The organism is Variovorax sp. LjRoot175, from assembly GCF_964253805.1.
In the GTDB taxonomy this organism is placed as follows: Bacteria; Pseudomonadota; Gammaproteobacteria; order Burkholderiales; family Burkholderiaceae_C; genus Variovorax.
This window is the reverse complement of the sequence record NZ_CAXURY020000001.1, coordinates 718724-832011: the sequence shown is the minus strand read 5'-3', so window position 1 is coordinate 832011 and position 113288 is coordinate 718724. Positions and strand designations below refer to the sequence as shown.

98 protein-coding genes, 5 tRNA genes and 1 pseudogene (2 of these 104 running past the window's edge) are annotated in these 113288 nt (G+C 66.5%); 17 read left to right on the top strand and 87 right to left on the bottom strand.

The genetic code is table 11. The annotated features are described in order from the left end of the window. Positions 1-514: pseudogene (locus tag ACSQ89_RS04180) on the bottom strand (phospholipase D-like domain-containing protein) (it extends 771 nt beyond the left edge of the window). A 109-nt stretch (positions 515-623) separates the two neighbouring features. Between ACSQ89_RS04180 and ACSQ89_RS04175 the strand changes: the two are divergent. The 4 genes from ACSQ89_RS04175 (at position 624) to ACSQ89_RS04160 (ending at position 5729) form a co-directional block, all read left to right on the top strand. Then, the gene (locus ACSQ89_RS04175; RefSeq protein WP_093111321.1) at positions 624-2723 is read left to right on the top strand and encodes an ATP-dependent helicase; all 2100 of its coding nucleotides are present in this window, start codon (positions 624-626) and stop codon (positions 2721-2723) included. Next, complete coding sequence (locus ACSQ89_RS04170) at positions 2720-3151, top strand: hypothetical protein (RefSeq protein WP_093111319.1); 432 nt, start codon at positions 2720-2722, stop codon at positions 3149-3151. The genes ACSQ89_RS04175 and ACSQ89_RS04170 overlap by 4 nt, the downstream gene beginning before the upstream one ends. Further along, positions 3151-4308, top strand: coding sequence for a phospholipase A (locus tag ACSQ89_RS04165; RefSeq protein WP_436295424.1), 1158 nt, complete (start codon positions 3151-3153; stop codon positions 4306-4308). The genes ACSQ89_RS04170 and ACSQ89_RS04165 overlap by 1 nt, the downstream gene beginning before the upstream one ends. Positions 4309-4397: 89 nt before the next feature. Next, the gene (locus tag ACSQ89_RS04160; RefSeq protein WP_436296096.1) at positions 4398-5729 is read left to right on the top strand and encodes an MFS family transporter; all 1332 of its coding nucleotides are present in this window, start codon (positions 4398-4400) and stop codon (positions 5727-5729) included. 16 nt (positions 5730-5745) lie between these two features. Here ACSQ89_RS04160 and ACSQ89_RS04155 read toward each other — a convergent pair whose 3' ends face one another. The 3 genes from ACSQ89_RS04155 to araD are packed head-to-tail and all read right to left on the bottom strand — an operon-like array spanning position 5746 to position 9244. Next, positions 5746-6726: a Bug family tripartite tricarboxylate transporter substrate binding protein gene (locus tag ACSQ89_RS04155; protein WP_436295422.1), complete on the bottom strand. Its 981-nt coding sequence runs from the start codon at positions 6724-6726 to the stop codon at positions 5746-5748. Between the two features lie 36 nt (positions 6727-6762). Further along, positions 6763-7473, bottom strand: coding sequence for a ribonuclease activity regulator RraA (locus ACSQ89_RS04150; RefSeq protein WP_436295421.1), 711 nt, complete (start codon positions 7471-7473; stop codon positions 6763-6765). Between the two features lie 43 nt (positions 7474-7516). Further along, positions 7517-9244, bottom strand: coding sequence for an L-arabinonate dehydratase (gene araD, locus ACSQ89_RS04145; protein WP_093111309.1), 1728 nt, complete (start codon positions 9242-9244; stop codon positions 7517-7519). An 85-nt stretch (positions 9245-9329) separates the two neighbouring features. On the opposite strand from araD, the gene ACSQ89_RS04140 reads away from it, so the two are divergent. Next, complete coding sequence (locus ACSQ89_RS04140) at positions 9330-10022, top strand: GntR family transcriptional regulator (protein ID WP_093111307.1); 693 nt, start codon at positions 9330-9332, stop codon at positions 10020-10022. 182 nt (positions 10023-10204) lie between these two features. Beyond that, a complete protein-coding gene (locus tag ACSQ89_RS04135; RefSeq protein WP_093111305.1) occupies positions 10205-10843 on the top strand; it encodes a LysE family translocator in 639 nt (212 codons plus the stop codon). Between the two features lie 669 nt (positions 10844-11512). On the opposite strand, the gene ACSQ89_RS04130 is transcribed toward ACSQ89_RS04135, so the two are convergent. The 3 genes from ACSQ89_RS04130 to ACSQ89_RS04120 all read right to left on the bottom strand — a co-directional run bounded on the left by ACSQ89_RS04130 (position 11513) and on the right by ACSQ89_RS04120 (position 16904). Further along, positions 11513-14347, bottom strand: a complete 2835-nt coding sequence (locus ACSQ89_RS04130; protein WP_436296095.1) for an ATP-binding protein — start codon at positions 14345-14347, stop codon at positions 11513-11515. Beyond that, a complete protein-coding gene (locus ACSQ89_RS04125; protein WP_436296094.1) occupies positions 14344-15969 on the bottom strand; it encodes an SIR2 family protein in 1626 nt (541 codons plus the stop codon). The genes ACSQ89_RS04130 and ACSQ89_RS04125 overlap by 4 nt, the downstream gene beginning before the upstream one ends. 356 nt (positions 15970-16325) lie before the next feature. Further along, positions 16326-16904 (bottom strand): recombinase family protein, encoded by a 579-nt coding sequence (locus tag ACSQ89_RS04120; protein WP_436296092.1) that lies wholly within the window; start codon positions 16902-16904, stop codon positions 16326-16328. 302 nt (positions 16905-17206) lie between these two features. Between ACSQ89_RS04120 and ACSQ89_RS04115 the strand changes: the two genes are divergently transcribed. Then, positions 17207-17935, top strand: a complete 729-nt coding sequence (locus tag ACSQ89_RS04115) for a hypothetical protein (RefSeq protein WP_436296091.1) — start codon at positions 17207-17209, stop codon at positions 17933-17935. A gap of 287 nt (positions 17936-18222) precedes the next feature. Here the strand turns inward: ACSQ89_RS04115 and ACSQ89_RS04110 are convergent, their stop codons facing one another. Both ACSQ89_RS04110 and ACSQ89_RS04105 read right to left on the bottom strand, forming a co-directional pair. Next, complete coding sequence (locus ACSQ89_RS04110; protein WP_436296090.1) at positions 18223-18621, bottom strand: hypothetical protein; 399 nt, start codon at positions 18619-18621, stop codon at positions 18223-18225. A gap of 115 nt (positions 18622-18736) precedes the next feature. Continuing rightward, on the bottom strand, positions 18737-19009 hold the full coding sequence (locus ACSQ89_RS04105; protein ID WP_436296089.1) for a hypothetical protein: 273 nt from the start codon (positions 19007-19009) through the stop codon (positions 18737-18739). A gap of 195 nt (positions 19010-19204) precedes the next feature. On the opposite strand from ACSQ89_RS04105, the gene ACSQ89_RS04100 reads away from it, so the two are divergent. Continuing rightward, on the top strand, positions 19205-19459 hold the full coding sequence (locus tag ACSQ89_RS04100) for a helix-turn-helix domain-containing protein (RefSeq protein WP_436296088.1): 255 nt from the start codon (positions 19205-19207) through the stop codon (positions 19457-19459). A 43-nt stretch (positions 19460-19502) separates the two neighbouring features. Here ACSQ89_RS04100 and ACSQ89_RS04095 read toward each other — a convergent pair whose 3' ends face one another. The 29 genes from ACSQ89_RS04095 to trpE form a co-directional block, all read right to left on the bottom strand. After that, a complete protein-coding gene (locus ACSQ89_RS04095; RefSeq protein WP_436296087.1) occupies positions 19503-21218 on the bottom strand; it encodes a DUF6538 domain-containing protein in 1716 nt (571 codons plus the stop codon). Positions 21219-21369: 151 nt separating this feature from the next. Beyond that, a tRNA-Phe gene (locus ACSQ89_RS04090) sits at positions 21370-21445 on the bottom strand. Positions 21446-21525: 80 nt separating this feature from the next. Continuing rightward, entirely contained in the window at positions 21526-22224 is a 699-nt protein-coding gene (locus ACSQ89_RS04085) for a response regulator (protein WP_093111303.1), read from the bottom strand. A gap of 71 nt (positions 22225-22295) precedes the next feature. Next, a complete protein-coding gene (locus tag ACSQ89_RS04080) occupies positions 22296-24563 on the bottom strand; it encodes an ATP-binding protein (protein WP_436295446.1) in 2268 nt (755 codons plus the stop codon). A 59-nt stretch (positions 24564-24622) separates the two neighbouring features. After that, positions 24623-25168 (bottom strand): DUF4390 domain-containing protein, encoded by a 546-nt coding sequence (locus ACSQ89_RS04075; RefSeq protein ID WP_436295420.1) that lies wholly within the window; start codon positions 25166-25168, stop codon positions 24623-24625. 58 nt (positions 25169-25226) lie between these two features. Next, positions 25227-26585 carry a 16S rRNA (cytosine(967)-C(5))-methyltransferase RsmB gene (gene rsmB, locus ACSQ89_RS04070; RefSeq protein ID WP_244504094.1) on the bottom strand — a complete coding sequence of 453 codons (1359 nt, stop codon included), beginning with the start codon at positions 26583-26585 and terminating at the stop codon, positions 25227-25229. Between the two features lie 29 nt (positions 26586-26614). Continuing rightward, a complete protein-coding gene (locus tag ACSQ89_RS04065; RefSeq protein WP_436295419.1) occupies positions 26615-27217 on the bottom strand; it encodes a lema family protein in 603 nt (200 codons plus the stop codon). Positions 27218-27289: 72 nt separating this feature from the next. Continuing rightward, positions 27290-31525, bottom strand: a complete 4236-nt coding sequence (gene rpoC, locus ACSQ89_RS04060; protein WP_436295418.1) for a DNA-directed RNA polymerase subunit beta' — start codon at positions 31523-31525, stop codon at positions 27290-27292. A 19-nt stretch (positions 31526-31544) separates the two neighbouring features. Further along, positions 31545-35669 carry a DNA-directed RNA polymerase subunit beta gene (gene rpoB, locus ACSQ89_RS04055; RefSeq protein WP_093111391.1) on the bottom strand — a complete coding sequence of 1375 codons (4125 nt, stop codon included), beginning with the start codon at positions 35667-35669 and terminating at the stop codon, positions 31545-31547. Positions 35670-35962: 293 nt separating this feature from the next. After that, positions 35963-36340: a 50S ribosomal protein L7/L12 gene (gene rplL / locus ACSQ89_RS04050; RefSeq protein WP_093111297.1), complete on the bottom strand. Its 378-nt coding sequence runs from the start codon at positions 36338-36340 to the stop codon at positions 35963-35965. 38 nt (positions 36341-36378) lie between these two features. Next, positions 36379-36912, bottom strand: a complete 534-nt coding sequence (gene rplJ, locus ACSQ89_RS04045) for a 50S ribosomal protein L10 (RefSeq protein WP_093111295.1) — start codon at positions 36910-36912, stop codon at positions 36379-36381. A 3-nt stretch (positions 36913-36915) separates the two neighbouring features. Further along, positions 36916-37149, bottom strand: coding sequence for a hypothetical protein (locus ACSQ89_RS04040; RefSeq protein ID WP_139191792.1), 234 nt, complete (start codon positions 37147-37149; stop codon positions 36916-36918). A gap of 7 nt (positions 37150-37156) precedes the next feature. Beyond that, on the bottom strand, positions 37157-37858 hold the full coding sequence (gene rplA / locus ACSQ89_RS04035) for a 50S ribosomal protein L1 (RefSeq protein WP_093111293.1): 702 nt from the start codon (positions 37856-37858) through the stop codon (positions 37157-37159). Further along, a complete protein-coding gene (gene rplK, locus ACSQ89_RS04030; RefSeq protein ID WP_028252759.1) occupies positions 37858-38289 on the bottom strand; it encodes a 50S ribosomal protein L11 in 432 nt (143 codons plus the stop codon). The genes rplA and rplK overlap by 1 nt, the downstream gene beginning before the upstream one ends. 116 nt (positions 38290-38405) lie before the next feature. Then, positions 38406-39002: a transcription termination/antitermination protein NusG gene (gene nusG / locus ACSQ89_RS04025; protein ID WP_093111291.1), complete on the bottom strand. Its 597-nt coding sequence runs from the start codon at positions 39000-39002 to the stop codon at positions 38406-38408. Next, entirely contained in the window at positions 39002-39385 is a 384-nt protein-coding gene (gene secE / locus ACSQ89_RS04020) for a preprotein translocase subunit SecE (protein ID WP_436295417.1), read from the bottom strand. Before secE ends, nusG begins: the two co-directional genes overlap by 1 nt. 144 nt (positions 39386-39529) lie before the next feature. Further along, positions 39530-39605: transfer RNA gene (locus ACSQ89_RS04015), tRNA-Trp, on the bottom strand. Positions 39606-39615: 10 nt separating this feature from the next. Continuing rightward, positions 39616-40809: an elongation factor Tu gene (tuf, locus tag ACSQ89_RS04010; RefSeq protein WP_436296086.1), complete on the bottom strand. Its 1194-nt coding sequence runs from the start codon at positions 40807-40809 to the stop codon at positions 39616-39618. Positions 40810-40885: 76 nt separating this feature from the next. Further along, positions 40886-40960 (bottom strand) — tRNA-Thr (locus ACSQ89_RS04005). Positions 40961-41000: 40 nt separating this feature from the next. Next, positions 41001-41074 (bottom strand) — tRNA-Gly (locus ACSQ89_RS04000). A 54-nt stretch (positions 41075-41128) separates the two neighbouring features. Further along, positions 41129-41214, bottom strand: a tRNA-Tyr gene (locus ACSQ89_RS03995). Positions 41215-41316: 102 nt separating this feature from the next. Beyond that, complete coding sequence (locus ACSQ89_RS03990) at positions 41317-42021, bottom strand: uracil-DNA glycosylase (protein WP_436295935.1); 705 nt, start codon at positions 42019-42021, stop codon at positions 41317-41319. Beyond that, a complete protein-coding gene (trpC, locus tag ACSQ89_RS03985) occupies positions 42018-42818 on the bottom strand; it encodes an indole-3-glycerol phosphate synthase TrpC (RefSeq protein WP_436295934.1) in 801 nt (266 codons plus the stop codon). The genes ACSQ89_RS03990 and trpC overlap by 4 nt, the downstream gene beginning before the upstream one ends. A gap of 14 nt (positions 42819-42832) precedes the next feature. Next, the gene (gene trpD, locus ACSQ89_RS03980) at positions 42833-43858 is read right to left on the bottom strand and encodes an anthranilate phosphoribosyltransferase (RefSeq protein ID WP_436295933.1); all 1026 of its coding nucleotides are present in this window, start codon (positions 43856-43858) and stop codon (positions 42833-42835) included. A 22-nt stretch (positions 43859-43880) separates the two neighbouring features. After that, complete coding sequence (locus ACSQ89_RS03975) at positions 43881-44552, bottom strand: LysE family translocator (protein ID WP_093110868.1); 672 nt, start codon at positions 44550-44552, stop codon at positions 43881-43883. Continuing rightward, positions 44545-45597, bottom strand: coding sequence for a low-specificity L-threonine aldolase (ltaE, locus tag ACSQ89_RS03970; protein ID WP_436295932.1), 1053 nt, complete (start codon positions 45595-45597; stop codon positions 44545-44547). The genes ACSQ89_RS03975 and ltaE overlap by 8 nt, the downstream gene beginning before the upstream one ends. A 5-nt stretch (positions 45598-45602) precedes the next feature. After that, positions 45603-46187, bottom strand: a complete 585-nt coding sequence (locus tag ACSQ89_RS03965) for an aminodeoxychorismate/anthranilate synthase component II (RefSeq protein ID WP_093110864.1) — start codon at positions 46185-46187, stop codon at positions 45603-45605. After that, a complete protein-coding gene (locus ACSQ89_RS03960) occupies positions 46184-46573 on the bottom strand; it encodes a GxxExxY protein (protein WP_093110862.1) in 390 nt (129 codons plus the stop codon). The genes ACSQ89_RS03965 and ACSQ89_RS03960 overlap by 4 nt, the downstream gene beginning before the upstream one ends. Beyond that, a complete protein-coding gene (gene trpE, locus ACSQ89_RS03955; protein ID WP_093110860.1) occupies positions 46573-48075 on the bottom strand; it encodes an anthranilate synthase component I in 1503 nt (500 codons plus the stop codon). Before trpE ends, ACSQ89_RS03960 begins: the two co-directional genes overlap by 1 nt. A gap of 283 nt (positions 48076-48358) precedes the next feature. Here trpE and ACSQ89_RS03950 point away from each other — a divergent pair, with 283 nt between their 5' ends. Further along, the gene (locus ACSQ89_RS03950) at positions 48359-48949 is read left to right on the top strand and encodes a chalcone isomerase family protein (RefSeq protein ID WP_093110858.1); all 591 of its coding nucleotides are present in this window, start codon (positions 48359-48361) and stop codon (positions 48947-48949) included. 98 nt (positions 48950-49047) lie between these two features. Here ACSQ89_RS03950 and ACSQ89_RS03945 read toward each other — a convergent pair whose 3' ends face one another. The 6 genes from ACSQ89_RS03945 to ACSQ89_RS03920 are packed head-to-tail and all read right to left on the bottom strand — an operon-like array spanning position 49048 to position 55260. Then, the gene (locus ACSQ89_RS03945) at positions 49048-49554 is read right to left on the bottom strand and encodes a MarR family winged helix-turn-helix transcriptional regulator (RefSeq protein WP_093110856.1); all 507 of its coding nucleotides are present in this window, start codon (positions 49552-49554) and stop codon (positions 49048-49050) included. Further along, the gene (locus tag ACSQ89_RS03940; protein WP_436295931.1) at positions 49551-50327 is read right to left on the bottom strand and encodes an SDR family NAD(P)-dependent oxidoreductase; all 777 of its coding nucleotides are present in this window, start codon (positions 50325-50327) and stop codon (positions 49551-49553) included. The genes ACSQ89_RS03945 and ACSQ89_RS03940 overlap by 4 nt, the downstream gene beginning before the upstream one ends. A gap of 50 nt (positions 50328-50377) precedes the next feature. Next, positions 50378-51148: an SDR family NAD(P)-dependent oxidoreductase gene (locus ACSQ89_RS03935; RefSeq protein WP_436295930.1), complete on the bottom strand. Its 771-nt coding sequence runs from the start codon at positions 51146-51148 to the stop codon at positions 50378-50380. 5 nt (positions 51149-51153) lie between these two features. Next, positions 51154-52761 carry an ATP-dependent acyl-CoA ligase gene (locus tag ACSQ89_RS03930; protein ID WP_436295929.1) on the bottom strand — a complete coding sequence of 536 codons (1608 nt, stop codon included), beginning with the start codon at positions 52759-52761 and terminating at the stop codon, positions 51154-51156. Then, on the bottom strand, positions 52748-53479 hold the full coding sequence (locus tag ACSQ89_RS03925) for an ABC transporter ATP-binding protein (protein WP_093110848.1): 732 nt from the start codon (positions 53477-53479) through the stop codon (positions 52748-52750). The genes ACSQ89_RS03930 and ACSQ89_RS03925 overlap by 14 nt, the downstream gene beginning before the upstream one ends. Next, a complete protein-coding gene (locus ACSQ89_RS03920; RefSeq protein WP_093110890.1) occupies positions 53476-55260 on the bottom strand; it encodes a branched-chain amino acid ABC transporter ATP-binding protein/permease in 1785 nt (594 codons plus the stop codon). The genes ACSQ89_RS03925 and ACSQ89_RS03920 overlap by 4 nt, the downstream gene beginning before the upstream one ends. Before the next feature lie 503 nt (positions 55261-55763). On the opposite strand from ACSQ89_RS03920, the gene ACSQ89_RS03915 reads away from it, so the two are divergent. Next, positions 55764-56993, top strand: a complete 1230-nt coding sequence (locus ACSQ89_RS03915; protein WP_436296012.1) for an IS110 family transposase — start codon at positions 55764-55766, stop codon at positions 56991-56993. Positions 56994-57004: 11 nt separating this feature from the next. On the opposite strand, the gene ACSQ89_RS03910 is transcribed toward ACSQ89_RS03915, so the two are convergent. From ACSQ89_RS03910 to ACSQ89_RS03835, 16 genes are all read right to left on the bottom strand, one after another. After that, the gene (locus ACSQ89_RS03910; RefSeq protein ID WP_093110846.1) at positions 57005-58060 is read right to left on the bottom strand and encodes a branched-chain amino acid ABC transporter permease; all 1056 of its coding nucleotides are present in this window, start codon (positions 58058-58060) and stop codon (positions 57005-57007) included. Positions 58061-58101: 41 nt separating this feature from the next. Beyond that, a complete protein-coding gene (locus ACSQ89_RS03905) occupies positions 58102-59259 on the bottom strand; it encodes an ABC transporter substrate-binding protein (protein ID WP_436295337.1) in 1158 nt (385 codons plus the stop codon). 38 nt (positions 59260-59297) lie between these two features. Further along, on the bottom strand, positions 59298-59768 hold the full coding sequence (locus tag ACSQ89_RS03900; RefSeq protein ID WP_170855765.1) for an aromatic-ring-hydroxylating dioxygenase subunit beta: 471 nt from the start codon (positions 59766-59768) through the stop codon (positions 59298-59300). After that, positions 59765-61081: an aromatic ring-hydroxylating dioxygenase subunit alpha gene (locus tag ACSQ89_RS03895; protein ID WP_436295336.1), complete on the bottom strand. Its 1317-nt coding sequence runs from the start codon at positions 61079-61081 to the stop codon at positions 59765-59767. The genes ACSQ89_RS03900 and ACSQ89_RS03895 overlap by 4 nt, the downstream gene beginning before the upstream one ends. Before the next feature lie 7 nt (positions 61082-61088). Next, positions 61089-62231 (bottom strand): ABC transporter substrate-binding protein, encoded by a 1143-nt coding sequence (locus ACSQ89_RS03890; protein WP_436295335.1) that lies wholly within the window; start codon positions 62229-62231, stop codon positions 61089-61091. A 1-nt stretch (position 62232) separates the two neighbouring features. Beyond that, positions 62233-63390: an ABC transporter substrate-binding protein gene (locus tag ACSQ89_RS03885; protein ID WP_093110839.1), complete on the bottom strand. Its 1158-nt coding sequence runs from the start codon at positions 63388-63390 to the stop codon at positions 62233-62235. 133 nt (positions 63391-63523) lie between these two features. After that, positions 63524-64255: an SDR family NAD(P)-dependent oxidoreductase gene (locus ACSQ89_RS03880; protein ID WP_436295334.1), complete on the bottom strand. Its 732-nt coding sequence runs from the start codon at positions 64253-64255 to the stop codon at positions 63524-63526. Continuing rightward, positions 64252-65064 (bottom strand): cyclase family protein, encoded by an 813-nt coding sequence (locus tag ACSQ89_RS03875; RefSeq protein ID WP_093110835.1) that lies wholly within the window; start codon positions 65062-65064, stop codon positions 64252-64254. The genes ACSQ89_RS03880 and ACSQ89_RS03875 overlap by 4 nt, the downstream gene beginning before the upstream one ends. Position 65065: 1 nt before the next feature. Further along, positions 65066-66316, bottom strand: coding sequence for an SDR family NAD(P)-dependent oxidoreductase (locus tag ACSQ89_RS03870; protein ID WP_436295333.1), 1251 nt, complete (start codon positions 66314-66316; stop codon positions 65066-65068). Further along, positions 66313-67482 (bottom strand): thiolase family protein, encoded by a 1170-nt coding sequence (locus ACSQ89_RS03865; RefSeq protein ID WP_093110831.1) that lies wholly within the window; start codon positions 67480-67482, stop codon positions 66313-66315. Before ACSQ89_RS03865 ends, ACSQ89_RS03870 begins: the two co-directional genes overlap by 4 nt. Continuing rightward, the gene (locus ACSQ89_RS03860) at positions 67479-69101 is read right to left on the bottom strand and encodes an AMP-binding protein (protein ID WP_436295332.1); all 1623 of its coding nucleotides are present in this window, start codon (positions 69099-69101) and stop codon (positions 67479-67481) included. The genes ACSQ89_RS03865 and ACSQ89_RS03860 overlap by 4 nt, the downstream gene beginning before the upstream one ends. Positions 69102-69108: 7 nt before the next feature. After that, positions 69109-69588 carry an aromatic-ring-hydroxylating dioxygenase subunit beta gene (locus ACSQ89_RS03855; protein WP_436295331.1) on the bottom strand — a complete coding sequence of 160 codons (480 nt, stop codon included), beginning with the start codon at positions 69586-69588 and terminating at the stop codon, positions 69109-69111. Continuing rightward, on the bottom strand, positions 69588-70901 hold the full coding sequence (locus ACSQ89_RS03850) for an aromatic ring-hydroxylating dioxygenase subunit alpha (RefSeq protein WP_436295330.1): 1314 nt from the start codon (positions 70899-70901) through the stop codon (positions 69588-69590). Before ACSQ89_RS03850 ends, ACSQ89_RS03855 begins: the two co-directional genes overlap by 1 nt. Before the next feature lie 15 nt (positions 70902-70916). After that, positions 70917-71900 (bottom strand): PDR/VanB family oxidoreductase, encoded by a 984-nt coding sequence (locus ACSQ89_RS03845; protein WP_436295329.1) that lies wholly within the window; start codon positions 71898-71900, stop codon positions 70917-70919. An 18-nt stretch (positions 71901-71918) separates the two neighbouring features. Continuing rightward, complete coding sequence (locus tag ACSQ89_RS03840; protein ID WP_436295328.1) at positions 71919-73418, bottom strand: indolepyruvate oxidoreductase subunit beta family protein; 1500 nt, start codon at positions 73416-73418, stop codon at positions 71919-71921. A gap of 10 nt (positions 73419-73428) precedes the next feature. Then, on the bottom strand, positions 73429-75612 hold the full coding sequence (locus ACSQ89_RS03835; RefSeq protein ID WP_436295327.1) for a thiamine pyrophosphate-dependent enzyme: 2184 nt from the start codon (positions 75610-75612) through the stop codon (positions 73429-73431). Between the two features lie 137 nt (positions 75613-75749). Between ACSQ89_RS03835 and ACSQ89_RS03830 the strand changes: the two genes are divergently transcribed. Continuing rightward, the gene (locus tag ACSQ89_RS03830) at positions 75750-76229 is read left to right on the top strand and encodes a MarR family winged helix-turn-helix transcriptional regulator (RefSeq protein ID WP_436295326.1); all 480 of its coding nucleotides are present in this window, start codon (positions 75750-75752) and stop codon (positions 76227-76229) included. A 91-nt stretch (positions 76230-76320) separates the two neighbouring features. Here ACSQ89_RS03830 and ACSQ89_RS03825 read toward each other — a convergent pair whose 3' ends face one another. The 8 genes from ACSQ89_RS03825 to ACSQ89_RS03790 all read right to left on the bottom strand — a co-directional run bounded on the left by ACSQ89_RS03825 (position 76321) and on the right by ACSQ89_RS03790 (position 83193). Further along, positions 76321-77178, bottom strand: coding sequence for a quinone oxidoreductase family protein (locus ACSQ89_RS03825; RefSeq protein ID WP_436295325.1), 858 nt, complete (start codon positions 77176-77178; stop codon positions 76321-76323). After that, positions 77175-77975, bottom strand: a complete 801-nt coding sequence (locus ACSQ89_RS03820; protein WP_436295340.1) for an alpha/beta fold hydrolase — start codon at positions 77973-77975, stop codon at positions 77175-77177. The genes ACSQ89_RS03825 and ACSQ89_RS03820 overlap by 4 nt, the downstream gene beginning before the upstream one ends. After that, positions 77975-78979 (bottom strand): 3-hydroxybutyryl-CoA dehydrogenase, encoded by a 1005-nt coding sequence (locus ACSQ89_RS03815; protein WP_436295339.1) that lies wholly within the window; start codon positions 78977-78979, stop codon positions 77975-77977. Before ACSQ89_RS03815 ends, ACSQ89_RS03820 begins: the two co-directional genes overlap by 1 nt. After that, positions 78969-80042: an NAD/NADP-dependent octopine/nopaline dehydrogenase family protein gene (locus ACSQ89_RS03810; protein WP_093110886.1), complete on the bottom strand. Its 1074-nt coding sequence runs from the start codon at positions 80040-80042 to the stop codon at positions 78969-78971. The genes ACSQ89_RS03815 and ACSQ89_RS03810 overlap by 11 nt, the downstream gene beginning before the upstream one ends. 84 nt (positions 80043-80126) lie before the next feature. Then, complete coding sequence (locus tag ACSQ89_RS03805) at positions 80127-80804, bottom strand: phosphoglycolate phosphatase (protein WP_436295324.1); 678 nt, start codon at positions 80802-80804, stop codon at positions 80127-80129. A 91-nt stretch (positions 80805-80895) separates the two neighbouring features. Further along, positions 80896-81288, bottom strand: coding sequence for a DUF1266 domain-containing protein (locus ACSQ89_RS03800; protein ID WP_436295323.1), 393 nt, complete (start codon positions 81286-81288; stop codon positions 80896-80898). A 381-nt stretch (positions 81289-81669) separates the two neighbouring features. After that, positions 81670-82368 (bottom strand): hypothetical protein, encoded by a 699-nt coding sequence (locus ACSQ89_RS03795; protein ID WP_436295322.1) that lies wholly within the window; start codon positions 82366-82368, stop codon positions 81670-81672. A gap of 150 nt (positions 82369-82518) precedes the next feature. Then, positions 82519-83193 (bottom strand): response regulator transcription factor, encoded by a 675-nt coding sequence (locus ACSQ89_RS03790; RefSeq protein WP_093110804.1) that lies wholly within the window; start codon positions 83191-83193, stop codon positions 82519-82521. A gap of 237 nt (positions 83194-83430) precedes the next feature. Between ACSQ89_RS03790 and ACSQ89_RS03785 the strand changes: the two genes are divergently transcribed. Together ACSQ89_RS03785 and ACSQ89_RS03780 are read left to right on the top strand one after the other, a co-directional pair. Continuing rightward, positions 83431-84756 carry a DotU family type IV/VI secretion system protein gene (locus ACSQ89_RS03785; protein ID WP_436295321.1) on the top strand — a complete coding sequence of 442 codons (1326 nt, stop codon included), beginning with the start codon at positions 83431-83433 and terminating at the stop codon, positions 84754-84756. Between the two features lie 24 nt (positions 84757-84780). Beyond that, positions 84781-85872 carry a type VI secretion protein IcmF/TssM N-terminal domain-containing protein gene (locus ACSQ89_RS03780; RefSeq protein WP_436295320.1) on the top strand — a complete coding sequence of 364 codons (1092 nt, stop codon included), beginning with the start codon at positions 84781-84783 and terminating at the stop codon, positions 85870-85872. A 6-nt stretch (positions 85873-85878) separates the two neighbouring features. Here ACSQ89_RS03780 and tssJ read toward each other — a convergent pair whose 3' ends face one another. Beyond that, positions 85879-86436: a type VI secretion system lipoprotein TssJ gene (gene tssJ, locus ACSQ89_RS03775; RefSeq protein WP_093110798.1), complete on the bottom strand. Its 558-nt coding sequence runs from the start codon at positions 86434-86436 to the stop codon at positions 85879-85881. Between the two features lie 71 nt (positions 86437-86507). Between tssJ and tssA the strand changes: the two genes are divergently transcribed. From tssA to ACSQ89_RS03755, 4 genes are all read left to right on the top strand, one after another. Continuing rightward, on the top strand, positions 86508-87539 hold the full coding sequence (gene tssA / locus ACSQ89_RS03770; protein ID WP_093110796.1) for a type VI secretion system protein TssA: 1032 nt from the start codon (positions 86508-86510) through the stop codon (positions 87537-87539). 33 nt (positions 87540-87572) lie between these two features. Beyond that, complete coding sequence (gene tssB, locus ACSQ89_RS03765) at positions 87573-88094, top strand: type VI secretion system contractile sheath small subunit (protein WP_212733719.1); 522 nt, start codon at positions 87573-87575, stop codon at positions 88092-88094. Positions 88095-88127: 33 nt separating this feature from the next. After that, entirely contained in the window at positions 88128-89624 is a 1497-nt protein-coding gene (gene tssC / locus ACSQ89_RS03760; protein WP_093110792.1) for a type VI secretion system contractile sheath large subunit, read from the top strand. Positions 89625-89751: 127 nt separating this feature from the next. Further along, positions 89752-90234 (top strand): Hcp family type VI secretion system effector, encoded by a 483-nt coding sequence (locus ACSQ89_RS03755; RefSeq protein ID WP_093110882.1) that lies wholly within the window; start codon positions 89752-89754, stop codon positions 90232-90234. 45 nt (positions 90235-90279) lie between these two features. On the opposite strand, the gene ACSQ89_RS03750 is transcribed toward ACSQ89_RS03755, so the two are convergent. The 18 genes in view from ACSQ89_RS03750 to ACSQ89_RS03665 are tightly spaced (at most 43 nt apart) and all read right to left on the bottom strand, a layout consistent with a single transcriptional unit that may run on beyond the window. Next, on the bottom strand, positions 90280-91056 hold the full coding sequence (locus ACSQ89_RS03750) for a PP2C family protein-serine/threonine phosphatase (protein ID WP_436295319.1): 777 nt from the start codon (positions 91054-91056) through the stop codon (positions 90280-90282). 22 nt (positions 91057-91078) lie between these two features. Continuing rightward, positions 91079-92689 (bottom strand): type VI secretion system-associated FHA domain protein TagH, encoded by a 1611-nt coding sequence (tagH, locus tag ACSQ89_RS03745; protein WP_436295318.1) that lies wholly within the window; start codon positions 92687-92689, stop codon positions 91079-91081. A 23-nt stretch (positions 92690-92712) separates the two neighbouring features. Further along, positions 92713-93108 carry a DUF4150 domain-containing protein gene (locus tag ACSQ89_RS03740; RefSeq protein ID WP_093110786.1) on the bottom strand — a complete coding sequence of 132 codons (396 nt, stop codon included), beginning with the start codon at positions 93106-93108 and terminating at the stop codon, positions 92713-92715. 10 nt (positions 93109-93118) lie between these two features. Then, a complete protein-coding gene (locus ACSQ89_RS03735; protein WP_170855763.1) occupies positions 93119-93757 on the bottom strand; it encodes a DUF3540 domain-containing protein in 639 nt (212 codons plus the stop codon). A 5-nt stretch (positions 93758-93762) separates the two neighbouring features. Then, positions 93763-94839 (bottom strand): pentapeptide repeat-containing protein, encoded by a 1077-nt coding sequence (locus ACSQ89_RS03730; RefSeq protein WP_093110782.1) that lies wholly within the window; start codon positions 94837-94839, stop codon positions 93763-93765. Beyond that, complete coding sequence (locus tag ACSQ89_RS03725) at positions 94836-97487, bottom strand: DUF2169 family type VI secretion system accessory protein (protein WP_436295317.1); 2652 nt, start codon at positions 97485-97487, stop codon at positions 94836-94838. The genes ACSQ89_RS03730 and ACSQ89_RS03725 overlap by 4 nt, the downstream gene beginning before the upstream one ends. An 18-nt stretch (positions 97488-97505) precedes the next feature. Continuing rightward, a complete protein-coding gene (locus ACSQ89_RS03720; RefSeq protein ID WP_436295316.1) occupies positions 97506-99878 on the bottom strand; it encodes a type VI secretion system Vgr family protein in 2373 nt (790 codons plus the stop codon). A gap of 20 nt (positions 99879-99898) precedes the next feature. Beyond that, a complete protein-coding gene (locus tag ACSQ89_RS03715; protein ID WP_436295315.1) occupies positions 99899-101266 on the bottom strand; it encodes a tetratricopeptide repeat protein in 1368 nt (455 codons plus the stop codon). A gap of 28 nt (positions 101267-101294) precedes the next feature. Then, positions 101295-102116, bottom strand: a complete 822-nt coding sequence (locus tag ACSQ89_RS03710; RefSeq protein ID WP_093110774.1) for a hypothetical protein — start codon at positions 102114-102116, stop codon at positions 101295-101297. A 26-nt stretch (positions 102117-102142) separates the two neighbouring features. Next, positions 102143-104815 carry a type VI secretion system ATPase TssH gene (tssH, locus tag ACSQ89_RS03705; RefSeq protein ID WP_436295314.1) on the bottom strand — a complete coding sequence of 891 codons (2673 nt, stop codon included), beginning with the start codon at positions 104813-104815 and terminating at the stop codon, positions 102143-102145. 43 nt (positions 104816-104858) lie between these two features. Continuing rightward, a complete protein-coding gene (tssG, locus tag ACSQ89_RS03700) occupies positions 104859-105950 on the bottom strand; it encodes a type VI secretion system baseplate subunit TssG (protein WP_436295313.1) in 1092 nt (363 codons plus the stop codon). Continuing rightward, a complete protein-coding gene (gene tssF / locus ACSQ89_RS03695; protein ID WP_436295312.1) occupies positions 105914-107818 on the bottom strand; it encodes a type VI secretion system baseplate subunit TssF in 1905 nt (634 codons plus the stop codon). Before tssF ends, tssG begins: the two co-directional genes overlap by 37 nt. 7 nt (positions 107819-107825) lie before the next feature. Beyond that, positions 107826-108341, bottom strand: a complete 516-nt coding sequence (gene tssE, locus ACSQ89_RS03690; protein ID WP_093110766.1) for a type VI secretion system baseplate subunit TssE — start codon at positions 108339-108341, stop codon at positions 107826-107828. Next, positions 108334-109137: a type VI secretion system accessory protein TagJ gene (locus ACSQ89_RS03685; RefSeq protein ID WP_093110764.1), complete on the bottom strand. Its 804-nt coding sequence runs from the start codon at positions 109135-109137 to the stop codon at positions 108334-108336. The genes tssE and ACSQ89_RS03685 overlap by 8 nt, the downstream gene beginning before the upstream one ends. An 8-nt stretch (positions 109138-109145) precedes the next feature. Next, positions 109146-109700 carry a hypothetical protein gene (locus ACSQ89_RS03680; RefSeq protein ID WP_436295311.1) on the bottom strand — a complete coding sequence of 185 codons (555 nt, stop codon included), beginning with the start codon at positions 109698-109700 and terminating at the stop codon, positions 109146-109148. 9 nt (positions 109701-109709) lie between these two features. Then, positions 109710-111683 carry a caspase family protein gene (locus ACSQ89_RS03675; RefSeq protein WP_436295310.1) on the bottom strand — a complete coding sequence of 658 codons (1974 nt, stop codon included), beginning with the start codon at positions 111681-111683 and terminating at the stop codon, positions 109710-109712. Beyond that, positions 111680-112771, bottom strand: coding sequence for a hypothetical protein (locus tag ACSQ89_RS03670; protein ID WP_436295309.1), 1092 nt, complete (start codon positions 112769-112771; stop codon positions 111680-111682). The genes ACSQ89_RS03675 and ACSQ89_RS03670 overlap by 4 nt, the downstream gene beginning before the upstream one ends. A 28-nt stretch (positions 112772-112799) precedes the next feature. Then, a protein-coding gene (locus tag ACSQ89_RS03665; protein WP_436295308.1) for a hypothetical protein crosses the window boundary here: on the bottom strand, positions 112800-113288 show its 3' portion. The gene runs 276 nt beyond the window's last position; the window shows 489 of its 765 coding nt (coding positions 277-765); its start codon lies off the right edge, out of view — the gene reads right to left on this strand; the stop codon is at positions 112800-112802.

Below are 113288 nucleotides of genomic sequence, written 5' to 3'. Positions count from 1 at the left end.
CAGCTTGCGGTGCGTGCGGTTGTTGAAACGCGCGATGTCGTACCAGCTCGGCTTGTGGAACCTGCGGATCTCCACGCCTGCTTCTTCCATCGATTGCAGAATCTTCTCCTCGATCTTCTGGCTGCCTACCCAGTCGAGCAGCAACATGCACCTTGATGCCGGCGCGGGCGCGTTCCGACAGCGCATCGGCAAAGGCGCGGCCGATGTCGCCGGACCAGTAGATGTAGGTCTCGAAGGTGATGCTCTTCTTCGCGCCGCGGATGGCCGCGAGCATCGGCGGAAAGATCCGGTCGCCGTTGATCAGCGCCTCGAACCGGTTGCCCTCCGTGACCGGCGGCCCGAGCAGGACGCCCATCGCACGGCGGAACTGCGCATCGTGCAGGCTGTACTCGCGCTCGATGTGCTGCTCGATCTTCTTTTCGCCGGGCAGGAAGTTCAGCACGACCAGCGCTGCCGCCACCGTGGCGAGCGCGGACCAGAAGGCGATGGTGAGCGGATGTCTTGTTTTCTTCATGCGGCGGCGCCGATCACAAATGCGAACGGGTTTAACACCGCCATACATCTGAGGTCGTCCGACGGCGCCCCGTATCATTGCCCGCTTTGCGCCCCCTTCCCCTCGCCTCATGTCCTCCGGTCTCAACCTCGCGCAACAAGAAGCCGTCAACTACATGCACGGTCCCTGCCTCGTGCTCGCGGGTGCGGGTTCGGGCAAGACGCGCGTCATCACGCACAAGATCGCGCGCCTGATCCAGGCGGGGCTGGAGCCCAAGCGCATCGCGGCCATCACCTTCACCAACAAGGCAGCAGCCGAGATGCGCGAGCGCGCCAAGGGGCTGATCGGACGCGACGCGAAGCATGTGGTGGTGTGCACCTTCCACGCGCTGGGCGTGCGCATGATGCGCGAAGACGGCGCCGTGCTGGGCCTGAAGCCGGCCTTCAGCATCCTCGACAGCGACGACGTGACGAAGATCCTGAAGGACGCCGGCGGCACCACCGACGCCGCGACCGCGCGCATCTGGCAGTGGACCATCAGCAAGTGGAAGAACATGGGGCTCAATGCCGCCCAGGCCGAGGCCCAGGCTGCCGACGACAACGAGCGCATCACGGCGCGCATCATGGGGCGCTACGAAGAGCGGCTCGCTGCCTACCAGAGCGTGGATTTCGATGACCTCATCGGCATGCCGCTCAAGCTTCTGCAGCAGCATGACGAGGTGCGCGCCAAGTGGCAGGCCGCGCTCGGCCACGTGCTGGTCGACGAATACCAGGACACCAACGCCACGCAGTACGAGGTGCTGAAGGCGCTGGTAGGAGAGCGCGGGCGCTTCACCGCGGTGGGCGACGACGACCAGTCGATCTACGGCTGGCGCGGCGCGACGCTCGACAACCTGAAGAAGCTGCCGATCGACTACCCGAATCTCAAGGTCATCAAGCTCGAGCAGAACTACCGCAGCACCAGCGCGATCCTGCGCGCGGCCAACAACGTGATCGGACCGAACCCCAAGCTCTTTCCGAAGACGCTGTTCAGCGAACTCGGCGAGGGCGAGCCGGTGCGCGTGGTCGATGCCGACAGCGAGGCGCACGAGGCCGAACGCACGGTGGCGCGCATCCAGAGCCTGCGCGGCGGCGACGCCACCACGCAAGGCCAGCAGTACAAGGAGTTCCGCGATTTCGCGATCCTCTACCGCGCCAACCACCAGGCCCGGGTGTTCGAGCAGGCCTTGCGCAAAGCGCAGATCCCCTACAAGGTTTCGGGCGGCCAGAGCTTCTTCGACCGCGCCGAGATCAAGGACCTGTGCGGCTGGTTCCGGCTCTGGGTCAACAACGACGACGACCCGGCCTTCCTGCGCGCCGTGACCACGCCCAAGCGCGGCATCGGCCACACCACGCTGGCCAGCCTGGGCACCTTCGCGAGCCAGTACAAGCTGAGCCTGTTCGAGGCCCTGTTCTCGCCCTCGCTGCCGAGCGTGATGCCGAAGCGCGCGCAGGAAGGCCTGCACGAGTTCGGCCGCTACATCAACGACCTCGAATACCGCGCGCGCCGCACCATGGGCGCCGAGGACGCGCGCAGCTTCCTGGCCGACTGGCTGAAAGAGATCGACTACGAGAAGCACCTCTACGACGGCGAGGACAGCGAACAGGCCGCGGCCAGCCGCTGGACCAATGTGCTCGAGTTCTGCGACTGGATGTCGCAGCGCTGCGGCGGGCAGATCGACGATGCCTCCGGAGCGACGGTCGAGAGCGAACGCAAGAGCCTGCTCGAAGTCGCGCAGACCATCTCGCTGCTCTCCACCATCAGCGAACGGGAGAAGGACCAGAACGTGGTCACGCTCTCCACGCTGCATGCGGCCAAGGGCCTCGAATGGCCGCACGTGATGCTGATCGGCGTGACCGAAGGGCTCTTGCCCTTCAAGCTCGACGACGACGGCGGCCGGCAGGAGAAGGTCAGCGAGGACACGCTGCAGCGCCTGCAGGAAGAGCGCCGCCTGATGTACGTGGGCATCACGCGCGCGCAGCGCAGCCTGGCGGTGAGCTGGACCAAGCGACGTAAGCAGGGCCGCGAGATGGTGCCGGCGCAGCCGAGCCGCTTCATCGCCGAGATGGCGCTCGACAAGAAGACCATCAAGGAAGACCCGCGCGAGAAACTCAAGGCACTGCGCGCCGAATTCGCGCGCAAGGTCCAGGACAACGCTGCCGCAGCGGCGGCCGCCGCGGCAGCCCCATGAAGTGCCACGCGCTGCTCACTGCTTTGTGCATTGCCGCCGGCAGCGCCGGAGCCCAGCCGGCATGCCCCGCCAGCGGCCGCGACCTGCCGGTCGAGGCGCTCTATGGCCAATGGGAGGCACGCTTCGAAGGCGTGCCGGGCATCGCGCGGCTGCAACTCGCCAAGCATCCTGAATACGCCGGCGTGCGCGGCACCATCACGCGTGACGGCGGCGCGGCAAGCCCCTCGGTCGCGCAGCTCGCGGGCGACATCGACGACGAGGGCCAACTCAACATCGACGAATCGATGGACGGCCGCGCGATCAGCGGCGTCTGGCTCGGCGAGCTGCAGGCCGGATCCTGCGGCAAGGAGTTCAAAGGAACCTGGCGAAACGCCGCCGACGACAGCACACGTCCTTTTGTACTAACCAAGACGGGCAGTTGGCAATGATGAACACACGCACCACCACTTTCGCGGCGCTCTTTGCCGGCCTCGGCATCGCAGGCGCGCACGCGCAACCTGCAGAGAGACCGCAGAGCCCGCTGGCCGAAGCGCAGCTGACCTGGCAGCAGTGCCAGCGCCTCGCCGACAGTAAGGAGGCGCGGCTGGCCTGCTTCGACCGCTGGGCCCAGCAGCAGACCTTGCCCGCGGCCTCGGTACCGGCGGCGCCGCCCGTGCTCGCCAACACGCAGCCGCCCGCGCCGGTGGACGCCGCCGTGCCCGCCACGCGCGTGGTCTCCGTCGCCACCGAAGAAGGCTGCCGCGACCGCCAGTACTCCGCGCTCTCGCGTTTCTGGGAACTCGAGAATGGCACCGACTGCGGCACCTTCAGCTTCCGCGCCTACCGGCCGCTCAACGTGTCCGCCTCGGCGGCCAAGGACAAGCCGCAGACGCCGACCTCGCCCTCTGCCGGCCACAACGGCAGCGACATCGCCTACCAGGCCAACGAGATGCGCATCGGGCTTTCGGTGCGCACCAAGCTGATCCAGGGCATGCTGACGCTGAACGATCCGGTCAAGAAGGATTCGCTGTGGTTCGGCTACAGCCAGCAGTCCACCTGGCAGCTCTTCAACGGCGCGATCTCGCGGCCCTTCCGCACCACCGACCACGAGCCGGAACTGATGTATGTCTATCCCACCGACGTGCAGCTGGCGGGCGGCTGGCGCTGGCGCTATGCGGGCCTCGGCCTGGTGCACCAGTCGAACGGACAGAGCCTGCCTTATTCGCGCAGCTGGAACCGCGTCTACCTGATGGGCGGCATGGAGCTGGACGACCGCTTCACCCTCACCGGCCGCGTGTGGCAGCGCCTGCATGAGGATGCTGCGAAGGACGACAACCCCGACATCTCCAACTACATCGGCCGCGCCGAGCTCACGGGCCGCTGGAATCTGAACCCCTACAACACGCTCGGGCTGACGGTGCGCAACAACCTGCGCGAGAGCGGGCGCGGTTCGATGCGGCTCGAATGGCTCAAGGACCTCGGCAACTCGAGCAGGAGCAACCTGCGCTTCCACACGCAGCTGTTTCACGGCTATGGCGACACGCTGGTCGACTACAACCGCAAGCGCACCGTGCTGAGCATCGGCCTGAGCCTGGTCGATTTCTAGGGACATCGCGGCGTCTGGCCGATGCCGGGTGGCCGGCGGCCTTAGCATGAGGGTTCTCCCGTACAACACACCAAGACACGGAGGCTCGCATGAGCGCAGTCACGCCCGCTTCGGGCATTGCCGCGGACGCCACGGTGCCGCAGCACTACACCGCCGAAGAAAAGCGCCACCGCATCTTCGCCATCGTCGGGGCCTCTTCAGGCAATCTGGTCGAGTGGTTCGACTTCTACGTCTACGCGTTCTCGTCGATCTACTTCGCGGCATCGTTCTTCCCGAAATCCGACCCCACCGCGCAACTGCTCAACACCGCGGGCGTTTTCGCGGCCGGCTTCCTGATGCGACCGATCGGCGGCTGGCTGTTCGGCCGCATCGCGGACCGCAAGGGTCGCAAGACCTCGATGGTGATCTCCGTCACGATGATGTGCGGGGGCTCGCTGGCGATCGCCTGTCTGCCGACCTACGACAGCATCGGCGCCTGGGCGCCAGCGCTGCTGCTGGTCGCGCGTATGTTTCAGGGACTTTCGGTCGGCGGCGAGTACGGCACCACCGCCACCTACATGAGCGAGGTGGCGCTGCGCGGCCAGCGCGGCTTCTTCTCGTCCTTCCAGTACGTCACGCTGATCGGCGGCCAGCTGCTCGCGGTGCTGGTGATCGTGGTTCTCGAACAGCTGCTGAGCGAGGCCGAACTCAAGGCCTGGGGCTGGCGTATTCCCTTCGTGATCGGCGCCATCACCGCCGTGGTCGCGATGCAGCTGCGCCGGCAGTTGCACGAGACTTCGAGCACCGAGAGCCGCAGCAACAAGGAGGCCGGCACGCTCGCGGGCCTGTTCCGCCACCACAAGGCGGCCTTCTTCACGGTGCTGGGCTTCACCGCGGGCGGCTCGCTGATCTTCTACACCTTCACCACCTACATGCAGAAGTACCTGGTCAACACGGTCGGCCTGCCGATCAAGACCACCAGCTACGTGATGACCTGCGCCCTCTTCGTCTACATGTGCATGCAGCCGGTCTTCGGCGCGCTGTCGGACCGCATCGGCCGGCGCAACAACATGCTGCTGTTCGGTGGACTCGGCGCGCTGGCCACGGTGCCGATCCTCACTGCGCTGCAAAGCGTGACGAGCCCGGGGCTCGCCTTCGTGCTGATCATCGTGGCGCTGGCGATCGTGAGCTTCTACACATCGATCAGCGGCATCGTGAAGGCCGAGATGTTCCCGCCCGAAGTGCGCGCCCTCGGAGTCGGCTTGGCCTACGCGGTGGCCAACGCGATCTTCGGCGGCTCGGCCGAATACGTGGCCCTGGGCCTCAAGTCGCTGGGCCACGAATCGAGCTTCTTCTGGTACGTGACAGCGATGATGGCGATCGCCTTCTTCGTGAGCTGGCGGCTGCCGCGGCAGGCGGCCTACCTGCACCACGATCACTGATCGCGGTTGATTCGGATCAGTCCGCCGTCGCGCCGGACTTCTTCACCAGTTCGGCCCAGCGCGGGATCTCGCGGGCCATGTGCTCGCGCAGTTCTTCCGGCGTGCTGCCCACGATTTCCATCGCCAGCTGGTCCGAGAGCTTGGCCTGCACGTCGGGCTGCTTGAGCGCCTTGACGATCTCGGCGTTGAGGCGCTGCACGATCGGTTTGGGTGTGCCCTTGGGCGCGTACACCGCCTGCCACGACGACATCTCGAAGCCGGGAATGCCCGATTCGATCATGGTCGGCAGCTCGGGCGCGAGCGCGATGCGCTTGCCGGTGGTCACGGCCAGCAGCTTGAGCTTGCCGCTCTTGACCAGCGGCAGCGCCGCCGTCACCTGATCGAACATGAAGGGCACCAGCCCCGCGGCCACGTCGGTCATGGCCGGCGGCGTGCCCTTATACGGCACATGGGTGAGCTTCACGCCGATCAGGTCGGCGAACATCTCGCCGGCCAGGTGGGTGGAGGTGCCGGCGCCGGATGACGCGAAGCTGCGCTTGCTCTCGTCCTTTTTCAAGAGCGCCACCAGTTCGGCCACCGAGTTCACGCCGAGCTGGCTGTTGACGATCAGCACGTTGGGCAGGCGCGCGACCAGCGAGACCGGCTCGAAGTCCTTCATCGGGTCGTAGGGCAGCTTCTTGTAGAGGCTGGCGTTGATGGCATGCGTGCTGATGGTGCCGCCGAAGAGGGTGTAGCCGTCGGGCGCGGCCTTGGCCACGTAGGCAGCACCGATGCCGCCGGCCTGGCCGGGCTTGTTCTCGACCACCACCGATTGCTTGAGGCTTTCGCTCAGCTTCTGGGCCAGCGTGCGGCCGACGATGTCGGTGGAGCCGCCGGCCGTGAAGGGCACGACGTAGACGATGGGCTTGGCGCCCGGCCATTCGGGTGCCTGGGCCCAGGCGGCCACAGGGGCGAGCGCGGCCAGAAGCAGCGCGGCAGCGCGGCGGGTGAAGCGCATGGTTTGTCTCCTCGGGGGTAAAAAAAGGAAAAGACCTCAGCGGCCTTTGGCCTGGCGCCAGGCTGCGAAGTCGGCGCGGCTCTGTTCGTCGGTGGGCGGGTACAGGCCGAGGATGGAGCGGCCTTCGAGCACCTTTTCCTGCACGAAGTCTTCGAAGGCCGTCATCTCGATCGCTTCGGCGGCGATCTCGTCGGCCAGGTGGGCCGGGATGACGATCACGCCTTCGGCATCGCCCACGATCACGTCACCGGGAAACACCGGCGCGTCGCCGCAGCCGATGGGCACGTTGATGTCGATGGCCTGATGCACCGTGAGGTTGGTCGGCGCACTGGGGCGGCAGTGGTAGGCCGGGAAGTCGAGCTTCGCAATGTCGGGGCTGTCGCGGAAGCCGCCGTCGGTCACCACGCCGGCGGTGCCGCGCTTCATCAGCCGCGTGACCAGGATGCCGCCGGCCGAGGCGGCGCGCGCGTCCTTGCGGCTGTCGATCACCAGCACGGCGCCTTCGGGACATTGCTCCACCGCCTGGCGCTGCGGATGGTTGCGGTCGAGGAAGACGCTGATCGGGTTCAGGTCTTCGCGCGCCGGCATGTAGCGCAGCGTGAAGGCCTCGCCCACCATGTTGGGCAAGGCCGGGTTGAGCGGTCGCACGTCCTGGATGAATTGGTTGCGCAGGCCACGTTTGAACAGGGCCGTGCACAGGGTGGCGGTGCTCACGTTCATGAGCTGCTCGCGGGTGGCGGGATTCACGGGGGGTCTCCGTTCTCGAAAGAAGGTGGGGTTTAAAGGCGGATCAGAAGATGTCGGGCTCAGGCACCGGCTTGCCGAAGCCGGTTTCCAGGAAGTCGAAGTCGCAGCCTTCATTGGCCTGCTTGATGTGGCGGCCGAACATCCAGCCGTAGCCGCGCTCGTAGCGCGGCGGCGGCGGCGTCCACCCGGCCTTGCGGAGCGCGAGTTCCTCGTCGCTGACCTCAAGGTGGATGCGCCGCGCCGGCACGTCCACGCTGATGCGGTCGCCGGTCTTCACCAGCGCCAGCGGGCCGCCGATGGCCGCCTCGGGCGAGCAGTGCAGCAGGCAGCCGCCGTAGCTGGTGCCGCTCATGCGCGCATCGGACAAGCGCAGCATGTCCTTGACGCCCTGCTTCAGCAGCTTGGTCGGGATCGGCAGCATGCCCCACTCCGGCATGCCGGCACCGCGCGGGCCGGCGTTGCGCAGCACCAGGATGTCATCGCCCGTCACGTCGAGTTCGGGGTCCTCCACCGCCTTCTTGAGCGCCGGGTAGTCGTCGAACACCAGCGCGCGGCCGCTGTGCTGCAGGAGGTGGGGCGCGCAGGCGCTGGGCTTGATCACCACACCGTCGGGCGCCAGGTTGCCGCGCAGCACGGCGAGTGCGCCTTCCGCATAGATGGGGTTGGCGAGCGGACGGATGACATCGTCGTCATAGACCTCGGCGCCTTCGATGTTCTCGCCGAGGGTGCGGCCGTTGACGGTGAGCGCCTCGGTGTGCAGGTGGCCGCGGATGCGCTCCAGCATCGCGGGCAGGCCGCCGGCGTAGAAGAAGTCCTCCATCAGGTAGGCGTCGCCGCTGGGCCGGATGTTGGCGATGACGGGCACGCGGCGGCTGAAGGTATCGAAGTCATCCAGGCTCACCGCATGGCCGGCGCGGCGCGACATCGCGATCAGGTGCACGATGGCGTTGGTGCTGCAGCCCATGGCCATCGCGCAGGCGATGCCGTTCTCGAAGCTGGCGCGCGTGAGCATCTTCGCGGGCGTGAGGTCTTCCCACACCATCTCGACGATGCGGCGGCCGCAGTCGGCGCTCATGCGGATGTGGTTGGCGTCGGCCGCGGGAATGCTGGAGGCGCCCGGCAGGCTCAGGCCCACCGCCTCGGCGATGCCCATCATGGTGGCGGCCGTGCCCATGGTCATGCAGGTGCCATGGCTGCGGGCGATGCCGGCTTCCATCTCGGCCCAGGCCTGCTCGCCGAGCCGGCCGGCGCGGCGCTCGTCCCAGTACTTGAAGGCGTCGGAGCCCGAGCCCAGCACCTTGCCCTTCCAGTTGCCGCGCAGCATGGGCCCGGCCGGCAGGTAGATGAAGGGGATGCCCATGCTGAGGGCGCCCATCGTGAGGCCGGGCGTGGTCTTGTCGCAGCCGCCCATCAGCACCGCGCCGTCGACCGGGTGGCTGCGCAGCAGCTCTTCGGTTTCCATCGCCAGGAAGTTGCGGTAGAGCATGGTGGTGGGCTTGACCATGCTTTCCGACAGCGAGATGGCCGGCAGTTCCAGCGGGAAGCCGCCCGCCTGCAGAATGCCGCGCTTGACGTCCTCCACCCGCTGCTTGAAATGCGCGTGGCACTGGTTGGCATCGCTCCAGGTGTTGACGATGGCGATCACCGGCTTGCCCATCCAGTCGGCATAGCTGTAGCCCATCTGCAGCACGCGCGAGCGGTGGCCGAAGGAGCGGAAGTCGTCGGGCGCGAACCAGCGGGCGCTGCGCAGCGATTCGTAGGGGCGTTTCATTGGGGGTTGTCTCTTGGACCGCAGGTCGCGTCGACGGGATTAAAACACTAATATATTAGTACGTCAATGCCACAATCCGACCCCGATGAGTGCCCTCCCCAAGATCCGACTCGACCGCACCCGCCTGGCCGCGCCCCAGGTGCTGGAGCAACTGCGCGACGCCATCCTCTCGCTGGAACTGGCACCCGGCACCGTGCTGGCGCGGCAGGAACTGGCCGACCACTTCGGCGTGAGCCAGACGCCGGTGCGCGAGGCGCTGCTGCGCCTCAGTGAAGAAGGACTGGTGGACGTGTTCCCGCAGCACGCCACGCTGGTCAGCCGCATCGACATCGCGGCGGCGCGCCAGGCGCATTTCCTGCGCCGCTCCATCGAGCTGGAGTTGGTACACCAGCTCGCGCTGGACGCGCCCGCGGGGCTGATCGAGCAGATGAAGGCCACCATCGCCCGGCAGGCAGCGCTGTCGGCGGCACAGCGCTACGGCGACTTCGTCGGCGCCGACCGCGCCTTCCATCGCCTGATGTACGAAGCCGGCGGCGTGCCCGACCTGTGGGAGCTGGTGGGCCGCGTCTCGGGCCACGTGGACCGGCTGCGCCTCCTGCACTTGCCCACTGCCGGCAAGACCGAGGCGATCCTGCGCGACCACCGCGCCATCGTGCGCGGCATCGAAGCAAAGGACCCGACCGCCGCCCAGGCCGCGTTACGCAGGCACCTGTCGGGCACGCTCAGCGCGGTGGACGAGATCTGCCGTCAGTACCCGGACTATGTCGCGGCCGAGTAGACCTCGCAGCCTTGGCCAGCTCCTGCGCCGCGCGGTAGATCTGCAACAGCAGCCCGCTGAAATTTCCCGGTTCGGTCTTAGGAGGCGAGAATTCGCACGTCGCATCGCGGCACTTCGATGCCGGTTGCCGCATCGCGGCCAGTTCGGGACGGAGAAGTCCTCTTCATTCGCTAGGAATCTGCATGTCCCTCCAAACATGGTTGCTGTATGTCGCAGCTGTCTTTGTTCTGACCGTAACGCCCGGCCCCAGCGTCCTGATGTGCGTCACCAACGCAGTCAACCATGGTGCGCGACGCACATTCTTTTCGGCCATCGGCAGCGTCACAGCGGTGGTCGGCATCATGACGTGCTCTGCCGTCGGCGTAGGCGCGGCGCTTGCCACGTCCGAGACGCTGTTCCACGCGATCAAGTGGTTTGGCGTCGGCTACCTCCTCTACATCGGCATCGGCACGTTGCGGTCCACGACATCGAGTTTTGACCTTCCGTCCCAGGTCGCTAGCCGAGCAAGCCGCCTGGCGCTCTACGTCAAGGGTTTGCTGGTCGGCGCGAGCAATCCGAAGGCATTGCTGTTCTTCACGGCGTTCTTCCCTCAGTTCATCGATCCGGCCGCGCCTCAGCTTCCGCAGTTCCTGCTTCTCGGGGGCACATTCGTGTGCTTCGAGCTGTTCTGGCTCATGTTCTACGCCACGTTTGCCTCGCGTGTTGCGCCATGGTTGCAGGTCAAAGGGCGAGCCAAGCTCTTCAACCGACTATCAGGTCTCACCTTCATAGGTGCCGGGGCTCTTCTGGCTACTGTCAAACGCGCGGCCAAAGACGCCTGACTGAAAACGCTGGCCGCAGCGCCGAGTCGTCCAACGATTGGGGATCGTCAAACGGGTTGCGGGCCACCGACACCGCGACGCTTTCGTACTTCTTCGGCTGCGCGGGGCCTTGCGCTACACCTGTGGGGCGAGGAGACGCATCCGCGGCTTAACGCCGCCAATGATGCAATCGGTGTCGCATCCTTCCCAGGTAGCCGGCCCGTTGCAATGACGCTTTGAGCCAGCCAATTTCGATGGCTGACCGACGGCAGTGGGCCCAGGAATCGCGACGGCCCTCTACTGTCCGAACCCTAGCTGCTGCGCTCAGCCAGCCGCAGCGACGTCATCTGCTCTCCAATGCGCGTTCACGTCGGCGCTTCGCAAGACAACATTGATGCTTTAGCTCTCGCTGCGCAAGAAACGGGACGCTATGGGATTTGACGATATCGCCTGAGCCGCCTTTTCAGGCTAAGTCCTCGATTTACAAGGACTCTTAAGCTGTCTTGGGATCGTACGAGAAGAGGGGGTGGTGGCCTGGGGCGGAATCGAACCACCGACACACCTTCATGCTTCCTAGCCCGTTGATTTGATTGGGTTTTTGGATAATGAACCGACAGTTAGTGTACCGCCTAGGAGTACCGTCTCCTCACGGGCTGCCTAGTGGGCGCCCAAAACCCTGCGCGACAATTTCTAGCTTGATGTAGACAACTGGTCCACAGCTGACGCCTGCAACGGCTTCGGCAACGGCGCCTTGAACTCAGGACCTATGAGAATGAGCTGTTCCACAGAGGCAGCTGAGGCAATTTCCTTTGCCCATCTTAGAGAGGTGACCTGGTGGTTGGTAGCCCTCGCAGCGTCTAACGCTCGATCTTCTTGATGGAGAAACAACACAAGCGTCAATGATTGATCGTACCGTTCGTGAAGCCTACAAAATGTTTGCAGGAGACGCGTAAAGCTTCGAAACGTAGTCTGGTCCATTTCTTGCGCTGGATCGTCTAGCGCAACTAGCGAGTGACGAAATCTACCCGATGAAAGATAGCGAGTAAAGAACCAAGCTAAGCCTAGAACATGATTTTCCGCTTGATTGAAAATATGTCTAACCCCAATTTGGCGCTTATCATTACCCACTGCGATTTTAAGATTCTCACTTCCACGCTTGCTCTCTGCAACGAGCCTTGGCTGATCAGATAGATTCCATCGTGCAGGGGTCATGGTCATTGCTATTTCAGTCCAAACCGCCTGAAGCGTTCTTGGCAGATGGTGCTGAATTATTCCCAAGCACTCCTTATCAACCAAGTCCTTTATTCGAGACCACTGATCAGGAAGAGTCCAAAGGGCTGCGCCTTTCGCATTCTCCACTTCGATCGCATTCCAGACACGCTTTGCGGCTACAGTCGTATCTTCAATTAAAGGAAGTTCGGGCGGAGATATTAATAGATCCAAAGAACGAAGGAGTAAGCCGACAGAATTTTGTTCTTTGAGTAAAGACTCAAGGGATTCGTGAGCCGTGAATCCAAGTAGCCGCCCGACCGCTATTCGACGTTCCTCGCTCACCGGGCACTGCCCAAGTTGCTCGTTTGCTTTCTGCAACTCTCGAAGTTGCGAGAGAATCTCAGAATAATCTTTTCGCGTTGCGACCAATTGGCGATCAATCAAATCTGTCAGTTGCGCGACCGCAATTACAATTCCCCCTGCATCAGCGTGATTGGCATTGCAGGTGGGGCAAGTGTCAGGATGCGTACTGGCCCACGAAGACAGGAAGGTACCCTGCACTTGCTTCAGGTGTTGTTGATGTTCCGCAAGTGAGAGGCCAAGAGCCTTGACGACGAGCAGCCTTTTGTTTAGCTCGCCATCTGGAGCTGACAAACCTTTAGTCGTTACTTCCGCCTCTGGGTTGCGCTCCCTTTGTAGCCATCGCTGCCATTTAACAAGATCCTCTTCAATCTCCGACCTCTGTTGTGCAATTTCAGAAGAGGCTCGGGCAGTGCTTTGTCTCAAAAGCGCCATTCGAGCCAAGACCTTATTACGTCGCTCTAGCCATCCATAGATTGCGCGCTCACATTCAGCGTCTGCTCCGAGCTTGTTCAGTTGGACAATAATCTTTCCCAAATCATCCCGTTTTGCCTTAGAGTCAGCCTCTTTCCAGTCAAACGCGAGTGATCTAGCTTCAACGGAATTCTCCATAATACGCTGAGCCAATGCATCAAGCCAGAACTCTATTTGCTGAGTTCCCTGCGGATAATATCGACCGATGAAGTTATCAACAAGTTTGGTCAGCCGACTCTCTTCTTTCGTTACCGAAGCTGCAATTCCAAATTCTCTAAGCCAAGCCTGCCTTCTCGAATTTGCTTGGTTGTATTCTCGCTCGCAAAACGACTGTAGGCTCTGAGCCAGCACAGAGTAGCCGCTTAGAACGCGTGTCCCTAATTTTCTACCTGCGGTTTCTACAAAATTTCGCGCATCCTCTTGCGCCAGGAGATTGCCGTCAAATTTTACAAGTCGTTGCTCCGCATCTTGCTCATCTGCCGGCATGTCGAGCAATGAGTTATTGCCATTTGCTTCGATCTGCGGGGCTTGAGAACCATCGAGCGGCGTTAGTACGTTCTTGATATAGTTCGCGGCGACAGGTCGATAGATATCTGTGTCAGCGAGATATTCAACCATTCTTCGAGAGGAGCCGGAGACAGCAAAACTCAACCCTTCAAAAATACTCGACTTGCCCGTCCCATTTGGCCCATGAATAATGTGGGCAACTACTGGTTTGCCGCTGCTTTGCAAGGCAAGCGAGAAGTCAGAGATATTTCGCATCCGTTTAATATTGATCTGCTTAAGGTCAACAGGTCTCGCGGGAAATTCTTTCGACGTAGCCGTTGGAGTATCCTCAGTGACACGTTTAACCATGGCCTCGACTAGCTTTTTCTCTTGCGGACTAGCGAACCGATCTGGAAGCGCACCGAGCAGTCGTTTAACCTCTGCATCTGCAGATAGCCAGCTTTCAATCTCTTGCGGCGGAAGTCGAAGCAGGCGGCGGCTTGCAAGCAATAGACGCGGCATCGCTAAGCCTTGCGATAACTGCATTCCTAATGTGCTCAAATTGTCAAAAACAACAAGGTCAATCGAGAATTCTTCCGTGAAACCGCTTTCGGCGCGAAGATTTTGAACCGCTTGCTCCCAATCCGCTCTGCAGGACATCTGAATTACGAAGACGAGTGTAATAGTCCAGGTTCCACGACTATCCTGCGATTGCTCTGGAATCCCCGTTTTCCAAAGCAATTGAGCTGAATCAGAGAGTGCCTTTTGCACACTCTCATTTACCATTCCCGCAACTTTCGTCGACTCCGATATCTCAACAAACTTAAACCAAACCCCCAAATCCAAATCAAAAAGGCTTGCGGTCTCAGGAGACGAATCCGCATACTGCCAAACAGCAACAGCACCTGGAGTCAGTTGACTACTTAGCGAGACATTTAATTGGCTGGCGTATTCAGATCGAAGCCAATTTTCGAGAGTTTCAAGAGCGCTCATAAATGATCTTTCCAGCTATTCAACTCAAGCCATGCAATATTTTTCACTGCCGCAAAGCTACGAAAATGCATTAATCTCGATAACTCATAGGTCCAGTTCAGTTGCACATCCTTAGTTGCACGCTCTGCGCCTTCAGGAGCAACCCCTAGGATCGATACTTTTCTAATCTGTCCTTGATTTGCCCAATGTCGACTTTCAACCAAGGGTTTTAACGCAGCCAGGCTCTGCGCTGGGCCTTCTTTCCATGCTGGCACAGGAACGATAAGGTGACGACCAACGTCGTCCCATAAGGCACCCGGAAAAAACCCTAGATCGAAGTTAGGCAGCTCTGCTTTGTCAGTATGCAGGGCATGTAGAAAATTTAGCGCGGCAGCCAGATCTTTGCGCTCCACGTTTTGATCGTCCCACGGTATGTGTTCGTCGCGGCGATGCGTTGGAACTGCGTCTACTTGAATCGCCAGACCCGTATAAAACTTCTGGTGACCGTTGTTGAAACAAATTCTCAACCAAACAGCCAGAAAATTGTCAAACCAATCCACCATGTACCCGAGTTCGGATTCCCTCGTCTGAGGACTGGCAAATTTGTCGAGCCAATCGGTTATAGCGATTCGCTGTGCGCCAGTTGAAATCGCTTGTAGGCAACCGAGCCCGTGCCGGGTTTGCAGCCACAAGAATACATCGTCGGTGTTTGGAAATGAAACTGCCTCTGGCTGGCATATGGCTTGCGTTTTTACGCAGTCATAAGCATCGCACAGTTTGACGTGCCCTTGGTCGTTTGGCTTTGGATCAATTACCGTTAGTGTTGTGCCAGCGGAACGAAGCGGCTTAAGCTCAGTGAAAAACTCTTGCAAGTACGGCTCACTCGCACTCCAACCACTCGCAATTAAAGAATGGTGCGTGAAGCACAGCTTCATCTCGTCTTCGACGAGTTTTGGCTGACCGCTAAGACATCGCCCCAATTCTTCTTGAGTGAGCACAAAAGTTCCATCGCCCTCAAGTAATGAGTCAACGCAACCGTGAGGCTTGTAAATTACTATTGTCTGCTGATCAGTATTTTGAATGATTTTGGATGGCACCCATGGCTCGTACCAACGAATCCATCCATGAGGCAGCGCCGGAGCGGAATTTTTCCTAGTCCTGCAGTTTTCGATGCCCACACTCGTCAATGCACGCTCTAGCCATACATCCCAATTAAGCGACCATATCGAATGCCATCGCTTTTCTCGCACCAGTCTTGCAATAACCCGATGCCTTGAGCTCGTGCCTCTGAGGGGCACCTTCGTTTTGGCGCTCCAGCACGGGTCGCTCGTTACTCGCAAGACATCGGCAATTTTTCGTTTTGCGTCAGACTCTGGAAGTCCAAAGGCCTTTAATTGCTCAAATAGCTCGCCTGACCAAGCGTAGAGCGCTTGCGGATCACTGGCGTCGATCAGGCCGCATGGTTTGACCCCAAGGGAATCTTCAATTTCTTTCTGTCGCGGCTTTATTGCGGCCATCAATTGATTTGGCAATGGCACTAGCGAGTAAGACATGCCTGCACCGATCAACAACGTTGGGCGGGCGGGTGGCGGAGTAGAGATTCCGACCACCGCTTCGAAGAGATGCGGCGAGCTAAAGGCCATTGGCTTGGGCTTCGGGAGCTCCAGCAGGATGGCCGGCTAGCCTCGCCGCTGTTGATAAAGCTTGCATTTGGACATTTGTAAGGTTTTGTTTGTTGACTATACGTCCAGTTGCTTCCGGAGAGTCAGATCCTGGCAGGGCGTTGGAAAGTTGCCGTTAGCCGTTCCCTTAAGCGTTAGTCACAGCTAGCCGGCGGGCAAAAAATGGGTTGCATCAGCGCGCTGCCTCCTGACAAATCCGATCACACAAGTCCCCCGTGCCCCCTTCACCTAAATAGTCGCACCCATAGGAATCCGCAATCCCCCGTTAGGAGGATCTGCATCCCGCATGGCAGCGGTCGGAGATCCTTGTCGATGACTTACTTAGCTGCGTCACGCAATCTCATAACGGTTTGTCGGCTTGTATTGAAGGCCCGCGCTACCACTGCGACCGCCTCCCCCGCGGCTAGCCTCTCCCGCGCCTTGGACGCTTCCGCGCCGCTCAAGCTTTGAGGCCGGCCCAGTACCTTGCCGGCCGCCTTCGCCCGCGCGAGACCTGCTTGGGTTCTTTCAACGAGCAAGTCCTTCTCAAACTCCGCTACGGCAGCGATAACCTGCATAGTCATTCGACCAGCCGCGCTAGTAAGGTCTACGCCTCCCAGTGCGAGGCAATGCACTCGCACGCCCATTCCGGCAAGAGCCTCTACAGTGCCGCGCACATCCATTGCATTGCGCCCCAAGCGATCAAGCTTGGTCACTACCAAAACATCTCCCGTCTCCAGCCTGTCAACCAGCCTGCAGAAGCCTTGCCTCTGGGAGGTTGCCACAGATCCGGACACGGTTTCTGCGATGGTTCGCTGAGGACTAACGGAGAAGCCGGCCGACGCAATCTCATGAATCTGGTTGTCGGTTGTCTGTTCGGCTGTAGACACACGGCAGTAAGCAAACACGCGAGACATAGGCACAACTCCATCTGTACGAAAAGGACGTCCGTATTCTGGAGGATGTCCGAAATCTTGTAAAGCTAAGTTATGGACAGCAACACCCACCATGTCCGTATTCGTTCGGTTTCGTACACCCCTCCCCGGCCCCTCACGCAGCCACGGAAGGGCGGGACCACCTACATGGAGAAAGCATCAGGCCGTCACGCAGGCACCGAACCAGCCGGCGCCTCGCAAGACACCCAAGTTGTACAAAATCCCTTATCTCTACTTCGTAGAGATGAGCCGTCAACACTAAACTTTTCAGTGGAGATACGTCGTTGAGACTCCAACAAATAGAGGCGCTGGCGCAAGAAGCCGCCAAGTACGGCCCAGACCTGAACGTGACAACCGATGATCCAGACGATGGTTGGGACGACGATCACTGGGAACAAGAAGACGACGGGCGAGTGGAAGTGTCGGCACGAAGAAGGCAGGCTTGGGCGAACGCGCGAGCCGTTCAGACAGATCTCGGGCAGCAGCTAGCGGCAGTCTTAGAGGAGATCAAAGCGGTGGACCCGGCTCGCTACAAAGATCTCAATCTACAAGTGCAATTGAAGGCCCGGCCCAAGCCAGTCAAGCCTGCGGCCTACCAGCAGGTTATAGACGCCATTCTTTCGCCCTACGGCATGCGCTCCACACAGGCGGCCATTCAACGGCAGGTCAAGGAAGCCCATCCCAACTTGTCAGTCCCGAAGGACTGGACCAAGCCCCTTCCAGTTTGGGCTCGCAAAAAGCTCATGCGCAAGCTTGGTTCGTCTGGGCAGCCTTTCAACACGATCACCGTGGACCAAACCGTGACGCTAGCCAGCCTCCACAAGAAGGCCAAGCGAGCGCAGCTGACACATTCGGACGGGACTCTCGTCGTTTCCGCCAAGATCACGATCACGGCCGACAAGATCCTTATCGGCAACGAGGAGTTTCGCTTTTCGACCAATCGGGTGAAGGGCTACACGTATCAACGTGCCCAAGTAGACCGGGGTCGCCTGCTTCGCGCGGTTGGCCAGTGAACGAAGGCCACAAACGCCCCGCCAAGCGGCTTAGATCGGCCCATGAGGCGCGATCGACATGCAGGCGGGGAGAAAGGGGCGGGCTCCCCGAAAATCGCTCCAGCCCGCTCTAGCGCCTTCCTTCATGGTGCGGCCATTGGTGCTCCGCCGACGCCGCGCAAGCGATGCGGCGGATGCGCCCGTCTGCGGAGCCTTACTCCCTTTGCCGCGAGCAAACGGCGGCGGTCTGATGCATGGCGCCAAGCGCACCTCGGCGCGCGCCGTCAGGATAGACGAGGGCAAGGCGGCTAAAAGATGAGCTTGTAGAAGTTGCCGTAGCTGTCCTTGGCGACGCCCGTGCCGTTCGCCGTGCCGCTGCCGGTGAGGAACTCTGCTTGCACGTTGCCGCCCTTGCTGCAAATCGCCATCGCTTCACCTCTGTTCACACCGGGCTTGTTTCGCACCGTGTAACCAGAGCCGTAGACGGTCGACCAGACCGTTGACCATCCGTCAGAAGCAGTGCCCGATGCGGTGCCAGACGAGTAAGTGACGCTCATTGGAGCGATGGACGACCAACGCCCGCGACACTCGTCGCCGTTGGGCAGCGTGAGATAGAAGCCCCCGGTATTGCCCAAGATCCCGTCAACCGTTGCCAGGACCACAGGGACCGGACGCTGCTCGACCAGCGGCCCTTTCACCGGGTACATGTTGACCGTCGTTGAACACCCTGCAAGCAGGACGGCCAAACCAATGCATGCTGCTCTCATGAACGCCTTTCGTTTGATGAAGAACTGAGACTCGACCCCATTTGCTGACGATGAGCTACCGCCAATAGCGGGAGCTGGTGCGACGGATTGCCAGCCGTCGCTTCAACTCCTCCTCACCCTCGTCGGCCTTCGTGGAATTGAGCGATTCAAGTACGGCCGCCGCATCCTCGGCAAGGCTGGTCGGGTCAAAGCTGAACCCTTGTCGCAGCATGCACGTACGGATGACCTCGTACTTCTTCTCCAGGTACTCCGACGGCGCCCGGTCGTCCAGTTGCACGCCAAGAAGCTTGTACGCCTCCGACTCGCAGCCTGCGAACGACGCATTCACCCGCCCTCGCCCAGCCGTGGGAGCCATCTCGGCCGCGGAGCTCCCGTATGAAAACAAAGCGATCCAGGCGACCCAAACCGCCGACGCAACGCGCATAGGAACCCCCTCCGTGTGAAATCGTTGAGGCGCCGAGCATGCCACAAACAAGACGCATAGTCTGTGTACTCATAGTCTAAGTAACGCAAGACTTTGGGCGTGTCTCGTGCGTTCGCCAAACCACCCTCCAAAGAGAAAGCGCAGGTAGCGTTCGGCGCTGCCATCAGGGCATTCAGAGAGGAACGCGAGCTGACGCAAGAAGCTCTCGCCGAGCGAGCGGACCTTCACACGACCTACGTCAGTTCAGTGGAGCGCGGCGAGCGCAACGTTTCTCTGTACAACATCGCCCGATTTGCGTACGGGCTACGCGTTCCGCCGTCCGAACTAATGCGATGTGTTGACCCGGGGCACTGAAGGCACGCAGCCGGCGACTGGCCCGCCGCGAAAGGTGCGCGCCTCAAGCTTCCGCAATGACGGAAGCTATCGAGGGATACCTACGGATCTCCTCCGCCATGCGCCGCAGAGGCATGCTCCCATAGTCCCTCGCGACCGCACCTGAGCCTGCATGCCCGGTAATCGCGTCGTGAACATCTTCAGGTATGCCGACCTCGCGGCACAGCGTCTTGAACGTATGTCGAAACCCGTGCGAAGGACTCGCCGAACTGTGCAGCTTGATCTCGTCGCGAAGGTAGCTCGCCCATCGCTTGCCAAAGTTTGCGCCGAAGAAGCCCGCCGGATTCGGCTTCAGCATCGGGAACACTTGCCCCTCCGCGGGAAGGCTTGCCACATACAGCGTGAAACCGCGCTCGATCAGATCGGGATGCAACGGAATTTGCCGCCGACTCCCCTCGGTCTTGACGCCTCGCCCCTCGTCCTCGTCCGCAGCCTCAAGGATGCTCAGATAGGGGATCAACTCGCCCTCTCCACCGGTCTTCACGTCCCGGACGGCCAGCTGCGCAAGCTCCTCTCGCCGGGCGCCCGTGTAGTACATCAGCAATGGCATCCAAAACCAAGCTTTGCCAAAGTCAGCACGCGGCGGCGACCAACCTCTGTCGCTGAAGATCGGGCTGCTGAAGATGAGCTTCAGCTCTTTCTTGGAGTAGTCCTTGCGCTTTCTCTTCGCTGCCGCGCCCTTGCCAGCCGCCTTCGCCGCTGCCTTGGCGATGCCGCTTGCAGTGACTGGATTTTCGGAGAGATGCCCCATACGCACGCCGTGACTCAAAACGGCAGACAGCGCGCGCAGCTTGTTCCTCACCGTCTGCGGGCTCACTCTCGGGAGCCCTTCCGACTCGGCCTTGGCGATCAACTGTTTCGCGGATAGCCCCCGAATACCGTCACCGCTCGCGGGTAGCTGGGACAAGGCGCTGCGGTAATCGCGAACCATATCGCGCCCGATCTCCCTTGCAGCGACTTCACCGAACAATCCGTTGAACTGCTCAACTGTCGCCCTGTAGGCACCGATGGTCTTGCGAACCGCGCGCGTGTCGCCGTCGTTGAGGACCTTCTCCGCTGCGTAGGACTCGAACAGCTCAAGCAGCTTGGGCGGACGCGACGAAGGGGCTTTCGTCTCGACGCTCAGCGGCTCATCTTCGAGTACGGTGGGCTGTGCGGTCCAGTTGCCGCTATGGCGCTCTTGGGCAAGGTCGGAGAGCTTGAGCCAATGTTCCTTGAACACTGCCTCCAGGCGACTTGCTTTCGCCCGGTCGGTGGGCACAGGAATGCCGCCGGCAGCAAGCGCGCGCTTGACGGACTCGCGGATCTTCCCCGAGAGATCCCACTCGGGATCTTCATCAAGCGCTTGGCGCAGCGTCGTCAGTTCGACATGCTCTTGACCGTTGCTGCCCTGCTCGACGGTCCACGCAGTCCCTTCGGCGAGCCAAGAAGCGAAATCTCCGGTTGCCTCAAGTTGCTTGAGTTCAGACCGGAACCAGCGAGCGGCCAACTGCTGCATGTCTCGCTCGGTCAGTACATCCGCGCCTCTGGCTTGAGCGCGAGCGAGTGCAAATGCAGCTTCTGAGCGAGCCCATTCCTCGGCAAACCGAGCCTTGGCTTCGGCCGGATCGCGGGTGCCGAGCGACCTCTTGTACTCGTACCCAAGAGCCTGTCGCAGCTCAGCCGGCACCTTGCGCCTAAGCTGATAGATCCCGGTCTTGGACCGAAACGGTTGGGCCATGAAAGATCGCCGGCGTGAAGTGGATGCGCCGGCGATTCTATGAAGTGGAAGTGCCACGGGGTACCTGCTTGGTGTACCAAACCAAGCGGACAGCGAAGCGCCAGACGTTAAAAAGCCCCTGATTCAGTTAAGAATCAAGGGCTTAGATAGCTGGTGGCCTGGGGCGGAATCGAACCACCGACACGCGGATTTTCAATCCGCTGCTCTACCAACTGAGCTACCGGGCCATGTACGCCTCGACTTGCGGCTGATCAGTTGGTCTTGTGTGACTCAACTGAGCTACCGAGCCTTGGTGTGCAGCCCGCAATTATACAGTGCCTCGGCGGCCTCTCGACAGGTCGACGCCAAGTTGCTTGAGCTTGCGGTAGAGGTGGGTGCGTTCGAGGCCCGTCTTCTCGGCCACGCGCGTCATCGAGCCGTTCTCCATCGCGAGATGGAATTCGAAGTACGCTTTCTCGAATCCGTCGCGCGCGTCGCGCAGCGGACGGTCGAGGTCGAAGCTCTGCGTGGATTGCGGGCCGGTGTCGACCGCAGATATTTGCGGCGCCGAAGGAACCAGCGCGTTCTCGCCGATCGTGGTGACCACCGCGGAGAGATTGTTGGCGGCGGCCGGCACCACGCTCGCCGCGGCGCGGCGTGCGCTTTCGCGCGCAAGTCCCTGCTCGACCGCTTTCAGCAGCTTCTGCAAGGTGATGGGTTTTTCGAGGAAGGCAAAGGCGCCGATGCGCGTGGCGTCGACCGCGGTGTCGATGGTGGCGTGCCCGCTCATCATGACGACCGGCATGCTCAGCAGACCGGCGGTTGACCATTCCTTGAGCAGCGTGACGCCGTCGGTGTCGGGCATCCAGATGTCGAGCAGGACCAGGTCCGGGCGCGCGCGCTGCCGTGCTGCGCGCGCTTCGGCCGCGTTCTCGGCGAGTTCCACGTTGTGGCCTTCGTCATTGAGAATTTCGAAGAGCAGGTCCCGAATGCCCAGCTCGTCGTCGACCACGAGGATGTTTGCCATGAATGCTTGTGTTGTGCGCCTGTGTAGATAGAGAGGGCTCGCTTGCCGGCCCGCGCGCACTGCAGGAGCGCTCAGGCGGACGGCGACCTCGAATCTTCGGTGTGTGCGAGCGCTCCCTGCGCCTCGCCTGCCAGCGCGAATGATAACGAGACTTGTGCGCCAGCCACAGCCCCATCAACGATGCGATTCGAAAGTTCGATGCGGGCGCCGTGCTCATCGGCGATTTTCTTGACCACCGCGAGGCCGAGCCCGGTGCCCTTGGTCTTGGTCGTGACGTAGGGCTCGAAGGCCCGCTTGAGGATGTTCTCGGCGAAACCCGGCCCGTTGTCCTGCACCGTGAGGCGCACGCGCTGGCCCGAGTCGCCGAGCCGCGTGCGGATGACGACCTCGCCGGCCCGCTCGCTGCCGCTGGCGGCAGCCTCGGCCGCGTCCTGCGCGTTTTGCAACAGGTTGTGAACGACCTGCCGGATCTGCTGCGCATCGCCGCGGATCGGCGGGCAGCGCTCGTCCAGTTCGGAGCGCAGCGCGATGGGCGCGTTCTCCCCGCCATAGAGCTGCAACACGTCGGCCACCAGCGCATTGAGGTCCACCGGCTTCAGGTCGGCCGCGGGCAGGCGCGCATAGTCGCGGAATTCGTTGACCAGGCGCTTCATCGCGTCCACCTGGTCGACGATGGTCTTGACCGACTTGGCGAGCACCGCTTCCTCGGCCGGCGGGACCTTGCCGGTGAGCTTCATTTCGAGGCGCTCGGCCGAGAGCTGGATCGGCGTCAGCGGGTTCTTGATCTCGTGCGCCAGGCGCCGCGCCACCTCGCCCCAGGCCTGGGCACGCTGGGCCGACACGATCTCGGAGATGTCGTCGAACACCAAGAGCCTGGCATCGCCCGGCAGCTCCGCGCCGCGCGCGACGATGTTGATGGCGTCCTGCGACATGCCCTCCCCGCTCGCATGCAGCTCGAAGGCATGCTGCCAGTGGTCGAGACCGTGCTGCAGGCGCTCGACCTGGAACTCGTCGAACTGCTGCTGCACGCTGTGCCCGAACTCGGCGAGGGCGGGCACGTCGGCCAGCAACTGGCCTTCGTAGGCCGCGAGCGGCGCGCGCAGCACGCGCGTGGCGCCCGGGTTGGTCGACAGGATGGTGCCCTGGGGATCGAGCACGATCACGCCCGAGGTCAGGTTGTCGAGGATGGTCTGCAGGTTGGCGCGCGCCGCATCGAGCTCGCCCATGGTCTTTTCGACCGCGCCGCGCGCATCGGCCAGCTGCTGCGTCATGACGGCGAAGGAGCGCGTGAGGCCACCCAGCTCGTCCTTGCCCTGCAGTACCGCGGTGGGGCGCAGATCGCCACCGGCCACCTGCCGCACGCCCTCGGCCAGCACCAGGAGCGGGCGGGCGAGCTGGTTGCCGAACAGCACCGCGAGCAGCACCGCGCCGAACACGGCGAGGAACAGCGTCAGCGTGAGCGTGCCGATGTACATGCGGCGCAGCCCTTCGCGCGCCAGCGCTCTTTCCTGGTACTCGCGGTTGGCTTCCTGCACGGCCAGCGCGTTGGCCACCACCGCCGGCGGCAGCGGCTGCGTGACCTGCAGGAAGCGCGGCTCGGTGTTGAATTCGAAGCCCGGCCTTTGCACCAGCGCGAGCGCCCGCACGCTGGCGGGCGGCGGCGGCGCGGCGCCGGGCGCGGGCGTCTCGTCGAGGCCTTCGATGTGCGCGATCGCGCGGTCGGCGCGCACCTGACGGAACTGCTGCGGCGTGGGCCGTTCGGGATTGAGCTGGAAGCGGGAAGCGCCTGCGCCGGCCACCAGTTGGCCGTTGCCGGTCCAGAGCACCACGTCGGTCGCGCCGAGCTGGTCGCGGATGCGTTCGAGCACCAGGCCCGCTCTCGCGTCGGGCACTTCGGCCAGCTGGTTGCTCGCGCTGCGCACCTTGCTCACCAGGTCGTCGGACAGCGAGTCCAGTGTGGCGCGGCCCAGGTTCAGGCCGGCGTCGAGCGCGCCTTCGACCTTGACGTCGAACCAGCTCTCGATCGAGCGCGCAACGAACTGGTAGGAGACGAGGTACACCAGCGCGCCGGGCACCACGCCCACGAGCGCGAAGATGGCGGCCAGCTTGATCAAGAGGCGGCTGCCGAACTTGCCCTGGCGCAGGCGCCGCAGCAGCCGGAACGCGACCCATCCGAGCACCAGCAGCAGCACCACCGCGACCACCACGTTGATGCCGAACAGACGCGCGTAGTTCTCCTCGTAGAAGGCACGGTTGTTGGTGGACTGCGCGAGCAGGAACATCAGCACCAGGCCGATGGCCGTGACCAGGAAGGCGCCGACCCCGATCGCCCAGCGCATGGCGCGGGAACGGCGGCGCGGTGGCGGCGCCCCTGCTGCGCCGCCGCGTGGATCAGTACTCACTTGGCCTTCTCCAGCGGCAGGCGTGCGCTGCGCTCGGCCGAGATGTTCCAGTCGGCCTGGCCGACCACGCCGATCTGGAAGGGCCGCGGCAGCTGCGAGGTGTCGAGCCGGAAGCGGAAGCTCACGGGATGCACGTGATCGTCACCGATCTCGGCGATGTCGCCCAGCCGCAGCCGGCCCACGCGCCGCACGCCTTCGAGCGCATCCTCGAGGGTGTCGAAATTCTGGTTCAGCGAAACGCCGAAGCCCGCGTTCGTGATCGGCACCGGAGAGACATTGAGCCGCCAGCGGCGCGTGAGCGGCTGGTAGGCGAGCCGCATGTGGCGCGTGGCCTGCGCCACCTTGAGGTCGGTCCAGTACCAGCGCTCCCGGTAGAGCTCGGCGTCGGCCACGAAATAGATCGCGATCCCCTTGTCGAGCACCTCCTCGACCAGTCCGGGCAGTTCGAACTGCACCTGGGCGCTGAGGTAGACACCGTCGTCGGCCTGCTCGAGCCGGAGCTGGCTGACCGTGGCGCTGCGCGACTGCGCCAGGGCCGGCATCCACGCCAGAAGGAGGGCGAGGACCGCCAGCGCGGCGAGCCAGACCGAACCCCGCCGTTCAGCGCGGCTGCTTTTCGAGCAAGGCGTAGAAAAATCCGTCGTGGTCACCCAAGGCATTGTCCGGGACGCCACGGGCAATCCCCCCGCTTTGCGGCAGCAAATGCCCCGGCGAGGGCAGCAAACGGGCGTCGGTGTTGTGTGCAAGGAACGCATCGATCTGGTGCGTCCCCTCTTCGCGGAAGACCGAACAGGTGCAGTACAACAAACGTCCGCCCGACCGGACCAGGGGCCACAGGGCGGCCAGCAGCATCGCCTGCTGGAGCGCCAGCTGCTCGGTATCGCTCTCGCGCCGCAGCCAGCGCACGTCGGGATGGCGCCGCACGATGCCCGAGGCGGTACAAGGCGCGTCGAGCAGGATGGCGTCGAAGGCTTGGCCGTCCCACCACTGCTTCGGCCGCGCGGCATCGGCGACGAGGACCTTGGCAGCCAGGCCGAGCCTGGCCAGCGTCTCGTCGATGCGCCGGCTGCGCCCGGCATCGATTTCGAGCGCCGTGAGCTCGATCGCATCCGGTCCCGCCACTTCGAGCAGGTGGGCGGTCTTGCCGCCCGGCGCCGCACAGGCGTCGAGCACCCGCAGCGGCGCGGCGCCTTGCAGTCCTTCGAGCAGAAGGGGCGCGGCCAGCTGGGCCGCCGCATCCTGCACCGAGCATTCGCCCTCGGCAAAGCCCGGCAGCGCCTGGACCGGCCGCGCGCCCAGCAACTGCAGGCCGCTGGCCGCCACGGGAACGGCCTGCAGGTTCACGGCTTCCAGGGCGCGCCGGTAGGCGGCCACATCGGTCTTGCGCGTGTTGACGCGCAGCGTCATCGGCCCCTGGGTGTTGTCGGCCGCCAGCACGCGTTGCCAGTCGCGCGGATGGTCGCGCCGCAGGCGCTCGATCCACCAGCGCGGATGGTTCCATTGCGCGACCGGCTCGCGCTCGGTGGCCGCAACCAGCTCATCGCGTTCGCGCAGAAAGCGGCGCAGGCAGGCATTGATGAAGCTGGCCTGGGCCCGCGTGCCGGGGTTGCGCTTGGCGGCCTCGACCGCCTGATCGACCAGCGTGAACGGCTCGTAGGGCGACAGCGCGGCATCCCAGGCCAGCGCGAGCGCGGTGCAGAGCAAGGCATCGGCCGCCGGCGGCGGCGTGCGCTTGGCCAGCTGGCGTCGCAGGGCCTCGGCCCGGCCGAGCCAGCGCAGCACCTGGAAGCCCAGCGCCTGGACGCCCGGCCGCAAGGCCGGATCGACGGCCTCGAAGGCCACCGAGCCCGAGACGCCGCTGCGGATCGAGGCGAGCGCGACGGCGGTGAGCTGCAACTGGCGCCACAACGGCGGCGAAACGGGCGACGGAGCGCGGATGGGGTCTGGAAGGTCTGCCAACTTGGTGTCGATGAGAAAAGAACGCAGGATCAGCGCAAGGGCGCTGCCGGTCGCAGCTGCATGATCCACGCCACCAGCAGCGCCGGGAACTGGGCGATGGCCGCGTTGTACTGCGTCACGGCCAGGTTGAACTGGTTGCGGGCGATTTCGGCCGCAGCCGAGGGCTCGGGCCAGGCGATCGGCGCCGAGCCGGTGGCCGCGTCTTCCCTGGCCGCGAGCGGCGCGGGTCGCGACAGGGTACCGTCGGCCTCGAAACTGACCACCGCATCGGGATGCAGCCGCTGCCAGGCGCCGAGCATGACATGCAAGGCGGTGGCCAGCGCGCCGATGCCGGCCGGATCGAGCGGCTTGAGGCGCGTGGCGGCAAGCAGGGTCACCAGCTGGCTGGCGGCCGCCTGCAGCGAGGCGTCGGCCGTCGCGCCCTTGGGCACTGCCGGCGCAGGCGCAGGCGCCGCTTCGGCCACGCGCGCCTGCACAAAATCGAGCTGCCGCACCAGCGCCGCGTCGAGCGCCGCATAGGCCTGCAGCGCCGCCGAACGCAGGCGCACGATGCGGTTGTAGGCGCCGACGAACCAGAACAGCGCCACCGCGCCGAAGATCCAATACGGCAGCGAATCGGGCATGTCGCTCATGAAAAAGCCCCCCATCCGCGGGCGGAAGGGGGGCGATGGGTACCGGTCATGCCGGTGATGCTAACCAGTTATTTATTCGGTCGCGGCGCCTTCGCTGGCGTCGACCGTGGTGGTCGCATCGTCGGTCGAAGGGCTGGCGGCCAGGTCGGCGGCTTCCGCCTCGGCGATCGCGCGGCGCTCGGCCTCGTCCATCGCGTCCTTGACCTTGCGTGCCTGGTGATACGCCATGCCGGTGCCCGCGGGAATCAGGCGGCCGACGATGACGTTTTCCTTCAAGCCGCGCAGCTCGTCGCGCTTGCCCATGATCGCGGCTTCGGTCAGCACGCGCGTCGTTTCCTGGAACGATGCGGCGCTGATGAAGCTGTCGGTCGAGAGCGATGCCTTCGTGATACCGAGCAGCAGGTTGGTGAACGTGGCGGGCAGCTTGTCAGCGGCGCGCAGGGCGTCGTTGGTGTTGAGCATTTCGCTGCGTTCGACCTGTTCGCCGGCGATGTAGTTCGTGTCGCCCGGGTTCTCGACCACGACGCGGCGCAGCATCTGGCGAACGATCACCTCAATGTGCTTGTCGTTGATCTTCACGCCCTGCAAGCGGTACACGTCCTGCACTTCGTCCACGATGTAGCGCGCGAGTTCTTCGGAACCCAGCAGGCGCAGGATGTCCTGCGGATCCGCCGGGCCGTCGACCACGCTTTCGCCCTTGTTCACCACCTGGCCTTCGTGCACCAGGATGTTCTTCTCCTTCGGCACCAGGTCTTCCCAGACCTTGCCTTCGGGGTCGGTGATCTGCAGGCGGATCTTGCCCTTGGTCTCCTTGCCGAACGACACGGTACCGGTCATCTCGGCCAGCATGCCCTTGTCCTTCGGCGAACGCGCCTCGAACAGCTCGGCCACGCGCGGCAGACCGCCGGTGATGTCGCGGGTCTTCTGGCCTTCGACCGGAATGCGCGCCAGCACCTCGCCGGGGCCCACGTCCTGGCCGTCGCGGATCTGCACCAGCGAACCGATCGGGAAGCCGATGGTCACCGAGTGGTCGGTGCCGGGGATCTTGACCTCGTTGCCCGTGGCGTCGACCAGCTTCACCTGCGGGCGCACGACCTTGGCCGCGCCGCGGCGCTTCGGATCGATCACCACCAGCGTCGACAGGCCCGTGACCTCGTCGACCTGCTTCGCGACCGTGAGGCCTTCCTCGACGTTCTCGAACTTGGTCTTGCCGGCGAACTCCGTGATGATCGGGCGCGTCAGCGGATCCCAGTTGGCCAGCACCTGGCCGGCCTTGACCTGCTGGTCGGCCTTGACCGCCAGCGTGGCGCCGTACGGCACCTTGTGGCGTTCGCGCTCGCGGCCGTGCTCGTCATGGATGACGATCTCGCCCGAACGCGCGATCACGACCAGCTCGTTCTTGCTGTTGGTCACGTAGCGCATCGTGGCGTTGAAGCCGATCACGCCGTTGGACTTGGCCTCGACGCTCGAAGCCACCGCCGCACGCGAAGCCGCACCACCGATGTGGAAGGTGCGCATCGTGAGCTGCGTGCCGGGTTCGCCGATCGACTGGGCCGCGATCACGCCGACCGCCTCGCCGTTGTTGACCAGGCCGCCGCGGCCGAGGTCGCGGCCGTAGCACTTGGCGCAGATGCCGAAGCGGGTCGCGCAGGTGAGTGCCGTGCGCACCTTGACTTCGTCGACGCCTTCGGCTTCGAGCACCTCGATCACGTCCTCGTCGAGCATGTCGCCGGCCTTGGCCAGCACGGCACGCGTTTCGGGATGCAGCACGTCTTCGGCCGCAGTACGGCCGAGGATGCGCTCGCGCAGCGACTCGATGACTTCACCGCCTTCGACGATCGCGCGCATCGCTGCGCCTTCGTGCGTGCCGCAATCCTGCTCGATCACGACCAGGTCCTGGGTCACGTCGACCAGTCGGCGCGTCAGGTAGCCGGAGTTCGCGGTCTTCAGCGCGGTGTCGGCCAGACCCTTTCGGGCACCGTGGGTGGAGATGAAGTACTCCAGCACGTTCAGGCCTTCGCGGAAGTTCGCGGTGATCGGCGTCTCGATGATGGAGCCGTCGGGCTTGGCCATCAGGCCCCGCATGCCGGCGACCTGGCGGATCTGCGCGGCGGAACCGCGGGCGCCCGAGTCGGCCATCATGTAGATGGAGTTGAAGGACTCCTGCTCCACTTCCTTGCCGTGGCGGTCGGTGACCTTCTCTTTCGAGAGCTTGGCCATCATGACCTTCGACACCTCGTCGCCGGCCTTGCCCCAGATGTCCACCACCTTGTTGTAGCGTTCGCCGGAAGTCACCAGGCCCGAGACGTACTGCTGCTCGATCTCCTTCACTTCCTTGGCCGAGCGCTCGATGATGCCGTGCTTCTCGGCCGGCACCAGCATGTCGTCGATGGCGATCGAGATGCCGGCCTTGGTCGCCAGGCGGAAGCCGTTCTGCAGCAGCTTGTCGGCGAAGACCACGGTCTCCTTCAGGCCGCACTTGCGGAACGAGACGTTGATGAGCTTGGAGATTTCCTTCTTCTTCAGCGCCTTGTTGATGTTCGAGAACGGCAGGCCCTTGGGCAGGATCTCGGACAGCAGCGCGCGGCCCACGGTCGTATCGACGAGTTCGGTCTTGGGCGTGAACTCGCCCGATTCCTTGTCCTTCGTGTACTCGGTGATGCGCACGCTGACCTTGGCGGTGAGCTCGACCACGTTGGCGTCGAGCGCGCGCTGCACTTCACCGATGTCGGAGAAGATCAGGCCCTCGCCCTTGCCGTTGATGCGCTCGCGGGTCGTGTAGTAGAGGCCCAGCACCACGTCCTGCGACGGCACGATCGAGGGCTCGCCGCTGGCCGGGAACAGCACGTTGTTGGAGGCCAGCATCAGCGTGCGGGCTTCCATCTGCGCTTCCACCGACAGCGGCACGTGGACGGCCATCTGGTCGCCGTCGAAGTCGGCGTTGAAGGCCGCACAAACCAGCGGGTGCAGCTGGATCGCCTTGCCTTCGATCAGGATCGGCTCGAAGGCCTGGATGCCGAGGCGGTGCAGGGTCGGTGCGCGGTTGAGCATCACCGGGTGCTCCTTGATCACCTCTTCCAGGATGTCCCACACCACCGGCGTGCCGGATTCGACTTCCTTCTTCGCCGCCTTGATGGTGGTGGCGATGCCCATGGCTTCGAGGCGCGAGAAGATGAAGGGCTTGAAGAGCTCGAGCGCCATCAGCTTCGGCAGGCCGCACTGGTGCAGCTTGAGCGTCGGGCCGACCACGATGACCGAACGGCCCGAGTAGTCGACGCGCTTGCCCAGCAGGTTCTGGCGGAAGCGACCGCTCTTGCCCTTGATCATGTCGGCCAGCGACTTGAGCGCGCGCTTGTTGGCGCCCGTCATGGCCTTGCCGCGGCGGCCGTTGTCCAGCAGGCTGTCGACGGCTTCCTGCAGCATCCGCTTTTCGTTGCGCGCGATGATCTCCGGCGCCTTCAGCTCGAGCAGGCGGCGCAGGCGGGAATTGCGGTTGATGACGCGACGATAGAGGTCGTTCAGGTCGGAGGTCGCGAAGCGGCCGCCGTCCAGCGGCACCAGCGGACGCAAGTCCGGCGGCAGCACGGGCAGCACGTCGAGCACCATCCACTCGGGCTTGATGCCCGACTTGCGGAAGGCTTCCAGCACCTTGAGGCGCTTGGAGTTCTTCTTGACCTTGACTTCGGAGCCGGTCAGGTCGCCGCGCAGCTTCTCGATCTCGCTGTCGAGCTCGATGCCCATCAGCAGGTCCTTGATGCCTTCGGCGCCCATCTTGGCGATGAACTCGTCGCCGTATTCCTTGCGCTTCGCGTCGTAGTCGTCCTCGGACATGATGCCGAACTTCTTCAGCGGGGTCATGCCGGGGTCGGTGATCACGTAGGCTTCGAAGTACAGCACGCGCTCGATGTCGCGCAGCGTCATGTCGAGCACGAGGCCCAGGCGCGAGGGCAGCGACTTCAGGAACCAGATGTGGGCGCAGGGCGCGGCCAGGTCGATGTGACCCATGCGCTCGCGGCGCACCTTGGTCTGAGTGACTTCAACGCCGCACTTCTCGCAGATCACGCCGCGGTGCTTCAGGCGCTTGTACTTGCCGCACAGGCACTCGTAGTCCTTGATTGGCCCGAAGATCTTGGCGCAGAACAGGCCGTCGCGCTCGGGCTTGAAGGTCCGGTAGTTGATGGTCTCTGGCTTCTTCACCTCGCCGAAGGACCACGAACGGATCTTCTCGGGCGAAGCCATGCCGATGCGGATGGCATCGAAATGCTCATCGGGCGTGAATTGCTTGAACAGGTCGAGTAGCGATTTCATTTGACTCTTTCCCTCTCAATTAAGAACGTTCCAGTTCAATGTCGAGGCCCAAGGAACGAATTTCCTTGACCAGCACATTGAACGATTCCGGCATGCCGGCTTCGATCGAGTGTTCGCCCTTGACGATGCTCTCGTAGACCTTGGTACGACCCTGCACGTCGTCGGACTTCACCGTCAGCATTTCCTGCAGCACGTAGGCGGCGCCGTAGGCTTCGAGCGCCCACACTTCCATTTCGCCGAAACGCTGGCCGCCGAACTGTGCCTTGCCGCCCAGCGGCTGCTGGGTGACCAGGCTGTACGGGCCGGTCGAGCGGGCGTGCATCTTGTCGTCCACCAGGTGGTGCAGCTTGAGCACGTGCATGTAGCCGACCGTGACCGGACGCTCGAACTGGTCGCCGGTGCGGCCGTCGAACAGGTAGGCCTGCGTGCGGGTGTCGGTCAGGCCCTTGGCCTTGGCGATCTCTTCCGGATAAGCCAGCTTGAGCATGCCGCGGATCTCTTCTTCCGAAGCGCCGTCGAACACGGGGGTCGCGAAGGGCACGCCGGTCGACAGGTTTCCGGCCATCTCGAGCACGTCGGCATCGCTCAGCTTGCTGAGGTCTTCCTTGCGGCCCGAGCCGTTGTAGAGCTGGTCCATGAACTTGCGCAGCTCGGCCACCTTGGCCTCGGCCTGCAGCATGTCGCCGATGCGCTGGCCGATGCCCTTGCCGGCCCAGCCCAGATGCACTTCGAGCACCTGGCCCACGTTCATCCGCGAAGGCACGCCCAGCGGGTTCAGGCAGATGTCGCACGGCGTGCCGTCGGCCATGTGAGGCATGTCTTCGACCGGAACGATCTTCGACACCACACCCTTGTTGCCGTGGCGGCCGGCCATCTTGTCGCCGGGCTGCAGGCGGCGCTTGACGGCCAGGTAGACCTTGACCATCTTGAGCACGCCCGCGGGCAGCTCGTCGCCCTGCGTGAGCTTCTTGCGCTTTTCTTCGAAGGCGAGGTCGAAGCTGTGGCGCGTCTGCTCGAGCGAGTTCTTGATCGACTCGAGCTGCGACGCCACGTCGTCGTCCGCCGGGCGGATGTCGAACCAGTGGAACTTCTCGATCGACGAGAGGTAGGCCTTGTCCAGCTTGGTGCCCTTGGCCAGCTTGTTCGGGCCGCCGTTGGCGGCCTTGCCGACCAGCAGCTTCTCGATCCGGTCGAAGGCGTCGGCTTCGACGATGCGAAGCTGGTCGTTCAGGTCGAGGCGGAAACGCTTGAGCTCGTCGTCGATGATCTGCTGGGCGCGCTTGTCGCGCGTGATGCCTTCGCGGGTGAACACCTGGACGTCGATCACGGTGCCTTGCGAGCCCTGGTCGACGCGCAGCGAAGTGTCCTTCACGTCGGAAGCCTTCTCGCCGAAGATCGCGCGCAGCAGCTTCTCTTCAGGCGTCAGCGTGGTTTCGCCCTTGGGCGTGACCTTGCCGACCAGCGTGTCGCCCGGCTGCACTTCGGCGCCGACGTAGATGATCCCCGACTCGTCCAGGCGGTTGAGCTGCTGCTCGGCCAGGTTCGGGATGTCGCGCGTGATTTCCTCGGCACCGAGCTTGGTGTCGCGGGCCATCACCACCAGTTCCTCGATGTGGATCGAGGTGTAGCGGTCTTCGGCCACCACGCGTTCGCTGATCAGGATCGAGTCTTCGAAGTTGTAGCCGTTCCAGGGCATGAACGCGACCAGCATGTTCTGGCCCAGGGCCAGCTCGCCGAGGTCGGTGGATGCGCCGTCGGCCACCACGTCGCCCTTGGCGATCTTGTCGCCGCGCTTGACGATCGGACGCTGGTGGATGTTGGTGTTCTGGTTCGAACGCTGATACTTGATCAGGTTGTAGATGTCGACACCGACTTCACCGGCCGCCGCTTCGGCATCGTTCACGCGCACCACGATGCGGGTGGCGTCGACATAGTCGACGATGCCGCCGCGGGTGGCCGTGACCACGGTGCCCGAGTCGACCGCGGAGACGCGCTCGATGCCGGTACCGACGAAGGCCTTTTCGGGACGCAGCACCGGCACGGCCTGGCGCTGCATGTTGGCGCCCATGAGCGCGCGGTTCGCATCGTCGTGCTCGAGGAAGGGCACCAGCGACGCGGCCACCGACACGATCTGCGCCGGCGACACGTCCATGTACTGCACGCGCTCGGCGCTGACCAGGATCGATTCGCCGGTTTCGCGCGCCGACACCAGGTCGCCCGTGAGGCGGCCGTCCTTGTCGAGCGCGGCGTTGGCCTGCGCGATCACATACTTGCCTTCTTCGATGGCCGACAGGTAGTCGATCTCGTTCGTGACCTTGCCGTCGATCACGCGGCGGTACGGCGTCTCGATGAAGCCGTATTCGTTCAAGCGCGCGTAGAGCGCCAGCGAATTGATCAGGCCGATGTTCGGACCTTCAGGCGTTTCGATCGGGCACACGCGGCCGTAATGCGTGACGTGCACGTCGCGCACTTCGAAGCCGGCGCGTTCGCGCGTCAGGCCGCCCGGGCCGAGGGCCGAGACGCGGCGCTTGTGCGTGATCTCGGACAGCGGGTTGGTCTGGTCCATGAACTGCGACAGCTGCGAGGCGCCGAAGAATTCCTTCAGCGCGGCGGAGATCGGCTTGCTGTTGATCAGGTCGTGCGGCATGAGCGGCTCTTGCTCGGCCTGGCCCAGACGTTCCTTCACGGCCTTCTCGATGCGGGCGAGGCCGGTGCGGTACTGGTTCTCGGCCAGTTCGCCGACGCAGCGCACGCGGCGGTTGCCGAGGTGGTCGATGTCGTCCACTTCGCCGCGGCCGTTGCGCAGGTCCACCAGGATCTTGACCACGGCGAGGATGTCCTCGTTGGTCAGCACCATCGGGCCGGTCGACTCGTCGCGGCCGACCTTGGCGTTGAACTTCATGCGGCCGACGCGCGACAGGTCGTAGGTGTCGGGGTTGTAGAACAGACGCTGGAACAGGGCCTGCACCGCGTCTTCCGTCGGCGGCTCGCCAGGGCGCATCATGCGGTAGATCGCCACGCGGGCGGCGAACTCGTCCACCGTCTCGTCGATGCGCAGGGTCTGCGAGATGTACGCGCCCTGGTCGAGTTCGTTGGTGTAGATGGCCTGCACGTCCTGCACGCCGGCGGCGCGCAGCTTCTTCAGGAGCGCTTCGGTCAGCTCGTCGTTGGCTTTGGCCAGGATCTCGCCGGAGTCGGCGTCGACGATGTTGCGCGCGATCACGCGGCCGACCAGGAAGTCTTCCGGCACACTGATGTGCGTGGTGCCCGTCTGCTCGAGTTCGCGCGTGTGGCGCGCGGTGACGCGCTTGTCCTTGGCGACCACGACCTTGCCGGACTTGTCGGTGATGTCGAAACGCGCGACTTCACCGCGCAGGCGCTCGGAGACGAACTCCATCTGCGCGCCGCTGTCCATCAGACGGAAGTTGTCGTTCACGAAGAAGTTCGCGAGGATCGATTCCGGGTTCAGGCCAATGGCCTTCAGCAGGATCGTGACCGGCATCTTGCGGCGGCGGTCGACGCGGAAGTACAGCATGTCCTTCGGGTCGAACTCGAAGTCCAGCCACGAACCGCGATAGGGAATCACGCGGGCCGAGAACAGGAGCTTGCCGGAGCTGTGCGTCTTGCCCTTGTCGTGCTCGAAGAACACGCCGGGCGAACGGTGCAGCTGCGACACGATGACGCGCTCGGTGCCGTTGATGATGAAGGAGCCCTTGTCGGTCATGAGCGGCACTTCGCCCATGTAGACCTCTTGCTCCTTCACTTCCTTGACCACCTTCGACTGCGAGGTCGACGATTCGCGGTCATAGATGATCAGTTGCACCTTGGCGCGCACGGCCGAGGCGAAAGTCAGCCCGCGGGTCTGGCACTCGCGCACGTCGAAGGCAGGCTTCGCGAGGTTGTACTCGAGGAACTTCATCTCGACGAAACCGTTGTGCGAGACGATCGGGAAGGCAGCGTCGAATGCAGCCTGCAGGCCTTCCACGGTGCGCTTCTGGGGTGCAATGCCGGCCTGCAGGAACGCGGTGTACGCGTCTTTCTGCATCTGCAGCAGGTAGGGGATTTCGACGACGCTGTCGCGATTGCCGAAATTCTTTCGGATGCGCTTGCGTTCGGTGTAACTGTACGTGGACGTTTGGGCCATGAGAGCTCCGGAGCTTGAGATCTTCAGCGACTTGGTCGGGTGCTTGAGCACCACTCTCCTTGGTGGCTGGCCACTACCAGCCCTGGCGGACGGTGATGCGTTGCACATCACCCGAACCAAGGGGTCTTCTGCAGTCGGGGTCAGAAGACACTCAAAAATCGTCTCGGTTTGGCTTTTCCGTCGACCTGAAGGTCTCCGGGAAAGCCGGCGCCAAGCCGGCTTTTGGGTGCGCTCTGAAAGCGGCAAAGGCTGGAGGGCCTTTCGGCACACTCCAGCCCTCCGGGAGAACCGAATTACTTCAGTTCCACCTTGGCGCCGGCGTCTTCCAGCTTCTTCTTGGCGGCTTCGGCGTCTGCCTTCGGCAGGCCTTCCTTGACGGCCTTGGGAGCGGCTTCCACCAGGTCCTTGGCTTCCTTGAGGCCCAGGCCGGTGATTTCGCGCACGGCCTTGATCGCCGACACCTTGTTCGCGCCTGCGTCGAGCAGAACGACGTTGAACTCGGTCTTCTCTTCGACGACGGCTGCAGCAGCGCCACCGCCGGCGCCGGCAGGAGCGGCCATTGCTGCGGCGCTCACGCCGAACTTCTCTTCGATGGCTTTCACCAGGTCGTTGAGTTCCAGGACCGTCATGCTGTCGAGCGCGGTCAGAAATGCGTCTTTATCGAATGCCATTTTTGATTCCTAAATAAGTTGGGTGAAAAGTCGCGCGCTTAGGCAGCGACTCCTTCTGCGGCGGGAGCTTCCGCCTGTGCTTCGCCACCACCACGCTTCTCGGCGAGCGCGGCCAGAACACGGGCCGTGCGCGAGATCGGGGATTGCATCAAGCCCAGCAGCTGCGACAACAGCACTTCCTTCGAAGGGATGTTGGCCAGTTGCTTCACGCCCTCGACGTCCAGGGCCTTGCCCCCGAAAGCACCGCCGCGAATCACCAGCTTGTCGTTGGTCTTCGCGAAATCGGCCACCACTTTCGCGGCAGCCACGGCGTCTTCGGAGAAGCCATAGATCAGCGGACCGGTCATCTGGTCGGACACGATCTCAAACGAGCTACCTGCGACAGCGCGGCGTGCCAGCGTGTTCTTGAGAACACTCAGGGTCACAGCCTTGCTGCGCGCATCGTTGCGCAGTTTGGTCATGTCGGCGACCGTGATGCCACGGTACTCCGCCATCACGAGCGTTTGAGCTTTTGCGGCGAGGCTGGTCACATCACTGATGACCGCTTCTTTCTCACTGCGATTCAGACTCAAGGTCTACTCCTTTTCAATGCGCCCCTCGGCCAGAGCCTCGAGACGCGCTTCATGCAGCGACCAACTGTTTTCGGAACCAGGTTCCTCTGCAGCGGGATCGCCATCTGCGCTGGCGATTAAGTGCGGGTTGCCCTGCACACCAGCGGTCTTGGATGGCCCGGGGAAGCGCTTGAACGCCGCCCCGACCCACCACATCGCCTCGCCGCCGTTTGACCGGCGATGAGGCAAATCCTTCACAACAAACTCAACCTTGCGCGGCGATGGTTTGCGTGTCCACGCGGACACCCACACCCATCGTCGACGACACGGCCACCTTGCGCAGGTACACACCCTTGCTGGTGGCCGGCTTCGCCTTGACAAGCGCCTCGATCAGCGCCGCCAGGTTGCCCTGCAGCTTGTCGGTATCGAACGAACGACGGCCGATGGTGCCGTGCACGATGCCGGCCTTGTCGACGCGGAACTGCACCTGGCCGGCCTTGGCGTTCTTGACGGCGGTCGCGACGTCGGGCGTCACGGTGCCGACCTTCGGGTTCGGCATCAGGCCGCGCGGGCCGAGGATCTGACCCAGCGTACCGACCACGCGCATCGCGTCCGGTGCAGCGATCACGACGTCGAAGGGCATGTCGCCAGCCTTCACCATCGCAGCCAGGTCGTCCATGCCGACGATGTCGGCGCCGGCGGCCTTGGCTTCCTCAGCCTTTGCGCCCTGGGCGAACACCGCCACGCGCTTGGTCTTGCCGGTGCCGTTGGGCAGCACGACGGCGCCGCGCACGACCTGGTCAGACTTCTTGGCATCGATGCCGAGCTGCACGGCCACGTCGATCGACTCATCGAACTTCGCGGTGGCGGCTTCCTTGATGATGCCGATCGCGTCGACGAGCGGGTACAGCTTGTTGCTGTCGACCTTGCCCACGAGCGCTTTTTGCTTCTTGGTGATCTTGGCCATTACACGCCCTCCACATTCACGCCCATCGAACGGGCGGAGCCGGCGATGGTGCGAACCGCGGCGTCCAGATCGGCTGCCGTCAGGTCCTTCATCTTGGTCTTGGCGATCTCTTCGAGCTGGGCGCGCGTGATCTTGCCGACCTTGTCGGTATGCGGACGGGCGGAACCCTTCTCGAGCTTGATGGCCTTCTTGATCAAGGTGATCGCCGGCGGCGTCTTGATGATGAAGGTGAAGCTCTTGTCGGCGAACGCGGTGATGACCACCGGCAGCGGCAGGCCCGGCTCGACGCCTTGGGTCTGCGCGTTGAACGCCTTGCAGAATTCCATGATGTTCAAACCGCGCTGGCCCAGTGCGGGACCGATCGGCGGCGACGGATTGGCTTTACCAGCTGGCACTTGCAGCTTGATGAAGCCGACGATTTTTTTCGCCATGCTTTTCTCCTTACGGGTGATGACGCCTTGGCTTGTTCAGCCGCAGCTCCCCGGGGTTGACGACTCTTCGAATAAAACCCAGCGCCGAGTCGGGAAGCGCCAGGCCGAAACTGTCTTCAGGTCTTTTCCACCTGGCTGAACTCGAGTTCGACAGGCGTCGCGCGGCCGAAAATCATGACCGACACGCGCACCTTGCTCTTCTCGTAGTTGACTTCCTCGACCGTGCCGTTGAAGTCGGTGAACGGGCCTTCCTTAACGCGCACGAATTCGCCCACGACGAACTCGACCTTGTGTCGCGGCTTCTCGGTGCCCTGTTGCATCTGGCTGACGATGTCCTCGACCTCTTTCTGCGAGATCGGGGCCGGCCGGTTCTTCGCGCCGCCGACGAAGCCCGTCACCTTGTTGGTGTGCTTCACCAGGTGCCAGCTTTCGTCGTCCATGATCATCTCGACCAGCACGTAGCCCGGGAAGAAGCGGCGCTCGGTGGTGCGCTTCTGGCCGTTCTTGATCTCGACCACTTCTTCGGTCGGCACCAGGATGCGGCCGAACTTGCTCTGCATGCCGGCGCGGTTGATGCGCTCGAGGATGTTGCGCTCCACGGCCTTTTCCATGCCCGAGTACGCGTGCACCACGTACCAGCGCAGATCGGGGTTGGCGGGAGGTGCCAGCAGGGAAGTGCTTTCCGGCGTGGTTTCGACAGCGTCGTCAGTCATTATTTTCTCCAGCCCAGAATGAGGTCGAAGAACACCCATTCGAGCGTCTTGTCGGTGAGCCAAAGGAAGACGGACATGATCGCGACGAAGCCAAACACGTAGGCCGTCATCTGGATCGTTTCCTTGCGCGAAGGCCACACGACCTTCTTGACCTCGCGCCACGAATCGCGGCCGAAAGCCCACAGCTGACGACCGCTCTCCGAGCTCGCGAACGCGCCGACAGCGGCGGCAAGGCCCACCAGCAGGGCGGCCCACTGCACGATCGCACCTTGGCGCGAGAGCAGATAGAACGCCACGATGGCGCCCACCGCTAGCACGACAGCCACGGCCAGCTTGGCCTTGTCTGCGCCCGTACTCACGGTTTCGATTTGAGAAGTGGCCATCTTGCGGCTTTATTCCTGCGGCCTTTCGGCCTTCAATTCAATACGTCTTCTTGAGACGCCGAAGCCCGTCAGGCTATGACGGGCTTTTTCTGCCTTTCCGTCAGGCTATGACGGGCTTATTTGTTCGAGAGCACCACCCTCAGGTGGCAGGGGCAGTAGGAATCGAACCTACAACCTTCGGTTTTGGAGACCGACGCTCTGCCAATTGAGCTATACCCCTGTGCAATCCCTTATACGTCGAGGATCTTCGCCACCACGCCCGAGCCCACGGTGCGGCCGCCTTCGCGGATCGCGAAGCGCAGGCCTTCTTCCATGGCGATCGGGTTGATCAGCTTCACGGTGATGCTGACGTTGTCGCCGGGCATGACCATTTCCTTGTCCTTGGGCAGCTCGATCGCGCCGGTCACGTCCGTCGTGCGGAAGTAGAACTGCGGGCGATAGTTGTTGAAGAACGGCGTGTGACGGCCGCCTTCGTCCTTGCTCAGCACATACACCTCGGCGGTGAAGTGCGTGTGCGGCTTGATCGAGCCGGGCTTGCACAGCACCTGGCCGCGCTCGACTTCTTCGCGCTTGGTGCCGCGCAGCAGCACGCCGACGTTGTCGCCGGCCTGGCCCTGGTCCAGCAGCTTGCGGAACATTTCCACGCCGGTGCAGGTGGTCTTCACCGTCGGGCGGATACCCACGATCTCGATTTCCTCGCCGACCTTGATGACGCCGCGCTCCACAGCGCCGGTCACCACCGTGCCGCGACCGGAGATGGAGAACACGTCTTCCACGGGCATCAGGAAGGTGCCGTCGACCGCACGCTCGGGCGTGGGGATGTAGGTGTCCAGCGCGTCAGCCAGCTTCATGATGGCTTCCTCGCCCAGCTTGCCCTTGTCGCCTTCCAGGGCGAGCTTGGCCGAGCCATGGATGATGGGGGTGTCGTCGCCGGGGAATTCGTACTTGTCCAGCAGCTCGCGCACTTCCATTTCGACGAGCTCCAGCAGCTCGGCGTCGTCCACCATGTCGCACTTGTTCAGGAAGACGATGATGTAGCCCACACCGACCTGGCGGGCCAGCAGGATGTGCTCGCGGGTCTGGGGCATGGGGCCGTCGGCGGCCGAGCACACGAGGATGGCGCCGTCCATCTGGGCGGCACCGGTGATCATGTTCTTGACGTAGTCGGCGTGGCCGGGGCAGTCGACGTGGGCGTAGTGGCGGTTGGCCGTTTCGTATTCGACGTGGGCGGTGTTGATGGTGATGCCGCGCGCTTTTTCTTCAGGCGCCGCGTCGATCTGGTCGTAGGCCTTGGCTTCGCCGCCGAACTTCGTCGACAGCACCGTCGCAATCGCCGCCGTCAGCGTGGTCTTGCCATGGTCCACGTGACCGATCGTGCCCACGTTCACGTGCGGCTTCGTGCGGGTGAATTTTCCTTTTGCCATTTTCTCGACTCCGAAAAATAACTAGATCAACACACTGATATGGGGTTGCAACCCGAAGACTGCAACCCCAAAAACCTGGTGCCCATTGCGGGAATCGGACCCGCGACCTCTCCCTTACCAAGGGAGTGCTCTACCACTGAGCCAAATGGGCGAAATTCAAAAAAACTGTGCCTTGCGTCGAACTGGACTTCTGGAGCGGGAGACGGGAATCGAACCCGCGTCATTAGCTTGGAAGGCTAGGGTTCTACCATTGAACTACTCCCGCATTCGCGGCGCGCCAACGCTTCGAGTTTTCGCTCTGCTTTGTCCTTTTCTTCGCTGGTGGAGAGGGCTGGATTCGAACCAGCGTACTCGTAAGAGGGCAGATTTACAGTCTGCTGCCATTAACCACTCGGCCACCTCTCCGGCGAACCTCGGAATATAGCACGGTTGGGAGGGCAGGTCGATGACAGCCCCCGCCAAAAGTTGCTGCACCGCAGGTTGCGCCGCGCATTTTACCCGGGCTAATCAAAGGCCCTGCGATTCACGCCAGGCGCGTGCCTGGCCGAAGTGGCCGCAACCGATGAAGGGCACGGGCGGGCGCAGCGCCGAGAGCGGCGAGGGATGGTTCGCGGTCAGCACCTTGTGGCGACGGGTGTCGATCAGCGCCCGCTTGCTCTGCGCGTGCGAGCCCCAGAGCATGAACACGACCGAGCGCTCGCCCTCTGCCACGTGGCGGATCACCGCGTCGGTCAGCACTTCCCAGCCGCGGCCCGCATGGCTGGCCGGCTGGGCCTCCTCCACGGTGAGGCAGGTGTTGAGTAGCAGCACGCCGTGCGTCGCCCACTTGACCAAGCTGCCGCCCGGATCCGGGAACCTGGGCGGCGAGGTGCCCAGATCGCGTTCGAGCTCCTTGAAGATGTTGCGCAGCGAAGGCGGCAGCGCAACGCCCGGCGCCACCGAGAAGGCCAGCCCCTCGGCTTGGCCGCGGCCGTGGTACGGGTCCTGGCCCAGGATCACCACGCGCACCGTCTCGGGCGGCGTGAGCTCCAGCGCGCGCAGCGGCTGCGGCGGGAAGATCACCGCACCGGCGTCCAGCCTCTCGCGCAGGAAGCCGAGCAGCTTCTGCCCGACCGGCCCACCGAAAAAGCCGTCGACCAGCGGCTGCCAGCCTGGCGCGACGGGCCAATCGGCCGGATCGCAGCTCGCCAGCTGATTGGCCAACGCGCTCATTGGAAGAGTTCGGCGAGCGCCTCGCCCGGTTCGTCGGCGCGCATGAAAGCCTCGCCGACCAGGAAGGCATGCACCCCCGCCGCGCGCAGCTTCGCGACCTCGTCGCGCGTCGAAATGCCCGATTCGGTGACCAGCAGGCGCCCGGCCGGCACCTTGGGCAGCAGGTCGATGGTGGTTTGCACCGACACCTCGAAAGTGCGCAGGTTGCGGTTGTTGACGCCGATCAACGGCGTCTTGAGCGTCAGCGCACGATCGAGCTCGGCGCCATCGTGCACCTCGACCAGTACCGCCATGCCGAGCCCCATGGCGATCGCTTCAAAGTCGCGCATCTGCGTATCGTCGAGGGAGGCCGCGATCAGCAGGATCGCGTCGGCACCCATCGCGCGCGATTCGTAGACCTGGTAGGCATCGACGATGAAATCCTTGCGCAGCACCGGCAGATCGCAGGAGGCGCGCGCCTGCTTGAGGTAGTCGACGCCGCCCTGGAAGAACTGGCGGTCGGTCAGCACCGAGAGGCAGGCCGCGCTGATCTTGCCGTCGCCTTCGGCATAGCTCTGCGCGATATCGGCCGGGATGAACTCTTCGCGCAGCACGCCCTTGCTCGGGCTGGCTTTCTTGATCTCGGCGATCACCGCCGCCTGGCCGGCCGCGATCTTGGCCCGCAGGGCGCCGACGAAGTCGCGCGTGAGCACGCGGCTTTCGGCATCGAAGCGCACGGCTTCGAGCGAGCTTCTCTTCTGCGCTGCTGCGACCTCTTCGCGCTTGACGGCAACGATCTTCTCGAGGATGTCGGACATGGTTCCCTGCTCTCTCAACTGGCGGACGTCGCCTTGACCAGCTCGGCCAGCTTGGCCTTGGCTGCGCCGGAGTCGATGGCGGCGCGCGCGCGCGCCACGCCCGCGCCGATCGAATCCACCAGATTGGCCGCATAGAGCGCCGCGCCGGCATTGAGCACGACGATGTCGCGCGCCGCGCCGGGCTGGTTGTCGAGCACGCCGAGCAGCATCGCTTTCGACTGCTCCGGCGTCTCGACGCGCAGCGCGCGGTTGCTCGACATCTGGAAGCCGAAGTCCTCGGGATGCAGCTCGTACTCGAGGATCTCGCCGTTCTTCAACTCACCGACCATGGTGGCGGCCCCGAGCGAGATCTCGTCCATGCCGTCGCGCCCGTAGACCACCAGCGCATGCTCCGCGCCCAGCCGCTGCAGCGCGCGCACCTGGATGCCGACCAGGTCGGGATGGAACACGCCCATCAGGATGTTGGGCGCGCCGGCCGGATTGGTGAGCGGCCCCAGGATGTTGAAGATGGTCTTGATGCCGAGTTCCTTGCGCACCGGCGCCACGTTCTTCATGGCCGGATGATGGTTCGGCGCGAACATGAAGCCGATGCCGACATCGGCGATGCATTGCGCGATCTGCTCGGGCTTGAGGTTGATGTTGATGCCCAACGACTCCAGCACGTCGGCGCTGCCCGACTTGCTGCTCACGCTGCGCCCGCCGTGCTTGCTGACCTTGGCACCCGCAGCGGCGGCGACGAACATCGAGCAGGTCGAGATGTTGAAGGTGTGCGAGCCGTCGCCGCCGGTGCCGACGATGTCCACCAAATTCGTGGTGTCGGCCACCTGCACCTTGGTCGACACCTCGCGCATCACCTGCGCGGCGGCGGTGATCTCGCCGATGGTTTCCTTCTTGACGCGCAGGCCGGTGATGAGCGCCGCCATCATCACCGGCGAGCATTCGCCGCTCATGATGAGGCGCACGATGTGCAGCATCTCGTCGTGGAACACCTCGCGGTGTTCGATGGTGCGCTGCAGGGCTTCCTGGGGGGTGATGGGCATGATGAAGTCTCCCTCGGTTGTTTCAGTGAGCGTGAGCTGCCGCGAGCGGATTCTCGGACAGCGCGAGCTTGATGCCAAAGCCGACAAACAGGGCGCCCGCGCCGCGCTCCAGCCAGTGCATGCCGCGCTGCACCGCGCCGACGCGGCGCGCCGTCCAGCCGGCCAGCAATGCCCAGGCGAAGTTCACGAAGATCGCGTTGAAGTTGAACAGCGCGCCAAGCAGGAAGAACACCAGCGGCTTGTTCGCCGCATCGGGCGCAATGAACTGCGGCACGAAGGCCAGGAAGAACAGCGCCACCTTGGGGTTGAGCACATTGGTCCAGAAGCCGCCGAGGAACACGCTCTTCATGCTGGCGGGGCCCGCCGCATCTGCATCGGCGCGCACCAGCGCCGACGGGTCTTTGCCCGGCCGCGACAGCAGCATGCGCACGCCGACCCACAGCAGGTAGGCCGCGCCCAGCCACTTGAGGGCGGTGAACAGGGTGGTCGATGCCGCCATCAGCGCGCTCACGCCCACCGCGGCGGCGGTGATGTGCACGAAGCAGCCGGCCGTGATGCCGATGCCCGCCACGATGCCGGCGCGCGTGCCCGAGCGCAGCGCGCGGCTCACGATGTAGAGCACATCGGGGCCCGGCGTGAGATTCAGCAGCAGGCCGGCGGCGATGAACAGCAGCAGGGAATGGAGTTCAGGCATGGAAGAAGCTCCGGATCGCGCCGATGGCGCGGTCGATACCGGCTGCGTCGACGTCGAGATGGGTCGCGAAGCGCAGCCGATACAAGCCGGTGGCAAGCACGCCGTTTTGCTTCAGGTGGGCCAGCAGCTCGGCCGAGCGCGCTTGCGCCTCGCCCCTCAGGTCGACGAACAGCAGGTTGGTCTGCGGCGTCTCGACCTGCAGCCCGGGAATCCCGGCCAGGCCGTCGGCCAGCCGGCGCGCGAGCGCGTGGTCCTGTGCGAGGCGGTCGATGTGGTGTTGCAGTGCATGAGAAGCAGCGGCCGCCAGCATGCCGGCCTGCCGCATGCCGCCGCCGGCCATTTTGCGGATGCGGTGGGCGCGCGCGATCAGCTCGCGCGAGCCGCACAGTGCTGAACCCACCGGGGCGCCGAGGCCCTTGCTGAAGCAGACCGAGACGCTGTCGAAGCACTGTGCGATGCGGCGCGCTTCGGCGCGCGCCTCGGTGCCGCGCTGGGCGGCTTGTGCAATGGCGGCATTGAAGAGCCGTGCGCCGTCCAGATGGCGGCCCAGGCCCTTGCGCTGCGCCAGTTGCGTCGCCTCTTCGACATAGCTGAAGGGCAGCAGCTTGCCGCCGATCGTGTTTTCCAGCGCCAGCAACCGGGTGCGCGCGAAATGCGCGTCGTCGGGCTTGATGGCAGCCTCGATGTCTTTCAGCGCCAGCGAGCCGTCCGGCTGGTGCTCGAGCGGCTGCGGCTGCACGCTGCCGAACACTGCGGCGCCGCCGCCTTCCCAGCGGTAGCAATGCGCCAGCTGGCCGACGATGTATTCGTCGCCGCGCTGGCAATGGGCCAGGATCGCGCAGAAGTTGCTCTGGGTGCCGGTCGGCACGAACAGCGCCGCTTCGAAGCCCAGCATCTCGGCGATCTGCGACTGCAGCGCGTTGACGCTCGGGTCGTCGCCGAACACGTCGTCGCCCAGCGGCGCTTCGAGCATGGCCTGGCGCATCGCGGCGGTCGGCCGGGTGACGGTGTCGCTGCGCAGGTCCACCAGGGTCGTCATGCTCATGCGGGTCACTCCAGAAAGTTCTTGAGCATGGCATGGCCGTGCTCGGTCAGGATCGATTCGGGGTGGAACTGAACGCCCTCGATGCGCACCGCGGGTGCAAAGCCCGTGTGGCGCACGCCCATGATCTCGCCATCGTCGGTCCAGGCGGTGATCTTGAGCTCGCGCGGGCAGGAGTCGCGCTCGATGGACAGCGAGTGGTAGCGATTGACGCTGAATTTCTCCGGCAGCCCGGCGAACACGCCCTCGCGTGTGGTCGTGATCTCGCTGGTCTTGCCGTGCATCAGTTGCTGCGCGCGAACGATCCTGCCGCCGAAGGCCGCGCCGATCGCCTGGTGCCCGAGGCAGACGCCGAGGATCGGCAGCTGGCCTGCGAACTCCTTGATGGCCGCCACCGACACCCCCGCTTCGGCCGGCGAGCACGGCCCCGGCGAAACCACCAACCGCGCGACGCCGGCGGCAACGCGCTCGCGCAGACCTTCGATCGTGATCTCGTCGTTGCGAAACACCTCGACCTCGGCGCCGAGTTCGCCGAAATACTGCACCAGGTTGTAGGTGAAGCTGTCGTAGTTGTCGATCATCAGGAGTTTCATGGCTTGGCTCCGATCCGATGCACGCCCTTGACCACCGGGAACACGTTGAAATTGATGAGCAGGCCCAGCGGCAGCCCCGACAGCCGCACCGCCGCCTGCGCCTGCGCGCGATGCAGGTCGGTCAATGCATCGACCGCTTTCACCTCGACGATGAGCGATTGCTCGACCACGAAGCCCGCGCGGCAGACCTCACCGAGCGAGCGGCCCTTGTAGCTGGCCGACACCGGCACGTCCCGCACGAAGCCGATCTCGCGTTCGGCGAGTTCGATCTCCAGCGCGGCGGCGTACGCCTCTGCGGGCAGGCCGACGCCGAGCACGCGCTGCACCTCGACCGCGGCGCCGATGATCTCGTGCGAGAAGTCGTTGTTCTGAAATTCGTCGGCCATCACTCGAGCCCTTCCTCGACCAGTTCGGCGGCGCGCAGCAGCGCCCGCGCCTTGGCCTCGGTTTCCTTCCACTCCAATTCGGGCACCGAGTCGGCCACCACGCCGGCCGCTGCCTGCACATGCAGCATCTGGTCCTTCACGATCCCGGTGCGGATCGCGATCGCGACGTCCATGTCGCCCGCATAGCTGATGTAGCCGCAGGCGCCGCCGTAGAGGCCGCGCTTGGTCGGCTCCAGCTGGTCGATGAGCTCCATCGCGTGCACCTTGGGCGCACCGGTCAGCGTGCCGGCCGGGAAGGTGGCCTTGAGCACGTCGATCGCGGTCATGCCGTCTTTCAGCGTGCCTTCGACGTTGCTCACGATATGCATCACATGGCTGTAGCGCTCGACGGCGAAGGCCTCCGTCACCTTGACGCTGCCGGTCTTGGCGATGCGGCCGATGTCGTTGCGCGCCAGGTCGATCAGCATCACGTGCTCGGCGCGCTCCTTGGGGTCGTTGATCAGCTCGGCCTCGGCCGCGCGGTCGAGCTCGGGCGAGGCGCCGCGCGGGCGCGTGCCGGCCAGCGGGCGAATGGTGATCTTCTGCTCGCCCTCGCCGGTGTGCTCCTGCCGCACCAGGATCTCGGGCGAGGCGCCGACCACGTGGAAATCGCCCAGGTGGTAGTAGTACATATAGGGCGACGGGTTGAGCGAGCGCAGCGCGCGGTACAGCGACAGCGGCGACTCGGTATAGCGCTTGCTGATGCGCTGGCCCACCTGCACCTGCATGAAGTCGCCGGCCGCGATCAGCTCCTTGGCGCGCTCGACCGCCGCCAGGTAGTCGGCCTTGGCGAAGCTGCGTTCGGGCGGGTGTGCCTGCGTCGGCCTCACCTGCGGCGCGCTCACCGAGTACTTGAGCTGCTCGCGCAGTTCGCGCAGCCGCCGCTTGGCATTGGCGTACGCCTCGGGCTGGGCAGGGTCGGCATAGACGATCAGGTAGAGCTTGCCGGAGAGGTTGTCGATGACCGCCAGTTCCTCGCATTGCAAGAGGAGGATGTCGGGGCAGCCCAGCGTGTCCGGCGGGCAGCTCTGCTCGAGCTTCTTCTCGATATGGCGCACCGTGTCGTAGCCGAAGTAGCCGGCCAGGCCGCCGCAGAAGCGCGGCAACCCGGGCCTGAGCGCCACCTTGAAGCGCTTTTGGTAAGCCGCGACGAAATCGAGCGGATTCCCCTTGGCCGTCTCGACGACCTTGCCGCCGGTCACGACCTCGGTCAGCGCGTCGTCGCCGAAGCCGCTTGCGCGCAGCAGGGTGCGCGCCGGCAGCCCGATGAAGCTGTAGCGGCCGAAGCGCTCGCCGCCCACCACCGATTCGAGCAGGAAGCTGTGCTTGCCGCCCTCCTTGGTATGGGCGAGCTTCAGGTAGAGGGAAAGCGGGGTTTCGAGGTCGGCGAAGGCCTCGACCATCAGCGGGATGCGGTTGTAGCCCTGCGCGCTGAGGCTCTTGAATTCGAGTTCGGTGATCACGGGTGGGGTCTCCGTCGGCCAGTGACGCTTCGAGGTCGCTGGCGGGGTCATTCAGGTGAGTGGCCGGGTCGGGATGACCGCGGGCCGCGGGCGCACGGCGTGCGCCATGCAATCAAACAGGCAACGACGATGGCGTGCGCCAAGGCCAGGCTCCCCGGCTGCCTTGACCTGTCTGAATGACGTGATGAATGAACATGGAAGCGTGAGTTTAGCCCAGCGACAAGGCCTGTACAAAAAGATACATTGAGGCACTTTAAATTTTTCGCTGACGGAGACAACCCCGATGACCCAGCCTGCCCTGCGGCGCGCGCTCGCGCTGACCACCCTCGCCCTCGCCTCGCTCGCTGCCTCGGCCGCCCCGGTCGAGATGGCCGGCGTCAAGCTCGACGATGCGCTCGATCTCAAGGGCAGCAAGCTGCAGCTCAACGGGGCCGGCGTGCGCTACAAGGCCGTGTTCAAGGTCTACACCGCCGGCCTCTACCTGGGCAAGAAGGCCTCGACCACCGAGGAAGTGCTGGCCGTGCCCGGCGCCAAGCGCATGGCGATCACCATGCTGCGCGACATCGATGCCAACGAACTGGGCAAGCTGTTCACGCGCGGCGTGGAAGACAACTCGCCCAAGACCGAGATGCTGCAGCTGATTCCCGGCCTGGTGCGCATGGGCCAGATGTTCGCCGACCAGAAGCAGTTGAAGGCCGGGGACGCCTTCACCGTCGACTGGGTGCCGGGTACCGGCACCGTGATCTCGGTCAAGGGCGTGGCCCAGGGCGAGCCGATCAAGGAGCAGGCTTTCTTCAATGCGCTGATGCGCATCTGGCTCGGCCCGAACCCGGCCGATTGGAAGCTGAAGGACGCGCTGCTCGGCAAGGGCTAGGGGGCGGCTTCGACAGGCTCAGCCCGAACGGGGTGGGGGTCCGTGGTCCTCGTTACCTCCCATTCGCCCTGAGCTTGTCGAAGGGCTCGCCTCGCCGGCTAGCGCACAAGGTGCACGCGCAGCGCCCCCAGCTGCGCGTACAGCTGCTGCACCGCTTTCGCGTCCAGGCCCGAGAACATCTCGAGCAGCCATTCCTCGTGCTCCTTGGCCATGGCCTCGAAGCTGCGGCGGCCCTTCGGCGTCAGGCTCACGATCCAGGCCCTGCGGTCTTCCGGGCTGGCCGAGCGCTGCACCACGCCTTCGCGCTCCAGCTCGTCGGTCAGGCCGGTGACGTTGCCGCCGGTCACCATCAGGTAGCGCGAGAGCACGCGCATCTTGAGACCGTCGCGGTAGCGGTAGAGCTGCGCCATGTAGTCGAAGCGGGCCAGCGAGATGTCGAAGCGCTCGCGCAGCCGCTTGCGGATCTCGGCCTCGATCTGGGTGGTGCTGGCCAGCATTCGCAGCCAGAGCTTGAGCACCGCATGGTCGCCGGTGCCGGCCCGCGCTTCGTGGCCCAGCTCCTGCGCGTCGCTGAGCAGCGCGTGCGAGGCGTCGTTCTGCTTCATGTGACTTCGCCTCCAGACACCGAGATGGACTGGCCGTTGACCGAAGCCGCGCCCTCGCCGCAGAGCCAGCGCACCGCATCGGCCACCTCCGCAGGCTGCACGATGCGCCGCTGCGGATTGACGACCGCGAACTCGGCCAGCGCATCGTCGGCGCTGCGGCCGGTCTTCTGGACCACGTTGGCCACGCTGTCGCGCAGGATGTCGGTGTCGGTGTAGCCGGGGCATACCGCATTGACGGTGACGCCCTTCCTCGCCATCTCCAGCGCCAGCGAACGCGTCAAGCCGATCACGCCGTGCTTGGCGGCCGTGTAGGCCGAGACGTAGGCATAGCCCTTCTGCCCGGCCGTGCTCGCGATGTTGACGATGCGACCCCAGCCGGCCTCGAGCATGTCGGGCAGCGCGGCCTGGGCGCAGAGGAAGCTTCCGGTCAGGTTGACGGACAGCATGCGCTGCCAGAGCTCGACCGAAGTTTTCAGGAACGGCGCGCTCTCCGCCGCACCGGCGTTGTTGACGAGGATGGCGATCGGGCCTCGCGCCGCGCGCGCCTGGGCGAACGCGCCTTGCACGGCCTGTACATCGGCCACGTCGGCCGCGACCACGCCGTGGCCGCTGCCCGCGAGCGAATCGACGACGCGCTGGAGCGCGTCACGGTCGCGTCCGAGCAAAGTCAGCACCGCGCCCTCGGCGGCCAGCGTGCGCGCGATCTCCGCGCCGATGCCGCGCGCGGCGCCGGTCACGAGGGCATGGCGCCCGGTCAGTGAATTTGTTTGCATGCCTGAATGGTTTAGTTCTGAATCATTCTAGTGGCGCGCCGCGTCATGCCTCAGCGCATGAGCCGCCCGCCGTTGAGGTCCAGCGTCGCGCCCGTCATGAAGGCCGCGGCCGGCGATGCGAGGTAGACCACGGCCGCGGCCACCTCCTCCGGCTCGCCGAAGCGGCCGAGCGGAATGCCGGCCGACACCGTGCGCTGCTGCATCCGGCTCATCGCATCGAGCACCGGACTGCGCACCGCCGCCGGCGCCAGTGCGTTCACCGTGACGCCGTGCGGCGCCAGTTCCTGCGCGAAAGAACGGGTCAGCGCCACGATGCCCGCCTTGGACGCCGCGTAGTGAACGCCGGTCGCCGCGCTGGCCTGCTGCCCGGCGATCGACGACAGGTTGATGATCCGGCCCGCGCCCCGCTCGCGCATGTGGCGCCCGGCGATGCGGCAGCCGAAGAAGCTGCCGCGCAGGTTCACGGCCAGCACCTCGTCCCACTCCTCGGTTGTGATGTCCCAGATCGAGGAGTACAGCGTGCGGGCGGCGTTGTTCACCATCACATCGATGCCGCCGAAGTGCTGCACGCCCGCATCGAAGCACAGCCAGAAGGCAGCCTCGTCGCGCACATCGAGCTGCATGGCGATGCAGTCATGGCCGTCTGCGCGCAGCGCCGCCGCGGCCGCGTCGACTGCGCCGTCGACATCGGCGAGCACGACGCGCGCCCCCGCCTCGGCCAGGCCGCGCGCGATCGCGGCACCCAGGCCTTGCGCTGCACCGGTCACGAAGGCGCCCTGCCCGGCCAGCGAGAACAGCGGTGCGTCCGGGTGCGCAGCCATGCGATTCAGCCCTTGGCCGGCGGGCGCGCCGCGGGTCCGCGGTCCCAGGTGATCTCGCTCACGCCGCGCTCGCGCAGCTTGTACTTCTGCACCTTGCCGTTCTCGGTGCGCGGCAGGTCGGGCAGCAGGTCGACATAGCGCGGCAGCGCGAAGTAAGGCAGGCGCGATTCGCAGTACGCCAGCAGCTCGACCGGATCGATGCGCTGCCCGTCACGCGCCACCAGCGCGGCCATCACCTCGTCCTCGGCCAGTTCGGAACGCACGGGGTAGACCGCGCAGCCCGCCACGGCCGGGTGGCTCAGCAGCACCTGCTCGACCTCGAAGGAGGAGATGTTCTCGCCGCGCCGGCGGATCGCGTCCTTGATGCGGTCGACGAAGCGGAAGGCGCCGTCGGCATCGCGCACCACGCGGTCGCCGGTATGGAACCAGAGGTTGCGCCAGGCCTCGACGGTTTTCTCGGGCATGTTGAGGTAGCCGCTCGCGAAGGCGTAGGGTTCATGAGCGCGCAACAGCAGCTCGCCTGCCTCGCCGTTCGGGAGTTCGACATCGTCCTCGTCCGCCACGCGCGCCTGGAAGCCGGGTCGCAGCCACCCCATCACGCCGCCGCGCGGCGAATCAGGCGCGGTGGCGATTGCGAAATTTGTTTCGGTGGAGCCGTAGCCTTCCAGCAGCCGGACGCCGGTGCGCTCGAAGAAGGCCTGGCCCGCCGCGGCCGGCACGCCGGGGCCGAGCCCGGTGCGCACGCGGTGCTCACGCTCGCCGGACCCCTCGGGCTGCGCGAGCAGTATCGGCACCATCGCGCCGAGCAGGTAGACCACCGTCGCACCCGAGGCGCGCATCGTGGGCCAGAAGCCCGAGGCCGAGAAGCGCGCCTCGAACACCACCTCGCAACCCGTGATCGCGGCCTGCGCGAAGGTGTTGAGTGCGTTGATGTGAAAGAGCGGCAGCGTGGTGCACAGCACGTCCTCCGCCTCGACGCCCAGCACGTCGGCACTGTTGACGCCCCACCAGTGGTACTGCGCATGCGGGCAGACCACGCCCTTGGCCGGGCCGGTGGTGCCGGAGGTGTAGAGGATGGCGAGCGGATCGCCGGGTTGCACCTTCGCCGGCGCGAGCGAGGCGGTTGCGGCGGGATACGGCAGCACGCGAATGCCCGGCCACGCAGCGCGATCGGCGTCCTCGCCCAGCACCCAGATCTCGCGCAGCGAAGTGCGCGCGAGGTCGGCCGCCTGCAAGCGCTCTACGAAAGCCTCTTCGATCACCAGCAGCTTCGCCTCGCTGTTGGAAAGGAAGTACTCGATCTGCGGCCCCATCGACGCGGTGTTGATCGGCACCGCCGAGGCGCCGAGCCAGCCGCAGCCGAGGAACACTTCGAGAAACTCGATGCGGTTGCCGCTCATCACGGCCACCCGGTCGCCGCGCTGCACGCCCGCCTCGGCCAATGCCGCAGCGCGAAGGCCCGCGGCCTGCGCCGCATCGCGGTGCGACCACGACCGCCCCGCGATGCGCAGCAATGGACGTTCGCCGAACAGCACCGCCTGCCGCTGCAGCATCGCGGGCAGCGTACGCTGACCCGGAGGCAGCGGGCTCGCCGCTCGCTCATCCGTCGCCATTGGTACCTCCGCCAAGGTAGGTGGCCTGCACGCGCGGATCGCTGGCAAGCTCCTGGGAGGCGCCCGAGAGCGCGATCTCGCCGGTCTCCAGCACGTAGCCGTGGTCCGAACTCTCCAGCGCGGCGCGCGCGTTCTGCTCCACCAGCAGGATCGACACGCCGTCTTCGCGCAGCTTGCGCACGATGGCCAGGATGTCGCGCACGATCAGCGGCGCCAGCCCGAGGCTGGGCTCGTCCAGCATCAAGAGGCGCGGCGCCGACATCAGCGCGCGGCCCACGGCCAGCATCTGCCGCTCGCCGCCCGAGAGCGTGTCGGCGCGCTGCGCGCGGCGCTCGGCCAGGCGCGGGAAGCGGTCGTACACCGACTGCAGCCGGCGCTTCAGGGCATCGCTGCGGAGCCGGCTGCCGAAGGCGCCCAGCTGCAGGTTGTCGAGCACGGTCAGCTCGCCGAAGAGCTCGCGCTTCTCGGGCACCAGGCACAGGCCGCGCTCCACGCGCGCCTCGACGTCGAGCCCGTGCAGGTCTTCGCCCTCGAAGCGCAGCAGGCCCTTGCAGGGCAGCAAGCCCATCGCAGCAGCCAGCAGCGTGGTCTTGCCGGCGCCGTTGGGGCCGATCACCGAGATGATCTGGCCGTGCTCCAGGTTGAGCGACACGCCGCGCACGGCATCGACCTGGCCGTACGAAACGTGAAGGTCCCCGATCTCGAGCATCGCGGTCATACGACGCTCCCGAGATACGCTGCCTGCACGCGCTCGTCCGCGCGCACCGCCGAGGGCACGCCCTCGACCAGCTTGGAGCCGAAGTTCATCACCACCAGGCGATCCACCAGTTTCATGACGAAGTCCATGTCGTGCTCGACGATGAGGATGGTCACGCCCTCCTCGCGCAGCTTGCGCAGCAGGTCGCCGAGCGCCATCTTCTCCTTGCGGCGCAAGCCGGCGGCCGGCTCGTCGAGCACCAGCAGCACCGGGTCGGCCGCGAGCGCGCGCGCGATCTCCAGGATGCGCTGCGTGCCCAGCGGCAGGCTGCCCGCGAGTTCGTGCGCGCGGTCGCCCAGGCCGATGCGGTCGAGCTGCCGCTGCGCCTCCTGCAGGATCTGGCGTTCCTCGGTGCGGTCGAGCCGCAGCCCCGCCTTCAGCACGCCCGAACGCGTACGCGAATGGGCGCCGAGCGCGACGTTGTCCAGCAGGCTCATGTGCGGCCTGAGCTTCACGTGCTGGAAGGTGCGCGCCAAGCCGAGTCGCGCGACCTTGCGCTGCGGCATGCCCGCGATGTCCTGGCCCAGAAAGCGCACCTGCCCGGCCGTCATCGGCAGCGTGCAGGTCAGCAGGTTGAACATGGTCGACTTGCCGGCGCCATTGGGGCCGATCAGGCCCATGATCTCGCCGGCCTTCACGTCGAAGCTGACATCGTTGACGGCCACCAGCCCGCCGAAGCGCTTGACCGCGCCGGTGACCGACAGGATCGGCGCGCCGCGATCGGGCAGCGTGCGATGCGTCAGCGGCGAAACGAGCGGCATGGGCTCGCGAGGCGCCTGCGATCCCGAAAACCGGTGCGTCCAGCGCCGCACGAAGCCCATCAGCCCGCCGCGCGCGAAGTGCAGCAGCAGGATGAAGAGCGTCGCGAAGGCCACCGCCTCGAGCTGCCCGGCGCGCTGGGTCAGCAGGGGCAGCACGTCTTGCAGCCCGTTCTTGAGGATGAGCACCAGCGCCGCTCCGACCAGCGCGCCCGTCAGTTGCCCAAGCCCGCCGGCCACGGCCATCAGCAGGTACTCGATGCTGGCGCGCACGTCGAAGGGCGAGGGGCTGACGAAGCGGTTCATGTGCGCATAGAGCCAGCCCGCGAGGCCGGCGAAGAGGGCAGCCGTCACGAAGAGCGTGAGCCGCACGCGATAGGCATCCGCGCCGACGCTGGCCAGCAGGATCGCACCGCCGCGCAGGCTGCGGATCGCGCGGCCCGGCCGCGACTGCAGCAGGTTGCGACTGAACAGGAAGGCCAACCCGACCAGGCCCCAGATCAGGTAGTAGATCGCGCGCGGATCGGCCAGCGACCAGGTGCCGATGGTCAGCGCCGGAATGTTCGACAGACCGGTGTGGCGCCCCAGCGCATCGACGTTGCCGAAGAGCATCGCGATCGACAAGCCCCACGCGATAGTGGACAGCGGCAGGAAGTGCCCGCCCAGCCGCAAGGTGAGCAGGCCGATGGCCAGCGCCGAGAGACCGGTCAGCAGCAGCGAGAACGCCAGCCCCAGCCAGGGCGACATCCCCTGCGTGGTGCTGAGCCAGGCCGTGGCATAGGCGGCGATGCCGACGAAGGCCGCCTGCCCGAAGGAGGTCGCGCCGCCGATGCCGGTGAGCAGCACCAGGCCCAGCGCGACCAGCGCGCCGATGCCGATGTCGTTCAACAGCGAAACCGTGAAGTTGCCGGCGAGCAGCGGCACCACGGCCAGCGCGACGACGACGAGGCCGATCCAGAGCAGGCGCTTGGAAGCAGGGTTCATCGACCTTCTCTCTGCGGGCTTGCGCGCGGCACCCGCGGCTTCATCGAACACGGGACGCACGACTTCGGGTGTGGGCGCGGCGCTCATAAGGCAACCTCTTGGTTTTTGAAGCGGCCCGAAGCGCTGCAGCGCAGGGTTGTCCACCGGGCTTGGTTGTGGACAACGCGCTGGCCCTTTGTCAGGCCACGAAGCGTGTTGTCCACAACTGCGAAGCACCCGGTGGGCAACCCGTGTTTGGTGCTGCTGTCTTGGGCAGGTGCGGCATTGACGCCGCCAAGGAGAACGATCGAAGGTATCGAGCGACTTCCGTGCCCCTGCGGTGACTGCCTGCGTCGCTTGCCTTTCAAAGGCCCCAATGAGACCAGCAGCCCGCAGGGTGCCGGAAGGCCACGACGGGCCACAGGATGTAGCGCCAGGCCTACCCAGCTGGAGCGCCAATTTATGAGCTTCCCGCCGCGCCTTCCGACACGGGCAGTCATACCGCAACTTTCTGGAGTCTGTCCATGAGTACCAATGCTTGCAGCAACGTGTTTGTCGGCCTGGACTGGGCCGTGCACACCCACGCGGTGTGTGTCATCGACATCACAGGCGGTGCGCTTGAGCGCTTCGAGATCGCCCACGACCGGGCTGGCCTTGGCGAACTGATGCAACGCCTGGCTCGCTTCGGCGCGCGTGTGCGCATCGCCATCGAGCGGCCTTCGGGCCTGATCGTGGACGCGCTGGTCGAGGCCGGCCATCACGTCTTTCCCATCCATCCCAACGCAGTCAAGGCCAGCCGTCCGCGCTACCGTAGCCACGGCGCCAAGAGTGATGCCTCCGATGCTTACCTGCTGGCCGACCTGCTGCGCACCGACGGACACCGCTGGAGGGAGTTGTCGCCGCAGTCCGATTCGATCCGCGCGCTGCGTGCGCTGGTGCGCTCGCGCGACGATCTGGTGGCCACCCGCGTGGCACTGGGCAACCAGCTGCACAGCACGCTCGAAGCCTTCTGGCCCGGCGCGGCTTGCATCTTCTGCGACATCACTTCGCCCATCGCGTTGGCGTTCCTCAAGCGCTATCCCTCGGCCGTGTCGGCCGCCCGGCTCAGCGAGGCCGCCTTGAATCGGTTCTGCCGCAGCCAGCACTACAGCGGACGCCGCAGTCCAGCCGAGTTGCTGGCACGCCTGAACGGCGCCGCAACGGGCCTGGCCGGCCCCCTCACCAATGAGGCTGCAGGGCAGCTCGTGCGCTCGATGGTGGCGGTGCTGCAGCCTCTGGTCGAGCAGATCGCCCAACTCACGCGCCGTATCGAGCGTTTCATCGAGTCGCTGCCCGACGGGCAGATCATCATGTCCTTCCCCCGCGCCGGCCGTGTCTGCGCTGCGCAGATCCTGGCCGAGTTGGGTGATGTGCGCGAGCGTTTCCCCACGCTCGATCAACTGGCCGCCGAAGCCGGCGCAGTGCCCGTGACCTACCAGTCCGGCAAGACCCGCAGCGTGGCCTTCCGATGGGCCTGCAACCACCGCCTGCGACAGGCCATCACTTGCCTGGCCGACAACTCCCGTCACGCCAACGACTGGGCCCGTACCATCTACGCCGCAGCGCGTGCCCGAGGCTGTGATCATCCGCACGCGATTCGCATCCTCGCGCGAGCTTGGCTGCGCATCATCTGGCGCGCCTGGACCGATCGCACACCCTATGACCCCGAGCGTCACCTCGGTGCCCTCAAGCTCGCTTCCAGCGGGGAAGGTTGACCCAGGATGTCTCATTGGTCCACCTCCTCTTCTTCCTCTTCCGCATGCACGCTCAGGAAAGACCGCAGCATCAGCACCGGGATCAGCAGGCTGAAGACGATCACGTCCTTCAGCGCGCCGCTCCAGAAGGAGGCGAAGCTCTCGACCACCCCTACCGCCAGCGCGCCGATGGCGGTCATCGGATAGCTCACCAGCCCGCCGATGATCGCCGCCACGAAGGCCTTCAAGCCGATGATGAAGCCCGAGTCGTAGTACATGGTGGTGACCGGCGCGATCAGCACGCCGATCAGCCCGGCCAGCAGCGAGGCGCAGCCATAGGCCAGCAGCGCCGTGCGCGCCGGCCGGATGCCGACCAGCCGTGCGCCCACGCGGTTGACGGCGGTGGCGCGCAGCGCCTTGCCGGCCACCGTGCGCTCGAACACCAGGAAGAACATGCCGCTGAGCACGATCGCCGCGCCGACCATCAGGATCACCTGTCCGCTCACTGCGAAGCCGTCGCCCAGGGGCAGAGAGCCGCCGGCCAGCGGCTGGGTGCGCGAGCCTTCGGGGCCGAAGAACAACAGGCCCAGGCCCGAGAGCAGGAAGTGCAGCGCGAGCGACACGATCAGGAGCACCAGCACCGACGCATCGGCGATCGGCTGGAACACCACGCGCGAGAGCAGCGGCGCGATCGGCACCACCAGCAGCACCGCGACCGCGATGTGCACCGGCGCCGGCACGCCTGGCCGGCTTGCCAGCCAGGCCAGCAGGCAGGGAATGAGCGGCAGCACGCCCCAGCCCAGCAGGGCCTTGGGGATGCGCGCCGTTTCGCCGCGGCGCACCAGGCTGGCGACCTCGGTCGCCAGCGCGAGCGCGGTGAGCACCACCACCATGCCGATGGTGGGCGGCACGCGCCCGGTTTCGAATGCGGCCAGCGACAGCGCGGCAAAGGCCGCGACGTCGCCGAAGGGCACGAAGACCACGCGGGTGACCGAGAAGATCAGCACCAGCCCCAGCCCGGCCAGAAGATAAACAGCGCCATTCGCCAGGCCATCGATGCCCAGGATCAGTGCCACGTCCGGTGTCATTGAACAGTCCTCCGCTTTGTCTCGCTCTTGCTAGTGCCGGCTCAGTTGGCGAGCTTCCACTGGCCGTTCTCCAGCTTGACGATCACGCGCGCACGCTCGTCCACGCCGTAGAGATTGCCGGGCTTGAAGTTGTAGACGCCGTGCGTGCCCACCACTTCCTTGGTGCTGGCGATCGCGTCGCGCAGGGACAGCCTGAACTCGGGCGTGCCCGGCTCGCCCTTGGCGCGCGCCGCGGCATCGGCGAAGACCAGCCAGCCGTCGAAGGAATAGGCCGAGTAGGCGTCGCTGGTCGGCGCGTTGTTGACCTTCTGGAAGGCGGCACGGAAGTCCATGGCGATCTTCTTGGTCGGGTAGTTGGCCGGCAGCTGCTCGGCCACGATCACCGGGCCGGTCGGCATCAGCGCACCCTGCCCCGAGGCGCCGACGACGCGCACGAAGTCGGGGTTGATGAGCCCGTGCTGGCCGTACACCGGCCCCTTGAAGCCTCGCTCGGCCAGCGCCAGGAAAGGCAGCGCGCCCGGCGTGCCGGCGCCGCCCGTCATCACGGCATCCGGACGCATGGCGACCAGCTTCAGCACCTGGCCGGTGACCGAGGCGTCGGCGCGCGCATAGCGCTCGTTGCCCAGCACCTTGATGCCGGCCGCGGGCGCGGCCTTCATCAGGGCGTTGTAGACCAGGTCGCCCCAGGCATCGGAGAAGCCGATGTAGCCCACGGTCTTGATGCCGTCCTTCTTCATGCGCTCGACCACGGCGTCGATCATCAGCTGCGTGGGCTGCGCGACCGTGAAGACCCAGCCGTTCTCGGCCGGGTCGAGCTGGATCGGCGTGAGCCCGATCATCGGCACCTTGGCATCGCGCCCGACCTGCGCCATCGCGATCGCGGCGGGCACGCCGGAGGTGCCCATCAGCACGTCGACCTTCTCCTCCTCGACCAGCTTGCGCGCATTGCGGCCCGCGGTGGTCGGGTCGGAGCCGTCGTCGAGCACGATCAGCTGGATCTTGCGGCCGTTGACCTCCGGCTTGTAGGCCAGCGCGGCCTGCATGCCCTTGGCGTAGGGCACGCCGAGCGAGGAGTTGGGGCCCGAGAGCGACACGCTCAGGCCGACCTTGAGGTCGGCCGCGAGCGCGGTCATCGCGAATCCGGCGGCAAGGGCCGTGGCCAGCGCGCTGTGCGCCAAGGTCTTCATCAAGCTCTTCATGTCGTGGCTCCTGGTGGGTGGAAGGGTGAGCAACTCGCTCAAATGAACAACTGGATGGCCGGCAGCGCGCGGCCGGCGTTGAGAAGGTCGATGCGCTTCTGCCGGATCGCGAAGCCCTCGGGCGTGCGCGCGAGCAGGTGGCGGCAGGTGCCGGCGAGCATCAATTGCTCCTCGCCGCGCGACTCGACGTAGATGAAGGGCGTGGCGAGCGCGACTTCGCCGGTGGCCTCGTCCTCGCGCTCCACGATCGAGCGCTGCAGCACGTGCTGGCAATGGCTCTTCGGATGCTGCGAGTGGGCGCGCGGGTTCTTCAGGCGGTCCACGCGCAGCTGCAGCAGCAGCCGGTCTTCGTAGGCCAGCGAGTTGTGCAGATGCGGATCGGCCTGCGCGGCGCCCTGCAGCGGCACCCAGTAATGGCCGTCCTCGGCGAACAGCGCGAGCCAGTCGTCGAAGCGGCCGGCGTCGAGCAGCGCGGCCTCGGCGGCGATGAAGTCTGCGGGGTCGGTCATGATGCGGGCTCCGCCATGTACTTCGCCCACGCGCGGAACTGGTTGCGCATCAGCAGCTCGTTGGTGCCGTTGGTGGTGATCGTTTCCTGCCCGAGCTCCGCGGAATCGAAGTTGCGATGCAGGCTCACCCATTCGTTGCCCTCGGCCTTCAGGCCCTGCTGAATGCTTTCGAACAGGTGCACGTCGTCGTGCGCCACCACCGACATGGGCGAGAAGACCAGCCGGTTGTAGGTCATCGCGCGCTCGAACAGCAGGTCCGGCGCACCGGCGGCGCGGAAGCTCCAGGCCTCGATCAGCGTGCGGTTCGCGGCCAGCGGGCGGATCACGCGGATCACCTGCGGCGAGCCCTTGACCGACAGGCTGGGGAAGAGCACCGAGTTCTGCGGCGAACGCTGCAGGATCTCCATCGCCCGCTCGGCGCCGTGCGCCTCGCGCATCGCCGCCTCGTAGTCGGGCAGCTGCGCGTAATTCGAGTGGATGCTGAAGTTCACGCCCAGCACGCTGTGGCCGTTGGCGAACACGCGCCCGCCCATCTTGTCGAAGAAGTCGTAGCCCGAGCCGAAGGGCAGGATCTGCTCCATCGCCATCGGCTTGGGTTCGTCGGGCGCACGGCCCTGCCACAGCGCATCGGCCGCCTGCGTGGCCGACTCGTGGGTCGACATCGGATGCACCGTGTCGTTGATGTTCTCGAGGTACATCTTCCAGTTGCAATGGACGATGTTGCGCATCACGCCGCCGCCCGCCGTGAGCCGGCCCTCGGGCGAGCGATCGACCATGTTGTCGATGGCCTGCAGCACCTCGCCGAAGTAGGCCTCGAAGTCCGGTCCGCGATCGGCGATGCGCGTGAAGACGAAGTCGCGGTAGACGACCGTGTGCTTCAGTTCGGTCAGGCCCTGCCCTGATTCGCATTCCTTCAGTCGCGTGCCTTCGTAGCCGGTCTTGAGCGGGATCGCGAGCGGCGCGCCGTCGAGCTTGTAGGTCCAGGCGTGGTAGGGGCAGCGGAAGAACTTGCCGGTGTTGCCGCTCTCGTCGGTCACGAGTCGAGTGCCCTTGTGCGCGCAGCGGTTGTAGAAGACGCGCACCGCGCCGTCGGGCTGGCGCACCATCATCACCGGGCGGCCGGCAAGTTCGAGCGACCAGAAGTCTCCGGTGTTCGGCACCTGGCTCGCGTGGCCGACGTAGAGCCAGGTGTTGGCGAAGAAACGCTCCTGCTCGAGCGCGAACAGCTCCTCGCTCAGGTAGAGATCGCGGTGCACGCGATCGTCCTGGACGAGCGCGCGGATCGCTTCGGGCCGGTCGCGGTAGGTGGTCATCGTCGTACTAGGGAACCAGCTTCCACTGGCCCTTTTCCATCCGCACCACGACCACTGCGCGCTGGTCGGAGCCATAGCGGTTGTCGGGCTTGAAGTTGTAGACGCCGTGCGTGCCCACCAGCTCCTTCGTGCCGACGATCGCATCGCGCAGCGCCGTGCGGTAGGCTGTAGTGCCGGGCTCGCCCTTGGTGCGCGAGGCGGCGTCGGCCAGCAGCAGGTAGGCGTCGTAGGTGTAGGAGGAGAAGGCATCGGTGGGCATCACGCCGTGCGCCTTCTGGTAGGCGCTGCGGAAGTTCATCGACACCTTCTTGATCGGGTTGTCCGCAGCGAGCTGGTCGGCCACCAGCACCGGGCCGCTGGGCACCTGCAGGCCTTCGATCGATGCGCCGCCGACGCGCACGAAGTCAGCATTGATCAGGCCGTGCGTGCCGTAGATCTGGCCCTTGTAGCCACGCTCGGCGAGTGCGAGGTAGGGCAGCGCGCCCGGCGTGCCGGAGTTGCCGGCGAACACCGCATCGGGGCGGCCCGAGACGATCTTCAGCACCTGGCCCGCCACCGACGAATCGCTGCGTGCGTAGCGTTCGTTGGCCACCACCTTGATGCCGGCGGCGTCTGCGCTCTTCACGAGCGAGTCGTAGGCCAGGTCGCCCAGCGCGTCGGAGAAGCCGATGAAGGCCACCGTCTTCACGCCCGACTTCTTCATGCGCTCGACCACGCCCGCCACCATGAGCGGAAAGGGCTGCGACACGGTCACGGTCCACGCGCCTTCGGCGCCGGGAATGGTGACCGGCGTGGGCGAGATCAGCGGCGTGTTGAGTTCGCGCGCCACGGCCGCGATGGCCATCGCGCTGGGCACGCCCGAGGTGCCGATCAGCACGTCGACCTTGTCCTCCACCACCAGCTTGCGCGCATTGCGCCCGGCGGTGGTGGGGTCCGACGCATCGTCGAGCACGATCAGCTCGACCTTGCGGCCGGCCAGCATCGGATGCTCGGCGATGGCGGCGCGGATGCCCTTCTCGTAGGGGATGCCGAGCGCCGAGATCGGACCTGAGAGCGAACTGATGAAGCCGATCTTGAGATCGGCGGCCGCGGCCTGCGCGGCCGCCAGGGCGATGGCCGTGAGGCCGGCAAGACGTGCGATGTTCTTCATCTCAGGGGACCAGCTTCCATTGACCCTTTTCGAGCTTGACGACCACGCGCGAGCGCTCGTCCGAGCCGTAGCGGTTGTCGGGCTTGAAGTTGTAGACGCTGTGCGTGCCCACCAGCTCCTTGGTGCTGACGATCGCATCGCGCAGCGCCACACGGTAGGCCGGCGTGCCGGGCTCGCCCTTGGCGCGCTGCGCCGCATCGAGGAAGAGCAGCCAGGCGTCGAAGGTGTAGGCCGAGAAGGCATCGGTCGGCGCCGCGCCGTTGGCCTTCTGGTAGGCCGCACGGAAGTCCATCGAGACCTTGCGGATCGGGTTGGAGTCGGGCAGCTGCTCGGCCACGATCACCGGGCCGGTGGGCGCCAGGAGCCCTTCGACCGAGGTGCCGCCCACGCGCACGAAGTCGGGGTTGATCAACGCATGCATGCCGTAGATCTGACCCTTGTAGCCGCGCTCCGAGAGCGCGAGGTAGGGCAGCGCGCCCGGCGTGCCCGAGGTGCCGGTGATCACCGCATCGGGACGCAGCGCGACGATCTTCAGCACCTGGCCGGTGACCGAGGCGTCTGCGCGCGCATAGCGCTCGTTCGACACGACCTTGATGCCGGCCGGCTCCGCGCTCTTCGTCAGCGCGTCGTAGACCAGGTCGCCCCAGGCGTCGGAAAAGCCGATGTAGCCGACCGTCTTCACGCCCGACTTCTTCATGCGCTCGACCACCGCGCTCACCATCAACGGCGCGGGCTGCGGCAGCGTGACCATCCAGGCGCCCTCCTCGCCGGGCAGGTTGGCGTTGGCGATCGAGATCAGCGGCGTCTTGGTTTCGCGCGCCACGGCCGCGATGGCCAGCGCGCCGGGCGAACCGGCCGTGCCGATGATGACGTCGACCTTGTCCTCGTCGATCATCTTGCGCGCATTGCGCGCCGCGGTGGACGGATCCGACGCATCGTCGAGCTGCACCAGCTGGATCTTGCGACCGCCCACTTCGGACTTGTAGGCCAGCGCGGCCTTCATCCCCTTCTCGTAGGGAATCCCCAGCGAAGACACCGGCCCCGAGAGCGAGGTGATGAAGCCGACCTTGTAGTCGGCAGCCCAGGCACTCGCGGCGCTCAATGCACCGATGCCGAGGACGATGCCCGCCAGGGCGCGGATGGGGCTTGGAACTTTCATGACGATCCTCCAGGGGTTGAGCTGAGTCTTAACATGATTTATGAAATGTTTAGACCTAAACAATACTAGCGAGACGATGGTGCAATGACAAGGGAGACAACGAGAGGTTTTGCGTTTGGCGCGCGACGCACCGCTACAGCGCAAGACTGCCCACACTGGTGCCGCCGCACACATAAAGAACCTGGCCGGTGACGAAGCTGTTGGCCGGGTCGACGAAGAAACGCACGGCCCGTGCCACGTCGGAGGATTCGCCGAGGCGCTGCACCGGCACCGAGGCCGCGAGCGCGCGTTCCTTCTCGCTGCCGGCCTCCACCACGTCGTAGAACATGTCGGTGCGGATCGGCCCCGGCGCCACCACGTTCACCGTGATGCCGTCGGCCGCAAGCTCCAGCGCCCAGGTGCGCGCCATGCCCAGCATGCCGGCCTTGGTGGCCGAATAGTTCGTTCGCGTGGCCAGGCCGACCGCCGCGCGCGAGGACAGCAGCACCACGCGGCCGAAGCGTTCCGCGCGCATCGCGGGCAAGGCCGCCTGCACCAGCTGGATCGCGCAGCCCAGATGCAACTCGACCAGCGCGTCCAGGTCATCGAGCTTCACGTCCGCGAGCAGCGCGGGACGGATCACGCCGGCGTTGTGGACCACGGTCGTCACCTCGAAGCGACGCGCCATCTCGCGCGCGGCTTCGGCGGTGGCGGCACGGTCCATCAGGTCGACCTCGATGCTGTGCAGCTTGGGATGGTCGATCTCGCAGCGGCGGCGCGCCAGCGACACCACCTCGTAGCCCTGCGCGAGCAGGTCCGCGCAGATGGCCTTGCCGATGCCGGCACTGCCGCCGGTCACGGCGGCGACGGGATGCGTGAGATTCATGGTGCCGCCCCCACCAGCGCCAGCACGCGCAAGGGGCTGCCGCTGCCCTTCTCGATCTTGAGCGGCGGGCAGATCAGCACCGCGCCGGCCGGCGGCAGCAGGTCGAGATTGCTGAGGCACTGCAGCCCGTAGCGCCCGGCGCCGTGCATGTAGTAGTGGCAGGGATAGGGCGGGCGCAGGTGGTAGCCCTGGCCGGCATCGGTGCCGATGGCTTCGGAGCCGAAGCCCAGCACGTCGCGCTGCTCGACCAGGAAGCGCACGGCCTCGGTGCTCGGACCCGGCGTGTGCTGCCCGGTCTCGTCGAAGTTCTGGTACGCCTCGGGGTCCTGGCGCTTCGACCAGTCGGTGCGCATCAGCGCCCAGGCGCCTTTCGGGATGCGGCCGTGCTTGGCCTCGTAGCGCTCGATGTCTTCCACCGTCAGCAGGTAATCGGGATCGGTAGCCGATTGAGCGGAACAGTCGATCACGCAGGCCGGCGCCACGAAGTGCTGCACCGGAATCGTATCGACCGAGTTGTTCGGCAGGTCGCGGCCCGAGATCCAGTGGATCGGCGCATCGAAGTGCGTGCCCGTGTGCTCGCCGCAGGAGAAGTTGTTCCAGTACCAGCCGGGTCCGCGCTCGTCGTACTTCGACACCTCCTCGATGCGGAAGGGCCAGCACTGGCCCATCTCGGGCGGCAGCGCGATCTGCGGGAACTCGGGCGAAAGCGTCTGCGTGAGGTCGATCACGCGGATGCGGCCTGTGGCCATCGCGCTCACGAGGCCGCCGAGGATCTCGGCGGTGGACATCAGTTCGGTGGTGGTCGTCATCTCATCCTCCAGCTGCGAGTTCGCGTTCGAGCACCTTCGGGTTGTCGCGCCAGCGCTCCAGCCACTCCTGCGCCACGTCGCCCGGGTAGACGTCCTCGACGCCGTCGCGCAGCGCCTTGACGATCGCATTGGCCAGCGCACTCGGCGCCAGCTTCGGCGGCGGCATGTGCTGGTTCCACTCGTCGTCGATCGGCCCGGGGAACAGGTTGATCACGCGGATGCCGGCCGGCCGCATCTCGGCGCGTAGGCATTGGGCGAGCGAATAGGCCGCGGCCTTGGATGCGCTGAAGGTGCCGTGCGGCGGGAAGTTGGAAAGCGCATAGATCGACAGCAGGTTGACCCAGGCCGTCGCACTGCTCACGCCGTCCGCCGAGCGCCCCTTGAGCGCCGGGCCGAACTCCTGCGCCAGCCGCAGCAGGCCGAAGTAGTTGATGTCCATCTCGGCCTTGGCGACGTCGGTACCACGGCGCGCGCCGATGCCGAAGTTGCGATGCACCTCGGCGTTGTTGATCACGATGTCGACCTTGCCGCCGATCTCGCCGGCCAGCTCGCTCACCGAGCGGCCGTTGGTCAGGTCCAGCGGCACCAGCGTGACCTGCGGCAGCGCCGTGATGTCTTCCAGGCCGCCCATCTTCTTCCACGGTTCGGCATGGCCGACCCACACGATGTCGGCACCGGCCTTGACCAGCGCACGCACGATGGCCTGCCCCACTTCGGTCTTGCCGTCGGTGACCAGCGCCTTGCGGAACTTCGGGTCGCTGGTCATCTCGCGCAGCATCTTGTCGTCGGCCATATGGGCACTCCCTTCGTTCGGAAAACCAATGAGGACGGCCTGTCCCGCGCGGTCGAGCCGGGCGCCTACACGCACGCGCGCCGGCGCCTCGCCCACCTCGCCGTGCAGGTGCACCATCAGCGTCGGGCCGGCATCGAGATGCACCAGGCCCAGCCGCCAGGGCAGGCGCTCGCGGAAGAACAGGTCGTTGCTGTGATGCAGCGTGGTGCTGCTGATGAGCTCGCCCTCTCCGCTCTGCTCGCGCCAGTGCAGGCGCGGCGAGAGGCACTTGTGGCAGGCCTCGCGCGGCGGGTACTGCACCGTGCCGCAGTCCTCGCAGGTCTGCAGCTCGAAGCGGCCCTCGGCCGCCGCGGCCGTGATGCCCAGCGCGACGCGGCCGCGCGCCCAGGGCGGCAGGTTCATCTGCCGCGTGCGCAGGACCGGGTTCTTGCGCTTGGGGCGCATCAGGGGCATGGTCATTCCGATCTCCCCAGGATCACGGCGCCGGTGCAAAGGCAGCGGTCGTAGGTCACCATGCCGAAGCCCGCGACCAGGCCGAGCTGCGCATCGGGCACCGTGCGCGGCCCGGCCGTGTCGGTCAGCTGGCGGATCGCTTCCACCAAGCCGAGGAAGCCTCCCGCCGCGCCTGCCTGGCCGGCGGAGAGCTGCCCGCCGCTGGTGTTGTTGGGAAAGCTGCCGTCGAAGGTCATCGTGTTTGCGCGCACGAAGTCCGGGCCCTCGCCCTTCTCGCAGAAACCCAGGTCCTCGAACTGCATCATCACGATGACGGGATAGTCGTCGTAGGTCTGGACGAAATCGAGCGCGGCGGGGCGCACGCCGGCCTGCGCGTAGAGGTCGTCGCGGTCCTTCAGCCAGCCGCCGCGCACCATCACCGGGTCGTCGGCAAAGGCGTTGTGCCGCTCGATCGCGCCGCGGATCACGGCGTGCGCCAGCCCGAGGTCGCGTGCGCGCTCTTCGCTCATCACGAGGAAGGCCTCGGCGCCCGCGCAGGGCATCACGCAGTCGAACAGGTGGATCGGGTCGGAGATCGGCCGTGCGCCTATGTACTCGTCGAGCGTGAGCGGCTTCTTGAACATCGCATGCGGATTGCCCAGTGCGTTGGTGCGCTGGTCCACCGCGATGCGGCCGAAGTCCTCGCGCTTCGCGCCGAAGGTGCGCATGTAGTTGGCGGTGATCATCGCGAAGATGGAATTCGGCCCGCCCGAGCCGTAGGGGTAGCTCGCGTCGCGCGCGAAGTTGCTGAAGCTGCCCAGCGTCTGGCGGAAAGAGTCGACGTGGTTGGTGTCGGCGCCGACGCAGGCCACGATGTCGGCATCGCCTGCCTGCACCGCACGCGCCGCGCGGCGCAGGCACATCACCCCGGATGCGCCGCCGGTCGGCATGTGGTCGAGCCAGCGCGGCGAGAGGCCCAGGTGCTGCGTCACACCCACCGCCGTGTCCGGCACAAGCGAGAAACTGCTGAGGCACAAGCCGTCGATCTGCTCCTTCGGCACGCCGCTGGCTTGCACCAGCGCCTCGAGCGCCTGCCCGATGAACCAGTGCGCGGTGCGCGTCGAGTAGCGCACATAGGGCACGGTGATGGGCACGGCCACCGCGACGCCTTCGTAGGACTGCCGGCGCGTCATGCCTGCCTCTTTTTCATGGCGCGGGTGTCGATGCAATGGCCCTGCCCCGGCAGCGCCTGCGCCAGTTCACGCAACTGCCCGCGCTGGATCTTCTGCGAAGCCGTGAGCGGCAGCGTGTCGACGAAAGCCACGTAGCCCGGTGCCTTGTAGTAGGCCAGCTGCGCCAGCGCATGCTCGACGATGCTGGCCGCGATCTGCGCGCGCTCCGATGCGTCGACCTGCTCGCGCACCACGATGCAGGCCAGCACCTCGTCGCCGCGCACCGCATCGGGCGTCGCGGCGACGGCCGAGGTCTTCACGGCCGGATGCTGGTTCAGCACGCTCTCGACCTCGACCGCCGAGATGTTCTCGCCGCTGCGGCGGATCACGTTCTTCTTGCGATCGACGAAGAAAAAGTTGCCGTCCGCATCGCGCCGCACGAGATCGCCGGTATGGAACCAGCCGCCGGCCCAGGCCTCGCGTGTGGCTTCCTCATCCTTCAGGTAGCCGGAGAAGAAATAGCGCCTCGGGTCTTCGCCGGCGGAGCGCACCAGCAGTTCGCCCGGCGCGTCGGCAGCCACGTCCTGGCCTTCGTCGTCGACCAGACGGATCTCAACGTAGTCCTGCTGGCGCCCGAAGCAGCTCGTGCCCACCAGCCGCGGCTCGCGATTCGCCATCACGCAGGCGGCGGCGCCGGTTTCGGTCATGGCCCAGGCCTCGACCAGCGGGAAACCGAAGCGGGCCTCGAAGGGCGCGTGGTTCTTGCGGTCGACGCCGGCGCCGAAGCCCCAGCGAATCGCGTGGTCCTTGTCGGCTGCCGACTCGGGTGCCGACAGCAGCATGGCCGGCATCACGCCCAGGTAGTGCGCGATGGTGGCGCCGCTTTCGCGCACGCTCGCCAGCCAGGTCTTCGGATGGAAGCGATCGAGCTGCACCAGGCAGCCGCCGGCGACCAGCACCACCATGGTCGAGAAGGCCATCGCGTTCATGTGATTGAGCGGCAGCGGCGTGATGACGCGCTCCGCATCGCGCCGGATGCCGCACACGCCGTCGAGCGCGGCATACCACTCGCCGGCGCGCAGGAAGTAGGCGTTGCTCAGGATGCAGCCCTTGGGCCGGCCGGTGGTGCCCGAGGTGTAGAGCAGGCCGCATTCGGTCTCGGGGCCGATCGCTTCGTCGACACGCGGCGCAGCCGTCCGCGCGGGCGGCACTTCGTCGTCGGGCCCCATGGTTGCGAAAGCGACGCCGGTCTGCGCCGCCGCGGCGCGCAGATCGGCCGCGCGCTCGGGCAGGGTCACGGCCAGGCCGATCTCGCTGTGGCCGATCAGGTAGACCAGCTCGGCGGAGCGCATCTCGGCGTTGATCGGCACCACGCTCACACCCAGTGCGTTGAGCGCGAACCAGTGGAACAGGAAGGCCGGCCGGTTCTCCAGCAGCAGGCCGACGCGGTGGCCATGGCCATAGCCCGCCTCTGCATAGGCCACGCGCAGGCGTTCGACCGCTGCCGCGGCCTCGCCCCAGCGGATGGCACCGGCGGCGATGCCGTAGGCCTTGGCGGTCACCGATTCGGTGAACAGGAACTCGGCCTCCGGCGTGCGCGCCGCGGTGGCAGAGAAGACGTTGTGGACGGTGGCGTGCATCGCGTCCCTAGATGAAGAGCTGCACGGCCGGCAGGGCCGCGTCGCAGTTGAGCAGGTTGACGCGCTTCTGCGTCATGCGCAAGGCGCCGTCTACCACGCTGAGGTGATGGAAGAAGGTGCCGACGTAGAACTGCAGTTCGTCGCCCTGCGATTCGGTGTAGTGGAACTCGGTGCGCAGCACATAGCGATTGCCGGCCTCGTCGAACTCCTCGACCGTGGGCGTCTGCAGCAGGTGATGGCAGCGGCTCGGCGGCTGCTGAGAGAACGCACGCGGGCTCTTGAGACGCTCGACGCGCAGGTCGCGTAGAAGCTTGTCTTCGTAGAGATGCGATGTGTGGTTGATGCCGTCTTCCTGGTCTGGCACCAGCGGCACCCAGTAGTAGGCATCGTCGGTGAAGAGCGCATTCCACTCGTCGAAGCGCTTGGCGTCGAGCATGCGCGACTCGTGGACGACGAAGTCGATCAGGTCCTGGTGGGTGACGGCCATCACATGGTCTCCGTCATGTAGCGCGCCCAGCTTCTGTACTGGTTGCGCATCGGCAGTTCGTTGGTTCCGCCTGTCGTGATCTCGCCACCGGCCAGCTCGGCAGGGTCGTAGTTGCGATGCAAGCTGACCCACTCGTTGCCGCTCGCATGCAGCCCGGCCTGGATGCCGCGGTAGGCCTGCAGGTCGTCGTGGCCGACGACCGAGAAGGGCGAGTTGATGAGCCGGTTGTACATGGTGGTGCGCGCGAGCAGCTCGGGCGGCGCGCCCTTCAGGCGGAAGGTCCAGCTCTCGATCAGCGTCTTGTCGACCGCGATCGGCTTCACCACGCGGATCGCCTGGATCGCGCCCTTGATCGTGAGGTTCGGGTAGTACACGGTGTTGTGCCGCGCCATGCCGAGGATCTGCGCGGTGCGCTCCTCGCCGTACTTCGCCTTCATCGCATCGTCGTAGGCGGGAATCGCCTTGTACTTGCTGTGAATGCTGAAGTGCACGCCCGTGAAACTGTGACCGTTGTCGTAGGTGCGGATGCCCATGTCCTCGAAGAACTTGTAGTCGGACATGAAGGGCACGAACTGCTCGACGGCCATCGGCTTCGGCTCGTCGGCCGGCTTGTCGGCCCACATGCGCTTGGCGGTGCCGGCCGAGGACTCGTGCGCCACCATCGGGTGCATGGTGTCGTTGAGGTTCTCGACGAACATCTTCCAGTTGCACTGGTGCATGAAACGCAGGCAGCCGCCGGCGATCTCGAGCTCGCCCTCGGGCGAACGGTCGGCCATGTTGTCGATGGAGCTCAGCGAGTCGCCGAAGTAGTCCTCGAAATCCGGCCCCACGTCGTTGATCTTGACGAAGATGAAGCCGCGGTAGCTGTGCACATTGCGGATCGTGGTCAGGCCCTTGGCCGATTCGCACTCGTGCAGCTGCGTGCCTTCATAGCCGTTCTTGAGCGGGATTGCGAGCAGCGAGCCGTCGGTCTTGAAGGTCCAGGCGTGGTAGGGGCAGCGAAAGAACTTGCCGGTGTTGCCGCAGGGTGCCGTCACCAGCCGCGAGCCCTTGTGCGCGCAGCGGTTCATCATGGCGCGCACCGAGCCGTCGGTGTGGCGCACGATGATCAGCGGCCGGCCGGCGATCTCGTTGCTGATCCAGTCGCCCGGCTTGGGAAGCTGGCTTTCGTGCCCGGCGTAGTTCCAGGTGTTGGCGAAAAAGTGCTCCTGCTCCAGCTCGAACAGCTCCTGGCTGGTGTACAGGTCGCGGTGCACGCGGTCGGCCTGGACCAGCGCGCGCACGGCATCGGGGTTGCCTCGGTACGAAGTCATGTTCCTGCTGCTCCTTCAGATGTCCAGCACCAGCCGCGGCCCCTTGGCGCGCGAGATGCAGATCTGCATGACGTTGCCTTCCGCCTTTTCGCGCGCGCTCAGCACGTAGTCACGATGGTCGATCTCGCCCTCGAGCACGGCCGTCGTGCACACGCCGCATTCGCCGCGCTTGCAATCGAACATGGGATCGCAGCCGTGCTCGATCAGGCAGTCGAGGATGCTCTGATCGGCCGGAACCGTAAAGCGCTGGCCCGATTGCGCCAGCTCCACCTCGAAAGCCTGGTCGCCCTCCTCGGCCACCGAGGTGGTGAAGAGTTCGAAGTGCACGCGATCGTGTTCCCAGCCGCGGGCCTGGGTGCGGGCCAGCACGGCATCGAGCATCACCTTGGGGCCGCAGACATAGAGGCGGTCGCCTGCCGGGCAGTCGTCGAGCAAGGCGTCGATGTCGAGCGGTCCGCCGGCTTCGGCGTCGGCGTGGACGCGAAGATCTTCGCCCAGCAACGCCCGCAGCTCCGGCAGGAAGGCCATCAGCTCCTGGCTTCGGCCCGCGTAGTGCATGCGCACGGGCGCGCCTTCGGCCCGGCGGCGTGCGGCCATGCTCGCAAGCGGCGTGACGCCGATGCCACCCGCGACCAGCACCGTGCCGCCAGGGCCGGTGTGCAGCGGGAAGTCGTTCTTCGGCGCTTCGATGGTGAGGAGATCGCCCTCTTTCAATTGCTCGTGCATGAAGCGCGAGCCGCCGCGGCCATCGGCCTCCTTGCGCACAGCGATCCGGTACTCCGCGGGCGCGTTGGTGGCGTTGCGCGCGGTCGCGAAGTTGATGAGCGAGTAGTGGCGCCAGTCCTGCGTGCCGTCGGGCAATGCCACCTGGACGCGGATGTGGGCGCCGGCGGCATAGCCCGGCAAGGCGCTGCCATCGTCGGCCTTCAGGCGCAGCATCCGGATCAGCGGATTCAGTTCGCGCGCCTCGACGACGCGCAGTTGGAGGGTGGCGGTCATGGTGTTCGCATCCCTTGATCAGGCCAGCGCATGCTGCGCCAACGCGGCTTGCAGTTTGTGCCCGTGTTCATCGGCGAGCGCGGCGTCGCGCAGTTCGCGCAAGGTGGCCGGCGCGAGCCCCGCGCCGGCGCGCTGGAAGGCGGCCATCACCGTGTCGTAGTTGCGCAGGCCGCGTTCGTGGGTGTCGCTGTAGCCCTTGACCAGGCGCTGGCACTGCGCGACTTCGACCGCGAGTTCGGGATGCTGCACTGCGGTCGCGGCGATGCGCTGCAGCCATTCCTCGATGCGGCGGTTCTCCTCGGCATAGCGCAGCGTGGACCGGCGCCAGCGCTTCATCGCGGCGACGGTGCGCAGCATCAGGTAGCCGTGCAGCGAGCTGGTCTGGATCACGCGACCCTTCTGCGTGAGCCGCTCCACCAGCTTGCGGGGCAGGCTCGAATTCATCAGCCAGCGCCCGATGCCGGCCGGCAGCGTCTCGCAGATCTCCTGCAGGCGGGGGTGCATGTACTCGTTGATCGCGAGCACCTGCCCGCCCTTCACGCCGGCCTCGCCGCGCACGCGCTCGAAGCGCGAGGAGCGGGTCTTGAGCGCCGCGACGCGGGCCGTGTCCTCGTAGGACATCCACAGCGCCAGGTGGCGCACGGTCTCGCGCAGCAGGCGGTGATCGTCGTTGCTCGGCAGCGCGGCGATCGCGGCCGCGCGGTCGAGGTAGAGGGCTGCGTAGGCCAGGTCCTGGTAGTCGATGAGCCGGCGCACGCCTTCCAGCAGCACCGGGTGCACAGAGGCGGGAAAGTCGCGCTGCACGCGCTCGACCAGTGCGCGCACGGCCGGATGTTTCGGCTGCGGCGCGGCGGCGGGCAGGTCCATCGGCGCCTCTTCCACCGCTGCACTTTGCGCACGCACGAAGGCAGCGCCGAAGGCCTTGAGGCTCGGCTTGACGCCGACGCCGCCGCGCTCGATGGTGGCCTCGAACTTCGCGCGGCTGAAGGGCAGCACGCCGGCGCCGGCGAGCGCGCCGAACAGCACCGCACTGATCACGCTGCCCGCGTCTTCGGCGGCCTGCGCCATGTCGAAACGGATGAAGCGCTTGGCGGCCTTGTCCGCATGCGCGAGCAGCTGCGCGCTGTCGACGCGCCCGTCGCCCATCGCGCTCTTCTCGGCGATCGAATAGACGCGGTGCGTCGACGCGACCAGCGTGGTGCGCTCGCGCGTGACCAGCCCGCGCTGCACCGCGCGGCCGGCTTCCATCAGCTCCGAGGCCAGCACCACGTCGACGTCGCCGGGCAGCGGCATCAGCGCCAGCACCGGCCGGCCTCCGTCGGCCTGGGCCTGCGCCTCGGGGTAGAGCTCGACATAGTAGATGGTCGCGCCGGTGCGCTGGGCCACGCCCGGCACCGAGGTGGTCTGCGCGACGTAGCCGTTGCCCTCGCCCATGTCGACGATCCAGTCGGCCAGCACGCCGCCGCCCTCGCCGCCCATGGCGAGGATCGCTATCTTGATAGGTTGATGCTGCGTCATCGCGTGGCCATCAGAAGGCGTACTCGGCGCGGCGTTTCGCCTCGCCACGTTGGAGCCAGCCGATCACTGCGCCGCGCACGCGTTCGCGCAAGCGGTCCCAGCCGTTCGGGTTGCTGACGATCTGCGCCTTGTAGAACGATGGGCACAGCACCGCGGCATGCGAGACATCGCCGCAGTTGCCGCAACCGACGCAGCTGTCGAGCACGGTCGCGACCGGATCGGTGCGCAGCGGATCGGGATTGGCCTTGATCGACAGCGACGGGCAGCCCGAAAGCCGGATGCACGAGTGGTCGCCGGTGCAGGTGTCGGAATCGACGCCGAACTTGTCGCGCACCACGCGCTTGCCCTCGGCGATCGCCTTGCGCACCAGCGGCTTCTCGCGGCGCTGCTTGTTGAGCATGCACTCCGACTGCGCGATCAGCACCTTGGGGCCCTTCTCCTTCGTGGTCAGCGCTTCCTTGAGCGCATCGCGCATGCCGGCGACGTCGTAGGTGCGGCGGATCGTCCGCACCCACTTCACGCCCACGCCGCGCACCGCGCGCTCGATCTCGTGGCCGGTGCTGCGCGTCGCGTTGTGCGCGGTCGACGACAGGATGTCCTGGCCGCCGGTGGCCGAGGTGTAGTTGTTGTCGACCACGATGGTCAGGTTGTCGCTCTTGTTGAAGACCGCGTTGGCGACGCCGCTGGTCAGCCCGTTGTGCCAGAAGCCGCCGTCGCCCATCATCGAGATCGCGCGCTTGCCCGCCGGCGCGTTGAGCGCGGCGGCGCCGGCGCCGCCCAGGCCGTAGCCCATGGTGGTGTTGCCGATGTTGAAGGGCGGCAGGATCGAGAACAGGTGGCAGCCGATGTCGGCGCTGACGTGGTGGGGCCCGAGCTCGCGCTCCACCAGCTTCATTGCGCTGAAGATCGGGCGCTCGGGGCACCCCGTGCAGAAGCCCGGCGGGCGTGCATGCACGTTCTCGTCCAGCGGCAGGGCCGGTTCGGGCGCGCCATCGACACCGACGTCGGCGACCTCGATGAGCGGGATCACCCGGCGCACCGGCGCGGGCACCGGCAGCGGCTGCAACCGGCCGTAGCGCTCGCCGAAGCTGCGCGCGCCCTTGAGCAGTTCGGCCGCGGTGTATTCGCCGGCCACCGGCAGCATGTCCTTGCCGTGCAGCGCCGTGGTCGAGCCGGCTTGGCGCAGGATGGTCGCGAGGTTCTGCTCGACGAAGTTGGGTTGACCCTCTTCGACGATCAAGACCGCGCGCTTGCCTTCGCAGAAGCGCAGCACCTCGCTCTCGATGACCGGGTAGGCCACGTTCATCACGTAGAGCGGCACCCGGCTGTTGCCGTAGACGTCGGCCAGGCCCAGGCGTTCGAGTGCACGCACGAGGGTGTTGTAGCTGCCGCCCTGCACGATGATGCCGATGTCGTCGGCGTCTTCCGAGAAGAACTCGTTGAGCCTGTTGTCTTCGATGAAGCGCACCGCGGCGGGCCAGCGGTCCTTCACCTTCTCTTGCTCGTGCACGAAGCTGGCCGGCGGCAGCACGATGCGGCTGACGTCGCGCTGCGGGTTCTCGAGCGCATCCTTGATCGTGAAGGCGGGCCGCCGGTTGGCGCCGGCCACGAACTGCCCGTGCACATGGCAGGCGCGGATGCGCAGCTGCAGCATCACCGGCGTGTGGCTGGCCTCCGAAAGCTCGAAGCCCTTCTTCACGGCATCGACGATGCAGGGCAGGTTGGGCCGCGGATCGAGCAGCCAGATCTGCGACTTCATCGCGAAGGCGTGGCTGCGCTCCTGCATGATCGAGGAGCCCTCGCCGTAGTCCTCGCCCACGATGACCAGCGCGCCGCCGGTCACGCCGCCCGAAGCCAGGTTGGCCAGCGCGTCGGAGGCCACATTGGTGCCCACCGTCGCCTTGAAGGTCACGGCGCCGCGCAGCGGGTAGTTGACCGAGGCGGCCAGCGTGGCGGCGGCCGTGGCCTCGCTCGCGCTGTTCTCGAAGCGGATGCCCTGCTCGGCCAGGATGTCCTGGGCGTCGGCCAGCACGTCCATCAGGTGCGAAATGGGTGCACCCTGGTAGCCCGCGACATAGGAAACACCCGATTCGAGCAGCGCCTTGGTGACGGCCAGAATGCCTTCGCCCCGGAACAGCTCCCCCTCCGAAAGTCGGAGTTTCTTGACCTCCTCGACGAACGATCGTTCAGCCATGATGTGCCTTGTTCCTCATGACGGCATTGGCCGCCTCATCGTGCAGTCCATATAATGTTGACAACTGAATGTATCCACAATCATGAATTACCCTAGACATGCAAGCTGCGTGCCTGCCGCAGACCCGGGGGCCCGTCATGGCGACGAAGCCCGCTAAGCCGCTGCGCTTCGTCGACGACTACCTGCCGGCGCTGCTGGCGCAGGCCAGCCAGCTGATCTCTACGGAGTTCCACGTGGTCGCGCGCCAGCACGGTTTCTCGGTCTCCGAGTGGCGGGTGATGGCCTCGCTGGCGGGCGGCGAGCCGATCAGCATTGGGCAGCTGGCGCAGGTCACGGTGACCAAGCAGCCGACGGTGACGCGTCTTCTGGACCGCATGGAATCCAAGGGCCAGGTCGAACGCCTGCCCCATGACAGTGATCGCCGCGTCACGCTGGTGCGCATCACGCGCAAGGGCGCCAAGACGGTGGAGCACCTGATGGAGCTCGCCAGGGAGCATGAGCTGCGGGTGCTGGAGCCCTTCGGCCTGCTGCGCGCCGAGGAGCTGAAGACCACCTTGCGGCAGATGATCGAGCTGCATGCGCGCGCGCCGCTGGAGACGGATACGGACGACGAGTAGCCCCATCTCCCCTGACCGTTCGGGCTGAGCTTGTCGAAGCCTTGTGCGCGGCTTCGACAAGCTCAGCCCGAACGGGTGGTGATGGTGAACTTCACGGCACCAGGACCGCTCTGCCACGATGCCCGCGCTGCGTGATCCATTCGAGCGCCGTGGCCGCCTCGTCGAGCCGGAAGCGCTTCACATCGAGCTTCAGCCGCCCATCGCCCAGGCGCGCCAGCAGTTCGGGCGCAGCGGCCCGTCCCGCAGCCTCGCGCCTGAACATGTTGAGCGGCAGCAGCGCCACGTCGCGCTGCAGGAAATGCGCGATGTCCAGCGCCAGCGTGTTGCCGGCCGTGTAGCCGACCAGCACCGCGCGGCCGCCGGGCGCCACGCCGGGCAAAGCCGCTTCGAGCACCGGCCCGCCGACGGTATCGACCAGGAGCGTCACCGGCGCGCCGGCCTCGGTGATCACTTCGGCGCCCGCATCGCGCGCTAGCTGCAACACCATCGATCCGACGGCGCCGGTGGCACCCGTCACCAGCACGCGCTCGCCAGCTTGGAGCTTCGCGATCTCATGCAGCGCGACCCAGGCCGAGGTGCAGGGCGAGAAGAAGGCCGAGCCGAAGGCCATGTCGACCTCGTCGGGAAGAAGGCCCAGCGCCTCATCGGGCGCATCGATCAGCTCGCACCAGGTGCCGTCGGCGTTGGTGCCGAGGCCTGCGCCGCGCAGCCAGACGCGCTGGCCCGCCGTGTAGCATTCGCTCGCCACCACGGTCCCCGCGGCCTCGACGCCCGGGACGTAAGGCAGCGGCGGATGCCGGAGAAAGCCGCCGCTCCAGACCGTGCGATCGATATGCCCCACAGTGGCCGCGGCCATGCGGACGATCGTGCGGCCGGCGCGGGGCTGCGGGTCTTCCATCTCTTCGAGCACCGGCGCCGCACCGAAGCCGTGGATGCGCACGGCCTTCATGGCAGCGTCTCCAGGAAATCGAGCACCGCCGCGGCGAAGGCTTCGGGCATCTGGTCGGGCAGGGGCACCATGCCGCCGGCGATGTCGACGATGCGCGCATGCGGCAGATGCGCCTGCAGTTCGGCTGCGTGCGGCGCAGCGAAAGGATCCTCGGTGGCGCGCAGGATCAGCGTCGGCTGCGCGATCTTCGCGATGCGATCCTCCATCCGATAGGACGCGACGGCCCGGTGCCCCTCCTCCAGCCGCTCGCCGACCCTGAGCGCATCGCGCACGAAGGCTTCCAGCAGCTCGGGCCGGTTCGGCGGGTAGAAGGACTGCCGCTTCTGCCACAGCGCCGCGAGATGGCTGCCGTCGGTGCTCGGCGCAACCTCGTCGATCGGCGGCCGCTCGGCGCGGGCGCGGCGGAAGGCCGCATCGGTGTAGGGCGTGGAAGACAACACCAGCCCATGCACCCGGTCCGCGAAGGAGGCAGCCAGCTCGACTGCGATGACGCCGCCCGTGTGGTGGCCCACCACGTGCGCGCGTGCAATGCCCAGGGCATCGAGCAGCTCGACCGCGACGCGCGCCCACTGCTCGATGCTCGCGGGCGCCGGTCCGGCGTCGGAGTCGCCGAAGCCCGCGGTGTCCATCGCCACTGCCCGGAAGCGCTCTCCGACCAAGGGCAGCACGTGCCGGTATTCGGCCCAGCTGCGCGGGGACTGGTGCAGCAGCAGCACCGTCTCGGCGCGCGGATCGCCGCAGCTCGCGTAGTGCACCTGCCCGACCGACAGATCTGCGAACGCGCGGCGGACCTTCATCATGGCTGTGTCTTGTCGGCCGGCGGCTGCCAGAGCCCCGCATGCCGGAGCATGCCCAGCGTGCGCGCAAGCACGTCGCGCCGGTAGGCCGCGACATCGCGGCCGTCGTAGTCGTAAAAGCCGCTGCCGGTCTTCAGGCCCAGCCGGCCTTCGGCCACCATGCGATCGACGATGGCCGGCGCGGCGTAGCGCCCCTTGTCGATCGATGCCGACATCTCGCGGCTCGCATGGTGCAGGATGTCGCAGCCGCCGAAGTCGATGAACTCCACCACGCCGAGCGCCGCGAAGCGCAGGCCCAGGCCGTAGCGCGTGGCCTTGTCGATCTCCTCGGCGGTGGCCGCGCCCTCCTCGATCATCCGCGCCGCCTCGTTCATCACCAGCGCCTGCAGCCGCGGCACGATGTAGCCAGGCGAAGCGCCGCAGACCACCGGCAGCTTGCCGATCTGTTCCATCAGGTGCTTGGTGCGCGCCAGCACCGCGGCATCGGTGCCCGGGTGACAGCTCAGCTCCACCACAGGGATCACGTAGGCCGGATTGAGCCAGTGCATGTTCAGGAAGCGCTCCGGCCTCTTCACCAGCGCGGCGAGCTGCGTGACCAGGATGCTGCTGGTGGTGGAGGTCAGGATCGCGTCGCCGCGGCAATGCCGGTTGAGCTGCTCGAAGGCCTCGCGCTTGGCCTCCAGCGTCTCGGGCACGCCTTCGAAGACCAGCTCGGCCTGGCCCAACGCGCGCGGCGCGTCGGCGGCCGGCACGAGTTCGACGCGGTCGGCAATCGCACTCACCTGCGCAGCCTCGATGACGCCAAGTTGTGCGAGCCCCCTGAGACTGGCCTCGATCTCGGCCCGCGCTTCGGCGCGCAGCTTCTGCCAGGCCTCGTCGCTGCGCGGGCGCAGGTCGACCAATGCGATGCGATGGCCCGCATAGGCGAAGGCGATCGCGATGCCGCGGCCCATGCGGCCCGCGCCGACGGCGGCAAAGCGCGGCGCCGGCGTCTCATTCGCCATCATGCAGCCTCTTCTTCAGCTCGGCCTTGTCGAGGACGGCAAGGCCCAGTCGCTCGAAGGTGCGCGGGCCCCGGCGCAGATCGCGGCCGAGGAAGCCGCCGACGATGGCCAGCAGGCCGTGCGCAATCGGCGCATCGACGCCTGCATAGCGCGCCGCCGAGGCGAGGAAGGCCAGGCCCAGCTCGGTGTCTTCGGTGATGTAGCGGTGGGCGTAGAGGTCGATGTTCTCGCGCCAGTCGCCCGACTTGACCAGCTGCTTGTGGGCGTCGCCGTACATCCACTGGTCGTTGTTGTAGTGGTCGGCCAGCGGATAGTGCGGCGCGCCCTGCCCGAAGGCCTCGCGCACGGCGATGCGCTCCTGGTCGAGCCGATCGGTCACGTCGCGCACCGCGCGCTGCGTGCCCTCGTTGTGGATGTCCCAGCGCTCGAAGTGCTGCAGCGGCGCGGCGTTCATCACCATCAGGGGCGGATGAATGACCGGCCCGGCGTTCATCAGCGCGCCCGACAGCGCATCGCCGCAGCCATGCACGCTCGGATAGGCCTGGCGGATGACTTCCAGCGCCTGCTGCGCGTTGCGCGCCGGGTACACGCCGGTCGGCAGGCGAATGGCGCGAATCGTGACGTTGACCTCGCGCTCGCCGTGCTTGCGCGCCAGGTAAGGCAGCGTGCCGGTCTCAGCCCAGGCGACATCGGCGCGGCTGCCGGCTTCCTTGGCGATGCGCGCCATCACGAAGCTGCCGAAGGTGCCGGGCGGCAGGAACACCACCTGGCCATCGACCAGATGCGGCGCCATGGCGCGGGCGATGTCTTCCTGCGCCACGGCCGGCGTCGGGATCACGATCAGAATCGCTCCACGCAAAGCCTCGCCGATGTCGGCGGTCGCCAGCGCGATCGGTACTTCGCGCGCGCCGCGCGCGTCCTTCAGCGTGATCGAACCGGCCAGCCGCACGGCGGCGAGCGCATCGGCGTCGCGGCGCCAGAGCCGCACTTCGTGGCCGGCTTCGGACAGGTCGGCAGCGGCGGCGTAACAGCCGTGGCCGCCGCCCAGGATGGCGATTTTCATGGTCGAGAAGAAGTTGTAGGCCACGGGCCGCCGATCCGCAAATCAACGGGCTCGCAGATACATTACTTTTCAACCATTCAATTGTCAACTATCAAGAACCCGACCCAGCTCTGCCAGCGAATCGACGAAGCCGTCGGCATCCACGCCGCGCACCGGCTCGCCGTGGTTGTAGCCATAGCTCACCAGCACCACCGGGCAGCCCGCCGCCCGGGCCGCGCGCGCGTCGTTGCTCGAATCGCCCACCATCAGAGTGCGCTCCGGTGCGCTGGCGAGCGCCTCGCAGGTCCTGACGAGCGGCAGCGGATCGGGCTTCTTGCGCTCGAAGGCGTCGCCACCGAACACCACGTCGAAGTAGCCGTCAAGTCCCTTGGCGGCGAGCAGCGGGCGTGCGAAGGCAGTGGGCTTGTTGGTCAGGCAGGCCAGGCGCAGGCCATGAGCACGCAGCACCGCCAACCCCTCGACGACGCCGGGATAGACATCCGAATGCCGGCCGTTGATGGCGAGATAGTGATGCTGGTAGCGGCGCCAAGCCTCGTCGAAGAGCGCGTTGTCAGCGGCGCGGCCGTCGCGCACGTGGCGCAGCACCGATTGGATCAGGTGCTCCGAGCCCTTGCCGACCATGGTCGCGACGGCTTCGGCCGCGACTTGGCGCAATTCGAGCCCGTCGAGCATGCAGTTCAAGGCAACGACGAAGTCGCCGAGGGTGTCGACCATGGTGCCGTCGAGGTCGATGATCGCGGCGTCGAAGTTTGAAAGGTGCAAACGAGTGGTGGTCAAAGCGCGTGGTGGGAAGCCCGGAATCGCCTTGATTCTGCCGCGTCGCAATCAGGGCTCGCGGCGGCGACGGCAGGCCTCAGGCCTCGGCCAGCTGCGCGCTCGATTCGAGCCAGCGGTTCGAAGGCACAGAGACCGGGGTGAAAACCTTCCAGCGCGCGGCATGCGCGAGCGTGCTGTACTGCACTCGAAGCAACACCTCGTGGCTGCGCGCTATCTTGCGCCAGTCAACCAGATCGAAGCTATCGATCGGGCTGCACACGCCCAGGGCGATCAACCCCGACAGCAAGAAGTCCTCCCAGGACGTGTAGTGCGCGCGGGCTATCTCCTGCAGCCGCTTGAGCGCAGCTTGCGCGTTCAGTCTGGATACATATCCGGCCGAAAAACCCAGGCGCACCAGGTAGGACGCCTGCTGGATCTTCCAGGCCACCGGATTCAGGTGAACATCCTGGATCTGCTTGGCCTCGACCACGCGCGCATCCTGCACCAGGAATCTTCAGACCTCCTGCAAGGCCGCATACGCGGCGGAGTCGACGACGTGACCGCTGCGCCAGGCCGCATAGGCGGCTCTCTCCGCGGGAAAACCTGTTCCCAGGATCGACGCCGAGGCGGCCGCTCTCTCCCTCGCGCCAGGCCGCGACCTTGAGCTTCTCCTGCATGCTCTCGGCAATTGCCGTCAAGCTCAGGTCCGAACCTGCAGCCTCCCCGATACCTGTCGCGTCCTTCCGCAGAATATGCACCATGCCGACGAAGCTGGACCCATAGGTCGCGCCCGTGAGCAGGTTGAGTGCCTTGCTCTTCCCATCTTCCTCGGAGATTGCCGCCGCCACCATGCTGACCGGTTCGGCGAGCTTCAGCTTGTCTGATGGAAATGCCTGATTCCAGATCCTGGCCGCCTTGTCGGCTCGATAACCATCGGCGCCAGAACGTTGGCCTTCTTGTGCGTGCAAGCAGCCGTAATCACCAGCGTCCCGGCAATGTTGTGCTCCTTGCGCTGCTTGGCGACCTGGCTGACGCCGGCGCTCGCCATCTCCGTCGCAGCGTCGACGCCGAGATGGCTGGACGAACCGGCGATGAGACCCTTGATGGCGGACAAGCTTGCTGCCATTCCTTCGTCGTTCTGCTCGAACGAGAAGTACTGCGACTCCATCTTGAGAGAATCCGTTGAAATTTCAATCATTTTGAGCGTCGTTTTCTCGAAGTCGATGGGGCTTTCGAGGCCTTGATGCACGCTGTGCACCTTCGCCTTCAAAGGCCGGATCTTGGCCTCGTTCTCCAGCCGGATGGCGGCGTAGTCCGCCGCCGCCTTGGAGGTTTCCTTCTTGATCTGCTCGCTCTTTGCTTTGACGTCGTGCGGATCGACTTCCATGGCGATCAGCTCGTGAACCGTCATGTCGATGCTGCGCTTCATCGAGATGAACGAGTTCAGGATGTCCTGCGCAGCGTCGATCTCGGCGTCGAGTTCGGCGATCTCGCTCAGCGTAGCGAAGGCGGCGGGGTCGACGATAACGCCCAGCGTCAGCGACGGATCGTAGCGAATGGTGGAGGGCACGGTCTCTCGATGGTTGGTTTGCCGTGAGGGCAGCTGCCGCGCGAACGCGCTCTGGAAACAGTCTGCGTGACGCGCGCCCTAGCCGCGCTGACCAAACAGCGACCAAGAAATGACCAGCGAATGACTCCGGCGCGACCGCCGGACGAAGGCTCAGGCTTCGGTGAGCGACTGGGCCGCCACCACCGCCTCGGTGCGGTTGCGCACGTTGAGCGCGCGGAAGATCGCCGCCAGGTGGATCTTCACCGTGCCCTCGCTGATGCCGAGCGCGCGCCCGATCAGCTTGTTGGGCTTGCCCTGCGACAGCAGCTGCAGCACCTCGACCTGGCGCTCGGTCAGCACGCTGCGCAGGTGTTCGAGGGTCTGCGCCGCCGCGGCGGCCGATCCGCGTTGCATGGCGTCCGCGGTCGGCACGCCGGCCACGATGCCGGGCGGCACGGCCGACAGCATCATCGGCGGCACGTAGACGCCGCCGGCCAGCACCAGGCGCACGGCCGACAGCATGACCTCGGGCGAGTAGGCCTTCGGGATGAAACCCAGCACGCCGCGCTCGAGCGCAGTGCGCATGATGTTGGGGTCTTCGTAGCCCGAGAGCACGATGACGGGCACGGCCGGGTGGCGGCGCCGGATCTCGTCCACGTGGGCCTGGCCGTCGGCGCCGGGCATGTTCAGGTCGATCACGGCCAAGTCTATGTCGTCGGAGGCGCCCGCGAGCAGCTCGTCGACGCTCATCGCCAGAACGAACTCGATGTCGGGCTCAATTTCCGACAGTTTGGCTTTGACCGCCTCGATGACGAGCCGGTGGTCGTCGGCGATCAGGATTTTCATGGCGGCCCCAACGTAGTGAATGAACTCAACGAATACCAAAGATAACGGCGATCGCGGCGCGCGGCAAGACTCGCCCGCTCCACGAACGACATAGTCCCCAAGCGATATGGCGGGCCCTGGGGGGCGTTGAAAGAATGAATTCCACATCCAACGAAGAACAGGGAGATCGGCATGTGCCATCGATGCAGGCGCAAACCCAAGGCTCCCACCGCCACCGAAGAATAGCGCGAGCGTTTCATGGCTCGCCTGTTCGACTGCTTCTGTCCCCTGTTCTCATTCGGCCTCGAACTCGACGCGGCGATCGCCGCCGGGCGCATGGGCCGGACGCCCGACGCGGTGCAGCGCCGCGCCCTGGACCTGCTCGAGGAGGCCCGGGTCACGGCCCGGGCCGCGGGCATCCCGGCCCAGCGCATCGAATCGGCGTCCTTCGCCATGGTCGCCTGGCTCGACGAGATCGACGCGCGCAATCCCGGCTGGAGCACCGGCGTGACGCCGCTGCAGGTGCAGCTCTTCAATTCCAACAACGCGCACAGCGAGTTCTTCCATCACCTGTCGGCGCTGCAGGCCGACGACGGCGCGGTGCGCGAGATCTACTGGCACGCGCTGGTCCACGGCTTCAAGGGCCAGTACTACTTCGAGAACGGCGACAGCGGCGAGCTCGGCAAGCTCAAGGAGCTGCATGGTCAGCAACTGCCGGTGCAGCCTCTTGCACCGGGCACCCTGGCCGTAGAGCGCATCACGCCCCAGCCCTACAGTGTGCCCGACCCGCCGGGTCCGCGCATCCCGGAGCGGCGCGAGCGGGCACTGCTGCGCGCCGCCGGCGCACTCGCGCTGCTGATTCCGCTGGTGTACCTGCTGGGCTCGATGCTGAACGGCCCGCGCGAAGCGCCGCCCACGCTGGCCCAGCGAGTCGAGCAGCAGCTCCAGACCTACGCCTGCGCCGACCTCGCCGCCACGGTGGGCGCGGACGGCGCGACGCGCGTGAGCGGCTTCGTTTCGCTGCCGGAAGACATGGCGCGCGTGGAGCGCGAAGTGCGTGCCATGCCGGGCGTGAGCGCGGCAAGCTTCCAGCTCCAGCTGCGCGTTTGGCCGCATTGCGAAGTCGTCGCCATCCTCAAGCCCTACCAGGCGCGCAATCGCGACAAGCGGTACGGCCTGAAGGTCGCCGCACGCAGCGCGCAGAACGGCCGGCTGCGCGAGGGCGACCTGGTGCTGGTGCAGGCCACGAACGCCGACTACGACGGCTATCTCTGGGTCGACTACTTCACCGCCGACGGCGCCGTGATGCATCTCAACGCGGGCCGCGGCCAGGCCCGCCTGCGCGCCGGCGAAAGCGTCGAGCTGGGCCGCGACATCCCATCGAGCTGGCTTGTGAATCCGCCCTTCGGCACCGTGCTGGTCACGGCCCTTTCCTCGCCCGTGCCCTTCAACGAAACCGCGGACAGACCTCCTTTCGAACTGGCCTCACCCTATCTTCAACGGCTGCGCGAATCGCTGGCCGCCAACGAAGCGGGCGGGCGGCCGATCGCCGATTTCGTGTTCCTCGAAACCGTCTCGCGCTGAACAGCGCCGCGACCAGCTTCTTCCATGAATGCCCTGCACCCGTTGCCCACTTACTACTGGCCCCTGCTCGCGCTGTGCCTGCTGGGGCTTCTCGCTCTCTGGTGGTTCATGCTGGGCTCGCGCTACTTCGCGCGGCGGCGGATGCTGCGGCGGCGCATCGCAGTCCTCGGCCCGCCGTCGAACCCTTCGGAGCAGGCGGCGCTCGCCGCCCTGCGGCAGGCCATCGCGCAGGCGCGCGAGCTGCTTCTTCGTTCGCCGGCGCAGCGCGCGGTGCGCAATCCGCTCTACGACCAGCCCTGGTTCCTGTTCATCGGCGACGAATCGGCCGGACTGCCCGGGCTGCTGGCCGCGGCCCGCCGCGCCTCGCCACCGCCGCTGCAGACGGGACCCGATACCGCCGGCGATGTCTTCTGGCGCTGGCACTTCCTGCGCTCGATGATCGCGATCGAAACCAGCCCGGCCGCGGTGCGCGAGCCGGCCTCGCGGCATGAGCGAGGCCTTTGGTACCACGCCTTGCTGGCGCTCGCCCATCAACGCGAGCGCCAGCCACTCAACGGCATCGTGGTCTGCGTGAGTGCCGCAGGCCTGCTCGGCGACACAAAGGCACTGGCATCCGATGCGACGCGGCTGCGGCAGCGCGTCGACGAAGCGGCCGAGCATCTGCGGCTGCACCTGCCGGTCTACCTGGTCGTGACCGGCCTGGAGCGGCTCGCCGGCTACGGCGTGCTGCGCTCCGCCTTGCCGCCGGAGGCGCTGGTCCAGGCGCTCGGCTACCGCCTGCCCGACAACGCGACAGCCGGTGCGCGGCCGGACGATCCCTTTGGTCCGATGGCCGACCGACTGCATGCCTTGCGCATGGGCTTGCTGCGCAGTCAGCCGGAGCCGGCGCGCCGGCTGGCGATTCACAGCTTCGTGGAGCAGCTGCGCGCATTTCAGCCGGGGTTGCGCACGCTAGTGGAGCGCATGTTCGACAACGGCCTCGGCCGCACGCTCGCGCCGGCGCACTGGCGCGGCCTCTATGTCGTGGCCGCTCCCGCGGACGGCGAGGACGACGCCTTCGTCGCGGACCTGTTCCAGCGCTTCCTGCCGGCCGACCAGCCGCTGGCGCGCGGATAGAAAAGGCTACTTCGCCGGCGGCGGTGGCGGTGGTGCCGGTTCGATGCGGATCTGGATCTGGCGCGCGCCGAAGTTGACGCCGACCAAGAGCGGCTTGCCCGGCTCGATCGCGCGCACCTCGCGCCAGCGCGCGCGGTCGAGGTCACGGTAGGCCGCCATCACGCCGATCGCCTTGATGTCGGCGGCCAGCGTCATCTCGAGCTTCTTGCTGTCGCCGGGCCGCAGCAGCAGTTCTTCGCGCTGGGCCATCTCGGCGCCGAGCGTGGCCTGGTCTTTCTCGAACAGCGAGAAGAAATCCGCCGCCTCGAAGGCGCCGCTGGTCTTGAGCGCATAGACGCGCACCGTGAGCGGCGAGGCCCGTCCGCGCGCATCGGGGTTGGCATCGGCACCTGCCGCCAGCGTCATCGCTATCGGCGTGACCACGGGCTTCGGCGGCGGCGGAGGGCTCGAACAACCGGCAACGAACGCGATCGCCAGCAGCATGCCCAGGCCCGCCCGTACGCGCCGAAGCCCCGCATCCTGAAGACGTCCATAGGGCGAACGGCGTGTACCAGGGTCTCTCATGCTATTTCCTTCGTTGCATTGACCGGTCAGGGAGCATCTTTGATTATCCCTAGTGAACTCGAACAGGCAACATGCTGACTCCCGAACTTGTCGAAGCCCTGCAGGCTCCCATCAGCGAAGCCTCGCCATGCGGTGACGACCTCGAGTACGACCCTGCATTCACCGCATTGGCCGCGGCCGCGCAAGGCAAGCCCGAGCAACAGTTCGGGGACACCGTGATCCCCGCGGTGGAGCCCGAGTGGCGCTCCGTGGCCGAACAGGCGCAGGCCCTGCTGGGCCGGACCAAGGATGCCCGGGTCGCCGTGCTGCTGCTGCGCGCCAGCACCCGGATGCAAGGCATCGCCGGCTTCGTCATGAGCCTGCGGCTGCTGACCGGCTTGCTCGACCGCCACTGGGAAGGCATACATCCAAAGCTGGATGCCGACGACGACAACGATCCCACGATGCGCCTCAATGCGCTCGCGCCGCTGACCGACGAAGACATGGTGCTGCGCGACCTGTACGAAGCCAACGTCGGCGTGGCGCGCGGGGTCGGTCCGATCCGCGTGCGCGACGTCGCGATCGCGCACAACGCGCTGGCGCCGGCCGGCGCCGAAGCCGGCTACTCCGCCGCGCAGATCCACGGCGGGCTCGAGGCCATCCACGGCGAAACGCCCGAGGTGCTGCAGACGCTGATGGAAATGCCCACGCTCGTCACGCACTTGCAGACGCTGATCGTCGAGCGCACCGGCCGCACGGACCTGATCGATCTCGGGCCGCTGCGCGCGATTGCCACCGTATTGAGCAAGGCCAGCGCCGCCGTGGCCGGCACCACGGCGCAGGCCGAGGCAGAGGCCGAAGCTGCCGCAGATGCCGGCACCGGCAGCGCCCCCGCCGCGCGCGCCGCGGCACCCGGCGAAATCCGGACCCGGCAGGACGCGCTCCAGACCCTCGACCGCGTGATCCGCTATCTCGAACAGGCCGAGCCGGGCAACCCGGCGCCGCTTCTGATCGCACGCGCCAAGAAGCTCATCGGCGTCAGCTTCTTCGAAATCATGGCCGATCTCGCTCCGAACGCGCTCGACACCATCGAGACCGTGACCGGCAAGCAGTCGGTCGAGTAAGTCCCATCGCAACATCCACCCTCCCCAAGGAGCATGTCCATGTCCAAGAGCAGCCAGAAATTCATCGCCCGGAACCGGGCGCCGCGGGTCCAGATCGAGTACGACGTGGAGCTCTACGGCGCGGAGAAAAAGGTCCAGCTGCCCTTCGTGATGGGCGTACTGGCCGACCTCTCAGGCAAGCCAGCCGATCCGCTGGCGCCGGTGGGCGACCGCAAGTTCCTCGAGTTCGACACCGACAACTTCGACGTGCGCATGAAGGCCATGAAGCCGCGCGCTGCCTTCTCGGTGTCGAACACGCTGACCGGCGAAGGAGATCTCAAGGTCGACATCACCTTCGAGAACATGGAGGACTTCTCGCCCGCCGCCGTGGCCAAGAAGGTCGATGCGCTCAACAAGCTGCTCGAGGCCCGCACCCAGTTGTCGAACCTGGTCACCTACATGGACGGCAAGGGCGGCGCCGAAGACCTGCTGGCCAAGGTGCTGGAAGACCCGGCGCTGCTGCAGACGCTGGCCGCCAGCAAGAAGCCCGAAGAAGGCGCCGCGCCGGCCGCCTGATGCCCCATTTTTTGCACACGAGGAGAACCCGACATGGCTGAAGCACTCGAGCAGCAGAGCCCTCTGAAAGACGTTGCCTACGAAGGAAGCGACTTCTCGTCGCTCCTGCAGAAGGAGTTCAAACCGCGCAGCGACGAGGCCAAGAGCGCCGTCGAGGCGGCCGTACTCACGCTGGCGCAGCAGGCGCTGGCCAACACGCAGGTCATCGGCAAGGATGTGACCAAGTCGATCCAGGCCATGATCGCCGCGATCGATGCGAAGCTCACCGAGCAGATCAACAAGATCCTGCACAACGAGGAGTTCCAGAAGCTCGAGAGCGCCTGGCGCGGCCTGCACTACATGGTGAACAACACCGAATCGGACGAGAACCTCAAGATCCGGGTGATGGACATCTCCAAAAAGGAGCTGCACAAGACCTTGAAGAAGTTCAAGGGCGCCGCCTGGGACCAGAGCCCGCTGTTCAAGAAGGTCTACGAGCAGGAATACGGCCAGTTCGGCGGCGAGCCCTTCGGCGCCATCGTCGGCGACTACCACTTCGACCAGAGCCCGCCCGACGTCGAACTGCTGGGCGAGATGGCCAAGCTCGCGGCCTCGGCGCATGCGCCCTTCATCACCGGCGCGAGCCCCAACCTGATGCAGATGGAGTCGTGGCAGGAGCTCGCCAACCCGCGCGACCTGACCAAGATCTTCGGCACGCCCGAGTACGCCGGCTGGCGCAGCCTGCGCGAGTCCGACGATTCCAAATACATCGGCCTGTGCATGCCGCGCTTCCTGGCCCGCACGCCCTACGGCGCGAAGACGAATCCGGTCGAGGAGTTCGACTTCGAGGAAGAGGTGTCGGGCTCCGACCACGGCAAGTACAGCTGGGCCAACGCGGCATACGCCATGGCCACCAACATCAACCGTTCGTACAAGCTCTACGGCTGGGGCTCGCGCATCCGCGGCATCGAGTCGGGCGGCGCGGTCGAGAACCTGCCGCTGCACACCTTCCCGAGCGACGACGGCGGCGTCGACCAGAAGTGCCCGACCGAGATCGCGATCAGCGATCGGCGCGAGGCCGAGCTCTCCAAGGCCGGCCTGCTCTCGCTGATCCACCGCAAGAACTCCGACTTCGCCGCCTTCATCGGCGCCCAGTCGCTCAACAAGCCGGCCGAGTACGACGACCCCGACGCGACGGCCAATGCCAACCTCGCGGCGCGGCTGCCCTACCTCTTTGCCTGCAACCGCTTCGCGCACTACCTCAAGTGCATCGTGCGCGACAAGGTCGGCAGCTTCAAGGAAAGAGCCGACATGGAGCGCTGGCTCAACAACTGGATCATGAACTACGTGGACGGCGACCCCGCCAACTCCTCCGAGGAGACCAAGGCCCGCAAGCCGCTGGCCGCGGCGCAGGTGGTGGTCGAGGAAGTCGAAGGAAATCCCGGCTACTACAGCTCCAAGTTCTTCCTGCGCCCGCACTACCAGCTCGAAGGCCTGACGGTGTCGCTGCGCCTGGTCTCGAAGCTGCCGTCGGCGAAGGGCGGCAAATAAATTTCCGCGAAATCGTTGCAAACGCAGCGACCCGTTCGTTCTCTCTACAGCTGCCGAGCTGCCCCCGCGGGGCGCACTGCGAGGAAGCTGATTTTTCTTGGTTCACACAAACTGAAAGGTGGGCATCATGGCCGTAGACATGTTTATCAAGATCGCCGACGTCAAGGGCGAGTCGAAAGACAGCAAGCACAAGGAGGAGATCGACTTGCTGGCCTGGAGCTGGGGTGCCAGCCAGTCGGGCAGCATGCACCTGGGGAGCGGCGGTGGCGCGGGCAAGGTCAGCGTCCAGGACCTGTCCTTCACCAAGTACGTCGACTCCTCTTCCAATGCGTTGCTGCTTGCCTGCTGCAACGGCAAGCACTTTGCCGATGCGACGCTCGTGGTGCGCAAGGCGGGCGAGGACGCACAGGAGTACCTCACGATCACGCTGAACGAAGTGCTCGTGTCGGCCGTCTCCACCGGCGGCAGCGGCGGCGAAGACCGCCTCACCGAGAACATCACGCTCAACTTCGCGAAGTTCAAGTACGAGTACAAGCCGCAGAAGGCCGACGGTACGCTCGATGCGGCCAAGACGGCGGCCTGGGATATCCGCGCCAACGTCAAAGCTTGAGCGGCCGGATCGAGGCGGGGCGCTCGGAGAGCGTCCCGCATGCGGTTAGGGCGGCAGCGGCTGCGTGACCTCGTCATCCATGCCATCGGCGTGGGCCCACAGCGTCAACGCGGTGTAGTTGTCGTAGCCCGGCTTGGCGTTGGCCCTGACCTGCTGGTCGATCTCCTCCACCCATCGGCTCGCGTCCTTCGCCGCGCGCAGCATCTCGAGCAGGCGCTCGTCTCCGAGCGGCTCCCAGACCCCGTCGGTACAAAGCAGCAGCACGTCGCCCGCCATCAAGGGCATGGGCGCGGAGACCGCGATCTCCGGCTGCTCTTCGACCGAGCCCAGCGCCGACAACAGCATGTTGCGCTGAGGATGAAGGCGAGCGCCCTCCTCGTCGAGCATGCCGCCAGCCACCATCTGCTGGACCAGGCTGTGGTCGACGGTGCGCGCCACCGGCGCGCCGGCGCGAAACAGGTAGGCGCGGCTGTCGCCGCTGTGGGCCCAGGCAATCTGGTTCTCGTGCAGGTCGACCGCGGCCAGCACCACGGTCGAGCGCATCGCCGCCAGCTTGCCGCCCTCGGCCTGGCGCGCCACGATGTCGAGGTTGGCGCGCGCGATGAGCCGGCGCAGCAGCTCGGCATCGAGCCCCGGATTTGCCGCGAAGCCCTCCAGCACGCTGCTGCGCGCGATGGCCGCCGCGACGTCGCCTCCGCCGTGGCCGCCTGCGCCGTCGGCCACCAGGCAGGCGACGAAGCGGCCGTCGTTCCAGTGGCCGAACACGTCTTCGTTGTAGCTGCGGCCGCCTTGCCTCGACAAGGTGACGATTTCTATGTCCACGGCCCCTCCTCTTTCGTTCTCTTCAACCGCCGCCGGATTTGAGGCGCGCCATCTGCTCTTCGTAGGCCTCGAGGAAGGCCTTGCCGAACAGGGTGTGGAAGTCGTCCTCTGCCTCGCTCGCGATGCCGGCATAGAGCGCGATGAACTGGTCCCACAGCTTGGCCTTGCGGTTGGCGGCGAACAGGCTGTCGAGTGCCGACTTGGCTGCGATCTTCTTTTCGAGCTCTTCCGGTCCGAAGCGCTCGATCACGTGGGCCAGCGCGGCCCGCATGCCGACCATCACGCCGAACTGGTGCGCGCGCAGGTCGTCGAAGGCATCGCGCATGGCCGCCTCGGCCGGCATGAAGCCGCGCACGCCGGGCCCCAGCAGATGCGCGAGCGCGACCTCGACGGTGGGCGAGAACTTCAGCGGGTTGTTGGCGTCCGCCGCGATCATCGTGACCTCGGCGCGCACCTCGCGCTTGAACTCCTGGCGCGTGAGCAGCAGTTGCAGCGTGCCTTCGGTCGCCGAACGCAGCAGGACGCCGACGCGTTCCATCAGTCCGGGCGTGAGCGCCTCGGGCATCGGGTGCATGCTGCCCAGGCCGCGCAGGAAGGCGGCCAGCAGCGCATCGGCCGGCACCGCCGCGGCCGGCGGCGATGGCGCGAAGCCCGGCGCTTTCGCGGCCAGCGGCGGGGGTACGGGTGCTTCGATCCGCGCGCCCGTCATGTCGTCGAAGCTCGGCGAGCCGAGCGGCGCATCCAGATCGTCCAGCAGCGACGAGGCTGCCGGCGGCGCGATCGCCACCGGCGGCACATAGCCGAACTGCCCGATCGGCACGTGATCGCTGCGCGGTGCCGGCGTCGCGGGCGCGCGGCCCTTCAATGCGTCGAGCGGATCGAGTCCGCCCGCCGTGTTCGGCTGCAGCAACGGATCCGCAAGCGGCGAGAGCGCCAGCGGATCGCCGCCCAGGCCGCTGGGGCCTGCGCTGCCGCCGAACAGCGCGTCGATGCCGGCGGCCTTGCCCGCCGGCGGCGCGGCCAGGTCCGAAAAGTCGTCGAGCGCGCCCAGGCCCGCCGCGGCCTTGGCTGGTGCGCCGGAGGGTGCGGGCGCCAGCAGGTCGGCAAAAGGATCCGTGTCCGCGGCCCGGCCGCCGGCAGCGCCGGGGCCGAAGGGGTCGGGAAGCGGCACCGGCGCACTCGCCGCCGGCGCCGCGCGGCCTGCGGGCGCGGCAGGCGTTGCAGGCGCCAGCCCCGCGAGCAGGTCGGCAAAGGGGTCGTCGTCGCTGGCCGCCGGCACGTGCAGCGGCGCCGGCCGCGAGGCAGCGCCAGGCGCGCCGGCCGCCGCGTGCTGCACCGAGAGTTCGAAACTGCCGATCACCAGCCGATCGCCGTCCGCCAGCTTCACCTCGCTGCCCGAGCCCAGCGGCTGGCCGTTGCGCTGCATGGGATTGCTGCCGTGATCGGCGATGTAGAAGTCGCCGTTGCGAAACGAGATCTGCGCATGCATGCGAGATACCGTCCGGTCTGGATCCTGCAGCACCAGCGTGTTGGTGTCGGCACGGCCGATGGTGCCGCCGGCCGGACCGAAGCTGGCGGCGAGCGGCTGCCCGGGCGGCGCGCCCCGGACGTTGAGAACAGCGATCCGTATCACCTGGTGGCCTCTTTACTCTCTGTCTAGGGCGCGAGCAGCAGCACCTTGACCTGGCTCGGCGCGATCGACACACCAGGACAGTTCGTGCTGTTCTGCAAGGCCACGCTGCTGAGCCGCGTGGCCGGCTTGCCGCCGATCAGCACCGTGAACGCGCCGGTCAGGTTGCGCGCCGGGCCCATGACGGTGCCGGAGGCCACGCCGGTGGCGACGCCGGCGTTGTCGCCGTTGGTCATGGGGATGGTGGTTCCCAGGTTGTGTGCCGGCGCGTTGCTGAGCAGCACCGTGTAGACCGCATTGACCGCCATCGGCCGCGTGGCGATGTTCGGATAGGGCGTCGGCACCGGCCCGCCTGGCGTCGGCGTCAGGCAGACATCCGGGAAGCCGGTGTCCTGGCCGCCCATCTGGGTGTTCGCGAACATGGCGATCCTTTCATCCAACGTGAATCTGGGCGCCGTCAACCTTGGTCAACTCGCGCGAGGAAAGCAGCATCGTCCCGGCCCGGATGTTCGCCACGTGCTCGGCCTTCACGTCGAGGATGCCGGTGCGCACATGCTCCGCCTGCGCAATATGACGATAGCTGCGATCGGCCGACACCTGCAAGCGCGACAACACTGCCTCCGCGGCCTCTGCGAAGAGCCGCGCCGCCGCGGAACGCAGCACGAACTCGACGCCGGTCACGCGCATCAGGCGCGCGGCCCAGTGCGCGCTGTCGAACCGCCCGGTGAAAGTCGCGCCCTGCAGATGCACGGCCTGCTGCGCTTCGATCCGGATGTCCTTGTCCGACTTCAGCGCGAAGCCTTCCGGGGCATGGAGCGTCAAGGGGGCATCGCAGGCCCGGCTGAGCACCGCGGTCATGAAGAGGCGACCGTCCGGCGCGCGAAACAGGCCGACCTCGTCGCCCGGCTCCGGAACCACCATGCAGCTGAATGCGCGCGTTGCTTCATGCACGCGCCGGTCGAAGCTGACGTACACCACGTCGGCGGCGGTCTCCACGACGCTGCCGACCATGTAGGCCGCGGCGGCGGACGGCGCTGCGAGCTTGGGCTCGCGTTGATCGATGACTTCCATGGTGTTCACCTTTTTTGCGATGGCGGATCGAGGGGGCTCCATGCTTCGGCCGCGGCGAGCTCGGGATCCTCGTACAGGATGCTGGCGCCGGCAGGCAGGCGCACGCCGATGCGCCGCGCCTGATGGAATTTCGTGCGTTCCCAGCTGGCGCCGTCGAAGTCGGCGCCGGACACGTCGGCATGGGAAAAGTCGGCGTAGACCAGGTTGGCGCGTGCGAAGCTGGCGCGCAGGCACCTGGCGCGATGGAGCATCGCCTGCTCGAGCCGCGTGCCGGCAAAGCGGGCGTCTTCGAGCAGCGCATCGCTCCAGATGCTCTGGAAGAAATCCGCACCGCTGCCGTCCATGCGCTCGCAGCGCGATTCGATGAACAGCGTGTTGGCGGCCTTGGCCTTGACCAGGTTCGCGTCCGTCAACTTGGCGCCCTTGAAGTTGCATTGCTGCAGCTGCGCGCCCGACAGGTCGACGCCGTCCAGATCGGCCTCCATGAACTGGCTGCGCTGCCAGTCGGCGCCCGCCAGGCGCTGGCCCGCGAGGCGCACCTTGCTCATGACCGATTGATCGATGCGGCAGCCCCTCAGGTCGGCGGCCGAGAGATCGGCCTCCACCACCACGGACTTGAAGAACAGCAGGTCCGAGAGGTCGATCGCCTCGGTGCGCGTTTCGACCAGCGACAGTTGCACCGCCCTTGCGCCCGCGAGCCGGGCGCCAGCCAGCGACGACTTGATGAAGTTCGCTTCCGTCAGGTCGGCCTTGCTGAAGCTGCTGCCGTCGAAGCGGCTCTGGACCGCATTGAATCCCACGCAGGCGGATTCCGACAGATCCACATCGCACGCGCTCGACTCATGGAAGGTTGCGCCCGTCATCACCGCGCCCTGGAGGCTGGCGCCGTCGAAGCGGCACTTGCTCAGGATGCTGTCGGCAAAGCTGGCACCGGCCATCGCGCAGCCGCGGAAATCGACGTTCTCGAACACGGCGCCGCTCAGCCTGGCGCCGGACAGATCGACGCCTTGCAGCGAAGCGCCTTGCACCGGGTCGGCATTCTCGATCTTTGCCATGAGTTCGCTCTTCTGCATCGGCGTCATGGCGATGAAGGCACAGGTGGGCGCCAGCGCGGATAGATGCGGGCTCGCTTCGTGAGCGAGCCCTCGAAGGAGGTGTGCTCATCGGCGCGGATGCGCGCCAGGTCTGCCGCGTACAGGTTGCAGTCGCACAGCTGTGCCGAGAAGGCTTCGGCGTTGCTCAGGATGGCGTCCATCAGGTTCGCACCGCTCAGGTCGGCGCGCCCCAGCAGCGCCTTGCGGAAGCTGGCCTCGCGCAGGTCCGCGTGCCTGAAGGTGGCACCGGCAAGGTTGCAGGCGGTGAAGTCCGCCTGGCGCGCCTGCACGCGGTCGAGGCAGCTGCCGCTCAGGTCGCTGCCCTGGCCGAAATAGGCGCCGGCCAGCGTGGCGCCGGCGAAGACGGCACCGGCGAGATCGATCGCCTCGACGAAACGAGCGCCTGGCAGGCTGGCATTCGAGAAATCGGCGCCGCGGCAGGCGAACTTGTAGAACACGGCAGTGCCGCCGGTGCACTGCAGCCACCGCGCGCCCTCGGCCTTGCAACTGATGAACTGGGCGCCGCCGAAGTTGGCGTGGCTGAAGTCGGCCGACGACAGGTCGCACTCGAGGAACTGGGCCTCGGCGAGCTCCGCATGCGAGAGGTCGATGCCGATCAACGATGCGCGATAGAACTGGGCAGCCCCTACGATCGCGCGTGCCAGCCCGGCTTGCTCGAGGCGCGCCTCCCACAGGTTCGCTCCGGCGAACACCGCGCCGGCGGCGTCCACGCTGTGCAGGTTCGCCTTCCCCAGATTGGCATTGCTGAAGTCGCAGCCGGCCGCGAGGGCTTCGCCCAGATCGGCGCGCACCAGCACGGCCCCGTCGAAGCTGGCGCCGGCGAGCTGCATGCCATGGAGATTCGCCGCTTCGAGCATGGCGCCGGTGCAGTCGACGCCGCGCAGATCGAAGCGGCGCAGATCGGCGCCCGTGAGATCGAGGCCGCGCAGGCCGTGGCCGGCCGCGAGCCGCTCTTCCACCCAGCGATGCTGCCGCTCGGCGAACCTGCCGGTCGCGGCGGGCGCGGGATGCATGTGCTGGGCATGGCGGACATAGATGTCGCGCAACTCGCGATCCTGCCGGTCCCAGCGTGCGTGCAGCTTCTCGTCGGCCAGCATCTCGTCCACTTCGTCCAGCGGCGTGTTGCTGCGCTTCGCCACGCCCTGGAGCTCGTTCAGCGTGGCCATCGTCTGTGGCTTCAGCGGCTTGGGCGGCCCGCCCTGCCCGACGCCCGCCAGCTCGTCGCGAACGACGTCGAACGAAAGACCCTGTTGCGTGTACGCCGTCTCCGAGGCCTGCAGCATCGCGGCGGCCGCCTTCTTGCCCTGCTCGATCCGCTTCTGCCCGTCCACCGCGAGCTGGCGCATGAACTCGCCGAGCTGGGGCAGCGGCGGCATGGGCGGAAGCGCCCCGAGCGTGGCCGCGGGCGCATGCGCGTCGGGATCGAGTCCCAGGGCGATCACCTCGTCGCGGCCCGCCTTCAGCTGCACTTCCGCACGCCGGCGCAGGCGCTCGCCGTAGCTGTCGGCGGCCGGCTTGCGGTTGAGATCGAAATCGGCCGGCAGCAGGCCTTCGAAGGGCAAGTCCTCGGGCAGCAGCTGCTCGTCCATCAAGGACAGCAATGCTGCGTCCTCGGACTCGACGCGGTCCAGCAGCACCTGCTTGTAGTGCCCGCGCGCGCGCAGGCGGCCGATGTGTTCGGCGGCCACCATCACGGTCTGGATGTCGCCGGCATCGTCCTCCGCCACCTTGCACAGGCCTTGCCAGACCAGCACGACCCGGTCCGCCTCCGGCAGGAAGACCACCGTGCGCAACGCGGTGCTCATCTCTTCCATTTCGTGCGCCGCGCTCTTGCGCTGGATGAAGGCGCGCACCGCGACGCCCGGCAAGGCACCGCGCAGCAAGGGCTCCGAGGCCGAGAGATGAGCCAGTTCATAGCCTTCGTTGCCTGCGAAAGGCGAAGCGCTGCGCTGGTCGGCGGGCGCGATGTTGTGGATGCACAGGTCCGCATCGAGCGCCAAGCCGGGAAACTCGGTCTTCAGCCAAGCCTCGTCATAGGTGCCGGCGCAGGCGAGGCGTTCCGGATGCGCGAGGTCGAGCACGCCGAAGGCCATCGGCCGGTTGCGCGCCGGATCCCGATGCCAGGGCTTGTCCGCCGCCTCGATGCACGGCAAGGGCAGATAGCCATCGGGCCGCACGGACGAGGGATGCCCGCAGCCGCGCACGTTGAGCGGGAACTCCTTGCCGCCATAGGCATTCGCCCAATCGAGAGCGACGCGGGTGAGCGGCTCCTGATGGACGATCGCCTGGCCGTCGATGAACCGCCGCCCGTGCGCCAGCGCGATCTTCTCGATGCCGGCGAAACGGATGCCGAAGGAGATGCTCGCCGCCTGCGAGCCTGGCGGCGCATGCACCGCGCCCGCCAGCAGAAACTCGCCGCCCTTCTTCGGCGCGCCCGCCTCGACGAATTCCGGAAAGGCCTGCGGCAGCACAGTCCACAGCTTCTGCTCGGAGCACAGCATGGCTGCCTCGCGCAGCGGAACCATCGCGAAGGTCGACACGCAAAGGAACAGCTCCCGCCTGTGCTCGATGCATCGTGGGAGCACGCTGAGGCAGTTGGGCTTGACGATTCTCATGACGCTCGGGCGGCCCGCTCACCCGATCAGGTGCAGGCCGGCCTTGTCCACCACCACGGCGGCCTTCTTCAGCACCGGGCCGGCGTTCTCGAGAAAGCTGCCCAGGTGCAGCAGCGCCACCCCGGCCTTCTTGTTGAAGAGGCCGCCCTCGTCGATCTTGATGCCGCAGGCCTCGGCCTTGAAACCCGTCCCCTCGATGCTCATCGGCGTCAGCTTGACGATGTTGTTGTAGTTCTCGAGCAGGTTGCCGCCCAGGCGGCTGAAGAAGCTGTCGATGTATTTCACGCCGCCCGGCGCGCAGACCGTCAAACCGCCGGTCGCGGTGATGGTGTAGGCGCCGGCCGTGGTCGTGGTGATGCCGCCGGCCACGGTCTGCGAGAGCGAGCCGCCGATCGTCTGGGTCATCGACCCGCCGACCGTGTCGGTGCGCGAGGCGCCGATGGTGACGCTCTCGCTGGCGCCCACCGTCTTCGTGTCGTCGGCGCCGATGGTGTGATCCCGCGCCGCGCCGATCGAGACGGTCTCGCTGGCGCCGACCGATTCGGTCCGGTTCGACGCGATGGTGATGTCTTCGTTCGCGCCGACGGTCTCGGTGCGGTTGGCGCCGATGTCGATCTTCTCGTCCACACCGACCGTCTCGGTCCGGTTGTTCTTGATATGGTTGGTCTCGTCGTTGTCCACCGTCTTCTTGCGGTCGTGGCCCACCCAGTGCGTCTCGTCGCTCTCGACCTCGATGTCCTGGTTCTTCTCGGCGTGCAGGAAGACCTGCTCCGAGCCCTTCTTGTCCTCGAAGCGCAGCTCGTTGCAGTTCGAGGCGCTGCCCTTGGGCGTGGAGCGCGTGCGAAAGCCGCTTTGCGTGTGCGAATCGAAGGGCTTCGGCTGGTCGTCGTTGTAGACGCGCCCGACGATGATCGGCCGGTCCGGGTCGCCGTTCAGGAAATCGACGATCACCTCCTGCCCGATGCGCGGAATGAAATAGCCACCCCAGCCCTTGCCGGCCCAGGGCTGCGACACGCGCACCCAGCAAGTGGACTTCTCGTCGCTCCCGTCGTAGCGGTCCCAGTGGAAATGCACCTTCACGCGGCCGAAGTCGTCGGCATGGATCTCCTCGCCCTTCGGGCCGACCACGATCGCGCTCTGCGGGCCGGGCATGGTCACGCGCGGCGTCAGCCGCGGTGGGCGAAACAGGGTTTCGGCCGGCAGCACGGTGAGCAGGAAGACGCCATTGCCGCGCACCGGCTGGTGCAGCTCCGGCGTCCCGCGCACGATGTCCTGCAACGCTTCGATCCAGTTGGCGTTGATCGGGTCCTCGCGCAGCAGCTCGAGCAGCAGCTGGCCCTGCCGGTCGACCTGGCTTTCGCTCTCGCTCATGCTCTCGTAGCCCGGATGCGTCACGACGAAGGCACAGCTCGCGATCAGGTAGTCGCCGTCGGCGCCGCCGGCCGGGTGGCCCTTGAAGCTGAAGTTCATGCCGGCGGCCACGTCGGGCCAGCGCGTGATGGCCCAGTTCAGGCGACGGCGCGCGACCAGCTCTTCGGTGCGCACCTTGGCGGCGTCTTCGGTATCGGCTTCGCGAAAGTAGCCGCCGGGAAACTCGAAGGCCTCGAAATCGGCCAGCTCGTGCACGTCGGGATCCCCCTTGTCGGCGCTGAGCTTCTTGCGGATGGCCTTGAAGTCGCTGTCCCGCGAGGCGAAGCTGCCGGTGTCGAGGCGGCGCGAATCCACCCACAGGCTGATCTCGTTGAAGCGCGCTTCGCTCGCGCCCGGGGCCACGTAGTTCAGCGTGTCGGTCACCGGCAGCTTCTTGTGCGCCACGTCGCTCGCGTCGGCGAGGTGCATCGTGCCCGGCGCGTCGTGCGCGTCGAACCAGTAGTAGACGCCTTCGTCCTCGAGCAGCCGCGAGAGGTACTGGTAGTCGCTCTCCTGGTGCTGCACGCTGTAGCGCCGCGCATCGTGCGTGCCGATGACCTTGTCGGTCTTGATCTTCTTGAAGCGCTTGATCGGGCTGTCCTCGAACACGGCATCGAGCAGGTCCAGCACCGGCTTGTCCTGCAGGATGCGCGAGTTGCTGCGCTTGGTGAGCAGCCAGAACCACGAGCGCAGCGTGAAGCGGTATTCGAAATAGCGCCCCACGCTGCCCTTGCGCATGAAGCGCACCGCATGCCCCTGACAATGGCGCTCGTGCTTGGCGCCGTCGGCATCGAGGAACTCGAACACCACGTCGAAGGCGCGGCCGAGAATGTCCTTGGCGTCGATCTTCTCGTTCGCCGACAGCACGGTCAGCTCGTAGGCCGCCGGACGCGACAGGCTTTCCTGGCCCACCACGCTCCAGAACATCAGGTCGTCGTTGACGGGCGAATCGCTCTTGATGATGAATTGCGTATCGGCCATGCGTTTTCTTTCTGTGTTTTCTAGGACGAATGGGAGGCCGCCGCTTCGCAGGCCTGCGCCGACACGATCCAGCCGTCGACCGGCTTGCCGCCTTCGATGCGCAGGTGCGCGGCCGTCACTGCACCGACGGCCAGCCCCGCTTCCGCGAGCACCTCGCGCAGGTAGCTGTCGCGATGGCTGTAGCGGCCGTGGTGGTGCAAATGGAAGCCCGCCTCCTTCACATCCTCCGGCGCATCGAGCGCTTCGACGGTGAACACCAGCCAGCCGCCCGGCCGCAGCGCCCTGGCCGTGGCCTGGGCCACCCCACGCAGATCGCCGAAATAGCACAGGGTGTCCGCCGAGATGACGAGGTCGTAGGAGGCCGGCGCCGCGCCTTCGATGAAGGCCGTGAGTTCGGCCTTGGCCAGCGCGTCATAGACCTGGCGCACCCGGGCCCGCGCCAGCATCCGCTCGGACAGATCGACGCCTTCCAGGCGCCGCGCGTAGGGTGCGAGCAGCGGGCCGCACAAGCCGGTGCCGCAGCCGGCGTCGAGCACGGCGAGCTCGCGCCGGGGTGCGCCCAGCAGCCCGGCCACGGTCTGCGCAATCAGCTCCGGCGCGCGGTAGTGCAGGTGCGCCAGCTTGGCATCGAAGCTGTCGGCGAAGCCGTCGAACACCTTCTCCACATAGTCGTCGGCGGCGCGCGCCGGCACGCCTTCGCCCGAGCAGGCCGCGAGATGATGGCGCGCCGCCGGGTTACCGGGCTCGTCCTTCAGCCAGTCGCGGTACACCTGCGCCGCCTCCTCGAAGCGCCCGAGCGTGTAGTAGGCCAGGCCGAGCGCCTCGCGCGCCGGCGCATGGCCGGGCTTCAGCAGCAATGCTTCGCAGAAGCAGCGCATCGATTCCTCTTCGCGTCCCAGGCTGTTGAGCAGGCGGCCGAGATTGGTGTGGGCCTCGACGTTCTTCGGATCCAGTTCGATGGCGCGCCGGTAAGCGCTCTCCGATTCTTCGGGCCGCCCCTGCTCGCGCCGCAGCACGCCGAGGTTGTTGTGGATGTCGGCCCGCGCAGGCGCCAGGCGCGCGGCCTCTTCGTAGGCATCCGCGGCGGCATCGACCTGGCCGGTTTCGAGCAGCACGTTGCCCAGGTTGTTGTGCCAGTCGGGCACCGCGGCATTCAGCGCGATCGAGCGGCGGATCAATCCGAGCGCCTCCTCGCTGCCACCGCGCTGGTGCCGCAGCACGCCCCTGAAGTGCAGTGCATCGGCGTTGTCCGGAGCCACCTCCAGGATGCGTGCGTAGAGCTCTTCAGCATCGTCGAGGCGATTGGCGCGGTGCATGGCCATCGCCAGCGCCAAGGCCTCGTCGAGGCGCAGATGGGTGGCGGGCTTGTAGCCTGGGGGGATCTTCATGCGGCTCACGGTAGTGAAGCGCGGACGCTCAAGGCACAAGGGCTGCCTGATGGTGCAGGTCGTTGGAATCCGTGCCGTGGACGAGCGCCCCTTGATCCAGCGAGACAGCGGCCCAGGCAAAACTGTCGGCGTTGTCGACCGCCTCCACGCAGTTGAGCTGCCGGTAACCCGCTGTCTGATGCGCGTAGTAGTAGTCTGCAACTCCCCAGTATTTATGCGATGCCTCGTGAATGATGACGCGAGCAACCGCCTCCGCCGTATAGCCGTGTTGTTGCATGAAGGCGAACGCCACATGAATTTCGCCGTTCTTGAAGCCGGACAGCAGACCGCAGTGAGGAGTGAACTTGCCGGTGGCGGGATTGTTCGCACCGCCGACAACGTAGCCCTCTTCGCCGGCGCCCGGCGTATCCGCAACGCCTCCGATGATGTTTCTCGTACCGATGTCGACATCGATCAGGTAGACACCCGTGTTGAGATGGAACGAAATGCTCAGCATGCCCATCCGGATCTTGTTGAGTATCCAGCGGCGATCCTTCTGCCCGATCGCCTTCAGCCCCAACGACTTGTCCACGGCGTTGCTCTTGAGCATCGGATTCAGGCGATTGGCGGCCAAGCCGAAGTGGTAGTTCATGATGCTCGTGAACGGTTCGCCCTCCGGCCGTCTCAGATACACGACGCGGTCCAACTCGGCGACGGCGGCCCTCATGATCCTTCTCGCGGCTGCCGCGCCGTTGAGGAGAAGATCCGTCTGGGCCTTTGTCGGATAGTTGAGTCGAGCCCCCTTGTTGTCGGAGTACGCAATGGCAAGCAGCGGACTCAGAACTTTCACTTTGTTGGTGTAGTGCGGCATGGCTGTTCACCTCATTGGTTCGGTCTTCAGAACCGATAATCGAATGCGCCGTTGTCGACCGTGACTTGCACCCGCTCGATCGGCTTGCCTTCCATCATCCGGTTCAGGAACTCGCGGCTGACGTCGGGCAGCATGGTGTTGGTGAGGATGGCATCGATCATCCGGCCGCCCGATTCGCTCTCGGTGCAGCGGCTCACCACCAGCTTGACCACCTCGTCCGAATAGTCGAAGGGGATCTGGTAGCGCGCCTCGACCCGCTTCTTGATGCGCTTCAACTGCAGCTCGACGATCTTGCCGAGCATCTCGTCGGAGAGCGGGTAGTACGGGATGGTCACCAGCCGGCCCAGCAGCGCGGGCGGGAAGATCTTCAAGAGCGGCTCGCGCAGCGCCTTGGCCATGCCCTCGGGCTCGGGCATCAGCTCCGGGTCCTTGCACATGCTCGCGATCATGTCGGTGCCAGCGTTGGTGGTGAGCAAGATCAGCGTGTTCTTGAAGTCGATGCTGCGGCCCTCGCCGTCTTCCATGAAACCCTTGTCGAAAACCTGGAAGAACAGTTCGTGCACGTCGGAGTGGGCCTTCTCCACCTCGTCGAGCAGCACCACGCTGTAGGGCCTGCGGCGCACGGCCTCGGTCAGCACGCCGCCCTCACCGTAGCCCACGTAGCCGGGCGGCGCACCCTTGAGCGAGCTCACGGTGTGCGCCTCCTGGTACTCGCTCATGTTGATGACGATCATGTTCTGCTCGCCGCCGTACAGCGCCTCGGCCAGCGCGATCGCGGTCTCGGTCTTGCCGACGCCGGAGGTGCCCGCCAGCATGAAGACGCCGATCGGCTTGCTCGGGTTGTCCAGCCCGGCGCGCGAGGTCTGGATGCGCTTGGCGATCATCTCCATCGCGTGGTCCTGGCCGATCACGCGCTGCCCCAGCAGCTTGGGCAAGTTGAGCACGGTCTCGATCTCGTTGCGCTGCATGCGCCCGACCGGGATGCCGGTCCAGTCGGCGACCACCGAGGACACGGCCTGCGAATCGACCGAGGGCAGGATCAGAGGGGACTCGCCTTGCACGCTGCTGATCTGGGTTTGCAGCTCGTGCAACTCCGCGAGCAGCGCGGCGCGGTCTCCGTCCCCTGGCGTCGACGCATCCACCGGCTTGTTCCCCGCCCGCAGCTTGCCGCGCAGTTCGAGCAGCCGGTCGACCAGCCCCTTCTCCTCCTTCCAGCGCGCATTGAGCTTTTCGAGCTCGGCATTGGACTCGGCAAGCAGCGCCTGCACCTGCGGCGCGCGCTTGCTCACGTCGATGCCGATCGCCTCTTCGCGGCCGATGATCTCGCTCTCGACCGTGAGCGCCTCGATGCGGCGCTGGCAGTCTTCCACCTCGGGCGGCATCGCATGCTGCGACACCGCGACGCGCGCGCAGGCGGTGTCGAGCAGGCTCACGGCCTTGTCGGGCAGCTGGCGCGCGGGAATGTAGCGGTGCGACAGCTTCACCGCCGCCTCGATCGCCTCGTCGAGCAGTTGCACGCGGTGGTGCTTCTCGAGCACGCTGGCCACGCCGCGCAGCATCAGGATGGCCTTGGTCTCGTCGGGCTCCGGCACCTGCACGACCTGGAAGCGCCGCGTCAGCGCCGGGTCCTTCTCGATGTACTTCTTGTACTCGGCCCAGGTGGTGGCGCCGATGGTGCGCAGGTTACCGCGCGCGAGCGCGGGCTTGAGCAGGTTGGCCGCATCGCCGGTGCCAGCCGCGCCGCCCGCACCCACCAACGTATGGATCTCGTCGATGAACAGGATGATCGGCGTGGGCGAAGCCTGCACCTCGTCGATCACCTGCCGCAGGCGTTGCTCGAACTCGCCCTTCATGCTGGCGCCGGCCTGCAGGAGGCCAATGTCGAGCGTGAGCAGCTTCACGTCCTTGAGCTGCGGCGGCACGTCGCCGCGCGCCAGGCGCTGGGCGAAGCCTTCCACCACCGCCGTCTTGCCGACGCCCGCCTCACCCGTGAGCAGCGGGTTGTTCTGGCGGCGCCGCATCAGGATGTCGACGATCTGGCGGATTTCCTCGTCCCGCCCGGTCACCGGATCCATCTCTCCCTTCTTCGCCTTCTCCGTGAGGTCGACAGCAAACTTCTTCAGCGCATCGCCCTTGCCCATGGCGGCCGGCGCCATCGCGCCGCTTTCTTCGCCGGGGGCGCCGCTGCCCATGCCGGTGCCGTCCTGCGCGCGCATCTTCGATTCGGGCGAGGCATCGCAGATCTTGGCGAAGTTGTCGGCCAGGTCTTCGACCTTGACCTTGTCGAACTGCTTCGAGAGGCCGAGCAAGGGATTGCGCAGGCTCGGCGTTTTCAGCATGCCGACCAGCAGGTAGCCGGTGCGCACCTGCGCCTCGCCGAACTGCAGGGTGGCGTAGGTCCAGGCGCGCTCGATCGCGTTCTCGATGTGCGGCGAGAAATCGCTGATCGCGGTGGCGCCGCGCGGCAGGCGGTCGAGCGCGGCCGTCATGTCCTTGGCGATGACGGAGATGTCCAGCTGGTAGTGCTGGATCACGCGGTGCAGGTCGGAGTCCTGCGACTGCAGCAGCTGGGCGAACCAGTGCTCCAGCTCCACATACGGGTTTCCGCGCATCTTGCAGAACACCGTGGCGCCCTCGATCGCCTTGTAGGCCAGCGAATTGAGCTTGCCGAACAAGGCAGTGCGGCTGATTTCACTCATGAGCTTCTCCGTATGTAGTCAAGACGAACGGCCCTGGGTTTTTTTATTGAAGTGCTGCGCGCGAAAGAGCGGCATCGCCATCGATGCGGACATCGGGCGCATCGCGCTTGCGCTTGCACTCGCCGAGCCACGAGGACCAGCCCAGCCGGGGCGCGTTGCCCCGCTGCCGGCCCAGGCGCGTGGGCGGCACTTCATGTTTTTCGAGAATCAGCTCTGCATCCCAGCACAGCTCGTCGCCCAAGAGCTGCTGCATCCAGCGCTGCAGCGCGGGCCGTGCCGAGCCGATCGGGAGGAACATGCGGTAGCGCTCGAAGCTGAGCGGACCGAGGTGCAGCCGCACGCGGTGCTGGCGATCCCAGGCGCGCCGGCCGAGCATCGCGCCCATGCCCAGCGAGCGCGAAGCTTCGCCGCGGCCCAGGCGCGTGAGTTCCTCCACGGGCAGCGTCATCCAGTGCCCGACCCAGGGCTCGAGCCGCACCGGCACGCCGAAGTAGCTCTGCAGCACCGCCTCCACGCCCTCGGAGTTGTGCACGCGACGTGCGAGCCAGCCCGAGAAGTGCAGCCGCGCGTCGTCGTGGATCTCGTCGCGCTCCTGCCGCGCGGCGGTGCCGATGCCGACCAGCGCGCCCACCTGGCGGCGGAAGGCGTCCTCCTTCGGCCGGTCCAGCCCCACCGCCGGCCTGGCCTGGGCCCAGGCGCGGTAGAAGAACAGGCTGAAGCGGTGCGCGAAGCTGTCGAGAAAAGCGAGCCAGGTCGGATCGCCATGGTTGATCGTGCGCTCGCGGATGAAATCGCTCAGGTGCACCGGCAGCGGGCCGTTGGGCCCGAGGTAGCCGAAGAAATGCTGGCGCAGCCGCGGCGGCGAATGCGCGCCGGCCGGCTCGAAGCGGCTGAAGCTCGCGGGCGCGAAGGACAGCGATGGCTCCTGCCCCACGCGCACCGGCTCGGCGCCGGGCAGCAACGCGCGGCCCCAGCGCGGCGACGGCGCCGCGAGCGCCTCCAGCCGCCGCATGAGGGCGAAGTAGTCGTAGGCCCAGGGCTCCGCCGCGCAGGCCTGCAGGCGCTCGGCCACGCTCTCGGGCCGCGCCGCCGGCACGGCTACAGGATCGGGCGTGCCCCGCACAGCGGCCTCCATCGCATGATCTCGCCCTTGCCCGAGGCCGTGAGCACGGTCTCGACGAAGTGGTTGACCTCCACGTGGCGCGCCAGGTAGCGCGCCATGACGGCCCCGAACAGGAAGGCACTGTGGCCGTGGAAGGCATTACGGTCGACCTCGAGCGTGACCTCGAGCCCGCGGCCGAAGGCGATCGGCCCGGCCAGCGGCAGCCGGCGCGCCACCGGCCTGGCGCGCACCGACAGCAGCCCACGCACCTGGCTCTGACGCACCTCGTCGGCATGCGTGGCATAGAGCATCAGCATCTCGCGCAGCGCGGCCGCGCCTTCTTCGCGCGAACTGTCGGCGAGCGACAGGTAGTTGAGAGCCAGGTGGTCGACCACCCGCCAGCCCAGGCCCTGGCCCACCACCGGCGAGACCGGCCGCGAGGGGCCGCGAACCATGCGCACGCGCTGCACCGGGGACGAGTCGATGCAGTCGAAGTCGCACTCGCGGCCCAGCGGCATCAGGAGCGGCAGGTCGCGGTTGGTCACCAGCGCGGTGACGGCCAGCTGCCGCAGCGCACCGGAGTAAGGCGCCTGTTGCGGATCGACGATCTGCATGTAGAGCTCGGAGCCGATGTGGCTGCTGCGATGCCCTTCGGTGCGCTGCTTGACCGACAGCATGCGCGGCTCGCGCGTGGTGGTGAAGTAGGCCGGGTGGCTGTGGCGCGCGCCGTGGAAGGCCGCATAGAAGGGCAGGAAGGGCTGTTCCAGCGCCGCGCCGGCTGTGCCCGAGTTGCCGTGGCCGACCACCTCGGTCACGGTGTGCACCTCGAAGTCCTGCGGGCGCGTGCGGTCGGGCACCAGGTGGAACTGGCTCACGCCCTCATTCACGGCCACGCGGTCGAGCCGCTTGCTGAAGAGATTGACGACCGGCACACAATGCAGTTGCACGTTCTCGGCGCTGACCAGTTTTTCGAGCGCCGCATCGCCGCGCGAGAACAGCACCACGATCTCCACCTCGGTCACGGCCATCGACGCGAGCACGCGCTGCAAGCCGGTGATGCGCGCGAACTGGAAGCGCTGCGGAAAGGCGAAGTACTCCTGTACCAGCCGATGGCCGGAGAAGCCGGTGGCGGTGACGGGCAGCAAGGCCTCGTCGTCCTCGAATCCCGCGGGCTGCACCGCGCTCGCGGGCAGGTGGCGCACCGCGCTGCCGGCCGCACCCGTGGCCGCGCCGCCGGCGGCCAGCGGCTGCACCATCACGCCGATGGCTTTGCCGAGCATGCACTCGTGCAGCTGCCAGGCCACATCCTCGGCGCCGCCGAAGTGAATCAACAGTTCGTCGAGCGGAATCTGGTCGAACTTGAGGCCGGCGGTGGCGTGCAGCGCGATGCGCAGGCCGCCGCGGATCTCGCGCGACTGCGCATGCTGGGCGAGCGGCAGGTCGGGCGCGTAGCTGAAGTACTGCGCCCGCAGCACTTCGACCGGCCAGAGGCGCAGCGCCCGCGCGGTGCGGAACTCGCAGTGCGTGTTCTGCCCCACGGCCTGGCGCGCGCGCAGGCCGCTGCCGCGCGGCAGCGCGGGCCCGGTCGCGAGATTGGCATCGTCGGGGTCGACCGCCATGGACACCACGGCCATCGATGGCGTGGGCGCCATGAAGTGCGGATAGACGATGTCGAGCAGATGCCCGGTGAAGCGCGGGTATTCGGCATCGAGCTTCAGGGCAACGCGCGCCGACAGGAAGGCGGTGGCTTCGATCAGCCGTTCGACGTAGGGGTCGGCGACCTCCTGGCCCTCGATGCCCAGCCGGTTCGCGATCTTCGGGAAGGCGCGCGCGAACTCCGCCGAGCTCTCGCGGAAGTAGCGCAGTTCCTGTTCGTACAGGGTCAGCAGGCGCGGGTCCATGGCTGGGCTACCGCTGAGGGCTTGTCATGTCCTCAATTTCGATCCGGCCCTCCTCCAGGTCGATTCGGCTGCGCATCAAAAACTCCAGCGGCACGGGCTGGGCCCAGAGCATGCCGCGGATCCGAAGGCCAATGCGGTTGTGGGAATCAAGTGCCGAGCCTTCCATGACGAGTTCAACTTCGAGTGTGCGAGGCAGGATGCGGGGCTCGAACTGCAGGATGGCGTTCTTCAGAGCCTGTTCCATGCTGACACGCTGAACGGAGGACGTGAACTGGCCGGACAGCATAGGCAATCCGTAGTTGAGGACCGAGCGCGCCGCATTCGGAAAACGCTTGTCGTCGAAGGCCAGGCCATGGCCGGTGGCATTGAAGAGCCAGCTCAGGTCGCGCAGCACGGCCTGGCGCAGCGCCTGCCGGGTCAGCGTGCGCTTGTCGTCGCTCTCGCGCTGCTCGCCGGGCGCATGGTCGACCAGGCGATCGAGCAGCGAGGGCTGCAAGCGTTCCTGTGCGGTGAGTTCAGGCATCGCCGGTCGAGAACAGGATCTCGCGCACGTCCATCAGCGCATGCTCGGCGCCATCGCTGCTGCTCAGCATGCGCTGGCCGAGCCCGGCCCAGACCTCGGGCTGCAGCTCGCGCCACTCGGTCTTGCGCGCGAGCTGCAATGCGCCGTCGCCGCTCTTCTCGGTGCCTTCGTAGCGCACGGGCACCAGCGCCAGCGTCTCGCCGCCGTTCTCGAACTGCAGATGCGCCGGCAGCCACACGCAGTCGCGCAGGTCTTCGGGCGGATCGAGCTTCACGTGTGCCAGCCGGGCATAGGGAATCCAGTAGTAGCGGCCGTTCACGAAGGCCTCGAGCACCGGGCCCAGGCGCATGTCGGCGTCGGCCAGCCATTCGAAGGGCTTGCCGTCGAGCGTGCCCGGCGTGGCGGGCGCGGCGTCGAAGGCGCGCTCGCGCAGGTCTTCGGCGAGCTGCGCGTCGCCCGCACCCTGGCGCAGCAGCGATTCGATCAGGAGCGCCAGCCATTCGTCGGGCTGGCCGAAGACCATCGGCGTGCGCGTGCCGGCGAACACGTCGGCGCGCAGGCCCTCGCAGCGCACGGCCTCGCCGTAGACCTGCTTCATCGGAATGGCCATCGCATCGAGCTCGGCCGCGACGTTGAGCTGGTTGAGCGCACGCTCCCACTGGCCGAGCACGCACAGCAGCTGGGCCAGGAAGACGCGCAGCTTGCTGTCGGCGGGCTTGGCGCGCACTTCATCCGTCAGTGCCTTGAGCGCGGCCGCGGGGTCGGCGGCCTGGAGGAATTCGGCAGAGTTCGTCATGTCCGGCCTCACTTTTTGATGGTGCAAGTGCGTACGGCGCCGCGCAGGCCCGTCTCGCTCTGCGGCGCGGAGCGGATCTCGAGCCCCTGGTATTCGATCTGGATGATTTCGCGCGGCCGCGCCGACCTGGCGGCGGTCAGCATCGTGTGGTTCAGCAGGCGCGCCTGGGTCAGCTCCAGCTCCAGGTGCGGCTGCAGGTCTTTGGAGGTATCGCCGCCGGCCTTGTACACCGAGATCACCACCTTCAGGTCGTTCACCTGGTCGCGCAGCAGGCTCGCGATCGAAGCGCTCGCGGCATCGCAATCGCGAACGACGAAGACCGCCGCTGCGCGCAGCTGCCCCTTGGTGGAACCCGGCGGCGAGAACACGTCCAGCTGGTAGCGGAAGCCACCGACCTCCAGGCGCGACTTGCCGTCCGCGAAGGGGCGCGTCGAATCGCCTTCGATCGCCTTGCCCTTGGATTCGAGCAGCATCCAGTAGTCGTCGCCCGCCTCTTCGGAGACCAGGTCGAGCAGGCGCAGGCCCTCGTCCGGGTCCACCGAGCCATCAGAAGTCCAGCCCATGTCGATCTCCTAGAAAAAAATCATCGCGGCAAAGACCTGCCGCTCTTTCGGTGCACCGAGTTGCCCGCGCACGCGCAGATCGGGGGCCAGGGCCGGATCGACGCCCGCGCCGAACAGGCGCGGCGCGCTGTGCGGCGCGGCCGGCGTCGCCAGCACGAAGAGGCGCGCACCCGGGCCCGCCAGCCAGGGCAGTTCGAAATGCTTGGCCGCCGGCAGCTCGCGCGTGCCGCGTTCGAAACGGTTGCTCGCGCCGGAGGCATCGGGGTACACCGGTCGCAGGCCGCCTTCCGGGTCGATGCCGACGATCACCATGTCGAGCGAAGTCCCGCCGGTATTGCGCACGCGCAGCACGCGTCGCTCGCCCGCGAGCAGCGGGCCCGGCGTGGCGCTGCGGGCGAGGGGCTCGCTGCGCAGCATGCGGTCGGCACGCCAGGTTTCCAGCGCGGCCTCGAAGCCGTCGAGTCGCGCGCCGCCGGCCAGCCGGTTCAGCTCGCCGAGCCACTTGAGACGCGCGAAGCCCTGCAGCCGCTCGCGCAAGGCTGCGGGGTCGGCCGCGACCTGGCCCGTGCCGGTTCCGAGCGCGGGCGAGAGCAGCTCCAGCCGATGGCCGGCGGGGCCGAGATCGGTCCAGCGCAGATCGGCTTCGCTCCCGTCCTCGCCCGCGCGCGCCAGGCGAATGGAGGCGGGGTAGTCGAAGCTCAGTCCCGCGGGCAAGGGCTTGTCGGCGCGCACGCGCAACGCGAAGGCGGCCGGCTCGGCCAGCGGCGTCACGCTCCACAGCGCGCTGCCCGGCACATCGCGCAGCGCGGCCGGCACCGGCAGCTGCGCGCCGGCCGGATCGAGTTGCGCCAGCACAGCGGCCGCGCTGCGCCGGGTGCCGTCTTCCAGGCTCGCGAGCACGCGCAGCTCCTGCCGCGGCACCAGCCCGTCGAGCTGGCCGGCCTGGATCGCGAGGCTCGCGCCGCTGCGCTGCGCACGCCACACCGGACGCGTGCCGAGCGGCTGAGGGCCGTTGGCGAACAGCGGCGCATCGAGATTGCCCTCGGCCACGGGCGATGGCAGCTCGCGTTGCGGAAAGCGCGCTTCGAGTTCGGAGATCACCGGCGGGTAGAGCGCAAGCACGCCGTCGAAGAGCTCGCGCCAGGTCGCGGGCCGGCGCTGCAGCGCCTCGGCCACGGCCCAGGTCAGCAGGCCCTGCGGCTGCGCGTCGCGGCCCTTGCGCGGCAGCCGCAGCTCGGGCGTGACCTGGTGGCTTTCGGATGCGAAGAAGGCCACGTAGCGGGCTCGAGGCACGGCCGGGGCCGCGGGTGCCGTCGGTGCGGCGGCGGAGGCGCCGGCCGCGCCTTGCGCGAGCAGGTCGGCGCGGATGCCGCGAAAGCGCACCTCGTCGTCCGGCGGACCCACAACAACCTCGGCGCTCGCGGGCGCTCGGCCGCGCGTCATCGAGGCGGCCGAGCAGGTGTCGAACACCGACCAGACGAACACGTTGCGCGCCAGGAAAGCCTGCACCCAGCCGTCGAAATCGACGTCGCGCAGGCCGCCCGGCAAGGCGCCGCTGCCGCCCACCGCGCCGCGCACGTCGCGCGCGAGAAAGTTCTCGGCCAAGCCGTCCGGCTCCTGGTAGCGCTTGCTCGCATCGCGCCAACGCGTGCCGTGGCCCGAGAAATAGAGCAGCACGAAGTCGCCGCTTTGCGACTGCTCCAGCAGCCGCCCCAGCGCCTCGTGGATGCGCTGCGCCTCGGGCAGCGCTGCGCCGCTCACGCCGTCGGCCACGACCGTGATGTCGGTGGCCGCGAAGCCCTGCTTCAGCAGGGCCTCGCGCATCAGCATCACGTCGTTGCGCGGCGCCTGCAGCCACAGCGACGCAGGCTGGTTGACCAGTTCCGACACGCCCACCAGCAAGGCGCGCTGCGCCGCACCCGCGCAGGTGGCTGCGGCCAGCATGGCCAGCAGCAGCACGGTGCGCAGGCGGCGCCTCGTCACGGCGGCCCCACCGATTCGACCAGCGGCGAACCCGCCAGCATGGCGCGGCCCTGCGCCGCATCGGCCAGGAAGCGCAGGCGCCAGCGGCCCTCGGCATCCGGTCCGCCCACCAGCTCGGCGCCGGCCGAGCGCAGCAGCGCGTTCGCATCGTCCATGCCGACGCCGGCCTTCCAGCGCAGGCTCAGCTCGGCCGGCGCGGCGGAAGTGACGGGGCCCTGCACCGAACGGAACCGGACCTCGTCGTCTCCGGCGCCGGGCCGCATCAGGGTCGCGTTCTGCACCACGACCACCAGTGCCAGCAGCGCCAGCGCGGGCCGCACCACCCGGTCGGCGCCGAACCAGGCCTTCACACGCGACCACCAGCCCTCCCCGGCCGGCGCCGCGACGGACAGGCTGCCCGGCTTCGGCGTGGCCTGCAGCGGCGTGGCGAGCCGGGCGGCGGCTTCGAGATAGAGGCTCTGGTAGTCGGCACGCGGATCGGCCACGCCCAGCGGCGTGCCCGAGAGCACGGAGAACACGCCGCCGGCCGTGCGCAGCGCGATGCGGCCGGGCTCGGGCTCGATGGCCAGCGGCTGCTGCACGGCCCATTCGTCGTGCACCGCACGGATCGCGGCCAGCCGCGTGGCCGACACCTCGCCGAGCACGCGGGCGCAGAGCTGCGGCGTCTGTTCGAGCGTGAGCACGTTCCAGGTCTGGATCAGACCGAACATCGGCTCGAAGGGTTCGTCGCCGGGCTCGAGCAGCACGTCGTAGGCGCTGGCCCAGTCGGCTTCGCTGGCGGCCATCCAGCCGCGCCACAGCGTGCCGTGCAGGCACTTGTCGAGCAGCACGCCGAGCAGCCGGCCTTCGTGCAGCACGCTCACCAGGCGGCCCGGCGCCCAGCGGGCCGGAAAGGCGCGCTGGGCCACGGCCTCGCGGCGGCGGGCGAGCTCGGTCAAGGGCAGCAGAAGGGTCTCGTCGAATTGGCGGGCCGGGATCGCGGCGGGCTCCGCCAGCGTTGCCGCGCCTTCGCCCGCAGGGGCGAGATCGCCGCCGCGTCCCAGGGTGCCGCGGATGAGGCTGAGCGGGGGCCAGAGATCGATGGGCATGGTGCGTGTTCCTGAAAGTCTTATGTCTTCAGGCATAAGACGCTTCAGCGCCCAGGATTTTGAAAACCTGCAGGATCGCGCCCATGTTGCCGGCCTCGATCGCGATGCCCAGGGTCTGCGTGATCCACTGGCCCAGCGTGGTGCGCGCATAGTCGGCCGGCAGGCCTTCGCGCTTGTGCACGAGGCCGAGCCGGCCGGCGCGGTAGTGGTAGGAGGCGATGGCGTGGCGCGAGGCCACGCCCGACAGCCCGCCCGCCGCCTCGCGGCCGAAGCCTTCGCACAAAAGGATGCGCTCGGGCTCGGGCAGACCCGCGATGAAGGCGCGCGCCGCGGCATGCACCGAGGGCGCGTTGAGGCCGTGCTCGGCCAGTTCGTCTTGCGCGTTGTCGGCCGCGCCAACCTGCGCCTCGAGCTGGCTCTCGGTGATCTGGTCGCCGATCGAGAGCTTGCGGCGGAAGGCGCTCGCGCGCGTGCAGTCGATCAGGTAGCGCCGGAAGTAGGCACACAGCGCGAAGGC

Excerpts from the sequence above, each read along its gene's own strand:
- ACSQ89_RS03870 (WP_436295333.1), bottom strand. The coding sequence starts at position 66,316 with ATGACCATGCCCCTGATGCGCCCCAAGCGCAAGAACCCGGTCCTGCGC.
- ACSQ89_RS03905 (WP_436295337.1), bottom strand. The coding sequence starts at position 59,259 with ATGAAGAGCTTGATGAAGACCTTGGCGCACAGCGCGCTGGCCACGGCC.
- ACSQ89_RS04065 (WP_436295419.1), bottom strand. The coding sequence starts at position 27,217 with ATGAGCGACATGCCCGATTCGCTGCCGTATTGGATCTTCGGCGCGGTG.
- nusG (WP_093111291.1), bottom strand. The coding sequence starts at position 39,002 with ATGACTGACGACGCTGTCGAAACCACGCCGGAAAGCACTTCCCTGCTG.
- ACSQ89_RS03725 (WP_436295317.1), bottom strand. The coding sequence starts at position 97,487 with ATGAGAATCGTCAAGCCCAACTGCCTCAGCGTGCTCCCACGATGCATC.
- rplK (WP_028252759.1), bottom strand. The coding sequence starts at position 38,289 with ATGGCGAAAAAAATCGTCGGCTTCATCAAGCTGCAAGTGCCAGCTGGT.
- ACSQ89_RS03960 (WP_093110862.1), bottom strand. The coding sequence starts at position 46,573 with ATGGCCGACGAATTTCAGAACAACGACTTCTCGCACGAGATCATCGGC.
- ACSQ89_RS03965 (WP_093110864.1), bottom strand. The coding sequence starts at position 46,187 with ATGAAACTCCTGATGATCGACAACTACGACAGCTTCACCTACAACCTG.
- ACSQ89_RS03895 (WP_436295336.1), bottom strand. The coding sequence starts at position 61,081 with ATGACCACCTACCGCGACCGGCCCGAAGCGATCCGCGCGCTCGTCCAG.
- ACSQ89_RS03865 (WP_093110831.1), bottom strand. The coding sequence starts at position 67,482 with ATGACGCGCCGGCAGTCCTACGAAGGCGTCGCGGTGGCCGTGCCCATC.
- ltaE (WP_436295932.1), bottom strand. The coding sequence starts at position 45,597 with ATGAGCATGACGACCCTGGTGGACCTGCGCAGCGACACCGTCACCCGG.
- ACSQ89_RS03720 (WP_436295316.1), bottom strand. The coding sequence starts at position 99,878 with ATGGCCGATACGCAATTCATCATCAAGAGCGATTCGCCCGTCAACGAC.
- ACSQ89_RS03840 (WP_436295328.1), bottom strand. The coding sequence starts at position 73,418 with ATGACGCAGCATCAACCTATCAAGATAGCGATCCTCGCCATGGGCGGC.
- tssB (WP_212733719.1), top strand. The coding sequence starts at position 87,573 with ATGTCCATGTCCAAGAGCAGCCAGAAATTCATCGCCCGGAACCGGGCG.
- ACSQ89_RS03790 (WP_093110804.1), bottom strand. The coding sequence starts at position 83,193 with ATGAAAATCCTGATCGCCGACGACCACCGGCTCGTCATCGAGGCGGTC.
- rpoB (WP_093111391.1), bottom strand. The coding sequence starts at position 35,669 with ATGGCCCAAACGTCCACGTACAGTTACACCGAACGCAAGCGCATCCGA.
- ACSQ89_RS03735 (WP_170855763.1), bottom strand. The coding sequence starts at position 93,757 with ATGGAAGTCATCGATCAACGCGAGCCCAAGCTCGCAGCGCCGTCCGCC.
- ACSQ89_RS03910 (WP_093110846.1), bottom strand. The coding sequence starts at position 58,060 with ATGACACCGGACGTGGCACTGATCCTGGGCATCGATGGCCTGGCGAAT.
- araD (WP_093111309.1), bottom strand. The coding sequence starts at position 9,244 with ATGAAACGCCCCTACGAATCGCTGCGCAGCGCCCGCTGGTTCGCGCCC.
- ACSQ89_RS03885 (WP_093110839.1), bottom strand. The coding sequence starts at position 63,390 with ATGAAAGTTCCAAGCCCCATCCGCGCCCTGGCGGGCATCGTCCTCGGC.
- ACSQ89_RS03845 (WP_436295329.1), bottom strand. The coding sequence starts at position 71,900 with ATGACCGCCACCCTCCAACTGCGCGTCGTCGAGGCGCGCGAACTGAAT.
- ACSQ89_RS03940 (WP_436295931.1), bottom strand. The coding sequence starts at position 50,327 with ATGCAAACAAATTCACTGACCGGGCGCCATGCCCTCGTGACCGGCGCC.
- ACSQ89_RS03990 (WP_436295935.1), bottom strand. The coding sequence starts at position 42,021 with ATGAGCGCGTTGGCCAATCAGCTGGCGAGCTGCGATCCGGCCGATTGG.
- ACSQ89_RS03835 (WP_436295327.1), bottom strand. The coding sequence starts at position 75,612 with ATGGCTGAACGATCGTTCGTCGAGGAGGTCAAGAAACTCCGACTTTCG.
- ACSQ89_RS03900 (WP_170855765.1), bottom strand. The coding sequence starts at position 59,768 with ATGACCGACCCCGCAGACTTCATCGCCGCCGAGGCCGCGCTGCTCGAC.
- ACSQ89_RS04170 (WP_093111319.1), top strand. The coding sequence starts at position 2,720 with ATGAAGTGCCACGCGCTGCTCACTGCTTTGTGCATTGCCGCCGGCAGC.
- tssC (WP_093110792.1), top strand. The coding sequence starts at position 88,128 with ATGGCTGAAGCACTCGAGCAGCAGAGCCCTCTGAAAGACGTTGCCTAC.
- ACSQ89_RS03810 (WP_093110886.1), bottom strand. The coding sequence starts at position 80,042 with ATGAAAATCGCCATCCTGGGCGGCGGCCACGGCTGTTACGCCGCCGCT.
- tssH (WP_436295314.1), bottom strand. The coding sequence starts at position 104,815 with ATGAGTGAAATCAGCCGCACTGCCTTGTTCGGCAAGCTCAATTCGCTG.
- ACSQ89_RS03930 (WP_436295929.1), bottom strand. The coding sequence starts at position 52,761 with ATGGCGACGGATGAGCGAGCGGCGAGCCCGCTGCCTCCGGGTCAGCGT.
- ACSQ89_RS04095 (WP_436296087.1), bottom strand. The coding sequence starts at position 21,218 with ATGGCCCAACCGTTTCGGTCCAAGACCGGGATCTATCAGCTTAGGCGC.
- ACSQ89_RS04085 (WP_093111303.1), bottom strand. The coding sequence starts at position 22,224 with ATGGCAAACATCCTCGTGGTCGACGACGAGCTGGGCATTCGGGACCTG.
- ACSQ89_RS03780 (WP_436295320.1), top strand. The coding sequence starts at position 84,781 with ATGAATGCCCTGCACCCGTTGCCCACTTACTACTGGCCCCTGCTCGCG.
- tssG (WP_436295313.1), bottom strand. The coding sequence starts at position 105,950 with ATGGAGGCCGCTGTGCGGGGCACGCCCGATCCTGTAGCCGTGCCGGCG.
- ACSQ89_RS03825 (WP_436295325.1), bottom strand. The coding sequence starts at position 77,178 with ATGAAGGCCGTGCGCATCCACGGCTTCGGTGCGGCGCCGGTGCTCGAA.
- ACSQ89_RS03715 (WP_436295315.1), bottom strand. The coding sequence starts at position 101,266 with ATGAAGATCCCCCCAGGCTACAAGCCCGCCACCCATCTGCGCCTCGAC.
- ACSQ89_RS03915 (WP_436296012.1), top strand. The coding sequence starts at position 55,764 with ATGAGTACCAATGCTTGCAGCAACGTGTTTGTCGGCCTGGACTGGGCC.
- rplA (WP_093111293.1), bottom strand. The coding sequence starts at position 37,858 with ATGGCCAAGATCACCAAGAAGCAAAAAGCGCTCGTGGGCAAGGTCGAC.
- ACSQ89_RS03830 (WP_436295326.1), top strand. The coding sequence starts at position 75,750 with ATGGCGACGAAGCCCGCTAAGCCGCTGCGCTTCGTCGACGACTACCTG.
- ACSQ89_RS03755 (WP_093110882.1), top strand. The coding sequence starts at position 89,752 with ATGGCCGTAGACATGTTTATCAAGATCGCCGACGTCAAGGGCGAGTCG.
- ACSQ89_RS03670 (WP_436295309.1), bottom strand. The coding sequence starts at position 112,771 with ATGCCCATCGATCTCTGGCCCCCGCTCAGCCTCATCCGCGGCACCCTG.
- ACSQ89_RS04120 (WP_436296092.1), bottom strand. The coding sequence starts at position 16,904 with ATGTCTCGCGTGTTTGCTTACTGCCGTGTGTCTACAGCCGAACAGACA.
- trpC (WP_436295934.1), bottom strand. The coding sequence starts at position 42,818 with ATGTCCGACATCCTCGAGAAGATCGTTGCCGTCAAGCGCGAAGAGGTC.
- ACSQ89_RS03855 (WP_436295331.1), bottom strand. The coding sequence starts at position 69,588 with ATGGCCGTCACCCACCAGGACCTGATCGACTTCGTCGTCCACGAGTCG.
- ACSQ89_RS03950 (WP_093110858.1), top strand. The coding sequence starts at position 48,359 with ATGACCCAGCCTGCCCTGCGGCGCGCGCTCGCGCTGACCACCCTCGCC.
- ACSQ89_RS04140 (WP_093111307.1), top strand. The coding sequence starts at position 9,330 with ATGAGTGCCCTCCCCAAGATCCGACTCGACCGCACCCGCCTGGCCGCG.
- tssA (WP_093110796.1), top strand. The coding sequence starts at position 86,508 with ATGCTGACTCCCGAACTTGTCGAAGCCCTGCAGGCTCCCATCAGCGAA.
- rplL (WP_093111297.1), bottom strand. The coding sequence starts at position 36,340 with ATGGCATTCGATAAAGACGCATTTCTGACCGCGCTCGACAGCATGACG.
- ACSQ89_RS04160 (WP_436296096.1), top strand. The coding sequence starts at position 4,398 with ATGAGCGCAGTCACGCCCGCTTCGGGCATTGCCGCGGACGCCACGGTG.
- ACSQ89_RS04080 (WP_436295446.1), bottom strand. The coding sequence starts at position 24,563 with ATGCGCTGGGCGATCGGGGTCGGCGCCTTCCTGGTCACGGCCATCGGC.
- ACSQ89_RS03945 (WP_093110856.1), bottom strand. The coding sequence starts at position 49,554 with ATGAAGCAGAACGACGCCTCGCACGCGCTGCTCAGCGACGCGCAGGAG.
- ACSQ89_RS03935 (WP_436295930.1), bottom strand. The coding sequence starts at position 51,148 with ATGGCTGCGCACCCGGACGCACCGCTGTTCTCGCTGGCCGGGCAGGGC.
- ACSQ89_RS03890 (WP_436295335.1), bottom strand. The coding sequence starts at position 62,231 with ATGAAGAACATCGCACGTCTTGCCGGCCTCACGGCCATCGCCCTGGCG.
- trpD (WP_436295933.1), bottom strand. The coding sequence starts at position 43,858 with ATGCCCATCACCCCCCAGGAAGCCCTGCAGCGCACCATCGAACACCGC.
- ACSQ89_RS03785 (WP_436295321.1), top strand. The coding sequence starts at position 83,431 with ATGGCTCGCCTGTTCGACTGCTTCTGTCCCCTGTTCTCATTCGGCCTC.
- tssE (WP_093110766.1), bottom strand. The coding sequence starts at position 108,341 with ATGCCTGAACTCACCGCACAGGAACGCTTGCAGCCCTCGCTGCTCGAT.
- ACSQ89_RS03680 (WP_436295311.1), bottom strand. The coding sequence starts at position 109,700 with ATGGGCTGGACTTCTGATGGCTCGGTGGACCCGGACGAGGGCCTGCGC.
- ACSQ89_RS03740 (WP_093110786.1), bottom strand. The coding sequence starts at position 93,108 with ATGTTCGCGAACACCCAGATGGGCGGCCAGGACACCGGCTTCCCGGAT.
- ACSQ89_RS03730 (WP_093110782.1), bottom strand. The coding sequence starts at position 94,839 with ATGACGCCGATGCAGAAGAGCGAACTCATGGCAAAGATCGAGAATGCC.
- ACSQ89_RS03975 (WP_093110868.1), bottom strand. The coding sequence starts at position 44,552 with ATGCCTGAACTCCATTCCCTGCTGCTGTTCATCGCCGCCGGCCTGCTG.
- ACSQ89_RS03710 (WP_093110774.1), bottom strand. The coding sequence starts at position 102,116 with ATGCCGCACTACACCAACAAAGTGAAAGTTCTGAGTCCGCTGCTTGCC.
- ACSQ89_RS04165 (WP_436295424.1), top strand. The coding sequence starts at position 3,151 with ATGAACACACGCACCACCACTTTCGCGGCGCTCTTTGCCGGCCTCGGC.
- ACSQ89_RS03925 (WP_093110848.1), bottom strand. The coding sequence starts at position 53,479 with ATGACCGCGATGCTCGAGATCGGGGACCTTCACGTTTCGTACGGCCAG.
- ACSQ89_RS03815 (WP_436295339.1), bottom strand. The coding sequence starts at position 78,979 with ATGGCGAATGAGACGCCGGCGCCGCGCTTTGCCGCCGTCGGCGCGGGC.
- tssF (WP_436295312.1), bottom strand. The coding sequence starts at position 107,818 with ATGGACCCGCGCCTGCTGACCCTGTACGAACAGGAACTGCGCTACTTC.
- ACSQ89_RS03685 (WP_093110764.1), bottom strand. The coding sequence starts at position 109,137 with ATGACGAACTCTGCCGAATTCCTCCAGGCCGCCGACCCCGCGGCCGCG.
- tuf (WP_436296086.1), bottom strand. The coding sequence starts at position 40,809 with ATGGCAAAAGGAAAATTCACCCGCACGAAGCCGCACGTGAACGTGGGC.
- ACSQ89_RS03820 (WP_436295340.1), bottom strand. The coding sequence starts at position 77,975 with ATGAAGGTCCGCCGCGCGTTCGCAGATCTGTCGGTCGGGCAGGTGCAC.
- ACSQ89_RS03850 (WP_436295330.1), bottom strand. The coding sequence starts at position 70,901 with ATGACTTCGTACCGAGGCAACCCCGATGCCGTGCGCGCGCTGGTCCAG.
- ACSQ89_RS03920 (WP_093110890.1), bottom strand. The coding sequence starts at position 55,260 with ATGAACCCTGCTTCCAAGCGCCTGCTCTGGATCGGCCTCGTCGTCGTC.
- ACSQ89_RS03860 (WP_436295332.1), bottom strand. The coding sequence starts at position 69,101 with ATGCACGCCACCGTCCACAACGTCTTCTCTGCCACCGCGGCGCGCACG.
- ACSQ89_RS04125 (WP_436296094.1), bottom strand. The coding sequence starts at position 15,969 with ATGGCCTTTAGCTCGCCGCATCTCTTCGAAGCGGTGGTCGGAATCTCT.
- ACSQ89_RS03880 (WP_436295334.1), bottom strand. The coding sequence starts at position 64,255 with ATGAATCTCACGCATCCCGTCGCCGCCGTGACCGGCGGCAGTGCCGGC.
- ACSQ89_RS03875 (WP_093110835.1), bottom strand. The coding sequence starts at position 65,064 with ATGACGACCACCACCGAACTGATGTCCACCGCCGAGATCCTCGGCGGC.
- rpoC (WP_436295418.1), bottom strand. The coding sequence starts at position 31,525 with ATGAAATCGCTACTCGACCTGTTCAAGCAATTCACGCCCGATGAGCAT.
- secE (WP_436295417.1), bottom strand. The coding sequence starts at position 39,385 with ATGGCCACTTCTCAAATCGAAACCGTGAGTACGGGCGCAGACAAGGCC.
- tssJ (WP_093110798.1), bottom strand. The coding sequence starts at position 86,436 with ATGAGAGACCCTGGTACACGCCGTTCGCCCTATGGACGTCTTCAGGAT.
- ACSQ89_RS04155 (WP_436295422.1), bottom strand. The coding sequence starts at position 6,726 with ATGCGCTTCACCCGCCGCGCTGCCGCGCTGCTTCTGGCCGCGCTCGCC.
- ACSQ89_RS04110 (WP_436296090.1), bottom strand. The coding sequence starts at position 18,621 with ATGTACCCGGTGAAAGGGCCGCTGGTCGAGCAGCGTCCGGTCCCTGTG.
- ACSQ89_RS04075 (WP_436295420.1), bottom strand. The coding sequence starts at position 25,168 with ATGCCGGCCCTGGCGCAGTCGCGCAGCGCCACGGTCAGCCAGCTCCGG.
- ACSQ89_RS04175 (WP_093111321.1), top strand. The coding sequence starts at position 624 with ATGTCCTCCGGTCTCAACCTCGCGCAACAAGAAGCCGTCAACTACATG.
- ACSQ89_RS04135 (WP_093111305.1), top strand. The coding sequence starts at position 10,205 with ATGTCCCTCCAAACATGGTTGCTGTATGTCGCAGCTGTCTTTGTTCTG.
- ACSQ89_RS04130 (WP_436296095.1), bottom strand. The coding sequence starts at position 14,347 with ATGAGCGCTCTTGAAACTCTCGAAAATTGGCTTCGATCTGAATACGCC.